105 protein-coding genes and 3 tRNA genes (2 of these 108 running past the window's edge) are annotated in these 115,343 nt (G+C 37.8%); 50 read left to right on the top strand and 58 right to left on the bottom strand.

The genetic code is table 11. The features are described 5' to 3' along the window. The 6 genes from ACST15_RS02620 to ACST15_RS02595 form a co-directional block, all read left to right on the top strand. On the top strand, nt 1-170 hold the 3' end of the coding sequence (locus tag ACST15_RS02620) for a Ppx/GppA phosphatase family protein (protein WP_459453089.1). The gene continues 787 nt to the left of window position 1, outside the view; the window shows 170 of its 957 coding nt (coding positions 788-957); its start codon lies off the left edge, out of view; it ends in the stop codon at nt 168-170. Nucleotides 171-234: 64 nt separating this feature from the next. Further along, complete coding sequence (locus ACST15_RS02615; RefSeq protein ID WP_109323214.1) at nt 235-981, top strand: MotA/TolQ/ExbB proton channel family protein; 747 nt, start codon at nt 235-237, stop codon at nt 979-981. Nucleotides 982-986: 5 nt separating this feature from the next. After that, the gene (locus ACST15_RS02610) at nt 987-1,388 is read left to right on the top strand and encodes an ExbD/TolR family protein (RefSeq protein ID WP_459453088.1); all 402 of its coding nucleotides are present in this window, start codon (nt 987-989) and stop codon (nt 1,386-1,388) included. Nucleotide 1,389: 1 nt separating this feature from the next. Continuing rightward, complete coding sequence (locus ACST15_RS02605; RefSeq protein ID WP_459453087.1) at nt 1,390-1,902, top strand: DUF421 domain-containing protein; 513 nt, start codon at nt 1,390-1,392, stop codon at nt 1,900-1,902. 65 nt (nt 1,903-1,967) lie between these two features. Next, on the top strand, nt 1,968-4,421 hold the full coding sequence (gene thrA, locus ACST15_RS02600; RefSeq protein ID WP_459453086.1) for a bifunctional aspartate kinase/homoserine dehydrogenase I: 2,454 nt from the start codon (nt 1,968-1,970) through the stop codon (nt 4,419-4,421). 9 nt (nt 4,422-4,430) lie between these two features. After that, nucleotides 4,431-5,366, top strand: a complete 936-nt coding sequence (locus ACST15_RS02595; RefSeq protein WP_459453085.1) for a homoserine kinase — start codon at nt 4,431-4,433, stop codon at nt 5,364-5,366. On the opposite strand, the gene ACST15_RS02590 is transcribed toward ACST15_RS02595, so the two are convergent. Beyond that, nucleotides 5,363-6,241, bottom strand: a complete 879-nt coding sequence (locus ACST15_RS02590) for a tyrosine-type recombinase/integrase (protein ID WP_459453084.1) — start codon at nt 6,239-6,241, stop codon at nt 5,363-5,365. The genes ACST15_RS02595 and ACST15_RS02590 overlap by 4 nt on opposite strands. 36 nt (nt 6,242-6,277) lie before the next feature. Continuing rightward, the gene (gene rpsU / locus ACST15_RS02585) at nt 6,278-6,472 is read right to left on the bottom strand and encodes a 30S ribosomal protein S21 (RefSeq protein ID WP_109323208.1); all 195 of its coding nucleotides are present in this window, start codon (nt 6,470-6,472) and stop codon (nt 6,278-6,280) included. Nucleotides 6,473-6,613: 141 nt separating this feature from the next. On the opposite strand from rpsU, the gene metG reads away from it, so the two are divergent. Then, nucleotides 6,614-8,644: a methionine--tRNA ligase gene (gene metG / locus ACST15_RS02580; RefSeq protein ID WP_459453083.1), complete on the top strand. Its 2,031-nt coding sequence runs from the start codon at nt 6,614-6,616 to the stop codon at nt 8,642-8,644. A 238-nt stretch (nt 8,645-8,882) separates the two neighbouring features. On the opposite strand, the gene ACST15_RS02575 is transcribed toward metG, so the two are convergent. Together ACST15_RS02575 and pth are read right to left on the bottom strand one after the other, a co-directional pair. Continuing rightward, nucleotides 8,883-9,359, bottom strand: a complete 477-nt coding sequence (locus ACST15_RS02575) for a hypothetical protein (protein WP_459453082.1) — start codon at nt 9,357-9,359, stop codon at nt 8,883-8,885. Nucleotides 9,360-9,608: 249 nt separating this feature from the next. Next, complete coding sequence (gene pth, locus ACST15_RS02570) at nt 9,609-10,169, bottom strand: aminoacyl-tRNA hydrolase (protein ID WP_459453081.1); 561 nt, start codon at nt 10,167-10,169, stop codon at nt 9,609-9,611. Nucleotides 10,170-10,245: 76 nt separating this feature from the next. Between pth and ACST15_RS02565 the strand changes: the two genes are divergently transcribed. Beyond that, entirely contained in the window at nt 10,246-10,995 is a 750-nt protein-coding gene (locus ACST15_RS02565; RefSeq protein ID WP_459453080.1) for an SDR family NAD(P)-dependent oxidoreductase, read from the top strand. A 1-nt stretch (nt 10,996) separates the two neighbouring features. Here ACST15_RS02565 and rlmB read toward each other — a convergent pair whose 3' ends face one another. From rlmB to ACST15_RS02545, 4 genes are all read right to left on the bottom strand, one after another. Then, complete coding sequence (rlmB, locus tag ACST15_RS02560; protein ID WP_459453079.1) at nt 10,997-11,788, bottom strand: 23S rRNA (guanosine(2251)-2'-O)-methyltransferase RlmB; 792 nt, start codon at nt 11,786-11,788, stop codon at nt 10,997-10,999. A gap of 70 nt (nt 11,789-11,858) precedes the next feature. Then, nucleotides 11,859-12,452, bottom strand: coding sequence for an alpha-ketoglutarate-dependent dioxygenase AlkB family protein (locus tag ACST15_RS02555; protein WP_459453078.1), 594 nt, complete (start codon nt 12,450-12,452; stop codon nt 11,859-11,861). Nucleotides 12,453-12,550: 98 nt separating this feature from the next. Then, the gene (locus tag ACST15_RS02550; RefSeq protein WP_459453077.1) at nt 12,551-12,850 is read right to left on the bottom strand and encodes a winged helix-turn-helix domain-containing protein; all 300 of its coding nucleotides are present in this window, start codon (nt 12,848-12,850) and stop codon (nt 12,551-12,553) included. After that, nucleotides 12,843-13,403, bottom strand: coding sequence for a hypothetical protein (locus tag ACST15_RS02545; RefSeq protein ID WP_459453076.1), 561 nt, complete (start codon nt 13,401-13,403; stop codon nt 12,843-12,845). The genes ACST15_RS02550 and ACST15_RS02545 overlap by 8 nt, the downstream gene beginning before the upstream one ends. A gap of 111 nt (nt 13,404-13,514) precedes the next feature. Between ACST15_RS02545 and ACST15_RS02540 the strand changes: the two genes are divergently transcribed. Continuing rightward, nucleotides 13,515-14,285: a class I SAM-dependent methyltransferase gene (locus ACST15_RS02540; protein ID WP_459453075.1), complete on the top strand. Its 771-nt coding sequence runs from the start codon at nt 13,515-13,517 to the stop codon at nt 14,283-14,285. A 4-nt stretch (nt 14,286-14,289) separates the two neighbouring features. Next, a complete protein-coding gene (locus tag ACST15_RS02535) occupies nt 14,290-14,931 on the top strand; it encodes an O-methyltransferase (RefSeq protein ID WP_459453074.1) in 642 nt (213 codons plus the stop codon). Here the strand turns inward: ACST15_RS02535 and ACST15_RS02530 are convergent. After that, the gene (locus ACST15_RS02530) at nt 14,928-16,505 is read right to left on the bottom strand and encodes a LysM peptidoglycan-binding domain-containing protein (protein WP_459453073.1); all 1,578 of its coding nucleotides are present in this window, start codon (nt 16,503-16,505) and stop codon (nt 14,928-14,930) included. The genes ACST15_RS02535 and ACST15_RS02530 overlap by 4 nt on opposite strands. A 159-nt stretch (nt 16,506-16,664) precedes the next feature. Here ACST15_RS02530 and ACST15_RS02525 point away from each other — a divergent pair, with 159 nt between their 5' ends. Then, nucleotides 16,665-17,237 carry a DUF3109 family protein gene (locus ACST15_RS02525; RefSeq protein WP_459453072.1) on the top strand — a complete coding sequence of 191 codons (573 nt, stop codon included), beginning with the start codon at nt 16,665-16,667 and terminating at the stop codon, nt 17,235-17,237. 60 nt (nt 17,238-17,297) lie between these two features. Then, nucleotides 17,298-17,624: an MGMT family protein gene (locus ACST15_RS02520; RefSeq protein WP_459453071.1), complete on the top strand. Its 327-nt coding sequence runs from the start codon at nt 17,298-17,300 to the stop codon at nt 17,622-17,624. Between the two features lie 21 nt (nt 17,625-17,645). Here the strand turns inward: ACST15_RS02520 and mtgA are convergent, their stop codons facing one another. The 3 genes from mtgA to ACST15_RS02505 are packed head-to-tail and all read right to left on the bottom strand — an operon-like array spanning nt 17,646 to nt 20,860. Continuing rightward, complete coding sequence (gene mtgA / locus ACST15_RS02515; protein ID WP_459453070.1) at nt 17,646-18,440, bottom strand: monofunctional biosynthetic peptidoglycan transglycosylase; 795 nt, start codon at nt 18,438-18,440, stop codon at nt 17,646-17,648. Between the two features lie 57 nt (nt 18,441-18,497). After that, the gene (gene hemW / locus ACST15_RS02510) at nt 18,498-19,622 is read right to left on the bottom strand and encodes a radical SAM family heme chaperone HemW (RefSeq protein ID WP_459453069.1); all 1,125 of its coding nucleotides are present in this window, start codon (nt 19,620-19,622) and stop codon (nt 18,498-18,500) included. Nucleotides 19,623-19,630: 8 nt separating this feature from the next. Next, nucleotides 19,631-20,860 carry a M16 family metallopeptidase gene (locus ACST15_RS02505; RefSeq protein ID WP_459453068.1) on the bottom strand — a complete coding sequence of 410 codons (1,230 nt, stop codon included), beginning with the start codon at nt 20,858-20,860 and terminating at the stop codon, nt 19,631-19,633. A 66-nt stretch (nt 20,861-20,926) separates the two neighbouring features. Here ACST15_RS02505 and ACST15_RS02500 point away from each other — a divergent pair, with 66 nt between their 5' ends. Further along, the gene (locus tag ACST15_RS02500) at nt 20,927-21,949 is read left to right on the top strand and encodes a glycosyltransferase family 9 protein (protein ID WP_459453067.1); all 1,023 of its coding nucleotides are present in this window, start codon (nt 20,927-20,929) and stop codon (nt 21,947-21,949) included. On the opposite strand, the gene ACST15_RS02495 is transcribed toward ACST15_RS02500, so the two are convergent. From ACST15_RS02495 to rfbC, 3 genes are read right to left on the bottom strand one after another with little or no spacing between them, the layout of a single operon-like run. Beyond that, nucleotides 21,929-22,846: an aspartate carbamoyltransferase catalytic subunit gene (locus ACST15_RS02495; RefSeq protein ID WP_459453066.1), complete on the bottom strand. Its 918-nt coding sequence runs from the start codon at nt 22,844-22,846 to the stop codon at nt 21,929-21,931. The genes ACST15_RS02500 and ACST15_RS02495 overlap by 21 nt on opposite strands. Before the next feature lie 10 nt (nt 22,847-22,856). After that, complete coding sequence (pyrR, locus tag ACST15_RS02490; RefSeq protein WP_459453065.1) at nt 22,857-23,396, bottom strand: bifunctional pyr operon transcriptional regulator/uracil phosphoribosyltransferase PyrR; 540 nt, start codon at nt 23,394-23,396, stop codon at nt 22,857-22,859. A gap of 33 nt (nt 23,397-23,429) precedes the next feature. Next, nucleotides 23,430-23,969 (bottom strand): dTDP-4-dehydrorhamnose 3,5-epimerase, encoded by a 540-nt coding sequence (gene rfbC, locus ACST15_RS02485; RefSeq protein ID WP_459453064.1) that lies wholly within the window; start codon nt 23,967-23,969, stop codon nt 23,430-23,432. A gap of 113 nt (nt 23,970-24,082) precedes the next feature. On the opposite strand from rfbC, the gene pyrF reads away from it, so the two are divergent. Then, nucleotides 24,083-24,907, top strand: coding sequence for an orotidine-5'-phosphate decarboxylase (gene pyrF / locus ACST15_RS02480; protein ID WP_459453063.1), 825 nt, complete (start codon nt 24,083-24,085; stop codon nt 24,905-24,907). A 129-nt stretch (nt 24,908-25,036) separates the two neighbouring features. Then, a complete protein-coding gene (locus ACST15_RS02475; protein ID WP_459453062.1) occupies nt 25,037-25,444 on the top strand; it encodes a DUF2721 domain-containing protein in 408 nt (135 codons plus the stop codon). 200 nt (nt 25,445-25,644) lie between these two features. On the opposite strand, the gene glgB is transcribed toward ACST15_RS02475, so the two are convergent. Beyond that, complete coding sequence (glgB, locus tag ACST15_RS02470; RefSeq protein ID WP_459453061.1) at nt 25,645-27,543, bottom strand: 1,4-alpha-glucan branching protein GlgB; 1,899 nt, start codon at nt 27,541-27,543, stop codon at nt 25,645-25,647. A gap of 128 nt (nt 27,544-27,671) precedes the next feature. Here glgB and ACST15_RS02465 point away from each other — a divergent pair. The 4 genes from ACST15_RS02465 (at nt 27,672) to ACST15_RS02450 (ending at nt 31,146) form a co-directional block, all read left to right on the top strand. Then, a tRNA-Glu gene (locus ACST15_RS02465) sits at nt 27,672-27,743 on the top strand. 518 nt (nt 27,744-28,261) lie between these two features. Further along, on the top strand, nt 28,262-29,458 hold the full coding sequence (locus tag ACST15_RS02460) for a helix-turn-helix domain-containing protein (RefSeq protein ID WP_459453060.1): 1,197 nt from the start codon (nt 28,262-28,264) through the stop codon (nt 29,456-29,458). A 57-nt stretch (nt 29,459-29,515) separates the two neighbouring features. Further along, a complete protein-coding gene (locus ACST15_RS02455; protein ID WP_459453059.1) occupies nt 29,516-30,700 on the top strand; it encodes a helix-turn-helix domain-containing protein in 1,185 nt (394 codons plus the stop codon). Nucleotides 30,701-30,765: 65 nt separating this feature from the next. Continuing rightward, nucleotides 30,766-31,146: a PH domain-containing protein gene (locus ACST15_RS02450; RefSeq protein ID WP_459453058.1), complete on the top strand. Its 381-nt coding sequence runs from the start codon at nt 30,766-30,768 to the stop codon at nt 31,144-31,146. A gap of 59 nt (nt 31,147-31,205) precedes the next feature. On the opposite strand, the gene ACST15_RS02445 is transcribed toward ACST15_RS02450, so the two are convergent. Further along, a complete protein-coding gene (locus ACST15_RS02445; RefSeq protein ID WP_459453057.1) occupies nt 31,206-32,639 on the bottom strand; it encodes a Gfo/Idh/MocA family protein in 1,434 nt (477 codons plus the stop codon). 235 nt (nt 32,640-32,874) lie between these two features. Between ACST15_RS02445 and ACST15_RS02440 the strand changes: the two genes are divergently transcribed. The 3 genes from ACST15_RS02440 (at nt 32,875) to ACST15_RS02430 (ending at nt 37,873) form a co-directional block, all read left to right on the top strand. Next, entirely contained in the window at nt 32,875-34,248 is a 1,374-nt protein-coding gene (locus ACST15_RS02440; RefSeq protein WP_459453056.1) for an alginate export family protein, read from the top strand. A gap of 216 nt (nt 34,249-34,464) precedes the next feature. Then, entirely contained in the window at nt 34,465-37,176 is a 2,712-nt protein-coding gene (locus ACST15_RS02435) for a bifunctional YncE family protein/alkaline phosphatase family protein (RefSeq protein ID WP_459453055.1), read from the top strand. 133 nt (nt 37,177-37,309) lie between these two features. Then, on the top strand, nt 37,310-37,873 hold the full coding sequence (locus ACST15_RS02430) for a YceI family protein (RefSeq protein ID WP_459453054.1): 564 nt from the start codon (nt 37,310-37,312) through the stop codon (nt 37,871-37,873). Between the two features lie 56 nt (nt 37,874-37,929). Here the strand turns inward: ACST15_RS02430 and ACST15_RS02425 are convergent, their stop codons facing one another. Next, entirely contained in the window at nt 37,930-39,366 is a 1,437-nt protein-coding gene (locus ACST15_RS02425) for a sodium:solute symporter (RefSeq protein WP_223143753.1), read from the bottom strand. Nucleotides 39,367-39,430: 64 nt separating this feature from the next. Here ACST15_RS02425 and ACST15_RS02420 point away from each other — a divergent pair, with 64 nt between their 5' ends. From ACST15_RS02420 to ACST15_RS02400, 5 genes are read left to right on the top strand one after another with little or no spacing between them, the layout of a single operon-like run. Then, complete coding sequence (locus tag ACST15_RS02420) at nt 39,431-39,763, top strand: ATP-dependent Clp protease adaptor ClpS (protein ID WP_459453053.1); 333 nt, start codon at nt 39,431-39,433, stop codon at nt 39,761-39,763. Between the two features lie 9 nt (nt 39,764-39,772). Then, nucleotides 39,773-40,378, top strand: a complete 606-nt coding sequence (gene recR, locus ACST15_RS02415) for a recombination mediator RecR (RefSeq protein WP_459453052.1) — start codon at nt 39,773-39,775, stop codon at nt 40,376-40,378. 16 nt (nt 40,379-40,394) lie between these two features. Continuing rightward, nucleotides 40,395-41,102, top strand: coding sequence for a superoxide dismutase (locus tag ACST15_RS02410; protein WP_459453051.1), 708 nt, complete (start codon nt 40,395-40,397; stop codon nt 41,100-41,102). A gap of 3 nt (nt 41,103-41,105) precedes the next feature. Next, nucleotides 41,106-42,071, top strand: coding sequence for an isopenicillin N synthase family dioxygenase (locus ACST15_RS02405; RefSeq protein ID WP_459453050.1), 966 nt, complete (start codon nt 41,106-41,108; stop codon nt 42,069-42,071). 4 nt (nt 42,072-42,075) lie between these two features. Then, entirely contained in the window at nt 42,076-43,248 is a 1,173-nt protein-coding gene (locus ACST15_RS02400; protein WP_459453049.1) for a chromate transporter, read from the top strand. On the opposite strand, the gene rfbA is transcribed toward ACST15_RS02400, so the two are convergent. From rfbA to galE, 3 genes are read right to left on the bottom strand one after another with little or no spacing between them, the layout of a single operon-like run. After that, on the bottom strand, nt 43,245-44,105 hold the full coding sequence (gene rfbA, locus ACST15_RS02395; protein ID WP_459453048.1) for a glucose-1-phosphate thymidylyltransferase RfbA: 861 nt from the start codon (nt 44,103-44,105) through the stop codon (nt 43,245-43,247). The genes ACST15_RS02400 and rfbA overlap by 4 nt on opposite strands. A 1-nt stretch (nt 44,106) precedes the next feature. Beyond that, a complete protein-coding gene (rfbB, locus tag ACST15_RS02390; RefSeq protein ID WP_459453047.1) occupies nt 44,107-45,162 on the bottom strand; it encodes a dTDP-glucose 4,6-dehydratase in 1,056 nt (351 codons plus the stop codon). Between the two features lie 4 nt (nt 45,163-45,166). Next, a complete protein-coding gene (gene galE / locus ACST15_RS02385) occupies nt 45,167-46,186 on the bottom strand; it encodes a UDP-glucose 4-epimerase GalE (RefSeq protein ID WP_459453046.1) in 1,020 nt (339 codons plus the stop codon). A 153-nt stretch (nt 46,187-46,339) separates the two neighbouring features. Between galE and ACST15_RS02380 the strand changes: the two genes are divergently transcribed. Continuing rightward, nucleotides 46,340-47,173 carry a transglutaminase-like domain-containing protein gene (locus ACST15_RS02380; RefSeq protein ID WP_459453045.1) on the top strand — a complete coding sequence of 278 codons (834 nt, stop codon included), beginning with the start codon at nt 46,340-46,342 and terminating at the stop codon, nt 47,171-47,173. On the opposite strand, the gene ACST15_RS02375 is transcribed toward ACST15_RS02380, so the two are convergent. Continuing rightward, nucleotides 47,170-47,799: a 4'-phosphopantetheinyl transferase superfamily protein gene (locus ACST15_RS02375; RefSeq protein WP_459453044.1), complete on the bottom strand. Its 630-nt coding sequence runs from the start codon at nt 47,797-47,799 to the stop codon at nt 47,170-47,172. The two genes, ACST15_RS02380 and ACST15_RS02375, sit on opposite strands and share 4 nt — an antisense overlap. Before the next feature lie 54 nt (nt 47,800-47,853). On the opposite strand from ACST15_RS02375, the gene ACST15_RS02370 reads away from it, so the two are divergent. The 4 genes from ACST15_RS02370 to ACST15_RS02355 are packed head-to-tail and all read left to right on the top strand — an operon-like array spanning nt 47,854 to nt 51,123. Beyond that, nucleotides 47,854-48,756, top strand: a complete 903-nt coding sequence (locus ACST15_RS02370; RefSeq protein WP_459453043.1) for a WD40 repeat domain-containing protein — start codon at nt 47,854-47,856, stop codon at nt 48,754-48,756. 24 nt (nt 48,757-48,780) lie between these two features. Further along, entirely contained in the window at nt 48,781-49,695 is a 915-nt protein-coding gene (locus ACST15_RS02365; protein WP_459453042.1) for a DivIVA domain-containing protein, read from the top strand. 1 nt (nt 49,696) lies between these two features. Next, nucleotides 49,697-50,059: a dihydroneopterin aldolase gene (locus ACST15_RS02360; RefSeq protein ID WP_459453041.1), complete on the top strand. Its 363-nt coding sequence runs from the start codon at nt 49,697-49,699 to the stop codon at nt 50,057-50,059. Between the two features lie 41 nt (nt 50,060-50,100). Then, nucleotides 50,101-51,123: a LacI family DNA-binding transcriptional regulator gene (locus ACST15_RS02355; RefSeq protein ID WP_459453040.1), complete on the top strand. Its 1,023-nt coding sequence runs from the start codon at nt 50,101-50,103 to the stop codon at nt 51,121-51,123. Here the strand turns inward: ACST15_RS02355 and ACST15_RS02350 are convergent. Further along, nucleotides 51,120-52,892 carry a metallophosphoesterase gene (locus ACST15_RS02350; RefSeq protein WP_459453039.1) on the bottom strand — a complete coding sequence of 591 codons (1,773 nt, stop codon included), beginning with the start codon at nt 52,890-52,892 and terminating at the stop codon, nt 51,120-51,122. The genes ACST15_RS02355 and ACST15_RS02350 overlap by 4 nt on opposite strands. Nucleotides 52,893-53,440: 548 nt before the next feature. Here ACST15_RS02350 and gyrA point away from each other — a divergent pair. The 3 genes from gyrA to ACST15_RS02335 all read left to right on the top strand — a co-directional run bounded on the left by gyrA (nt 53,441) and on the right by ACST15_RS02335 (nt 57,845). After that, nucleotides 53,441-56,026, top strand: coding sequence for a DNA gyrase subunit A (gene gyrA / locus ACST15_RS02345; RefSeq protein ID WP_459453038.1), 2,586 nt, complete (start codon nt 53,441-53,443; stop codon nt 56,024-56,026). A 54-nt stretch (nt 56,027-56,080) separates the two neighbouring features. Then, nucleotides 56,081-57,520 (top strand): tetratricopeptide repeat protein, encoded by a 1,440-nt coding sequence (locus ACST15_RS02340; RefSeq protein ID WP_459453037.1) that lies wholly within the window; start codon nt 56,081-56,083, stop codon nt 57,518-57,520. A 169-nt stretch (nt 57,521-57,689) separates the two neighbouring features. Then, nucleotides 57,690-57,845 carry a hypothetical protein gene (locus tag ACST15_RS02335; protein ID WP_459453036.1) on the top strand — a complete coding sequence of 52 codons (156 nt, stop codon included), beginning with the start codon at nt 57,690-57,692 and terminating at the stop codon, nt 57,843-57,845. A 462-nt stretch (nt 57,846-58,307) separates the two neighbouring features. Here the strand turns inward: ACST15_RS02335 and ACST15_RS02330 are convergent, their stop codons facing one another. From ACST15_RS02330 to ACST15_RS02305, 6 genes are all read right to left on the bottom strand, one after another. After that, nucleotides 58,308-59,681 carry a HAMP domain-containing sensor histidine kinase gene (locus ACST15_RS02330; RefSeq protein WP_459453035.1) on the bottom strand — a complete coding sequence of 458 codons (1,374 nt, stop codon included), beginning with the start codon at nt 59,679-59,681 and terminating at the stop codon, nt 58,308-58,310. 6 nt (nt 59,682-59,687) lie between these two features. Beyond that, a complete protein-coding gene (locus ACST15_RS02325) occupies nt 59,688-60,365 on the bottom strand; it encodes a response regulator transcription factor (RefSeq protein WP_459453235.1) in 678 nt (225 codons plus the stop codon). Then, nucleotides 60,365-60,832, bottom strand: a complete 468-nt coding sequence (locus tag ACST15_RS02320) for a pyrophosphohydrolase domain-containing protein (protein ID WP_459453034.1) — start codon at nt 60,830-60,832, stop codon at nt 60,365-60,367. Before ACST15_RS02320 ends, ACST15_RS02325 begins: the two co-directional genes overlap by 1 nt. Before the next feature lie 378 nt (nt 60,833-61,210). Beyond that, complete coding sequence (locus ACST15_RS02315; protein ID WP_459453033.1) at nt 61,211-61,723, bottom strand: helix-turn-helix transcriptional regulator; 513 nt, start codon at nt 61,721-61,723, stop codon at nt 61,211-61,213. Between the two features lie 77 nt (nt 61,724-61,800). Then, nucleotides 61,801-62,643 carry a CvfB family protein gene (locus ACST15_RS02310; protein WP_459453032.1) on the bottom strand — a complete coding sequence of 281 codons (843 nt, stop codon included), beginning with the start codon at nt 62,641-62,643 and terminating at the stop codon, nt 61,801-61,803. Nucleotides 62,644-62,691: 48 nt separating this feature from the next. Beyond that, entirely contained in the window at nt 62,692-63,510 is an 819-nt protein-coding gene (locus ACST15_RS02305) for a 2,3,4,5-tetrahydropyridine-2,6-dicarboxylate N-succinyltransferase (RefSeq protein WP_459453031.1), read from the bottom strand. A 500-nt stretch (nt 63,511-64,010) separates the two neighbouring features. Here ACST15_RS02305 and gap point away from each other — a divergent pair, with 500 nt between their 5' ends. Further along, complete coding sequence (gene gap, locus ACST15_RS02300) at nt 64,011-65,003, top strand: type I glyceraldehyde-3-phosphate dehydrogenase (RefSeq protein WP_459453030.1); 993 nt, start codon at nt 64,011-64,013, stop codon at nt 65,001-65,003. 43 nt (nt 65,004-65,046) lie between these two features. Here the strand turns inward: gap and trmB are convergent, their stop codons facing one another. From trmB to ACST15_RS02270, 6 genes are read right to left on the bottom strand one after another with little or no spacing between them, the layout of a single operon-like run. Next, nucleotides 65,047-65,706, bottom strand: coding sequence for a tRNA (guanosine(46)-N7)-methyltransferase TrmB (trmB, locus tag ACST15_RS02295; protein ID WP_459453029.1), 660 nt, complete (start codon nt 65,704-65,706; stop codon nt 65,047-65,049). Between the two features lie 3 nt (nt 65,707-65,709). After that, entirely contained in the window at nt 65,710-66,999 is a 1,290-nt protein-coding gene (locus tag ACST15_RS02290; RefSeq protein WP_459453028.1) for a bifunctional folylpolyglutamate synthase/dihydrofolate synthase, read from the bottom strand. Nucleotides 67,000-67,016: 17 nt separating this feature from the next. Then, nucleotides 67,017-67,910: an energy transducer TonB gene (locus ACST15_RS02285; RefSeq protein ID WP_459453027.1), complete on the bottom strand. Its 894-nt coding sequence runs from the start codon at nt 67,908-67,910 to the stop codon at nt 67,017-67,019. Nucleotides 67,911-67,914: 4 nt separating this feature from the next. Then, nucleotides 67,915-68,958 carry an HU domain-containing protein gene (locus tag ACST15_RS02280; RefSeq protein ID WP_459453026.1) on the bottom strand — a complete coding sequence of 348 codons (1,044 nt, stop codon included), beginning with the start codon at nt 68,956-68,958 and terminating at the stop codon, nt 67,915-67,917. 1 nt (nt 68,959) lies between these two features. Then, nucleotides 68,960-70,657, bottom strand: a complete 1,698-nt coding sequence (locus ACST15_RS02275) for a TonB-dependent receptor (protein ID WP_459453025.1) — start codon at nt 70,655-70,657, stop codon at nt 68,960-68,962. Nucleotides 70,658-70,663: 6 nt separating this feature from the next. After that, on the bottom strand, nt 70,664-73,687 hold the full coding sequence (locus ACST15_RS02270) for a tetratricopeptide repeat protein (protein ID WP_459453024.1): 3,024 nt from the start codon (nt 73,685-73,687) through the stop codon (nt 70,664-70,666). Between the two features lie 182 nt (nt 73,688-73,869). Between ACST15_RS02270 and ACST15_RS02265 the strand changes: the two genes are divergently transcribed. Next, nucleotides 73,870-75,669 carry a M61 family metallopeptidase gene (locus ACST15_RS02265; RefSeq protein ID WP_459453023.1) on the top strand — a complete coding sequence of 600 codons (1,800 nt, stop codon included), beginning with the start codon at nt 73,870-73,872 and terminating at the stop codon, nt 75,667-75,669. A 236-nt stretch (nt 75,670-75,905) separates the two neighbouring features. Here ACST15_RS02265 and ACST15_RS02260 read toward each other — a convergent pair whose 3' ends face one another. Continuing rightward, nucleotides 75,906-76,346 carry a peptidylprolyl isomerase gene (locus ACST15_RS02260; RefSeq protein ID WP_459453022.1) on the bottom strand — a complete coding sequence of 147 codons (441 nt, stop codon included), beginning with the start codon at nt 76,344-76,346 and terminating at the stop codon, nt 75,906-75,908. A 90-nt stretch (nt 76,347-76,436) separates the two neighbouring features. On the opposite strand from ACST15_RS02260, the gene ACST15_RS02255 reads away from it, so the two are divergent. Next, entirely contained in the window at nt 76,437-77,192 is a 756-nt protein-coding gene (locus tag ACST15_RS02255) for a tetratricopeptide repeat protein (protein WP_459453021.1), read from the top strand. Here ACST15_RS02255 and menD read toward each other — a convergent pair. From menD to ACST15_RS02225, 6 genes are all read right to left on the bottom strand, one after another. After that, nucleotides 77,178-78,866, bottom strand: a complete 1,689-nt coding sequence (gene menD, locus ACST15_RS02250; protein WP_459453020.1) for a 2-succinyl-5-enolpyruvyl-6-hydroxy-3-cyclohexene-1-carboxylic-acid synthase — start codon at nt 78,864-78,866, stop codon at nt 77,178-77,180. The genes ACST15_RS02255 and menD overlap by 15 nt on opposite strands. Nucleotides 78,867-78,899: 33 nt before the next feature. Continuing rightward, complete coding sequence (locus ACST15_RS02245; protein ID WP_109323139.1) at nt 78,900-79,763, bottom strand: sigma-70 family RNA polymerase sigma factor; 864 nt, start codon at nt 79,761-79,763, stop codon at nt 78,900-78,902. Between the two features lie 57 nt (nt 79,764-79,820). Next, complete coding sequence (gene pnp, locus ACST15_RS02240; protein WP_459453019.1) at nt 79,821-81,968, bottom strand: polyribonucleotide nucleotidyltransferase; 2,148 nt, start codon at nt 81,966-81,968, stop codon at nt 79,821-79,823. Nucleotides 81,969-82,085: 117 nt separating this feature from the next. Continuing rightward, the gene (gene rpsO / locus ACST15_RS02235; RefSeq protein ID WP_109323137.1) at nt 82,086-82,361 is read right to left on the bottom strand and encodes a 30S ribosomal protein S15; all 276 of its coding nucleotides are present in this window, start codon (nt 82,359-82,361) and stop codon (nt 82,086-82,088) included. A gap of 77 nt (nt 82,362-82,438) precedes the next feature. Further along, nucleotides 82,439-83,899: an LptF/LptG family permease gene (locus ACST15_RS02230; RefSeq protein WP_459453018.1), complete on the bottom strand. Its 1,461-nt coding sequence runs from the start codon at nt 83,897-83,899 to the stop codon at nt 82,439-82,441. 2 nt (nt 83,900-83,901) lie between these two features. Beyond that, nucleotides 83,902-84,294, bottom strand: a complete 393-nt coding sequence (locus ACST15_RS02225; protein ID WP_459453017.1) for an START-like domain-containing protein — start codon at nt 84,292-84,294, stop codon at nt 83,902-83,904. Between the two features lie 162 nt (nt 84,295-84,456). Between ACST15_RS02225 and ACST15_RS02220 the strand changes: the two genes are divergently transcribed. The 3 genes from ACST15_RS02220 (at nt 84,457) to ACST15_RS02210 (ending at nt 85,515) form a co-directional block, all read left to right on the top strand. Continuing rightward, a tRNA-Met gene (locus ACST15_RS02220) sits at nt 84,457-84,530 on the top strand. A 157-nt stretch (nt 84,531-84,687) separates the two neighbouring features. After that, on the top strand, nt 84,688-84,960 hold the full coding sequence (locus ACST15_RS02215) for a hypothetical protein (RefSeq protein ID WP_459453016.1): 273 nt from the start codon (nt 84,688-84,690) through the stop codon (nt 84,958-84,960). Nucleotides 84,961-85,047: 87 nt separating this feature from the next. After that, nucleotides 85,048-85,515, top strand: a complete 468-nt coding sequence (locus ACST15_RS02210; protein ID WP_459453015.1) for a deoxycytidylate deaminase — start codon at nt 85,048-85,050, stop codon at nt 85,513-85,515. A gap of 94 nt (nt 85,516-85,609) precedes the next feature. Here the strand turns inward: ACST15_RS02210 and ACST15_RS02205 are convergent, their stop codons facing one another. Next, nucleotides 85,610-86,125: an FKBP-type peptidyl-prolyl cis-trans isomerase gene (locus tag ACST15_RS02205; RefSeq protein ID WP_459453014.1), complete on the bottom strand. Its 516-nt coding sequence runs from the start codon at nt 86,123-86,125 to the stop codon at nt 85,610-85,612. Between the two features lie 121 nt (nt 86,126-86,246). On the opposite strand from ACST15_RS02205, the gene holA reads away from it, so the two are divergent. Continuing rightward, a complete protein-coding gene (gene holA / locus ACST15_RS02200; RefSeq protein WP_459453013.1) occupies nt 86,247-87,296 on the top strand; it encodes a DNA polymerase III subunit delta in 1,050 nt (349 codons plus the stop codon). Here the strand turns inward: holA and ACST15_RS02195 are convergent. Beyond that, nucleotides 87,293-88,030, bottom strand: a complete 738-nt coding sequence (locus ACST15_RS02195; protein WP_459453012.1) for a hypothetical protein — start codon at nt 88,028-88,030, stop codon at nt 87,293-87,295. The genes holA and ACST15_RS02195 overlap by 4 nt on opposite strands. 134 nt (nt 88,031-88,164) lie before the next feature. Here ACST15_RS02195 and ACST15_RS02190 point away from each other — a divergent pair. Further along, a tRNA-Lys gene (locus tag ACST15_RS02190) sits at nt 88,165-88,237 on the top strand. A 134-nt stretch (nt 88,238-88,371) separates the two neighbouring features. On the opposite strand, the gene ACST15_RS02185 is transcribed toward ACST15_RS02190, so the two are convergent. The 5 genes from ACST15_RS02185 to ACST15_RS02165 all read right to left on the bottom strand — a co-directional run bounded on the left by ACST15_RS02185 (nt 88,372) and on the right by ACST15_RS02165 (nt 93,461). Beyond that, the gene (locus ACST15_RS02185; protein WP_459453011.1) at nt 88,372-89,169 is read right to left on the bottom strand and encodes a hypothetical protein; all 798 of its coding nucleotides are present in this window, start codon (nt 89,167-89,169) and stop codon (nt 88,372-88,374) included. A gap of 19 nt (nt 89,170-89,188) precedes the next feature. After that, nucleotides 89,189-89,932, bottom strand: coding sequence for a hypothetical protein (locus tag ACST15_RS02180; RefSeq protein ID WP_459453010.1), 744 nt, complete (start codon nt 89,930-89,932; stop codon nt 89,189-89,191). Nucleotides 89,933-90,157: 225 nt separating this feature from the next. Next, nucleotides 90,158-91,150 (bottom strand): zinc-dependent alcohol dehydrogenase, encoded by a 993-nt coding sequence (locus tag ACST15_RS02175; RefSeq protein ID WP_459453009.1) that lies wholly within the window; start codon nt 91,148-91,150, stop codon nt 90,158-90,160. Beyond that, nucleotides 91,147-92,352 (bottom strand): MFS transporter, encoded by a 1,206-nt coding sequence (locus ACST15_RS02170; RefSeq protein ID WP_459453008.1) that lies wholly within the window; start codon nt 92,350-92,352, stop codon nt 91,147-91,149. Before ACST15_RS02170 ends, ACST15_RS02175 begins: the two co-directional genes overlap by 4 nt. Continuing rightward, a complete protein-coding gene (locus ACST15_RS02165; RefSeq protein ID WP_459453007.1) occupies nt 92,352-93,461 on the bottom strand; it encodes an alpha/beta hydrolase family protein in 1,110 nt (369 codons plus the stop codon). The genes ACST15_RS02170 and ACST15_RS02165 overlap by 1 nt, the downstream gene beginning before the upstream one ends. 297 nt (nt 93,462-93,758) lie before the next feature. Here ACST15_RS02165 and ACST15_RS02160 point away from each other — a divergent pair, with 297 nt between their 5' ends. The 3 genes from ACST15_RS02160 (at nt 93,759) to ACST15_RS02150 (ending at nt 96,356) form a co-directional block, all read left to right on the top strand. After that, a complete protein-coding gene (locus ACST15_RS02160) occupies nt 93,759-94,604 on the top strand; it encodes a ThuA domain-containing protein (protein WP_459453006.1) in 846 nt (281 codons plus the stop codon). 164 nt (nt 94,605-94,768) lie between these two features. Next, nucleotides 94,769-95,149: an iron chaperone gene (locus ACST15_RS02155; RefSeq protein WP_459453005.1), complete on the top strand. Its 381-nt coding sequence runs from the start codon at nt 94,769-94,771 to the stop codon at nt 95,147-95,149. Nucleotides 95,150-95,171: 22 nt separating this feature from the next. Then, entirely contained in the window at nt 95,172-96,356 is a 1,185-nt protein-coding gene (locus ACST15_RS02150) for an alpha/beta hydrolase family protein (protein WP_459453004.1), read from the top strand. A 468-nt stretch (nt 96,357-96,824) separates the two neighbouring features. Here the strand turns inward: ACST15_RS02150 and ACST15_RS02145 are convergent, their stop codons facing one another. Next, entirely contained in the window at nt 96,825-97,796 is a 972-nt protein-coding gene (locus ACST15_RS02145; RefSeq protein WP_459453003.1) for a zinc-dependent alcohol dehydrogenase family protein, read from the bottom strand. Between the two features lie 111 nt (nt 97,797-97,907). Between ACST15_RS02145 and ACST15_RS02140 the strand changes: the two genes are divergently transcribed. Genes ACST15_RS02140 through ACST15_RS02125 form a run of 4 tightly spaced genes read left to right on the top strand, consistent with a single transcriptional unit; the run spans nt 97,908 to nt 101,764 of the window. Continuing rightward, a complete protein-coding gene (locus tag ACST15_RS02140) occupies nt 97,908-98,675 on the top strand; it encodes a glucose 1-dehydrogenase (protein WP_459453002.1) in 768 nt (255 codons plus the stop codon). Nucleotides 98,676-98,680: 5 nt separating this feature from the next. Next, on the top strand, nt 98,681-99,892 hold the full coding sequence (locus ACST15_RS02135) for an acyl-CoA dehydrogenase family protein (RefSeq protein ID WP_459453001.1): 1,212 nt from the start codon (nt 98,681-98,683) through the stop codon (nt 99,890-99,892). Next, nucleotides 99,889-100,914, top strand: a complete 1,026-nt coding sequence (locus tag ACST15_RS02130; RefSeq protein ID WP_459453000.1) for a phosphotransferase family protein — start codon at nt 99,889-99,891, stop codon at nt 100,912-100,914. The genes ACST15_RS02135 and ACST15_RS02130 overlap by 4 nt, the downstream gene beginning before the upstream one ends. 1 nt (nt 100,915) lies before the next feature. Continuing rightward, entirely contained in the window at nt 100,916-101,764 is an 849-nt protein-coding gene (locus tag ACST15_RS02125; protein ID WP_459452999.1) for a 3-hydroxyacyl-CoA dehydrogenase, read from the top strand. Nucleotides 101,765-101,863: 99 nt separating this feature from the next. Here the strand turns inward: ACST15_RS02125 and ACST15_RS02120 are convergent, their stop codons facing one another. From ACST15_RS02120 to ACST15_RS02085, 8 genes are all read right to left on the bottom strand, one after another. Further along, complete coding sequence (locus ACST15_RS02120) at nt 101,864-103,954, bottom strand: penicillin acylase family protein (RefSeq protein WP_459452998.1); 2,091 nt, start codon at nt 103,952-103,954, stop codon at nt 101,864-101,866. After that, entirely contained in the window at nt 103,951-106,431 is a 2,481-nt protein-coding gene (locus tag ACST15_RS02115; RefSeq protein ID WP_459452997.1) for a PIG-L family deacetylase, read from the bottom strand. Before ACST15_RS02115 ends, ACST15_RS02120 begins: the two co-directional genes overlap by 4 nt. A 29-nt stretch (nt 106,432-106,460) precedes the next feature. Next, entirely contained in the window at nt 106,461-107,855 is a 1,395-nt protein-coding gene (locus tag ACST15_RS02110) for a sialate O-acetylesterase (RefSeq protein ID WP_459452996.1), read from the bottom strand. Nucleotides 107,856-107,866: 11 nt separating this feature from the next. Further along, nucleotides 107,867-109,237: a Gfo/Idh/MocA family protein gene (locus tag ACST15_RS02105; RefSeq protein WP_459452995.1), complete on the bottom strand. Its 1,371-nt coding sequence runs from the start codon at nt 109,235-109,237 to the stop codon at nt 107,867-107,869. A gap of 2 nt (nt 109,238-109,239) precedes the next feature. Continuing rightward, a complete protein-coding gene (locus ACST15_RS02100; RefSeq protein WP_459452994.1) occupies nt 109,240-110,640 on the bottom strand; it encodes a glycoside hydrolase family 30 protein in 1,401 nt (466 codons plus the stop codon). Nucleotides 110,641-110,770: 130 nt separating this feature from the next. Continuing rightward, nucleotides 110,771-112,636, bottom strand: coding sequence for a proton-conducting transporter transmembrane domain-containing protein (locus ACST15_RS02095; protein WP_459452993.1), 1,866 nt, complete (start codon nt 112,634-112,636; stop codon nt 110,771-110,773). A 4-nt stretch (nt 112,637-112,640) separates the two neighbouring features. Beyond that, nucleotides 112,641-115,145 carry a YbcC family protein gene (locus tag ACST15_RS02090; RefSeq protein ID WP_459452992.1) on the bottom strand — a complete coding sequence of 835 codons (2,505 nt, stop codon included), beginning with the start codon at nt 115,143-115,145 and terminating at the stop codon, nt 112,641-112,643. Nucleotides 115,146-115,236: 91 nt separating this feature from the next. Then, nucleotides 115,237-115,343, bottom strand: partial view of a SulP family inorganic anion transporter gene (locus tag ACST15_RS02085; protein WP_459452991.1) — the 3' portion only. The gene runs 1,492 nt beyond the window's last position; 107 of the gene's 1,599 nt are visible here — the last part of the coding sequence; its start codon lies beyond the right edge, outside the window; the stop codon is at nt 115,237-115,239.

Below are 115,343 nucleotides of genomic sequence, written 5' to 3'. Positions count from 1 at the left end.
TAAATTTACCCGGCATGAAAATGTTTCGTGCCAGCATCTTTCCTTATGCCAATGCCTTAATTTATCAAGTTTTACATCGATACCATATACCTGAAATGTGGATTTCGACGTTTAGCCTCAAAGAAGGATATTGGTTTTTTCTGCAATCTCAAGCCGATAAAAAGGAATAGAGATTTTGAAAAAAAAATCGTAAACTTGTAAACAATTGTAAACCTTATTTAAGACTAATCTTTTATGGCTTTATCGCTAGCTTCCATTCTACTTCAAGCAGGTTCGACTCTCGATTCAGTGTCTGCTGCAGTTTCCGATTCCATTGTTAATGCTCAGCCCGTACAACAAGCTACCAAAGTAGTGGAAGAGTTTTCTGTGCTAGATTTATTAGGAAAAGGAGGGTATGTGATGTATCCCATCGGTTTCTTATTTGCTGGAGCAGTATTTTTATTCATTGAGCGCTATTTATACATTCGCAAAACCGCCAAATTGGATGAGAATTTCCTGCATACCATCAATGATATGTTGGTGAATGGTAATGTTCAAGGCGCGATTACCTATTGCAAAACATCGCAATATCCTATCGCTAAATTGTTAGAGAAAGGTTTAAGTCGTTTAGGTTCTCCCATTCGTGATATTGAAACAGCCATTGAAAATAAGGCGAAAGTGGAAATTTACAATATGGAAAAGAATTTAGGTATTTTGAGTGCGATTGCTCGAATTGCCCCCATGTTTGGTTTCTTAGGTACAGTAACGGGTATGATTCGTACCTTTCATAATATCTCCATTTCTAATAAAATTGATATCTCCACCATTGCTGGGGGTATTTATGAAAAAATGGTTACATCGGCCTCTGGTTTGATTGTAGGTATTATTGCCTACGTGTTATACACTTTATTAATGACGATGATTGATCGCACCATTAATAAAATGGAAATTACGGCCATTGATTTCTTGGATATCCTTCATAAGCCAGCTAATAAAGTTTAAGAGGTATGAATTTTAGAAAACGAAATAGGGAAGCCTCGGAAGTAGAAACAGGCGCATTAGCAGATATTCTATTCTTTTTGTTGATGTTCTTTCTAATGATTTCCACCTTAGCCTCTCCAGATGCTATCAAGTTATTGCTGCCAGAAACAGCGAAGCCAGCACCTACACCAGCAAATGAAGTGGTTCGCTTGACTGTGGATGAAAATCGAAATTACTCTATTGATGATAATCCAGTGGATTTTGCCAATTTAGAACTAGCTTTAACCGAAGCAGTATCTGCAAAAAAAGCAGCCACTTTAATCGTACGCATGGACCGCAACCAAACGGTTCAAGAATTAACTAATGTCTATGATTTAGCCGCCAAATTAAACCTATCGATGGTGATGGCAGCAGAAAAGAAAAAATAATATGGAGGGCTATGTACTTATCGCCCTTAAATCAATAGCCGTCTACGTATTCATCGTGGCGGCTATTCGTCTTTTTGGGAAACGTGAATTTGCCCAATTATCTGTCGTAGACGTAGTATTTATTCTCCTTATTTCAAATTCTGTACAAACCGCCATGGTAGGCGAAGACGCTAGTTTGGTGGGCGGTTTAGTTGCCGCTTTGTCACTATTTTTAATGAATTTTTTATTTAAAAAGATAATAACTTCCAATAAATTTTGGTCAAAAGCCATCGATGGAGAACCTATCTTATTAATTTATCAAGGGGTTTTAAAGCCTGCTGGCCTCAGAGAAGCCAGCCTGACCCTAGAAGAATTAGAAGCCGCCATCCGTGAGCATGGTGTTGAAAAATTAGCTGATGTAGATTTAGCCGTTTTTGAAGTAGATGGAAATATTTCAGTTCTTTCTGAAAACTATCGAAAAATATCCAAAAGGAGACGAGGTGGGCACCGGATTATAGGGAATAATACAGCCTAATCTCGTATATTTGTCGAATTCTTGCCTGTTTGTAGAGGTAAGTATCATTTTTCTCTTCATACTTAATGGAAAAAATTTTAAAATTCGGAGGGACAAGTTGTGGGAGCGTAGAGAGTATCCAGTCCGTCTTAACCGTCATTGAATCCAATTGGAAATCATCTAAACAGTTTGCCGTGGTATTTTCCGCAATGAGCGGAGTTACCAACTCGTTGTTGGAGGCAGGTAAATTGGCATCTCAAGGTAAAGAACCTTATTTGCAATTAATTGAAACCATTGAAACTAGGCATTTTGAAGTAATCAAACACTTCATTCCTTTGAAAGGTCAGTCACAAGTGATTGCTCATATTCGAACCTTAGTCAATGAATTAAGGGATGTATTAAAAGGAATAGCCCTTGTAAAAGAAATTTCCCCCAAGACCTCTGATTTGTTAGTTAGTTTTGGAGAGCGACTTTCAACCTCTTTAATCACAGCCATACTAAAAGAAAAAGGCCTTCCTGTACTTTTTGTGGATGCCCGATTGTTCATCAAAACCAATGATAGCTTTGGGAAATCTGAGGTTGATTTTGTTCAAACAAATCAATTAATTCAATCGTATTTTTCACAGCATGCCGAAGAAATCTGTTTAATTACCGGTTTTATTGGCTCAAATTCTCAAGGTGAAACCACTACATTAGGGCGCGGTGGATCTGATTATACGGCTTCCGTGCTCGGTGCAGCCTTGGCTGTTCAAGAAATAGAAATTTGGACCGATGTGGATGGCATGATGACGGCTGATCCAAGAAAAGTAAGTAATGCTTTTACCATTCCTTCCATCAGCTATGCTGAGGCTATGGAGCTGACCCATTTTGGAGCAAAAGTCATTTATCCGCCTTCATTACAGCCTGCATTTGCTAAAAATATACCCATTCGTGTATTAAATACCTTTAATCTTGGTTTCAAAGGTACGGTTGTAAGTAAGGAACAAAAGCCAAATCCATATATCATCACAGGTATTAGCTCCATTGATTCCCTTGCCTTAGTCAACTTACAAGGTTCAGGAATGATAGGGGTAGCAGGGGTATCTGCCAAATTATTTACTGTTTTAGCCAGAGAGAAAATATCGGTTATTTTAATTTCTCAAGCTTCCTCAGAACATTCCATTTGTTTCGCCATTGAGCCTCAAAATGCTGATCGCGTAAGAGAGATTTTGGAGGTAGAGTTTGCCCAAGAAATGGCGATGGGAGATATTGAAGGAATCGATATTCAATCCAATCTTTCTGTCATTGCCGTTGTGGGGGAGGGTATGCGTAAGCATACGGGTGTTAGTGGTAAATTATTTTCCGTTTTAGGAAAAAATGGAATTAATATTGTGGCAACCGCCCAAGGATCATCGGAATTAAATATTTCTGTGGTCATAGAGCAGAAAGATTTATCCAAAGCGCTGAATGTTATTCATGAAACATTCTTCTTCTCCCAATTAAAAACATTGCATTTGTTTTTAGTTGGTACTGGATTAATTGGAAAGACTTTATTGGATCAATTGGCCGGTCAAGAACGTTATTTGGCTAAATACCGCGGACTTAAGGTCAAATTAGTCGGTATTGCTAATTCTAGACAGCAATTGATTCAGGAAAAGGGAATAGACGTTAAAACAGCCTTAGATCATTTAGCTAAAAATGGAAAATCCCAAGATCTAACAAGTTTCATAGATCAAATTAAGAATCTTAATCTTCCCAATTCCATTTTTGCTGATTGTACAGCAGATAAGCAGATTTATACCCATTATTTAGGCTTGTTTAAGTCCAATATTTCGGTAGTTACTCCTAATAAAGTAGCCAATTCTGGACCTTATCCATTATATGCGGAATTACATCAAACAGCCCTTGAGAAAGGTGTAAAATTCTTATACGAGACCAATGTGGGGGCTGGTTTGCCAGTTATTAATACACTTCAGGGTTTAATTGCTTCAGGTGATCGTTTCGAAAAAATAGAGGGAATTTTATCAGGTACCTTATCTTTTATATTCAATCAATTTAAACCTGGACGTTCCTTTGCAGAGGTTTTAAGAGAGGCCAAGGCCAAAGGTTACACAGAACCTGATCCTAGAGAAGATTTGAGTGGGATGGACGTGGCTCGTAAAATTTTGATTTTAAGTCGTGAAATCGGTTTGAAATTAGAATTTTCGGATATCACCATTGATAAAATTATTCCACCGGCTTGCGAACAAGCTGCCACGGTGGATGAGTTCTTTGCAGAACTTGAAAAAGCAAATGATTATTTTGAACAAATGGTAGCTTCGGCCTCGGAAAGAGGTCATGTATTACGCTATATTGCCGCACTTGAAAATCAAAAAATTACCATAGGTTTGCGGGAAATTGATGCTCAGCATCCTTTTTATCAAATGGATGGAGCGGATAATGTGATTGCCTTTACTACTAAGAGGTACCATGACAGACCTTTGGTAATCAAAGGGCCTGGTGCAGGTGCTGAGGTAACTGCCTCAGGTGTATTTGCCGATATCGTTTCAATGGGTAGCTAATCACAAAAGATGGAAAAAATACGTGTATATGCCCCTGCCACTGTTGCCAATGTAGCTTGTGGATTTGATATTTTCGGATTTGCGGTTAATCGTCCAGGTGATGAAATTGTCCTGGAAAAAAGAGCAGAACCTGGGATTAGTATCATTGAAATTACCGGAGATGACGGCCGCTTACCGCTGGACGTTGCTAAAAATACGGCTGGAATAGCCATTCAGAAATATTTGGCTCATATCGGTCGAGAAGACCAAGGGTTTAATTTATCCTTGCACAAAGACATGCCTTTGGGTTCGGGGCTTGGTTCTTCGGCAGCTTCGGCTGTTGCCGGTGTATTTGCAGCTAATGAATTAATGGGTAAACCATTGACTCAGAAAGAATTACTACCTTTTGCTATGGAAGGGGAGCGTGTGGCCTGTGGTTCTGCTCATGCAGATAATGTGGGTCCTAGCTTATTGGGTGGATTTATCATCATTCGAAGTTATGATCCATTGGATATCATCCAGATAGCCACGCCTTCAGAGCTTTATGCCAGTATCGTTCATCCACATATTGAGGTGAATACCAAGGATGCTCGCGGTATTTTAGATAAAGAAATTTCATTAGCTACTACCATTACCCAAATGGGGAATGTGGCAGGTTTGGTAGCAGGATTAATGTTACCCGATTATGCCTTGATTGGTAGATCTTTAGTGGATGTTATCATTGAGCCATCTCGCGCTATTTTAATTCCTCAATTTGCCGAAGTAAAAGCAGCAGCCTTACAATCTGGAGCATTAGGTTGTTCCATTTCCGGTTCTGGTCCCTCATTGTTTGCCTTATCCAGAGGGGAGGAAGTAGCTCAGCAAGTAGCTGAGGCTATGAGAAGGCAGTTTGCAGAAGTGGGAATTGGTTCTGATATTTTTGTTTCACCCATTAATCAACAAGGCCCTATGATATTATCTAATTAGGCTTTGGGGTGAGCTTGAGCGTATATCTCTTTGATTTTTTCCATGGAATTGTGCGTGTACACCTGAGTAGCCGCTAGGTTAGCATGGCCTAACAACTCCTTAATGGCATTTAAATCAGCACCATTGTTCAATAAATGTGTCGCATAGGTATGCCTTAGTACGTGAGGAGATAGCCTCTCTAGGGTACTAATTTCCCCTAATTGCTTTTTAACTAACCTTTGTACAAACATAGGATAAACCTCTTTTCCTTTATTATCGACAATCAAATAAGGACTTTCAAAGGGACAAACTTGTAAGTATTTTTTTATGAGTTGTAATAGGAAGGCTGGTATCGGAATAATTCTTTCTTTATTTCTTTTTCCTAATACGCGTAATGTTGCCTGAAGTAGGTTGATATGACTTTTTTGTAATGAAATGAGTTCAGCTAAGCGCATACCGGTTCCGTATAATAAAAATAGTATCAGCTGGTCTCGGAGTGATTCAAAATTTTGATCTCCTTCATCCACTAGCTTAATCTCAGCCATCTCGCTCTCTCGCAAGAATTGAGGAAGCTTTTTTCTGGTTTTAATGGTTCTAATGGGTAAAAGTGGATTTTCTTGGATTAGTCCTTTTTGTAATAAAAATTTATAAAAGGTTCTCAGGCTGGCTAATTTTCGATTAATACTCCGATTTTCAATGGATTTTTCGGACAATTCAACCAGCCAAAGGCGAATAATTCCAGGATTTACTTGTGTGTAGGAAAGGGAATTAGTTTGTTCCTCAAGAAAGAGGCTAAACTGTTTTAAATCAGTCGAATAGGACTTGATGGTGTGCGCACTGCAGCGTCGCTCCACCGATAAATGTTCCAAAAAAAAATTGACTACGTCCGAATTCATCACTCGAAAGTAGTCAATTATTAGAAATTAGGGGAATTAGTTATTGATATTCCCGTAAGTTTTTTGCTTGTAAGACGCACGAATCAATTCAGTACGGCGAGCGATAGATGGTTTTTCGAAAGCAGATCTTCTACGCAATTCTTTAACTACACCCGTCTTCTCGAATTTCTTTTTGAATCGCTTTAATGCTTTGTCTATTGACTCGTTTTCTTTGATTGAAATTATTAACATGTACGTAATGATTTTTAAAATGTCCGCAAATATAACTCTTTGTTTTTTTACTTGCAAACCTTAGCTCAAGATTTTAACACATTTATTCGGGTTCAAAATGCTGTTTTTTAGCTAAATTTGTATTTCATTTTAATTATAGATATGTCAGAATTTAAACGAACTACAGTCACTGCCGCGTTAATTTATGCCAATGGGCCCATTCATATTGGTCATTTGGCAGGATGTTACTTACCTGCAGATATTTATGTTCGTTTTTTACGACTTCAAAATAAGGATGTCATTTTTGTTTCAGGTACGGATGAACATGGGGTACCAATCACCATCAAGGCTCAGAAAGAAGGAAAAACTCCACAAGAAGTAGTTGATTATTACTACAAAGAAATTAAACAATCATTTGAGGAATTTGGGATTTCTTTTGATATCTACGGAAGAACTTCTGATCCTGTGCACCATAAACTGTCTCAAGAATTCTTTTTGAAATTATACCAAGAGGGTAAATTTATTGAAGAAGTAACAGAGCAATTTTACGATGAAGAAGCGGGTCAGTTTCTTGCTGATCGCTACATCGTAGGGGAGTGCCCTAGCTGTCACCAGCCGGGGGCCTATGGGGATCAATGTGAAAAATGTGGTACCACATTATCTCCCAATGAATTAATCAACCCAAAATCTACCTTAAGTGGTTCTGCTCCTTCTTTACGTCCGACCAAAAACTGGTTTTTGCCTTTAGATCAATGGCAACCTGAATTAGAAAAATATGTGGCTTCGCATCCTGAGTGGAAATCCAATGTATCGGGCCAAGTGAAATCTTGGTTAAATGATGGATTAAAGCCGCGTGCCATGACCCGAGATTTAACTTGGGGGGTACCCGTACCGATTGAGGGCAACGAGGGTAAGGTTTTGTATGTCTGGTTTGACGCTCCGATCGGCTATATTTCCATGACTAGCCAATTAAGGCCAGATTGGGAGAAATATTGGAAGGATAAGGACAGTAGGATTGTTCATTTTATTGGTAAAGATAATATTGTATTTCATTGCTTGATTTTCCCTGCGATGTGCATGGCACATGGAGATTATCAGCTTGCTGATCAAGTTCCTGCCAATGAATTCATGAATTTAGAGGGTGATAAGATTTCGACCTCAAGGAATTGGGCAGTTTGGTTGCATGAGTACTTAAAAGAATTCCCAGGTAAGCAAGATGTTTTGCGTTATGCCTTAACAGCCTCAAGCCCAGAAACTAAAGATGCTGATTTCACTTGGGCTGATTTTCAGACCAAGAATAATTCTGAGTTGGTAGCAATTCTAGGCAATTTTGTCAATCGAGCATTTGTGCTTTTAGATAAAAACTTCGAATCCAAGGTCCCAACTAAATTGGAGGATAGCCCTTTGGAAATTGAACTCAAGAAAGCTTTAAGTGAAATTCCAGATAAATTAGCTGCAGCATTAGAAGGATATAAATTTAGAGATGCTTTGGTATACGCTATGGAAGTTGCCAGGTTAGGTAATAAATACTTAGCTGAGGCTGAACCATGGAAGCTGATGAAAGAAAATCCTGAAAAGGCTGGTCATGTTTTAAACTATGCCATACAGTTAGTCTCTCATGTCAGCATAGCCTTAGAGCCATTTTTACCATTTACAACTCAAAAATTACGCAATGCTTTAGGGATAGCGAAGGCTGATTGGGCACTTTTGGGTGATTTTGAGAGTATTCCGGTAGGTACTAGCTTGAAAAATCCGGGCTTATTGTTCGAAAAATTAGAGGATGATGTCATCCAAAAGCAAGTAGAAAAGTTGCAACAAAGCAAACAGCAGATCTTACTTCAATCAAAACAGCCAAATCCGATTAAGGATACCGTCGATTTTGAGAGTTTTGCCAAAATGGATATTCGAATTGGTCAGGTGATTGCGGCAGAAAAAATGGAGAAAAGTAAGAAGTTGCTCAAATTGACGGTTGATGATGGTTTACGTCAAAGAACTATTTTAAGTGGAATTGCGGAGCATTTTGATGTTGATCAAGTAGTTGGAAGAAAGGTTACCTTCTTGGCCAACTTGGCTCCTCGAAAAATGATGGGCTTGGAAAGTGAGGGGATGATTCTAATGGCAGAGGGGCAGGATGGAAAATTATCATTTATTGAACCGGATTCCAGCATTTGGAATGGTGCTTCAGTGAGTTAAAAATGGCCATTTTGGGCATAAAAATAAGGTCAGAAGATGCTTCTGGCCTTATTTATTTAACCTCTAAACCTATTTAACTATGAAAATTTATACAAATATATAGGATTTCTTAGAATAATATAAGATTAATGCAAAAAAAAATATTGTATCATTTAGATTAAATAAAAAAGGTGTCGTTATGAACAACACCTTTTTTTATTACCTCTAAACCTATTTAACTATGAAAACTACTTACAATCTAATTTTTAAATACAACAATCAACTCTGGGTTTTGTTCGAATTCTAAATCTAATTTAGAATCAATCACAGGTTCTTGGCCTAAAATAGCCCAGATGGTATTGATGGCTTTCGCCGATTTGTTAATCTCTTTCATCCAGTTTAACGATTTTTCATCCGAGAAATTTTGCGCTTGGCGCGAAATCGTTTGAATTGTTTGGTTAAACGTGATTTTATCTTGCTTGCTCGCATTTAAGTATTCTGCCTTACCGCTTTGGTAATCTTCTAATATAGAGATAGTTAAGCTAGCCGCAGATGGCTTAGTTGCGTTGTTATCTTTCTTTATAAAATTCTGAATTACTTCAGATAAAGTTTCTTTTTTGATAGACAAATTACTTGTCGACGTTTCGTTGTTACGATTTGTACCGCTTGCTTTTGTTTCCGCTCCGATTATGCTTAGTCCAACTAAACAGCTAATCACTAATAAATTCTTTTTCATAAGTTTTGTTATATTTATTTCCTAAATCAACAATACAAAATTATTGTATTTTTTCGATATAGCAAAACTTGAATTTAGACAATTTGCATTACAAAAATTCTAAATATTTGTTAAAACGAATCAAAAACAGAATTTATTTGATATTTTTAGATTTAAAACAAAATAATATTTGGTATAACTTATGTATACTTTTTGATAATTCTAATTTAAAAATTTAGGAATAATTCAAAAATTCTTTAAAAAATACAATTACTGATTGTATTTATTCATTGTTTGTTGGATGCCTTCCAGGCAAAATGTTTCGATGAAGGGGATAGACCTCTCAAGGACCTCTGGAATTAGTCCTAATTCTTCTTCGGAAAAGTTACTTAGTACATATTCAGCTTGGCGACCTTTAGGAAAATTGTCGCCAATTCCCATTCTTAATCTGGGGTATTCGCTACTTTGTAGTGTTGCTTCTATACTTTTTAATCCATTATGTCCTCCGCTAGAGCCTTTTGGTTTTAAACGCAGCGTTTCAAAGGGTAATGCCAAGTCATCTACTAGTATAAGGACATTTTCTTTGGGAACTTTCAGATGCTGCATCCAATAGTTTACAGCCTTACCACTCAGATTCATATAAGTCGTTGGCTTAATGAGGTGAATTTGATGCCCCTTAAGTTTATAAGAACATTGGCTGGCGTATCTATCTGGATTAAATTTTAAATCCTTTTGTTTGGCTAAAAAATCCAAAGCCATAAATCCGATATTGTGGCGTGTAAATAAATATTCGGGGCCTATATTGCCTAATCCTACAATTAGATAATTCATACATCAATTTTTGACAAAAGTACATGCAAATTTTTTAGAAGACAGCTTTGGACTTAACTTAGTATAAAAAATTGATATGAATAAAATTGCTTGTATAACAGGAGCCAGCTCAGGAATAGGTTTTGCAACATCAAAAGCATTAGCTGCCTTGGGATTTCATTTAATTCTATGTGGTAGACGTAGAGATCGATTAGAAGAATTACAGGAATTGATACAAGTACCTAGTATTATTTTGACTTTTGATGTACGTCATTGGGAGGAGGTAGAACAAGCCTTTACTCATTTACCTGCAGCATGGAAAAATATCGATGTCTTGATAAATAATGCAGGCAATGCGCATGGTCTTGCTCCTATACAAGATGGGGCTTTAGAGGACTGGGATGCCATGATGCATGGAAATGTTAATGGCTTGCTTTACGTTTCTAAAATGGTTATTCCTGAAATGATTCGAAGGGAACAAGGTCATATCATCAATATCTCCTCCATTGCTGGGAAACAAACCTATGCCAATGGTAATGTTTATTGCGCCTCAAAAGCGGCAGTGGAAGCTTTGTCGCAAGGTATGCGCATTGATTTAAATCCTTTTCGCATTAAAGTGTCTAATATAGCTCCTGGAGCCGTTAATACGGAGTTTTCAGCTGTTCGATTTAAAGGAGATATTCTACGTGCTGATTCAGTTTATCAAGGTTTTACTCCTTTGGTAGCTGAGGATATAGCTGATTTAATTGCTTATATGGTTTCATGCCCAGCTCATGTGAATTTGGCGGACGTCACGATTTTACCTTCAGCACAGGCCTCGGCTACTCAAATTAAGAAGGATTTATAAATTAGTCGAGCCTTTGGCGTAGCGCTTCGTAAATGATAACGCCTGCGGCTACTGATACATTCAGGGAACCAACTTGCCCAGTTTGAGGAATGGCGGCTAATTCATCTGACTTACGTATAATCTCATCCGATATTCCATCTTCTTCTGACCCAAGAACTATGGCAGTGGGTTCTTTGAAGTCTTTGGAATAAACCGAATCTTTGGTTTTCTCAGTACATGCTACCACTTTAAGTCCTGCATTTTGCAAGTATTCGATGGTACTGATAAGGTTTTCTTCCCGACAAACAGGAAGAAAGTTTAATGCGCCGGATGAGGTTTTCATGGCATCTGCATTAATCTGAGCAGCTCCACGAGAAGGAATCACAATGGCATGTACACCTGCACATTCGGCGGTACGTGCAATAGCTCCAAAATTTCTTACGTCAGTAATTCGATCTAAAATTAGAATTAAAGGAGTTTGACCTTTTTCAAAAGTATCTGCAATGATATTATCAATTTTAGCATAATGAATGGCAGAAACGAAAGCAATAGCACCTTGATGGTTCTTGCGCGTAATGCGATTCAATTTTTCAATGGGTACTTTTTGGACCTGTATGCCTCTCTCTTTGGCTAATTCAAGGATTTCGATATTTCCTAATTCCCTTTGAACCAATAAACGATCAATTTCTTTTCCCGCACGCAGGGTCTCTAATACTGATTGTATTCCAAATACAAATTCTTTGTTATCTGTTTTTGGGGTGGTAAAATGCCTAAATGGCTTTTTAAAAGGCTTGGGATCTTGATCGAATGACACGTTGAATAGCTATAATGTTCCTCAAAGGTCGGGATTTTTTTTCATTTTTCTTTAAAATCCTTCTTCAGGCCTAAATCATGCGCCGAAAGGTTAGGTTGATTCTTAGGTCTTTTACTTTTTTTGATTTTGCTAAAGCATGTTTCCAATGCTCTTGAATGACCCCTTGCATATTGATTAATTGGCCATTTTTTAAATCTACACTAATTTTTTCTCCACTTTTCTGATGTTTTAAGTCAAACCGTCTTTGACTTCCTAAACTTAAGGAGGCAATACTAGAATGAGGAACAATGGATTTTTCATTATCAGAATGCCAACCCATGCCTTCATTACCATCATGGTATAAATTTAATAAACAGGCATTGTAGCTTGAAAGGCAAATTGCTTCCACTTGATTCTTAATTTCCGAAAGGAGGGGAGTCCAGGTTTGGGCTTGCTTTTGACTGCCTGAATAAGCATAGGATTTCCCCTCATCTCCATACCAGGCTGCCTTGCGGGAAGTAATGTGAGTTTTTCCAAAAATATGCACTTGATCATGCTCCCAAGCTATAGTATGCAGTAGTTCTTCTAAAATTAAGTTCGCTCGTTCCTCTGGAAAGATGATTCCGTAGGAATAAAGTTCCCCATCATAAGGAAGTAAATTTTGGCTAGTTTTTAATAATGGCATCAAGCAACTAAACTAATAAAAAAATCCTGACTCCCAATAGGGAGCCAGGATTTAAACATTTGCCCGAGAATAGATCAGATGATTGGCATATTGTATGGTTAGGTATTGTTTTCATTTAAATGGAGGTACTTTTTGATGTTTTCAACATAGACCTTAAAAGCATTCGTACCTATTTCTGTTATACTCACAATGGTTAATGGATAGTTATTTTTAAATGTTTTTTCAATTTGAATATATCCTGCTTCATGTAGTTTCTTTAATTGATGACTTAAATTTCCTTGGGTTGTTTTAGTTTCTTTTAATAAATCATTGAAATGAGCATGTTTCACTGTTAGTAATATTGACATCACCGCTAGGCGGACGGGAGAGCTTAATATGGGGTCTAAATCTTTAAACATGAGGAGAAAATAGGTTCGGCACAACATTCCCTATCACCATGCAAGCACCATTTAGAAGTAATTGTTCATGAAAAGGGAGATACAAACAATAAATAGCACCTAGTCCAAAAATTAAACCACAAAAGATGAATAAGCGGTTTTTCATTAAAAACCCAGAAATGCTAGTTCCAATACCCACGCAAACTAGGATATTAGGAAATGGACTTGTTTGATTAAAAAGAGAGATATAAAGGGAAATGCCAATGGCAATGTATAGGGTAAACCACATCGTTAATACAAAATGGTTATAATAGCTTAGGGTATTTTTTTTACCAGCATAGCCCCAAATAACACTTAAAACAAGACCAATGCTCGGAAATAAAACCCATGGGTAATACCATGGAATAGTCAAAATGTCTTGTAAGATGGCGTATTGGGTGAAGCTCGCAACGGCAATCAAGATACCCCAAAGCACATAGAATTTTCGTTGAATGTGGTAATCGTGGCGTGTAGATGATACTACCTTTTGTATAATGGCCAGACTTTCATGGGGGGCTAGTATGTTTTTTGACATGTTTTAGCGGTTTATTGTTTGCAATATTAATGTAGTTTGTAATACAAACCAAATTATTTAGAAAAAAATATTTATTTGAATATTCCTACCTTTGTAATCAAATTCATGATTATGTATAAAACTACTGAAATAGCCTCTTCTGAAATTGCTTCGGATAATCCGATTCACCAACGTCTTTTATTTCCTTATTTGCATGTAAGCCAATTAGTTTCTGGTGATGTTTTAGAAATTGGGTGTGGTACTGGTAGGGGCGTAGGAGTACTTGCTCCACAAGTAAGTAATTATACAGGGGTAGATAAGAATACGGAGTTAATGCAAGAGTTAAGTCAAAAATATCCTTCATTTACGTTTATTGACATGTTTTTGCCCCCATTGAAAGATTTACCTTCAAATCATTATGATTTTGTGGTGACCTTTCAAGTAATTGAGCATATCGAAAATGATGATTTCTTTCTTCAAGAAGCTGCTCGTGTGTTAAAACCAGGAGGGAAATTATATTTAACCACGGTGAATAAGAAATTTTCATTAACCCGTAATCCATGGCATGTGAGGGAATATGATGCTATCGGCCTTCAAAAGTTGATGGAAAAACATTTTTCAACGGTTGTAACAGAAGGTATACACGGAAATTCTAAAGTGATGGATTATTATGAGGAGAATAAGAAATCGGTACAAAAAATTACGCGATTTGATATATTGAACCTTCAATACAAATTACCAAGAACTTGGTTACAAGTTCCATATGATATTGCTAATCGTATGAGTCGTTTGATTGTTTCTAAAGCGAATAATCAATTGGTGGATTCCATTCAGGTCGATGATTATTCCTTAAATCAAACTCCGGATACCTCTTTTGATTTCTTCTACACGGGCATAAAATAATAGCATGGAATTCATTGATCCCGCCATAGATGCCTATTCTAGGTCTTTTACTGAGCCTGAAAGTGATTTATTGAAGCGTTTGGATCGAGAAACCCATGCTCAAGTATTACAGCCTCGCATGTTATCTGGTCATTTGCAAGGTCGTTTTTTGGCGCTCATTTCCTCCTTAATACAACCTAAATTAATACTTGAAATTGGTACTTATACGGGTTATTCAGCACTATGCTTAGCTGAAGGATTGGTGCCATCTGGAAAATTAATAACCTTGGATATCAATGAAGAGCTGGAACGATTTACTCGCTCTTTTTTCGAACAATCACCGCTTGGCTCTCAAATTGATTACCGAATTGTTGATGCTAAAGATGAAATTCCTAGGATAGAGGATGAAATTGATTTAGTGTTTATAGATGCCGACAAGCGAAATTATGCACTTTATTTTGACCTAGTAATAAATAAAGTACGAAAAGGTGGGCTTATTATCGTCGATAATGTGCTTTGGAGTGGAAAAGTAGTGGATGAATCAGCAAAAGATAAATCAACCCAAGCCTTGCGGGATTTTAATCAAAAGTGTTTAGAGGATCCTAGAGTAGAGAATCTACTTTTGCCTTTACGCGATGGATTGTTGATTTTAAAGAAGAAGGACTAAGGCTGGACTTTCAATTTTTGCCCAACTTGAATGTTAGGGTTTTTGCCTAATTTATTCCATTCAATAAGTTTTTGTACACTTATTCCATATTGTGAAGCTATTCTAAACAAGGTTTCTCCTGCCTTCACTTGGTGGATACTTGGGCTTTTAGAAAGTGCTGGGGCTTCAACGGAAGCATTTACCTTCTCAGCTCTTTTTTTAGGTGCTTCTTCTTGCACCTTTATGTCCTCTTTTATTTCTTTATCTGGAGCATCTGAACGTATTGTAATTTCTCTGCTGACAGCTGGGTCTATATAAACTGAATTACTTGTGCTTTTTATATTTACTTTAGGCTCTTCTGCTACGGTCTCTTCTATTTTTTCTTTGACTTCTTTAACCTGAGCCGGCGATTTTTTTGCTTTTTCATCCAATTGCTCGGCAATTAATTCCAGCATGGGTATTTTCCTTAATACTTTGATTTTTTGGCCTAAGCTTATCATTGCGCTCATTTCTAAGCCATTTAGTTTTAATAAGTCAGGCAATTTCATGTCATATTTTCGAGCAATGGAGCTTAAACTTTCCCCTGATTCTACGCTGTGCCATCTCGTTTCTACTTTATCACTCAAAATAGGCTTATGTTTCTTTTTAGGGTACAGTGCCTCTTGAGGCACCTCAGCTTCCACGTAAAGTTTGTTGGTGTCACTGGAAGCGATGAGCGCTGAACTTTGTGCAGCAAGACTAACAATACTCTTTGATTCAAATATGGATACATTGGAGGGGTGATATAAGGTATATTCTTTATCATCTGGAACCCAATCCTTTAATACCCAAGAATTATATTTTTTTAAATCATCATAACTGACTTTCCATTCATCTGATAACTCCATCAGGTTTTTACCTTTTACTTGTTTGTAGGTAACCATGCTGGGAGTAGAGGTGGCTGTGGTGTCTTGTGAGTTTAATTGTAATTCGGTTTCCCAAAAATGTTTGTAGGCTAGAAATCGCAATACATACCAATCTGTACTTGAATCGACTTCAATCAATGATTTTCCTAACCAGTCTGTCGCCAGGGGCATTTTTTTTAAAGTTCCCAAGCCCAAACGATAAGAAAGTAAGGTGCTTAGCCAGTTATCTAAAACGGTATTATTTCTAGTTAAATAATTGACAGCTCCTCTGGTGGCTTCCATGATGTGGCGTCTTTCATCCACTTCTTTATTTACTTTTAAACCTACGTCTTTGGCTGTTTCTAATTTAAATTGCCAATAGCCCACGGCATTGGAGCTTGAAACTGCATTGGGATTCAATGCACTCTCTTGTACACATAAGTATTTAAATTCGTCTGGGATATTACCATCTTTTAAGATAGGTTCAATGATGGGAAAAAATAGCCTCATTTTTTCTTTCATCATACCTACATATTTCTTGTTGGCCCCCAACATAGCCCATTCTTTTTCTAAAATAGGTTTAGCGGAAGGATGAATAGCTACGCGCAAATTACCAAGACTTAAGGTATCTGGACGAAGGCTTGCTTGAAGGGAAAAATTGTAGCTGCTTACAAACAACAAAAAAAGAAATACTAGCTTTTTTTGATTCATAAAAGATATGTTAATAAAGCTATGAAGGCTTTTGAAGTCTATTTTATTGTAAAATTACCAAATATTCTCATTTAACGGTTTTAAAATAGGATTATTGCTAATTGTCCAATTGTTTCAAGAGCTTGGGAATATCTTTACCTTTGTAAAAAATAGGAAATAATGATATTGATTGATGATACTGTAATTAGTGAGGATGTAGCGGATGAGTTTTTTGTATGTGATTTGAGTAAATGTAAAGGGGCTTGTTGTGTTGAAGGAGATTTGGGTGCACCTTTGGAGGAAGAAGAATTGGCCATTATTGAAAATATACAAGAGCAAATTGCTCCTTATTTATCGGAAGAGGGTAAGGCGGTAATTCAACAAGTAGGAACCTGGGTAAAAGATGAGGATGGTGATTTTTCTACTCCGGTAATTGAAGGAAGAGAATGTGTTTATGCCATTTATGATGATAAAAAATACCTAAAGTGTGGTATTGAGCAAGCGTATTTTGACGGCAAAATTGATTTCAGAAAGCCTATTTCTTGTCATTTATACCCGATTCGCATTGCTAAATTAGCGGAATATCAAGCTTTAAATTATGACCGCTGGTCGATTTGTTCCGATGCTTGCTCCCATGGGAAGCAATTAGGAGTACCTATCTATAAATTTCTAAAAGAACCTTTGATTCGGAAGTTTGGCGAGAAATGGTACAATGAGCTAGAAAAAGAAATTGAAGAAAGAAAAGAACTATAAGTAGGTTTTCTATTCGTTGTTTTAGCGCGCTACATGCTAGCGCATCAACCAGTGTTTTCCATGGCTGCCAATCTGAATTCTTTTGAGGCTATTTATCAAGTAGTACAGCTGATACCAAGAGGTAAAGTAACTTCCTATGGAGCTATTGCCGCCTATTTAGGCATGAAAGGGGGAGCACGCATGGTGGGTTGGGCGATGAATGCCTCTCATACATTGGAGGATGTTCCAGCCCATCGAGTGGTGAATCGAAATGGATTGTTGACGGGTAAAAATTTCTTTGGAGGGAATCGAATGAAGGAGCTTCTTGAAGCTGAAGGAATTCAGGTCATTGATGATAAAATAGTTGAATTTCCCCAGCATTTTTGGGATCCAGGGGTCGAATTATAAGGCAAATTTCTAGATTAAAAATTAATCAATTTGACTTAAGAATTTCTTGCCCCCTAACATGCGCATTTGTCGCTGTATTGTGTTGGTCCTTCTTTGTACATAATTGGAAGGATTTTGGATAGAAAAACGGATCGGATTCGGTAATACTGCTGCTATTCTTGCGGCCTCGGCACGACTTACTTCAGAAGAAGAATGTCCGTAATATTTACGGCAAGCAGCTTCTACTCCAAATGTCATTTTTCCCGTTTCTGCCACATTGAGGTACACTTCTAGTATTCTTTTTTTGCCCCAAATTATCTCAATCATAAAGGTAAAATATGCCTCTAGACCTTTTCTGAGGTAACTTCGACCTTGCCATAAAAAAACGTTTTTAGCTACTTGTTGGGAAATTGTACTTGCTCCTTTGATGCGTTTTCCCTTCATATTATGACGCATTGCACCCCACATGGCTTCAAAATCAAATCCTTTATGCTCAGGGAAAAGTTGATCTTCAGAAGCAATAACAGCCAGGGCACAGTTTTTATCAATTTCTGAATATGAAGTCCAATTTGAATATATTTTGCTTGGATTTCCTTCAAAAATGGCGTCTATTTTTCGACTTGCCATGGTAGGCGTGAAGTATATGGGAAGGAATTTCAATAAAATAATCATCACCAAAGAGGCAATCCAGGCATAAAAAACAAACCAGGAGAACTTAATCAAATATTTTTTGAAAATATTGGTCGACGAAGTCTTTGGGCTAGAATTTACTTTTCCGAATTTAGACGATTTGGTAGCTAGGCGCGTTTCTTTCGTAAAGTCAATTCTTTTTGCCATTGAGATGTCTGAAATTATAATAGTTTGCAAAAATACAATCTTAATTGAAAAGCAGGATTAAATTAGAAAAATATCGCTACTCAATTTATCTGCAATTAATTTTCCGGAATCAGTCAGTATTAAAAAACCATTTTCTTCCTGAGCCCAGTTCTTTTCTTTCCATTCATCGATTTCTTTTTGAGGAAAATGTTGATGAAGGTCTTGAAATGCCTTTTTTACATAGTATAAATCGATGCCCCACATGGTTCTTAAGCGGGTCATGATGTATTCGTTTATCTTGTTTTCTGGGCTTAATTGCTCTAATTCAAAGTACTTTTCTCCTTCTTCTATACGGCTGATATAGGTTTTATTATTGGCTACATTCCATTGACGACTATGGCCATTATAGCTATGGGCGGATGGACCTATTCCCAAATATTCCTCCTGATTCCAATAACTTGAATTGTGTTTTGAATAGTGTTTGTTTTTGGCAAAATTAGACACTTCGTATGCTTCATATCCGGCTGACCTCAGCATTTGATGGCTTAATTCAAAATGCGCTGCCATGAGGTTATCGGGAGTTTCCAGTAAAAGACCTTTTTGTTTTTGTTTACCAAAGACGGTTCTAGGCTCTATCGTTAAACTATAAGCGGAAATATGATCAACGCCTAAAGAGATAGCTTGTTGAATATCATGGGCTGTTTCTTGCAGAGTATGGCCGCTAATTCCATAAATAATATCGATACTGATATTATTCAAACCTAAATCTTGGGCTCTTTTAATGGCATTTTTGGAATCTAGGCTGCTATGGTTGCGATGTAAATGGCGTAGACTTTCATCCTTAAATGTTTGTATTCCCACACTCAGTCGATTGATGCCTATTCGTTGAAGCACCTCGATATAATCCTTGCTTAAATCTTCAGGATTGGCTTCTAGTGTTATTTCTGCATGCTTATTGACTTGATAATTTTCATTTATCTTTTCAAAAAGTCGATTCAGTTGATTTTCAGATAGGAGGGAAGGAGTTCCCCCACCTAAATAGATGGTATCAATTTCCCTTTTGCTTAAATACTCTTTTTGCAAATCTATCTCTTGAAGCATTGCCTCCACCATCGAGTCCCTTTGAGATAAGACCGTAGAAAAATGGAAGTCACAATAATGACAAGCTTGTCGACAAAATGGAATATGTAGGTAAAGGTGCAAGCGTTTTCTTAGGGTTCAAAGATTAAATAGCTCAATTGATCTGGTACAAACATTTCTTGGGCTAAAGTTTGAAGTTTATCCGAAGTGATGGCATCAATTTGTAAGAATAATTCATCTAAACTTTCGATTTTTTCACGATCTAACAGGTTTTTTGCCATCATGAGCATGAAGTTTAAATTTCCTTCCTCAGCCATGGCCAATTGTCCTTTAAGCTGCGATTTGATCTTTTGCAAGGCTGGCCCAGATAAAGCTTTTTGTTGCAACTTATCAAACTCCCGCATGATTAGTTTGATGGATTTATTGACTTGGTTGGGTTCCGTTCCAAAATAAATGGCCCAAAAACCAGAATCAATATAGGAGGTAAAGCTAGCCTCAATGGAGTAAACCAATCCATGTCTTTCACGAACTGAAACATTTAACAATGAATTCATTCCTGGCCCACCTAATAAATTGATGAGTGTAAAAAAGGCCATTCGGTTAGGGTTAGCCAAGGCGTAGGATTGTCTTCCTAAAGCCACGTGCGACTGTGTAACGCCGCGTTTGACGACCTTTCTTTCAGGAACCATTAGGCTAGGCTGAATACGTTTTAACTGTTGTTTTTTTGCCTGAATACCTCCCAAGTGTTTTTCAGCCCATTGAAATACTTTTTCATGAGGTAATTTTCCGATGGAAGAGAAAACAATCCGCGAAGTGTCCATATTTCTTTCAATGAACTGAATTAAATCTGCTTGTTGAAATCCTTGGACGGTTTGATTCGTTCCCAAAATATTCATTCCTAGAGAATGATTTGGGAATAATAATTCATCGAAATCGTCTTGAATGGCATCTTCTGGAGAGTCATAATACATGGACATCTCCTCCAAAATCACACTTCTTTCTTTTTCTAACTCCTTTTGAGGGAAGGTAGAATGGAAGGTAATGTCAGCTAATAATTCCAATGCCCTTTCGTAGTATGGGCTTAGCACAGAAGCATGAAAACAAATTTTCTCTTTTGTTGTGTAGGCATTTAATTCACCTCCGATAATCTCCAAACGATTGATAATCTGAATATTATTCTTCTTTTGAGTGCCTTTGAAAGCCATGTGTTCCCAAAAGTGGGCTATACCTTGCTCGGAATCATTTTCATCCCGACTGCCTATGTCCAACATGATGCCTACATGCGAAATTTCTGTATGTACTACTTGTCTATGAACAAGGATAATGCCATTGGAAAGCGTTCGGGTTTGAATCGAATTCATGTAGGTAATTGGATAAAAATGTCCCAAATTTAACTAATTTTATGGCCATTTCATTCATTTTTTTCTATGTTGGAGCATTCCAAAATTCTATTGATTCAAACAGCTTTTTTAGGAGATGCGGTACTAGCGACAGCCTTGTTAGAAAAGATTCGTTTAGAATCACCGGAAACGGAAATTCATTTGCTGGTAAGAAAGGGGAATGAAAGTTTATTCAAAGCCTATCCTTATACCAATCTCAGTCGGGTTTGGACCTATGATAAATCCAAAAAATGGTCCTCTTGGTTGGAGCTAAGGCATGATTTAAAGGCTGAGCATTTTGATGCCGTTTATGTCATTCAGCGATTTTTTGGCATGGGATTACTTAGTCTCAGTATTGGGGCTAAGCGTGTGGTTGGATTTGATAAAAACCCCTTATCCTTTTTATTTACTGAAAAAGTTGTACATGAATGGGGTTCGGGCGTTCATGAAGTGGAAAGAAATACGGCTTTAGTAAAATCTTGGTTAGGAGAAAAGGTGTACAAGCCCTGCTTAAAGGCACCTGGATTTGCTTTAGGTCCCGAATTGAAGGAAAAAGAATATATCTGTATTTCTCCGGGCAGCGTTTGGGAAACGAAACGTTTACCTATTCGCATTTGGATTGAGTTTATTCAGCTTTTGCCTGAAAATCAGGTAGTTGTATTAATGGGTTCTCCCAATGAAATAGACTTGTCCAATCAAATTGCAGAAGCGTTTAAAGCCACGAATCGACTGGTTTTAAATGAAACGGGCCTCCATCCTTTGTTGGCTTCTGCCTATATTTTTCAACAAAGTAAAATGAGCTTTGTGAATGATTCAGGCCCTATGCATATTTGTTCAGCTGAAAATGTACCAACCGTGGCGGTGTATTGTTCTACAATTCCGTCTTTTGGTTTTGGGCCTTTGGCAGACTGGAATCGTATTATTGAAACGCCACAAGTTTTAAATTGCCGTCCATGTGGAGATCATGGTAAAAAGCATTGTCCATTAGGCCATTATGCCTGCGGGGAAAGCATTCAAGCCGAATCCATTTATCAGGCTTATCAGGATTTTTTAAGCGCGGGAAGCAAGTAAGTATAAAACAGCCATCCGTACTGCTACACCGTTTTCTACTTGATCTAATATGATGGAATGAGGAGAATCAGCTGCATCTGAACTTAATTCCACGCCTCGATTGATAGGACCAGGGTGCATCAAGACAATTTCCTTGGGTAGTTCATCCAGCATTTTTCGAGTAATTCCAAAGAATTGGGCGTATTCTCGCAGAGAAGGGAAATATTTGATTTGTTGGCGCTCTAGTTGAATTCTCAAGACATTGGCAGCATCGCACCATTGTAAAGTATCTTTGACATCGTGAGAAACTTCTACACCAAGGCTTTGAATATGCTTAGGAATTAAGGTACTAGGGCCACAAAGTCGGACCTGAGCACCTTGTTTTTTCAAGGCATATATATTGGAAAGCGCAACACGGGAATGTAAAATATCTCCAACGATGGCTATTTTTTTGCCTGCTAAATCACCCAGTTTTTCTCGGAGAGAAAAAGTGTCTAATAAGGCTTGCGTAGGGTGTTCGTGGGTTCCATCCCCTGCATTGATGATATTTGCTTTAATGTGCTTAGATAAATAGTGGGGAGCACCAGGGCTGGCATGGCGCATAACGATCATATCTACCTTCATAGCTAGAATGTTGTTCACTGTATCTAGCAAGGTTTCCCCTTTTTTGACCGAACTTCCTGAGGCAGAAAAGTTAATGGTGTCGGCAGAAAGTCTTTTCTCTGCTAATTCAAAGGATAAACGAGTACGCGTTGAATTCTCGAAAAATACATTGGCAATGGTCACATCACGTAAAGAAGGCACCTTTTTAATAGGTCTGTTGAGAACCTCTTTAAATTCTTTGGCCGTTTTTACTATCAGGTCAATGGATTCAGCATCCAGGTCTTTTATTCCTAATAAATGTGGCGATTTCAACATATTTATTTCATCATGGATGAGTGATTAACCAAATTTTGTCTGCATCATGGCCTTGTTCAGTCCATTCTACGAGTACCTTTTCGGTCGAAAGTGTATTGACACTTTTACCAATATAGTCAGCATTAATAGGGAGATCTCGGTTATAAATCCGATCTATTAATACACATAATTCTACTTTAGCTGGTCTGCCAAATGCTGTCATGGCATCCAAGGCTGCCCGAACCATACGTCCAGTAGCTAGCACGTCATCCACTAAAATAACCCGCTTATTTTCAATGATAAAGGGAATATGGGTGCTATTGGGAGAAACAGGATCTCTTCTTCTAAAGTCATCTCGATAGAAAGTGGCATCCAGCTGACCAATTTGAGGAGCTTCGGCAAGGTGTTTACTTAATTCTTTTGCAATTCTTTCTGCAAAATAAATTCCTCTAGGCTGAAGGCCTAAAATGACGGTTTCTATACCTTCTATTTGATTTTCAATGAGCTCTTGGCATAACCTAGATATGGTTATTTCCAATAAGGGGCTTGATAAAATCAGCTTGTGAGTCATTGGTACAAAGGTAATATTTTTAGCTAATCTATTTTAGAAGATTCGCTCAGCAGCATTAAAATCTGGTAAAATTTGATCTTTATCTGAAACAATGGGTTGATCAACACCCCAGTCAATGCTGAGGGTAGGGTCATTCCAACGTATCCCAGATTCCGCTTCTTTATTCCAAAAATCAGTGCATTTATAAACAAAAATGGTTTCTTCTAGTGCTACAAATCCATGAGCAAACCCAACAGGTACATAAAGCATATTCCCCTTGTCTGCCTCTAAAATAAACTTCTCGTGTTGACCAAAGGTAGGAGAATCATGCCTCAAATCGACAATGACATCCATGACCTTACCGGTCATACAGCGAACCAATTTCCCTTGTCCATGCGGATTCTTTTGAAAATGTAAACCTCTCAGTACTCCCGGAGTAGAAAAGGAGTAATTATCTTGAACGAAATTTTCCGAAATGCCACTGGCAGCAAATAATTTTTGGTTGTAAGACTCGTAAAAGTGGCCTCTAGCATCAAAAAACTTAGTTGGGATACATTCAATTACTCCTAGGAGCTGGTGTTTAATAAATTGCATAAATTCGAGATCGTGATTGCTTTCCTCTTTTTTTGATATTGCTTGGAAAGAACTTAATTTGCGCCAAAATTATTCATATTTCGGCATTTAAACAATGTCCTTTCCCAATCTCTATGAATTCATCTGCATTAGTCAAACAAATAGAACAAAAACGGTCATTTTTATGTGTTGGCTTGGATTCTGACCTTAGTCTGATTCCAAGTAAATTTAGGCAGGAGAAAGATCCGATTTTTGCATTTAATCAAGCCGTCATAGATGCGACGCATGCCTATGCCGTAGCCTATAAGCCCAATATCGCTTTTTATGAGGCTATGGGACCACGAGGTTGGGAGAGTTTGCAAAAAACGATGGAATATATTCCCAAGGATATTTTTACCATAGCGGATGCGAAAAGGGGTGATATTGGAAATACAGCCTTGAAATACGCTCAAACTTTTTTTGATCCGGCAAGCAGTGGTTTGGAATTTGACTCCATCACGGTGGCTCCTTACATGGGTAGAGATTCGGTGGAGCCTTTTTTGACTTACCGAGATAAATGGGTGATTCTTTTGGCGCTAACTTCCAATGTGGGAAGTCATGATTTTCAAATGACTAAATCGGAAGATTATATGCCTTTGTTTGAAAGAGTCATGCGTACCGCCATGACATGGGGTTCCCCAGAGCACTTGATGTTTGTGATTGGTGCTACTCGTTCAGATTTTTTACAAAAGGCCCGCGAAATTGCTCCCGATAATTTCTTTTTGGTACCTGGTGTGGGAGCACAAGGAGGAAGTTTAGAGGATGTGGCAAAGTATGCCATGAATTCTCAAGTGGGCTTATTAGTGAACTCCTCTCGTGGCATTATTTACGCAGGTGAAGATACAGCGGTATCTGCAGCGCGCGAGGCCAAGAAAATTCAAGAAGAAATGGATCGGTATTTGGATGAATATCGGAGGTAAAAAATTAGTGATTAGTGATTAGTTATTAGTGATTAGAGTATAGTGATAAGGTATTTTTATTACTTATAAATTTTGGATTCTTTTTGGATGATAATGCATCATTCAACATTTACATAATCGCATTAAAACATGGAACTAAGTATATCTACTCCCGCCTTATTGTTTTCGACTGTTTCCTTATTGATGATCGCCTTTACGAATCGTTTCATGTCGATGGCTTCTTTGATCCGTGATTTACACGTGAAATTTCAAAAGAATCCGGAAGATGCCATTTTCAAACAAATTGAGAACTTAAGGCTACGCATGAAATTGATTCAATCCATGCAAATCATTGCCATTTTCAGTTTGTTATTAAGCGTCATGTGTATGTTTCTTCTTTTCATGAATGAAGAAATCATCGCTCGGTGGTTTTTCGGGATTGGACTTATTGGAATGAGTTTAGCCTTGAGTTTAAGTGCTTGGGAGATCATTATTTCGACCAAAGCATTGGAAGTGGAATTATCTGATATGGAGGATATCATCGCCAAACGAAAGTAATCCAAGTTTATTTTTATTTTTTATTTGAATAGTTAAAAATATTTTTTGGAGCTATTTTAAGTATTGAATATTAATACTATTTTTGTGTACAATTTCAATGTAAAACAAGATGAAATTGTATTGAAACAGAATCAACTATTAAAAATACTACTTAGGCGGATTGAATAAAGGCTCGGAATTTTTCTGAGTCTTTATTGTTTTTAGGCCTTTAGTATCAATGCAGCCATAGGAGGGAGGTTCAAGGAAATAGAGAATGCCTTTCCTTGCCAATTTATCTCTTCGGTCATCACGGCTCCAGAAATTGGATAATCACTTCCTCCAAATTCTTTTTTGTCGGAATTAAATATGACTTTCCAAATACCAGGTAATGGAACACCAATTCGATAATTTTCTCTAGGAGCTGGGGTTAGATTTAAAATGACAATGACCTGTTGTTTAGCTATTTCGCCTTTACGTAGGTAACTAATGACCGAGTTTCCTTGATCATTGGATTCAATCCATTCAAATCCTTCGTGCGAGAATTGTTTGCTAAATAAAGCAGCTTCTTCTTGGTATAAATGGTTGAGGGCTTTAACGGTCGACTGTATTCCTTTGTGGTAAAAATTATCTAATTCATGCCAATCGAGGGATTGATTGTGATTCCATTCCTCTTTTTGGCCAAATTCTCCGCCCATAAATAATAATTTACTTCCTGGGTGAGTGAATTGCTCACTTAGTAAAACCCTTAGGTTGGCAAATTTTTGCCATTCATCTCCAGGCATTTTATTCAGTAAGGAATTTTTGCCATACACTACCTCATCATGAGATAGGGGTAGGCAAAAGTTCTCGGTGAAGGCATAAATGAGTGAAAATGTTAAATCATTTAAGTGGTATTTACGGTGAATGGGGTCCTTGTGAAAGAAGTTTAAGGTGTCATTCATCCAACCCATCATCCATTTTTGCCCAAAGCCTAAACCACCCTGAAATACGGGTTTAGTTACACCGGGGAAGCTGGTTGACTCTTCTGCAATCATCTGAATATCAGGGAATTCACCATACATGTGAACATTTAGTTCTTGTAGGAATGAAATGGCCTCAAGGTTATGATTTCCTCCATAAATATTAGCTTCCCATTCTCCATCATTTCTGGAATAATCCAAATAGAGCATAGAAGCAACAGCATCTACGCGTAGGCCATCGATGTGATAACGATCAAGCCAAAATGCGGCATTGGACATCAAGAAGCTTCGGACTTCATTTTTGCCGTAATCAAATATATAGGATTGCCAATCAGGGTGGAATCCACGTTTAGGATCAGGATGTTCATAGAGGCAGCCACCATCAAAATTTCGAAGTCCGTGGGCATCTCCAGGGAAATGGGAAGGTACCCAATCTAAGATGACACCAATACCTTCTTGGTGGAACCTTTCTACCAAGGTCATGAAACCTTGAGGATCGCCGAATCGGGAGGAAGGAGCGAAGTAGCCCGTAATCTGATATCCCCAAGACGGGGCATATGGGTGCTCCATTATAGGCATGAACTCTACATGCGTGAAGCCCATGTCTTTGACATATTGGACTAATTTATCACTCAGGTCAGCATAGCTCAAGTAATCATTTTCTAAGGTTTTTTGCCAAGAACCTAGGTGTACCTCGTATATGGACATGGGGGCATTTAAGGAGTTTTTATGACTTCTTTCTTGCATCCAGGTCTGATCTTTCCATTCTTTATAGGTATTCCAAACGATACTGGCTGTTTTGGGAGGAGTTTCGCAGAATAGGCCCATGGGGTCTAATTTTTCTAAAATCTCTCCTGTTTTGCTTTTAATCCAGTATTTATAGGTTTCACCGGTTTTGACATTGGGGATAAATCCTTCCCAGATTCCTGAGGAATCCCAGCGAGGATAGAGCCCGTGGGCGCTAGAATCCCAGAAATTGAAATTACCTACTACGAATACGGATTCGGCATTAGGTGCCCATACGGAAAAATAGGTACCAATTTCACCATCTAGCTCAATTTCAAATGCACCTAATTTCTCATATAAACGGGTGTGTTTCCCATTCAAAAATAGGGCAATATCAAAATCGCTAAAAAAAGAATGTGGTTTAACTATGGCCATAAGAGCGTGTGTTTCAATGTAAAGGCTAAAATAATAAAATTAAATTGATTAAAACTCAGTTTTTTTTTGCGCACAGTATTTGAATTTTTAAAGGAAACTCCTACCTTTGTGCCACCAAAATGACAATTGGTCCGTTCGTCTAGGGGTTAGGACACGTCCCTTTCACGGATGAAACACGGGTTCGATTCCCGTACGGACTACTTCGGTAGACAAATTGACCCTGTGAATGTATAATTTACAGGGTTTTTTGTTTCTAGGCCAAATTCCACCAATTCTTATTTCTTGTTTTCTGATTAGATGATTCAATGCTTTTCGTGCTTTTAATGCTATTGCAATCGGCCTGATTGATTACCTACTGGCCCCTAACTTGGCCCAGAATAATTCGATGATTTTTGTATTTTCCCTTGTTTAGCAGAAAATATTCTAATCTTTCAACCATGTTATGATTGAATTATAAATTTCAATCATTTTAAAGAAAGGTATATAATAGATATCATTCCCTAGTTAAACTTTACTAATTGGGAATTTTTTGTACAAATTCACAATCTAGCTTTTCTTCTATATTTTACTTGAAAGTATATTCAAATTGTCACGTTAAATAAATTTATAAAAAGTCTCTCCAACTTTTCATCAAGTATTTGCGGATAAATTTATATGTTTGTGTATCTCCGTGTCACCCATCATACTATTTATACGATTGTAAATATTATTGGTCAGCATGAATTCTTGGTCACCGGTAGATTATTTGTTTTACCTGAGTTTTGTATTTTTTGCATTTGGTGTATCCCTATTTTTCAAGAAGGGGCTCATTGCCACAAAATTTTTGGGTATTCAATTTCTTGGATTAGCCTATCAGCTTTTTGCGGGATATTTTATTCAACCTAGTCATATATATGACTATCCCCATTTTTTCAGAACAGTTTCTCCATTTTTCTATTTACTAGGCCCATTGGCTTACCTTTTTCAGCATTTTTTGCTATACCCTGAGCGAAAATTTAAGCTTATTTTTCTACTGCATTTTTTGCCCTTTTTTCTTCATATAGTTGAATATATTCCTTTTTATTTACTTCCTGCTGAGGTAAAATTGGAGGAAGTCAATCATGTATTTAGTCAAAATACTTTTTATAATACCGAGTCCCAATACGGCTGGATTTCCATGAGGGACCATTTGTTTATAAAAACCATTTATTATTTGGCTTACATACTATGGACGCTCTATGAATTGTATAAATTTTATAAAACGACATCTAAATCCTTCCTTCGGAAAAATTCATTGATAGTCTACTGGTTAACGGGTGATATGATCATAAAATTTATTGTCATCATTTTGCATTGTTTCAATTTGATTTTTGCCCAGAAAAAGCATTTAGAGCTTACTTGGATGGATTATATTTTCATTTTGGAATATTTCACGATGATGGTCTTTATGTTATTCAATCCAAGGTTATTAAAAGGACCTACGTTGAAAGGATTAGTATTTCAACATTCCGCGGGTTTTAATGGCAAAGAGATCATCGAATTATCCAAGCAAGAAAAGGCTCATCAAAAATCATCTCGGGATAAATCCGTCATGTTTACCTTAAATCGTTATTTTGAAACGGAACAGCTTTTTCTCCGTCCTGATATCACCTTAGCTGAGGTTAGTCGCTCTTTGAAAATTAAGCCTCGTATCATACGCATGGCCCTTCAAATGGAAATGAATTTATCATTTTCAGATTACATCAATACCTGGCGCATTCAGTTTGCTGAGGAGCAGTGTCGGGAAAATCCGAAATGGAAAAATTATAAATTAGAAGTGATAGCCATGGAATCTGGCTTTGGAACCCGTCAAAGCTTTAATTCGGCCGTGAAAAAAATTAAAGGGGTCTCCCCAGGCAAATATTTTGAAAACATCATCCAAGATTCTACTAAATAGGTTCATTATTTTTCCTCTTTCCAATTAATACGTTCTACTTATAAAACCTATACATTCATGGCACCTATAGATTACCTGTTTTATCTGTGCTTTGTTTTTTTTGCCTTTGGAGGCTCTTTTTTCTTTAAAAAAGGCATTGTTGCTACTAAGTTTTTAGGTTTATTGTTTATTGGCCTTGGCTATCAGACCTTTGCGGGATATTATATACGACCAGAATATATATATGAAAATCCCCATTTTTTCAGGACGGTATCACCTTTGATACTCACCATGGGGCCTTTATATTTTTTATTTCAACAATTTTTACTTTATCCAGAGAGAAAAGTTAAGCCCATTCATTTCTTACATTTTTTACCTTTTGCCCTTCATGTCATAGAATATATCCCTTTTTATATTTTGCCGGCAGAACTTAAGATTCTTGAAATAAAGGAAATGATTTCAGAAAATACGTTTTATACTATCCATTCGAAGTATGGCTGGATTACCATGAAAAATCATTTATATGTGCGTTTCTTTTTGTTTATTTTTTACAGCTGTTGGGGCCTTTATGAATTAATAAAATATTATCTATCCGCTTCGAAAACCTTTATTAAAAACAATCTTTTGATTGTCTATTGGTTGTTTTTCAATATGTTTTTAAAATTCGTGGTGGTGGGTTTAATTGTGTATAATTTTATTTATCCTGAAGAGAATAGAATTTATTTACCTTGGAAAGATTTCTTCTACTTAGTGGAATATGTGCTGATGATGCTGTTTATGTTGTTTAATCCTAGGTTGCTACATGGGCCAAGCTTGAGAGGTTTAATTTGGCAACAAGCCAATACTAGGATGGACAGTTCGGAAGTATTTACCCTTCCAAAAGACCATAGCATTAAAATTATTTCTGAAAATGATCGAGAAAAAGCACTTTCAGATAGCTTGAATCGATATTTTGAAACTGAGCGTATTTTTCTAAACCCTAATTTAACTTTGAATGAGGTGGCCAAGAAGTTAAAAGTTAAGCCCCGTATGATTCGTATTGCTTTGCAAACAGTAATGAATTTGTCATTCACTGATTATGTCAACACTTGGCGAATTCAATTTGCTGAAGAACAATGTCGCGAGAATCCTAAATGGAAAAATTATAAGTTAGAAATTGTGGCCTTGGAATCTGGCTTTGGAACCCGACAAAGTTTTAATTCGGCGGTCAAGAAAATTAAAGGGGTATCGCCGGGAAAATATTTTTCTGAATTTTTGTATTAGTTTCATCCTTACTAAGGAGTGTGTTCATACTCCTAGTTTCTACATTTTAACATAAATAAGTCAGTATGGGGTTATTTTCAGCTATTTTGGGTAATGCGGGTACTGTTTCGCAGGATCAATTGCAAAAAGATTTTGCCAAAATTTTAATTGATGGTGAGGTCATTGAAATCGGATTTAAATTATTGCGTGACACCTTTATTTTCACCAATAAACGCTTAATTCTAATTGATAAGCAGGGTTTAACTGGATCAAAAACGGAATATAAATCCATCAATTATAAGTCTATTTCTCGCTTTAGTGTGGAAACGGCTGGGACATTTGAATTAGATGCCGAATTGAAAATTTGGATATCAGGAGAGGCCAACCCAAGTATTATCAAGCAATTCAATAAGTCCGTGGATGTGTATGAGGTTCAAAAAGTTTTGGCATTTCATGTGCTAAAATAAAAACCATATAAAAAAGCATGGCCTTGGGAGCCATGCTTTTCTTGTTGAAAATCTGATGATTATAATTTCCAGCCAGCGCGATATTCGCGTTTTACGAATTGATTAGCATCCTCGAAATTGGTGATTTTCATGTTTTGTCCATCCCAAAGTAGCTTTTTACGGCCTGGATATGTGAATCGATTCGCTTGGCCTTGGATAGGCGTGCGAAGCGTATAACTACGAATGGCTAGGTTACCCATTAATACGGTTTCAGACAAAGGACCTGCATAGTCAAAAGATGAACTCAATTCCTTATGTTCCTTGGAGTTAAAGCCTGCCTTACAAGCTTCCGCCCACATAGCCTGGTGCCCATATTCTTTTAAGTTATTAGGTTCTTGCTTAGGCATCTCAATCTTATCGCCATTATTCAAGTAAATGCGTGGCTCTAAACCATAGGTAGCATGAGTTAATACCCCTTTGCTACCAATCATGATCACCCCATTGCTATTATCAGCTGTACCTATTGGATCATCTGCTGGAATGAGGTCTGGGTGGAATCCACGTAAACCTCCGTCAGTCCAGTTCATGGTTACGGCCGACTTATTCTTTTTCGAAGCAGGGAATTTCAATTGGATGGAAGCTGACGGTGGACAACCCTCAGGGATGTATTCAGGTTGGTTTCCGCTGATAAATACGGAACCGATACTGGCTTCTACCTCGGTAGGGTAACCCAGTCCTAAGGCTCTAAATGGCCCATCAATTAAATGGCATCCCATATCACCCAAGGCACCTGTACCAAAATTCCACCAACCTCTCCATTTAAATGGATGGTAGGCTGGATTATAGTCGATTAATGAAGCAGGCCCTAACCATACATCCCAGTCTATGTCGGCAGGCTTAGCATGCTGACCTGTTGGTACAGGTATTCCTTGAGGCCAAATGGGACGATTCGTCCAGATGTTTACCGTATGAACTTTCCCTATCAATCCTTGATCAATCCATTTGACAATTTGTTGGGTACCTGGGCTTGAGGCACCTTGATTTCCCATTTGCGAAACAACTTGGTATTTTCTGGCCGCTTCCGTCATGGTTCGTGCCTCAAAAATATTGTGTGACATGGGTTTTTGAACGTAAACGTGCTTGCCCAATTGCATGGCAGCCATGGCAATGGCCGCATGGTTATGATCGGGTGTAGAAATGGTTACGGCATCTATGCCTTTTTCTTTTTCTAGCATGACACGCCAATCTTGATATTGCCCCGCTTTGGCATATTTCTCAAATAAAGGCTTGGCTCTGGTCAAGTCAACATCACAAAGTGCTCCAATGTTATTGACACCCTCATTGAAGGCGTTATTGACATCGGAAAGGCCTTTTCCATTGATACCAACGCCTGCAATGTTTAGCTTATCACTCGGTGCTCGATACCCTTTTCCCAACACATGACGTGGAACGATGTAAAAGCTACCAGCTGCCAGTGCGCTTTTACCTAAAAAACTTCTTCTTGAAATGCTCATTGGATATAAATTTTAATGGATGGAGATGAACGGTTAAAATGATTTGTCTTTAAATACATAAGCCAATATAAGTTAAAATAGAATAATTTCTATCTGTTTTTGGATTATTTAGGCAAATTACTCAAGCCTATTATTTCAATTTCAATTACTGCCTTGGGTCAGGATAGTCTCTCGGCTAAAAATCCCTAATTTGGCATTTATTTTATTGTGGTTTATTCCTTTATTTTTCGTTTTTGTGAAAAGAAGTCTTGTTATTTTCCTTTTGTTTCTGGGACTAAATATACCTCAGCTTTTGGCACAAAATATTGCCAGGATGCGCCAGGATGATAACTTTTCCTATTTAAAGTTAGATACTAATCGATTTAAAAGTTGGGATGAATCCTTGAAATATATTCCCTTTATTCTTAAAAGTACGATTAGTTTTGGTGGAGAATGGAGGGAGCAATACCAATCTTACCATCAGGTGAATTTTGGGGATGTACCAGATAATTTTATCACAGAAGATCCGCATCAAATCATGCATCGGGTGTTGCTTCATGCCAATTGGGAAATAAGTCCTCGATTCCGAGTTTTTGCTCAATTGAACAATACCCTACGGTTTTTAAATGAAAATCCAATCACCTCTACATTAGACAAAAATGCCTTATCTCTTCATCAGGCATTTGTGGATTGGAAAATGAGTCCTAAACTTATTTTGCGTTTGGGAAGACAAGAGTATACTTGGGGTTTAGAGCGCTTAATGGCGCTAAAAGAGGGGCCTAATACGCGTCAGCCTTTTTATGGAGCTACGCTCAAGTGGCATCAAGGCAATCAGAAAATTGATGCTTTCATAGCCAATCCAATTAGGCAAAATAAGGGAGTTTTTGATGATGTGCGTTCCACAGAAGTGCTTTCAGGTACTGTTTGGAATCACACATTTTCTTCCAAAACCGATTTTTTTGATGCCTATTATTTCTTTTTGGAAAGCTCTTTGAGAGAATATTACCTAAAGAAAGGATTGGAAGCTAGAAATACCTTGGGGACTCGCTGGTACTGTGAAACGAAGACATTTAATTATGATGTAGAGGTGGCAGGTCAGTGGGGGCATTTTAACGATTTAACGATTCGGGCATTTCTGTTTGTGTATGATTTTAATTATGAGTTGAAACGTCATTTTTTTGTAGGATTTAGTGGAAATTGGGTTCCTGGTGATGTGTCTAATCATGATCAGCAACTCAATACTTTTAATACCTTGTATTCTCGTCCGCCGTTTGGACAAACGGTTTCTTTGAATATTACCAATACGCTTAATCTAAGCCCATATATCCGGTATAGTGATAATCATAAGTGGCTGACAACGCTCAGGGCTTCCTTTGTGCAAAGAGCCAGTTTACGGGATGGTATTTTTACGCCTAATATGTCGGCTTTGTTACCAGTTATGGGTCGTCAACTTGATAGTAATGCCAGTGGAGTTGCAGATATTTTTGCTTTAGAAACCAATTATTTTGCCAATAAACATTTGGCATTTCAATTTGAATTGGGTTATTGTGCAGCAGGTGCTTACTTAAAGGAGAGTGGTCCGGGTAAGGACGTTCAATATTTAGCTGCTCGGGCGGCGTATAAGTTTTAATGCCGTTGGCTTTGAGAAACGCTGTTCGACATGTATAATCGTTGGCTTCGAGAGCCTCAGCCAACAAACGCTGTTCGACATGACCCTTTGGAACATGTCGAACAGCGGAAGAAGTGAACATGTCGAACAGCAGATTAGCCTTTTTCACGATATTTTAATCCCTTCTTAATAAGCCTTTAGCAGAAGAATCTTAACTTCGCTAAATTTTATAAACCTATGAAAACTATTATAACTTCACTGGCACTGGCGGTATGTGCATTTCAATCCACTGCTCAGACGATTTTAGAAGTACCCGGGCGTGATATGACCGCCAAAATTGATGTCAATGGTTTTTCGGTATTACCATCGGGTCGATTTGTTAAACCTGCTGGAAAAACACTTCGGATCAATAGCGATCCTTTTGGAATGGTGATTAGTCCTGATGGAAAATGGGCCGTCACCCTACACAATGGGGCTTTTACCCGCATTGACCTAGAAAAACAAATCAGTAAACGTTTTCCTCCATATGGCACGCCTTCCAAGCTTTCACCCTATGGAAAAAGTACCTATTTGGGTGTTGTCTTTTCTCCCAATAGTGAATTAATCTATTTGAGTGGGGGGGATTCAGGGAATGTGTTGGTAGTGGAATTGTCTTCAGGTAAAGTACTAAAGACCTTTAGTCTCAATGGAATTTTCAAAGGTTATGATTTCGATGATAGCTTTACCTCGGATTTGGTTTTATTGCCAGAAAAAAATGAATTATTAATCCTAGATCGTGCCAATTTCAGAATGGTGCGCATGAAAGCAGATACAGGTGAAATAGTGGGTGTGGTGCCTACTGGTCGACAGCCTTTTGGTATTTCTCTAAGCCCAGATCATCATTATGCCTTTGTGGCCAATGTGGGTATGTATGCTTATCCTCTAGTAGAAGGAACAAATTTGGCGAATTTACAGAAACAATACATCCCATGGCATCCTTATCCCAATGATTCCAAAGAGTCTAGAGAGGGAACGGAAATCATGGGTAAAAAGATTCCTGGGGTAGGAGATCCTCGATCAGACGAAGCCATGAGTATTTTTCAGATTGATTTGTCGACGAATCAAATTACCAAAAAATATAAACCAGGTTTTCAATTGGGTGAAATGGTGGAGGAGATGGAAGTAGTAGGAGGGGCAAGTCCCAATTCCCTTGCCGTTAGCTCAAAATTTGCTTATGTGAGCAATGCCACCAACGATAATATCGCGGTCTTGGATTATGCGACCCGACAAATCAAAGCGCATATTCCCATCAAATTGACTCCAGTTTTAGATAAGAGAAGAGGTTATTTGCCTTTTGGTTTATGCCTGAGTAAAGACGAAAAGACCTTGTATGTTACGCTTTTGGGTTTAAATGCGGTAGCAGTGATTGATGTTCCTAGTCAAAAAACTAAAGGTTTTATCCCTACTGGCTGGGGACCGACCCGTGTTCGATTGTCTACCGATGAGAAAACGCTTTATGTGACGACTTGTCGTGGCTATGGTGCCGGCCCTAATGGTGGAAAAGACTTTAAAGCTCCCGAGCAAGGGTCCTATGTAGGTGATATACAATTAGGTACGTTCCAAACCATCGACATGCCCAATGAGGCACAATTGGCTGTTTATACCCAAGAAGTTAAGAATAATACCTACCAAGAGTTTTCAGCAAAAGGTAGAGGAAATAAAATCCTATCCTTAGATCCCAAGAAACAAGGCAATTCTCCCATTAAGCACATCGTTTACATAACCAAGGAAAACCGTACCTACGATGAGATTTTTGGTCAATTTAAAGGGGCAAATGGCGATTCGACCATTGCAAGATATGGCCTAAACCAGACTGTGGTATTGCCGGATTCTTTTAAAACAACATTTCATAACGTCAATGTGATGCCAAATCACTCGCTTTTGGCCAAGCGATTTGCCATGAGTGATAATTTTTATTGCGACAGTGATGCATCCATTCATGGTCACCACTGGATGGTGGGAGTGATTCCCAATGAATGGGTGGAAGCAAATTCTAGTGTTAGTAAAACGGCTAAAATATTCTCCAAAGCGCCTGGAAGAAGACATCCAGGAACTACAGGAAGCATTGATCCAGAGGATTATGCCGAAGTAGGTGGGCTTTGGGAAGCTTTAGAAAGAAAGAAAATTTCATTTTATAATTTCGGTGAGGCTAATGAAACCGCTCATACTCGAGAAGAATGGTTTGATACCTTAACAGGTGCAGGCCATGTGGTGATGGTACCCATGCAAAAAGCACTTTGGAAAAACACGAGCCATAATTATGCAGGCTTTAATATGGATATTCCAGATATGTTTCGTGCAGAACAATTTGAAACGGAGTTTACCAAGATGTGGTTAAAGGGTAAACAAAAAATGCCTTCGGTCGTAACAATTCAGCTTCCCAATGACCATGGCTCAGACCCAAGGCCTGAAGATGGTTATGTGAGTAATCATTCCTTTATGGCTGATAATGATTTGGCCTTGGCTCGTATGATTAGTTTCTTGTCGACCACGCCTTATTGGAAAAACATGTTGGTGGTGGTAACAGAAGATGACCCACAAGGAGGAGTGGACCACGTAGATGCGCATCGTAGTGTTTTAATGATGGCTGGCCCTTATGTGAAACGAAATTATGTTTCCCATAAACATGCCAATTTTGGTTCATTATTGCGTTTGATTTATACCAATTTTGGGGTACCCAGCGTGAACCATTACGATCAAACTGCTACACTTTTGGATGATTTCTTTACCGATAAACCTGATTTTAGTCCAGTGGGTTTTGTTTTTCCAGACCGTCGAATTTTTCAACCGGAAGTAACGATGAAAAAATACCATAAGGACATTGATTGGAAAAAAATCAAAAAAAGGGTAGAGATGGACAATGTGGAAGAAATGCGTAAAGACCATTACAAAAGCCTAGGAGACAAGTAGACTTTTTCGCAGGATTTTGGATTTTTGTCGCAAATTTTTTGACAAGCTGAACGATTTTTTGATTTCTTAATTGATTTTGTCCTAATAAATGGTAGTTTCGATTTCTATAATTAACCCATTAAAAAATATTATTATGAAAAAATTACTTTTAGCTATTGCTCTTTTGTCATGTGGAGTATCTGCTCAAGCTCAAAAATGGAATGTAGATAAATCCCATTCCAAGTTAGGATTTAGTGTTGTTCACTTATCAATTTCAGATGTTGAGGGAGCATTTAAAATTACTGAAGCGACTATGGTTTCAGCTAAAGATGATTTTACGGATGCTAAATTTACCATTTCGGCTGATGTAAATACTGTTTTCACGGACAATGAGCGTCGTGATACTCACTTAAAAAGTCCGGATTTTTTCGATGCGGTTAAATTCCCAACTTTAACTTTCGCTAGTAAGGCCATCAGCAAGGTAGCTGATCGTAAATATAAATTAACGGGTGATTTAACTATGCACGGAGTTACTAAGCCGGTAACTTTGGATTTAACGTTAAACGGAACTACTACTAACCGTCAAGGTAAAAAAGTAGCTGGATTTAAAGCATCTGGATCCATCAATCGTACAGCATGGGGTGTTGGTACTATGCCAGCAGCTATGGTGGGTGAAGAAATTGAATTACGCGCTAGTGGCGAGTTTATTCAAGAGTAATTATTATTCCTCGTTCTAATAGAAAGGCGACCCTAGGTCGCCTTTTTTATTATCTCTTATTTTTTAATTCGGATGGCCCACAATAAGGCAAAACAGATAGCGCCATTTAATATCAATTTGGCGAATCCAAATCCCCCAAATAAAGCTTGAGATTGCCATTCCAACAAGAAGGTGATGATAGGAGAGGCCACACAAATGATGGGCACCCATTTGTCTTTTACCTGGGTTTTGGTAAATAATCCAAAAGAAAACAGACCTAGTAAGGGGCCGTAGGTGTAACCTGCCAAATTAAATACGGCGGAGATTAATTCTTGGTTATTGAAAATGTGGAATAAGCCAATCACCACAAAGAAGAGAGCTGAAAAACCTAAGTGGACATAATGTTTAATTTTATGTCTTTTTTGCTCTTGAAACTTCTCTATCCGCAAGAAATCAATACAAAAAGAAGTAGTTAAAGCCGTTAATGCTGAATCTGAACTGGCATAGGAGGCGGCAATAATTCCTAATAAAAAAGTAACGGCAGCTAAAGTGCCAAAGTGCCCATTTAAGGCCAGCATAGGATATAAATTATCTGTTTGCGCAGGAATGGCTATGTTTTTGCTTTGGGCATAAATGTATAATAATGCGCCAAGGGAAAGGAATAACAGGTTGATCAAGAGAAGTACCCAGTAAAACCAAAACATGTTTTTTTGAGCTTCACCAATGGATTTACAAGTCAGGTTTTTTTGCATCAAATCTTGGTCTAGACCAGTCATCACGATGGCAATAAAAACACCCGCTAGAAAATCCTTTCCAAAGAAATGGGTGTTCTTCCAATCCCATTCAAACATGTGGGAATACTTACTGTCAGAGATGGTATGAACCATATCCATGAATCCCATGTTCATTTGTTGGCCTACCAAAAAGATGGTAATAAACAAGGCAATAAGTAAAAATAAGGTTTGTAGGGTGTCCGTCCAGATGATGGTTTTCACTCCTCCTCGGTGGGTGTACAACCAAATTAATAGGATAGAAATAAATACCGTTAAGCCAAAAGGCACCCCAATAGGAGCGAAGATGGCAATTTGTAAGACATTGACGGCTAAATATAAACGGGCTGCCGAACCAATGGTTCTAGATAAAAGGAAAAAGGCTGAACCGGTTTTATAGGACCAAAAGCCAAATCGACTTTCTAAATAACCATAAATGGAAATGAGGTTGAGTCGGTAATACAAGGGCATGAGAACCAGGGCTATGGTCAAATAGCCTAAGGAATGCCCTAAGATTAATTGGTAATAGGTAAAAGATGTTTTACCTACTGCTCCTGGTACTGAGATAAAAGTTAATCCCGAAATGGAAGTGCCAATCATTCCAAAGGCGACTAGCCACCAAGGAGATTGCCTATTGGCCGTAAAAAATGCGTGTGTATCTGCACCTTTGGAAGTAATGTAGGATATGATTAAAAGTAGGCCAAAATAGATGGCAAGAATTCCTCCGGCTAAAGTTACAGACATAGGTGTTTCAAAGGATTTTTTTTAAATTTGCTAAGAGGTCGTTTTTTAAAATCGTATCAAAAATATGGAATTCTCGGAAGATAACATTTCTCGTTTTCGTATTTCTTTTCAAAACCAAGAAAAGCATCAAGAAGATGTCGAGGTGGCCTTTGATGAAGAAGTGATAGCTTCGCATCAATTGGTGGTCTATAATGATGAGGTTAATTCCTTTGATTATGTCATCATTACCTTGATGGAAGTATGTGAGCATAGCCCTGAACAAGCTGAACAGTGTACACTACAAATTCATTTTAGAGGTAAATGTGGCGTTAAATCGGGTGGTTTTGATGAATTAGTTAGCATGCGGAATGAAATATGCCGACGAGGTATCTCGGCGGAAATTGAGTCTTATCAATAGCTTATGGCCATGAATAATTACCCTTCTCGGATCATTGAACAAGCGGTAGAAGAAATATCGAAATTGCCGGGTATAGGGAAAAAGTCAGCCTTACGTCTGGCACTGCACTTATTAAAAAGGCCAGAAACGCAATCTTTGCAATTAGCTCATGCTTTAGTTCAATTACGTACCGAAACACAGTTTTGTCCGCAGTGTCACATGATTTCCGATGGGGGATTGTGTGGAATATGCAATAGTCACAAACGTGAGGAGAATTTGATTTGTGTGGTGGAAGATATGCGTGATGTATTGGCAATCGAAAACACAGGGCAATTTGTGGGTCTATATCATGTTTTAGGTGGTATTATTTCTCCTTTAGCTGGTATTTCGCCCAGTGATTTACAAATTGATTCACTCATACAGCGAGTTAGTACGGGGAAGGTAAATGAAGTCATTTTAGGACTTAGTCCTACCATGGAAGGAGATACCACGGCATTTTACCTGACTAAAAAATTAAAGGAATTTCCTATTAAAATATCCACCATTGCCCGCGGTATTCCGATTGGCGGTGATTTGGAATATACCGATGAAATTACCCTTGGGCGAAGTATCGTCGGCCGAGTAGTCTATGAATAAACCATTTTCCACGCTCATGAAAAGATCACAATTTTTGCAGAAAACAGCCGGGCTTTTAGGCGCGAGTATCGTTTTACCTCGTTTTAGCGCTTCGGCAAAAAGCACTATTGAAACAGCCCCATTTAGCTTACCAGCACTCGCTTATTCTTTTGATGCTTTGGAGCCTCATATCGACAAGTTAACCATGGAAATTCACCACGATCGTCATCACAAGGCCTATGTAGATAATTTAAATAAAGCCATTGCAGGAACGGCTGCAGCTTCTTTATCGCTAGAGGCCATGATGGGACAAATGAGTCAATTACCTATTGCCGTGCGTAATAATGGAGGAGGACACTGGAACCATAGTTTTTTCTGGAAATTGATAGGGCCAGCTAATGCATCTAAACAAAGTGCTGATTTATTGGCACAAATTCAAAAAGATTTAGGTGGCTTGGATAATTTTAAGGCTGAATTTGCGAAAGCTGCCACCGGTCGCTTTGGTTCTGGTTGGGCTTGGTTAATCTGGAAAGACGGAAAATTAGTTATCAGTTCTACCCCCAATCAAGATAATCCACTCATGGATGTGGCGGAGGTAAAAGGAACCCCCATATTGGCTTTAGATGTTTGGGAGCACGCTTATTATTTGAAATACCAAAATAAAAGAGCTGATTATATTTCTGCTTTTTGGAATGTAGTCAATTGGGATTTTGTATCTCAACAATTTTCATCCATTAAAAAATAAATCATGTTATTAGAAGAAATACCTTCCTTGGATTTGAATGAATTTAATTCTGGCGATCCTGTTAGAAAAGCCAAATTTGTTCAAGATTTAGGTAATGCCTTTAATACCATTGGCTTTGTCGCGGTGAAAGGGCATGGACTGTCAGATGATTTTACAAAAAAATTGTATCAAGAAGTTGAGCAGTTTTTCCAATCACCTGATTCATTAAAACAGGCCTATGAGGTTCCAGGTATCGCTGGTCAACGTGGTTACGTAGGTAAAGGGAAAGAGACAGCCAAGGGTTTTAAAGTTCCTGATTTGAAGGAATTTTATCATGTTGGTCAAAAGCATCAAGAAGATGGAGATTCAGTTTGGAGTGAATATCCGGCCAATGTGTTTCCAAAGGAATATCCTGATTTTGAAACGTATACTGTTGGTGCCTACCAAACCCTAGAAAATGCTGGAAAATCGCTTTTACGCGCGATTGCCTTATATTTAGAATTGCCAGAGGATTATTTTGAGGACAAGGTGAAAAATGGGAATTCTATTTTACGCGCCATCCATTATTTCCCAATTGCCAATCCAGATGCTTTACCTGAAGGGGCAGTGCGTGCTGCTGCTCATGGAGATATTAACCTGATTACCTTATTAATGGGTGCTTCTGCCGAAGGATTAGAGGTTTTACGCATGGATGGTAAATGGATACCTATCACCGCTTTACCAGATCAAGTCGTGGTAAATGTGGGCGATATGCTTGATCGATTAACCAATCACCATTTAAAATCAACGATTCACCGGGTGGTGAATCCTCCTAGAGAAAAAATGGGGACTTCTCGTTATTCCATTCCATTCTTCATGCATCCTAGGTCCGAAATGGATTTAACCTGCTTGGAATCCTGTGTTTCAGCTGATAATCCCAAAATGTATACCGATATGAGTGCAGGAGAGTTTTTAACCGAGCGCTTGATTGAATTAGGATTGAAAAAATAAGCCCATGTGGAGAAAGCCCAAACATGTCGAATTCCTTTGGGATGTGTTAGTGTTGGCTATGACTTCATTTGGTGGCGTTCAAGTGCATATAGCCCTTTTTCTTAAAAAATTAGTTCAGGAAAAGGGCTATCTAACTGAGGATGAATTGTTTGAAATTCAGGCCTTATGTTCTTTCTTACCAGGCCCAACTTCCACGCAAATGATAACCGCTATCGGGTATAAACGTGGTGGTGCCAATATGGCTTACGCCACTTTAATCGCCTGGATAAGTCCTGCCGTTTTTGTAATGACCTTGGCTGCCTTTGGAATGACTTATCTCAGAAATAGGGATATCATTCAGTTTGTTACTCCGGTGGGTATTGGTTTAATCCTGCAAGCTGGCTGGATTATGGCTAAGAAATTCCTTCGGGCTCCCATGTACATTTTCATATTCTTATTTACTGTGTTGATTGGTTTGTATTTTCAAAGCCCCTTTATATTTCCACTTTTATTGCTGATGGGAGGTTTGATTTCATCCTTAAATTTCAAAGAATTTCCTCGGCAGAATAAGCACAAAATGATTATCCCTTGGGCCAATTTTCATTTATTCTGGGGATTTTTGGTCTTTTTGGCCGTTTTAGGTCATTTTACGGATTATTACCCCATCCGTATTTTTGAGAATTTTTACCGAAATGGTAGTCTAGTATTTGGGGGAGGGCAAGTATTAGTACCTGTTTTATTTACCGAATTTGTGGAATTTAAGCAACTCATTCGGGAAGATGATTTCTTAACAGGAATGACCTTGTCTCAGACTCTTCCTGGTCCTGTATTTGCCCTGACTTCTTATCTGGGTGTATTATTGATGAAAGATTATGGCATTTTGGGAGAACTTGCCGGAAGCGTGATTGGGGCTTTAGGAATATTTTTACCGGGGACCTTCCTTATCTTTTTTGTGTACCGAATTTGGGGACAATTAAAGCAATATCGCTTTATTAGAGCCTCTTTACCAGGAATCCAATCTGTTTCGGTTGGATTAACCATCGTGGCGGTTTATACTTTCATTCACCCGATGGTTGTACAAGCGAACCTGATTGGATTCGGTATTGTGATTGTGACGTTTTTGGTTGCTCAAATGACGAAGCTTCCTCCCATCGCCTTATTTGTGATTGCTTTAGTAGCAGGAATTATCGTTTCCTAACGCAATAAATTCAATAAATACTGGCCATAGCCACTCTTTACCAAAGGTTTAGCAATGGCTTCTAATTGTTTAGCATCAATAAAACCCATGCGGTAAGCTACTTCTTCAATGCATCCGATTTTCATTCCTTGACGCTCTTCGATAACCTGAACAAATTGCCCCGCCTGCATTAAGGAGGCAAAAGTTCCTGTATCTAACCAAGCTGTACCTCGGTTTAAAATGCCTACTTTTAACTTTCCTCGCTTCAAATATTCTTTATTGACATCGGTGATTTCATATTCACCTCTAGGAGATGGAGCTATGTTTTTAGCTATTTCAACTACCTCATTATCATAAAAATATAAACCAGGAACCGCGTAATTTGATTTCGGTTGACTTGGTTTTTCTTCAATAGATAAAACATTATTATCTGCATCGAATTCTACAACACCATAACGTTCTGGATCATTGACAGAATAGGCATAAACCACACCACCATCAGGGTCATTGTTGGCTTGAAGTAGTTTACTCAATCCAGATCCATAAAAAATATTATCTCCAAGAACCAAGGCCACTTTATCTTTTCCAATAAACTTCTCTCCAATGACGAAGGCCTGTGCCAGTCCATTGGGTTCTGGTTGAACAGCATATTCAAAATGACATCCAATTTGTGAACCATCACCCAATAATTTCTCAAAATGAGGTAAATCATGAGGCGTGGAGATAATTAAAATTTCACGTATCCCTGATAACATCAAAATGGATAAAGGATAATAGATCATTGGTTTGTCGTAAACAGGCATTAATTGCTTACTTACTGCTAAAGTCAATGGATGAAGGCGAGTTCCTGAACCGCCTGCTAGAATAATTCCTTTCATTTTATCTTCCTTGATACATGTTTTGATAATATTGCTGGTAGGCTCCAGAAGTTACATCTTTCAGCCATTTCTCATTGTTTAGGTACCAATCTACGGTTTTCTCTAAACCTTCGGCAAATTGCAATGAGGGCTCCCAACCCAGTTCATTCATAATTTTGTGTGCATCTATCGCGTAACGTAAATCATGTCCAGCACGGTCGGTCACATAGGTGATTAGTTGCTTGGATGTTCCTTCTGCTCGTCCAAGTTTACTATCCATAATTTGGCATAATAAATGAACTAAATCAATATTCTTCCATTCATTGAATCCTCCAATATTGTAGGTTTCACCTATTTTACCTTGGTGAAAAACGGTATCAATTGCTCGCGCATGATCTACTACGTAAAGCCAATCCCGCACATTTTCCCCTTTTCCATAAACCGGTAATGGTTTGTTATTGAGGATATTGTGAATCATTAAAGGAATTAGTTTCTCTGGAAAATGATTGGGGCCATAATTGTTGGAACAGTTCGTGATAACTGTTGGCAAGCCATACGTCTCATGAAAGGCCCTTACAAAGTGGTCAGAAGAAGCCTTGGAAGCGGAATAAGGGGAGCGAGGGTCATAGGGAGTAGTTTCTAAGAAGAATTCCTCCGGATTGTGTAATTCACCATAAACCTCATCAGTGGAAATATGGTAAAAACGCTTTCCCTCAAACTGATTGGCCCAATGTTTTTTAGCAGCTTGTAATAAATTCACAGTTCCAATGACATTGGTTTTCACAAAAGCCAAAGGATCTGAAATGGAGCGATCTACATGCGATTCAGCTGCTAAATGTAAAACACCATCAAACTGATGTTCAGCAAATAAAGCATCTATATGGTCGGCATCGGTGATGTCAGCTTTGATGAAATGGTAATTAGGCAAATGAGCGATATCCTCGTTATTGGCTAAATTACCTGCGTATGTTAAGGCATCTAGGTTGTAGATTTGGTAATCTGGGTATTTTTGAACGAACAAACGAACCACATGTGAACCAATGAATCCGGCACCCCCGGTAATGACTATTTTTTTCATAAAATTATGATTTAAGAAGCTGTTCTTGCCATCTCCAAGAATCTAGTAAGGCTTCTTCTAAACTTTTTTTTGTTGACCAATGTAAAATCTCTTTGGATTTATCCGTAGCAGCATAAACGGCCGTAATATCTCCAGAACGACGAGGTTTTATTTCATAAGGCACTTTTCTTCCGGTGGTTTTTTCGAAGGCTTGAATGACATCTAACACAGAGCTGCCTTTGCCAGTACCTATATTAAAAAAGTCATAATATGTGGATTTTGGCTGGTCTAATAAGTAACTCAATGCTTTAACATGGGCTTCAGCCAAATCACAAACATGAATGTAATCCCTAATGGCAGTACCATCAGCTGTTGGATAATCATTTCCAAATACTTGTAATGGACCTCTCAGTCCTGCCACCGACTGCATCAGGAAAGGCACTAAATTGGCTGGTGGTCCCAAGGGTAATTCGCCAATTAAGGCACTTTCATGGGCTCCAATCGGATTGAAATAACGTAAGGATATAGCTTTTAGATGAGCATCTTTGGCTTGAACACTATCTCGAATAATCTCTTCGCAAATCTGCTTGGAATTTCCATAAGGAGATACAGCTGGCTGCACTGGTGCTGACTCGGTTACAGGTAGGCTTTCAGGCTGGCCATAAACCGTACAAGAAGAGGAAAAAACGAGGTTTTTTACCCCGTATTCATTCATTTTTTCTAATAATAGGACTGTAGCAGCCACATTATTTCGATAGTATTTCAATGGGTTTTCTACCGATTCTCCTACGGCTTTTGCTGCTGCAAAATGAATGACGCCATCGATGGAGTATTGTTGGAATAATTGATCGTATACTGCCGCATCATTCACATCGCCTTCTAGATAAATTACCTCATCCTGGGTGATGGTCTTTAATCGATCAATCACATCTACTGAGGAATTGGCAAAATTATCGACAATAATAGGAGTGAAGCCATTTTCTTTTAGGACCACATAGGTATGAGAGCCTATGAAACCTGCTCCTCCAGTTATTAAAATATTCATATATTGAAATGGTGCTTCAATGAGCTAGCAAATTTAGGCTTATATTCTCTTGAAAAAAAATTTATGCAGTCAACATTTATTGTAAGGGCTTACCATGTAAGAGGTTTGTAATTCAACACTTAGTACTTATTTTTGATTTAAATTACAACCCATATGAAGGAACCAGCTATCAAAGCCATGATTCAATTGCTCGACGACAGTGATTCTGAGGTCGTACAATTGGTTGAGCAACAGATTCGAACCTTGGGACCCTCCATCATACCTGTTTTGGAATCTGAGTGGGAGCAATTAAGTTTAAATCCTTTTCTTCAGGAGAAAATTGAGAATCTGATTCATGATTTTCAATTGGAATCCATGCGAAATCGCTTAATGCATTGGAAGGAAGCAGGAGGGATGGACTTAATGGAGGGAATGTGGATTGTAGCTACCTATCGTTTTCCGGATTATTCTTACTCCCAATTGAAAACAGATTTGGACCAACTTTACTATGAAGTTTGGCCTCAAATAAGGGAGAATTTGCATCCTATGGATCAAATCAAAGTTTTAAACGGTGTTATTTTTGATCAATTGAAATTTGGGGCAAATACCAAAAACTTTCATGCCGCCAATAATTCCTATATCAATGTCGTGTTGGAGAGTAGAAAGGGAAACCCTATTAGCCTTTGTGTTATTTACATGTGGATTGCCCAGCGACTAGGATTCCCGGTTTATGGGGTTAATTTGCCTAATTTGTTTGTTTTGACTTACAAACAAAAAGGAGTTCAGTTCTATATCAATGTTTTCAATAAAGGATTAATTTTCAATCGAGTGGATATTGATAATTATTTAGCTCAATTGAATTTAGCTCCGAATGAGATTTACTACAATCCTTGTTCTAATCTAGAAATTATTCGTCGGGTGCTTAGAAACTTAATCATGGCTTATGACAAGGCAGGGGATGAGGAACATAAAAATGAGTTAAACCAAATCATTGAATCCTTGGATTAATGTCGAATGGCTAGGCTGATCCAAAAATCAGGGAATTCTTCTTGCCATAGCTGAAAGTCATAACGCGCTTCCGCTAAGTGGATGTATCCTTTTTGAAGTGGAAATTCTAAATCAAAACTAATTTCTTTTCTGAAATCAAGCCCAGCTTGATGCTGAGCCTTGTACATGGCTTCTTTGACTGTCCATGCCGCCACTTGTTTTGATGCATCATTTTTAGACCAATCCAGTTCTTCCATGGAAAGAAATCTAGGTGCAATTTTTAGTATTTTTCTAGCTTTTTTTTCCAGATCCAGGCCAATGTTTTTTTGGTGACTGATGGCCGCAGCAACATAAGGAAATGAGTGGCTGAGGCTAATTTGCCAATCTGAATGATTTAAATAGGGCCTATTAGTTGTTGATTTGACCAACAAGACATCTTGACCAATTTGTTCTTGCACTAATTGCCACAAGCAATAACGGGCTGCCAATGATTCGATTTTTTTTGTTTCATGGGATTGTTCTGGAGGGAGTGTTGTTTTCCATGAATCAGGTATTTGATCAAAAAAGTTTTCATTCTCCTTAATTTCCCAAATTAACCAAGAAGTTCCTGGTAAGCTTAATTCAAGATTGGGGAAAATTTGAGGCATAGTTGAGCGTATTTGCTGGTAAAATTACCATTTTTGTATTCAAAAGTCGACATCATGCAAATTGAGCGGATAGATACCTTTTCTGGGCATCGAGGACCGATTTATTCTTTAGCTTCTGGGGAACAGGCCCATGAGTTTTATTCAGCAGGTTCTGACGGATGGGTGGTACAATGGAATTTACAGAAACCAGATGTTGGTAAGGTAGTAGCTCAAATCAACGGATCTGTTTATGCCATGAAGCAAGACCAACAAGGGGTTTTATGGGTTGGTCAAAATTTTGAAGGTATTCATGGAATTCAATTATCGAATCAAGATAGAATTTTTTCTATTGCCCTAGGGCCAAATTCCATCTTTGATATCTTGTTTAATCAAAAGCAGGTCTGGGTAGCCCATCAAGATGGTTTGATTACTGTCCTTGATTTTGATTCCAAACAAATCATCAAACACATCAAGGCCAGCGATAAAAGTGTCAGAACCCTACGATTATTGCCAAATGGGCGTATCGCCGCGGCATACAGTGATGGTTTTATCCGAATATTTAATTCCAAATTTGATATGGAATTGGCTTGGAAAGCCCATGAGGGTAGTGTTTTTGGTTTACAATATTGGGAAAATGAAGAGGTTCTATTGTCGGTAGGTAAAGATGCTCGAATTAAAAAATGGAAATTGAAGACTATTGAAACGGCTAATTTTCAAGCAGATAGCGAAGTAATTGCTCACATGTATTCCATCCACGATTTGGTTTTTCATCCACAGCAGCCATTGTTTGCCAGTGCCAGCATGGATAAAACCATTAAGATTTGGGATGCACGTGACTTAACCTTACTGAAAGTGATTGATGCTGCTCGCTACGGAGGGCATAAAAATTCGGTTAATAAATTAATATGGACTCCATTTGAAGATCAGTTGGTCTCTGCTTCAGATGATAAAAATATCTCCGTTTGGAAGATTCATTAATCTTTTTTTCTATTTTAGCAGATTATGGAGCATACATACGAACTACCCGAGGCATCTTTTTCTAAATCCTTTCGTGGATACGATGTTTCTGATGTACATGATTATTTATCGCGCATCGAGGAGTACCACCAGTCTATTCAACAAAGTCGAGATCGTTTAGAGTCTAGAATCGTGGAACTAGAGAAAGAGCTCAATCGTTTGCGAGAAGCTGAATCTTCCATGTTGAAAGCCGTTCAAATGGCTGAGGAAGCTCAATTGAACTGGAAAATCAAGGCGGAGAAAGATGCTGCTCATGCTCATCAACAAGCTCAAAAGGAGTCAAAGCTTCTGATTGAGCAGGCTGAGAAAGAGGCAGCCAAAATCAAATTATTGGCAGAAGGAGAATCGAAGCAGATTTTATTGCAAACCAATCAGACAATTAAAGAACAGGAACGTGTTTTACGAGGTCTTCAAGAGGCTCAGAAAGAAGTAGCTGAGCAGTTGATGGGAATCTCACAAAAGACTTTGCAACAAATAAAGACCTGGTCGGTATCCAACGATGCGCTCGTTCAAACCAATGACCTTACGGAGAAGTTTCAAGAGCGAACAAGTAAACCAAGCCCAGCTAAATCTTCAAGCCCTTCGAAGCTCACCAAAAAGCCTAAAAAAGTAATTCCACAAGCTAAGCCAAAAGCGAAAGTCGGACGGCCCAAATCAAGCCCTTCAGCGACCGTAGATAAAATTCCAGCTAAGCGCGGTAGAAAACCTTTGGCTGACAAGGCCAGTCAGACTGTGCAACCGACTAAGAAAACGACAGTAAAAAAAGCGGCGCTAACTAAGAAAAAAGTAGTAGATCCTTCGAATTTAAGTCCAGATGATAGTTTGCCTACCTTAAATAAGGTGTTAGAGGCTTATGCCAAATCTTCTGGACCACAGGGTAAAATTGGAGAAATTAACTAATATGGATTTTTACCAAGTAGCTTGGCATGGTTTACGTTTTTATGCCTATCATGGCTATTTTCCTGAAGAAAGAATTTTGGGTAATTGGTATGAATTAGATATAACATTGAGCATCCTGGCACAGGATACATTAAAGGATAATTTAAATCTTACGATAGACTACGGTCAGGTTTATCAGATTTGCCAATCTACCATGAAAGAGCCTGTGGATTTATTGGAAACTATTGTAGAAAAACTAGCCAAGGCCTTGGTTCATCGCTGGCCGCACCTAAAAGGGATTGAAATAAGTCTTAAAAAATTGAATCCCCCATTGGGTTTAAGTCAGGGTAATTCAGCTATTCATTGGAATAAAACATTTGAATAGTCACTTGGTTTTAGCACTATAGAAACAAAACGTTAAAAGGAATGGGTCATCAAGTAACGATCAAAGATATTGCCAAGCAGTTGAATGTCTCTGTGGCGACCGTTTCTCGCGCACTTCGTGATTTACCTGACATTCATCCTGATACCAAGAAATTAGTCTTGGATTTAGCAAAAGAATGGGACTATCAGCCAAATCTATTGGCTACAAGTTTAGTTAAAAGTAAAACAAAGACCTTGGGTATTATTGTGCCTGATTTGGGCTATTACTTCTTTTCAACAGTGATTAAGCACATTGAGGAAGCGGCCATTAAAGCGGGCTACAGTTTGTTGATTACCCAAACTCAGGAGTCTTATGAACGGGAATTAACCAATATCCAAAACTTATCGAGAGGTCAAGTGGATGGTATCATCATATCACTTTCTCGGGAGACGAGTAACTTTGAACATCTAACGCGCTTACAAAGACGCGGAATACCATTGGTGTTTTTTGACCGTAATTGTGAAGATATTCAAGCTTCCAAGGTGATGGTAGATAATGAGCAATCTGCCTATGAAGCTGTCAAACATTTGATTGAAAATGGCTGTAAACGGATTGCTTTTTTAGCGGGCCCAAAGAATGTATCAGTTAGTAATCAACGTCGATTAGGATATATACATGCCTTGGAAGAGGCAGGATTATCGGTTGACCCAAGCTTAATTCTTCATTCAGATTATTACCAAGATACGGCAAGGTCCCAAACCCATTTATTGATGCAGTCCGACAACCGTCCTGATGGTATTTTGGTCGTTTCCGACCGTTTGGCTATCGGTGTTTTGACCGCATTGAAAGAACTTAAAATTCGAGTGCCTGAGGATGTTAAAATGGTAAGTTTTAATAACGAACCTATATGTCAGGTGATTTCTCCAACTATTACCTCGGTTTCTCAACCCTTGGATGAAATTGGTAGAATTTCAGTGGAATTACTTTTGGCGCAAATTGAACAAAAAACAGGAGAATCTATTCCTAAAGTAGAAGTTTTGAAGACGAATTTGGTTGTCAGAGAGTCTTCAACAAAACGGAACTAATGATTTAGTTTCAGGGTAAATCTTTTTCCTTGGTATTGATACTCCAAAATATACTGTCCATTGGGTATACCATCCAGGATATGCTCATCTACTAGGCCTGCTTTTTGAATGGATTTCCAAGGTCTGCCAAGCAGGTCGTAAATTTCTAATGAATCAAAAGGTTGTGCAATTAATTCTTCCCATTTCGTGGTTCCTAGGGGAGGGTTTACCGTAATATCAAATTGATCTTGCAAACACTTTTGAGTATCAGTTACAGTGTATGTTACTGATTTTAAAGGCCTTAGGTTGATTTTTTGTGATTTATCTCCGGTAGACCAATTGTAGGAATTAGTAGGAGCAGGCCAGGAAGCTTTCAGTTCAATGGCATCATAAGCATTTATGGTTTGCTTGGTGACTTTATTCACTTCCTTGAAAAGGGTAAACTGATCTAAAATAGCACCATCTTCATCAATGAATTTGGCATCTAAGCGATTGTTTTCGATGTCAATGGCCATGGATCCTCCTCGTTTATCTAATGAATACTCCATAACGGGATGGGGCCAGTTGAAGCGATGTGCAGCAGTTTGCCCACCACAGCCATTGACAACATAGGTAGTCCCTTTTTTATTTGGGTCGGAGTGATTGATGACATAAGCACAGGATTTGTCAGAACCATCATATCTCCCTGAGGAATTAAATGACCAATTCTTTTCAGGCGAAAACTCGCTAGATAGGCCATATTGACCTTTCAGGGGCCTTGATCTTTCGTATACATGGCTATGGCCTGACATGACTAAATCTACCCCGTATTCGTCAAATACCCGAGTTAAATAATCCCGTAACTTGATGATTTCACCGCTGACATCAGAGTCATAGGTACCTTTGGTGTATAAGGGAAAATGAAAATAAACTACTTTCCAGTCTTGTTTTGTGGCTTTTAGGTCTTCTTTTAGCCAATTAAGTTGAATGTTATTCACTTGATCGAAAATGCGAAAATTATCTTTGCCCCAGGCATAAGAATCTAAGCATACAAAATGGACATTGCCAAAGTCATAAGAATAATAAGCCTCTGATGAAGAGGGTATACCCCCAAGTTCTCCTTTACTTGGTAAAGTGAAATTTTGATAATATGCCATTTTAGGCTCATCTTGTTGATATGGGAATGCTTGGTTGTCGTAGTCATGATTCCCCACGGAAGGGAATAGGGCACTTTGTCTTAACAATCGACCTGCGTGGTAGGGGGTGAAAAACTCATCTTGCCAACAAGCGTCACTTCCTCCGCAATAAACATTATCGCCTAAACTTAGAAAAATATGGGTATAGTTGTTCTTTTGGTAGTTCAAATAAGCATTATATACCTTCTTTTGAGTTTCTCCTGCGGCCATATCGCCCACTGAAAAAATGGAAATCTTTTCTTTGGAGCCAACAGTAGGAGCGGTTTTGAAAAAGTACGTGGAATCCCCCAAGATTTCTTTCTCTCCTAAATGAACTCGGTAAAAATATTTCGTGCTTGGCTGCAGGGAGTTTAGAGATAGACTATGTTCGGTTTGTGCCGAACTACTTTTTACACTAGGATTAAACGTTTTTCCGTCTGTACTTAAACTGATCTCAGAGATAATTGCCTGATCGGTTCGATAACGAATTAACACCCCATTGGACTGGACCATTTGAATGTAGGGAAATCGGGTGATTTTTTGAGCCTTTGCCCCAGGTGAATGACTAAGAATCAATAAACAGGCGATGAGTCCTATGAAGGAAAAAGCTGAGGTGATTGATTTTCTTAGGTCCATATTTTTTGAAATCGAGTAAAGATAAACAAAAGCCTAAATTTTTTATTTCACAATGGCTCAATTACTCATGAAAATTTAAAGAGCTTAGGATAGTTGATCCGATAGGTAATGACATTCCAATGTATTTTTTATATTTTATGTTAATATAGAATTCAAAAAAATATACTAAAAGGATAAAATTGGTTGATTGAAATTTTGATTTTCAACAGCTTGTACATTTACTTCAAAAGGGTAGGGGATAAATAATGGAAATGCCATGCTCATTTTCAGGGGTTTAGCTTATTTTGGCAGGTCTAGAAATTAAGTTAATAAAGGTCACATACGATTTACAAGTATAACATTTGAGCCATATTGTGTGTGAAAAAGAGGGCCTATTTTTTAGTCTTGAAATGCAATTATTTAATGCTTGAAAAATTGTCAATTTATTGTGATTTATCTTGGAAAAATTGGCATAATTAATGATATTTGTAGCTATTGGAAATCTCTGTAAATCAAACATTTTTTTGTGTTGAAAACGGAAGGTAGTTCAACGCATCAAACCATAATTTATGTCAGTATCAACAAATATTATCCCAATCAACATCGAAGATGAAATGAGAGGGGCGTACATTGATTATTCAATGTCAGTAATTGTGTCTAGAGCATTACCCGATGTTCGAGATGGATTGAAACCGGTTCATCGGAGGGTATTGTTTGGAATGGAGGAGTTGGGTGTTAGTTATAATAAATCATATAAGAAATCAGCGCGTATTGTCGGGGAGGTTTTAGGAAAGTATCACCCGCATGGTGATTCATCCGTGTATGATACGATGGTACGTATGGCTCAGGATTGGTCTTTGCGTTATCCATTAGTAGATGGCCAAGGTAACTTTGGTTCGGTGGATGGAGATTCACCCGCTGCTATGCGTTATACTGAGGCGAGATTGAAGCGTATTGCCGATGAGATGTTGTCGGATTTAAACAAAGAAACCGTTGATTTTCAGCCAAATTTTGACGATTCATTGGAAGAGCCAACGGTTTTACCGGCTAAGATTCCTAATTTATTGTTAAATGGTACTTCGGGTATTGCGGTGGGTATGGCTACCAACATGGCGCCTCATAATTTATCTGAGGTTGTGGATGGAATTTCGGCCTACATTGATAACCGAGATATTACCATCATGGAGTTGATGCAGTATATAAAAGCACCAGATTTCCCTACAGGCGGTACTATTTATGGCGTTCAAGGTATTAAAAATGCTTTTGAAACGGGCCGTGGACGTATTGTTGTGCGAGGAAATGCCACATTTGATACCTCCAAAACGGGTAAGGAGCAAATCATTGTTTCGGAGATTCCTTACATGGTGAATAAGGCTTCATTAATTAAGCAATGTGCTGACTTAGTGAATGATAAAAAGATTGAGGGTATTTCAGAGATTCGTGATGAATCTGACCGTCAAGGAATGCGTATAGTATTTGATTTAAAGCGTGATGCCGTAGCTAACGTTGTTTTAAATAATCTATACAAGCACACCGCTCTTCAATCATCGTTCAGTGTGAACAATGTTGCTTTGGTGAAAGGTCGCCCGATGATGCTTAACTTGAAGGATTTAATACATCATTTTGTTGAGCACAGAAACGAAATCATTGTTCGTCGTACGAAATACGATTTACGTGAAGCACGTAAAAGAGCCCATATTTTAGAAGGATTTATTATTGCTCTGGATAATCTTGATGCGGTAATTAAATTAATTCGTGAGTCAAAAGATCCCAATTCAGCTCAAGAGGGCTTAATGGCGACTTTTAACTTATCTGAACTGCAGTCGAAAGCCATTTTGGAGATGCGTTTACAGCGTCTTACAGGTATGGAGCGTGAGAAAATCATGAACGAATATGCAGAAATCATGAAGTTAATTGAGGATTTGGAAGACATTTTGGCAAGACCTGAACGTCAATTACAAATTATCAAGGATGAATTAACCGAAATGAAAACCCGTTATGGTGATGAGCGTAGAACGCAAATCAACATGACCGATGATGAATTCTCGGTAGAAGATATGATTGCAGATGAGGAAATGTTAATTACCGTTTCTGCACAAGGTTATATTAAGCGTACACCAATCACGGAATATCGTGCACAGACCAGAGGGGGAGTAGGTTCCCGTGCGGTAGCTACAAAAGACGACGATTATACTGAGCATTTATTTACCGCAACCATGCACAATTGGTTGTTATTCTTTACGGAAAGAGGTAAATGCTTCTGGTTAAGGGTTTATGCTGTTCCTGAGGGTTCAAAAGTATCCAAAGGTAGACCAATTCAAAACTTGATGAATATTGAGAACGGTGATAGTATTCGTGCCGTGATTAATGTGAAATCGATTACTGATCCGGATTACATCGACAATAACTTCATTGTGATGTGTACGGAAGATGGTACGATTAAGAAAACAAGTTTGGAAGCCTATTCTCGTCCACGTCAAAATGGTATTATTGCCATAACGATTCGTGAAGGGGATAGATTATTGGATGTAGCTTTAACCAATGGTAATAATCAGATTGTGATTGCAACCAATACAGGTCGTTCTGTTCGTTTTGAAGAGACGCGTGTTCGTCCTATGGGTCGTTCAGCCGCTGGAGTTAAAGGTATTTGGATAGACGAAGATATTCCTACAGAAAAAGTGGTTGGAATGGTTTGTGTTTCTGATCCTGAGGTCCAACAATTGTTAGTTGTTTCTGAAAAAGGATTTGGTAAGCGTTCAGAGGTAGAAGATTACCGATTGACTAATCGTGGAGGAAAAGGCGTTAAGGCATTGAATATCACGGAAAAGACAGGTAATTTAGTTGCGATCAAAGAAGTTAATGACAATAATGATTTGATGATCATTACCAAAGCGGGTATTCTAATTCGTACAAGTGTAGCTGAGTTACGAGTAATGGGCAGAAATACCCAGGGAGTTAAATTGATTCGTTTAAAGAATGAGTCAGATGAGATTTCGTCTGTAACTAAAATCGACAAAGAGCCGGAAATTGAAGAGGCGGAAGTGGTAGAAGGAGTGGCTACGGTTGTGGAAGATACTATCATCACGGATTCTCCTGAAAGCGGAAATGAAGCTGAAGGTTTAGGAGCAGAAGATGAAACTTTAACTGAAGAATAATAATTTTATCGGCCCGAGGTGAAAATCGGGCTTTTTTTTAATTTAATCAATCACATGAAAAAACTAGTTTTAACCCTGTTTACTGTGGCTATGGCCATGGGCTCGACCTTCGCTCAAGCGGATAAGGCTTTGGTAGAGGCTCAGAAAAAATCAATCTTAGAATCTGTAAAGAAATCAGATGAAGAGGTAAAAAAAGCGCCTACGAAGGCCAAATCATGGTTAAATAGAGCTTTAGCTTATGTTGACTTAGCCTCTTTTCCTGATTCGACATTTGCATTAACGGATGCTGATGCTGCATTTAAGGCCATTGAGTACATCAATGAAGCGGTAAAATTGGATACCAAAGAAGGTAAAAAAGGCTCTGTGGCAAAAGATGCAGAGAAATTGTTTGAAGAAAAGAAGATTTACAGTGCTTTGATGAACATGGGCGTTATCAAGTATCAAGGAAAAGATTATAAAAGTTCTTTGAAATACATGTCCAAAGCTTCTGAATTGACTCCAAAGGATACAACTTCAGCGATGTACACAGGTGTGGTAGCTCAATTGTCTCAGAATGATGATGTTGCTCAAACAGCTTATGAGCGTTACATGTCAATAGGAGGGAAGGACGTAGCCATCATTTATGGTTTATCTCAAATTTATAAAACGAAGAAGCAGGAAGATAAGGCATTGGCTTTGTTAGATCAAGGTATTGCCCTATATCCAGCTAGCAAGGATTTAAAAAATGAGAAATTCAATATGTTGATTTCTTTCAATCGCATTGATCAGGCTATCGATCAATTGAAGAAGACTATTGCAGCTGATCCTAAAGATGCTATGTCTTTATTGAACATTGGTTTATTGTATGAGAACAAAATCAATGGTTTGAGTGATGATGCTCGTAAAATTTCTGAAAAGGCTGTTAAAGTTGACGAAGCTAAGCGTAAAATTGCTGCTCAAAAAGAGCAAGTAGCAGCCTTCACGGAGGAGATTACGCGTAATAAAGCTAAATTAAAAACAGCACAGCCAAAGCAAAAAGCAGCTATTACGGCTCAAATAAACCAATTAGACGGAACCGTTAAAGAGCAAAATGGTAAATTAGAGGAATTGAAAGGGGAGTTGGCAAAGGCAGAAGCAGAAGTAGGGGATGCCGCTCAAAACACGGCTAAATTGGCAGATTTAAATTCTAAAATAGATGCATTAAAATCTGAAGTTCCAGGTTTCTACACCAAAGCTTTGGCTATTGATGCAAATTACTATGATGCCTTGTATCAAATGGGAGCTTTCCGTTACAATGAGGCTGCTGAAATCAAGAAGAAAGTAAATGCGATGGATATGGAAACATATAAGAAAGAAGGTAAAAATGTAGAAGCTCAAATTTCAGCTAAATACAATGAAGCATTACCATTCTTTGAAAAAGCATATGCTACTAAAAAAGATGAGGATTTAAAGGAAATCTTAAAGCAAGTTTACCGCGAACTTAAGTTGGAAAGTAAATTGGCTGAGTTGAAATAGTCTATTACCACCAGCCTGGATTTAAATCCAGGCTGGTGTACAAATAATGTTCAAAATTACCAATAAAAAGGCCTAATCGTTAGATTGGGCCTTTTTTATTAGGCTTCAGTTAAGGATTTATGCCCTGGATATCAGCCCTGGATTTAAATCCAGGGCTGATAATGAAATTATGATGAAAAACGCCTCTGATCCATTGATTTACGCCATGGATTTACGCCCTGGATTTAAATCCAGGGCTGGGAATGAAATTATGGTGAAAACGCCTGATCCATTGATTTATGTCATGGATTTACGCCCTGGACTTAAATCCAGGGCTGGGAAATGAAATTATGGTGAAAAACGCGTGATCCATGGATTAAAATCTAGGGCTGGGAATGGAATTATGCTGACAACGCCTCATCGATGGATTAAAATCCAATTCCGGTATACAAATTGTGGTGAAAAATACTTGAGCCATGGATACCAGCCCTGGATTTAAATCCAGGGCTGGTAATGAAATTATGGTGAAAAACGCCTGATCCATTGATTTATACCATGGGATTTACGCCCTGGATTTAAATCCAGGGCTGGTAATGAAATTATGGTGACAACGCGTGATCCATGGATTAAAATCCAATTCCGGTATACAAATTGTGGTGAAAAATGCTTGAGCCATGGATACGAGCCCTGGATTTTAATCCAGGGCTGTTAAAATAATATATATTCAATAATGGAACATCTATTTAACATAATATAAATTATATAACAAATTGATTTGGTTATTTATATCTGTATTTCATCCTGATAATTATGGTTTCGTCTGTGGCAAAGACATCGTAAATTCAGTCCATTCATTGGGATTAGATTGAACTTGAATAGTTCCATTGTGTAAATGAATGATGCGTTCTACCAAAGATAGCCCAATTCCATATCCTTTAGATGAGGCTGTATTTTCGCCTCTGAAAAATGGTTGGAAAATAAATGGTAAATCAGATTTAGGAATTCCTTTTCCTTCGTTTTTAACGCGGATATTGATGGTATGATGGTAAACTCTTAATCCCACAAAAGCACAGTGCTTAGGACTAAATTTACAGGCATTTTCCATTAAATTTTTAATGGCTGTTAATATCAGCTTTTCATCACCACGTATCATAAGTTCTTCCTCATCATCTGGCATGAATGATGTATCAATACTTACTTTATAGTGACTATTTAGCTTTTGTGTTAAGCTTCTAGCTTCCCAAATTATTTCATCAATTCGAATTAATTGGAAACCTGCTTGGTAATCAGAAACACTAATTTTGTTTAATTCTAATAAAGATTCTGTAATGGCGGCTAACTCCTGGGAATCCTCTAAAACAGATGCTATGGTTTCTTTATAATCTTCCGCGGCTCTTTCTTTCAACAAACTCACTTCCAATTGAGAAGAAATCTTCGTTAATGGATTTTTAAGTTCATGGGAAACATTGGCTATAAAGGTTTTTTGCAATTTAAAGGCATTCTCAATGCGTTCTAATAAGCGATTGATCGTTGATACCATCTTCCCTATTTCATCCTCAGAATCAGAGGATTCCAGCCTTTCTTCAAGGCGTTTGGGTGAAAGGTGATCAACTTGTTTGATGACCTCTGAAATGGGATTTACTGCTCTGCCAGCAAAAAACCAACCAGATATCACGACAATAAATACAAATAGCAAAAATAGAGCTATTAGGATGTTTTTTAAGTCTTTGGCATTTTCCGCCGAATATTGATCTACAGCACCTGCAAAAACAACAATCCTTCCCTCAGGCGTAGCAAAAACCGTTCCCAAAATCTCAATATCCTCATGTGCAAATCGGACTTCCTTTTTGAGGCGAACTTCTTTAACTCGATTGACATCGATATGGAAAGAAATAGTGTCATTAGATCGATAAATGCGCTCATTGCAAGTATCATAGGCCATGATATTTTCCCTAAAAAGGATATCACGATTGGCTCGGTCAATGATACGCAATAGCTTGGAATCTACTTGATTTACATTGACCAATAATTCGGCAGCCGTATTGGCCTTTTGACGAAGTCGACTGTAAAAATTTTCTTTATAGTTCTGTTGGGAGAAAATATAGATAATCAGATAGGATACGAATAAAATCGCCGACACCAAATAGGTAAACTGATATGTCAACCGGGAACGTATCTGCATATTTTTTTATTCTTGTCGGAGGATATACCCCATTCCAAATTGCGTGTGAATCAATTTACTTGGAAAATTTTTATCCACTTTTTTACGTAGGTAATTCACATATACCTCAATCAGGTTGGATGAATTTTCATCCTCCACCTCCCAAATATTTTCTGCTATTTCTGCCTTTGAAATCACCTTTTCCTGGTTCTTGAGGAAGTACTCCAATAATTGAAATTCCTTGGCAGTTAGGTTAATCTTTTGACCTGAACGGGTGACTAATTTACTAGTAAGATCAAGCTCTAAATCAGCAAATTTTAGCACTTGAGAGTCTACCAGAGTTTGATTGGAACGCTTAATCAAGGCTTTAACCCGAGCCATAAACTCCTTAAAATCAAAAGGTTTGGCTAAATAATCATCTGCACCAGCTTCAAACCCAATCAATTTGTCATCCGTGGTACTTAGGGCAGTTAACATCAAAATTGGAGTTTGAATTCCAAAGCTTCGTAATTCTTTACATAATTCAATTCCATTCATTCCTGGAATGATAATGTCCGATACAATCAGCTGGTAGGTATTTCTAGTAGCTAATTGTTTCCCCATGAGGCCATCGTAGGCCACTTCTACTTCATAGTTATTTTCCTCCAATCCTCTTTTTAAGGATTGAACAGTTTTGGGTTCATCTTCTATGAGTAAGATTCGTATCATCCAATGATGTCTTTTAAATTCGCCGGTGAATATGCTATTGATTTTAATACTTTATTATCAGATTTACGGTACACTTTCCACAACCCATGTTCTTCCTTGATTTCGGCTTCTGTTCCATCCTTCAAGAAGTAATATTCAACCGTTTTTTCAGCTTCTTCCAGGCTTTTACATGCTTTGGACATGTTTGATCGTTGGACTTCATTGAATAAATCAACAAATTTTTCACCCAAGCCAAATTCTAAAACAGCTCCTGAAAGTACATATTGAAGGTCACACAAAGCATCGGCTATTTCCACTAAATCACGGTCTTGGATAGCTTGTTGTAACTCTTCCAATTCCTCTGCCAATAAGCTCACTCGTAATTTGCAGCGTTCTTCTGAAGGAATGCATGGTTGAGCCAATATAGGTGCTCCAAAAGTTTCATGAAATAAGGCAACTTGATTTAAGGAATCGATTTTTTTCATATGGTATATCTAATAGAATAAAATTAGTCAATTAATTGATTAAAGTAAATCCTTAAAATCGAAGCTTTATCCACATCTTCAGCAGATCTCTCCCGATACAAATGTTGGATTTAAGGGAAAATAGTACAATTCAGTTTCCTTTTGTACACATTTCCACGACTTATCCACAGAAACATGTGGATAAGTATAAGCCAAAACCTTAGTTTATATTAAATTTTAAGAATTATTATATCAAAATGTTGAAATATTGGTGAACCAAAATACAATTGTGCACGAATGTGGATAAGTCGTGGATAAGTTAATAGCCAGGTTAATAAATGTTAATTAATAGAACAACAGGAATGTTAGAACAGCAGGAATTAATTAGTTAAGTTTTAATCATTCGCTTGGCTTGCTTTCTGAAAAGGATCCGTCCGAATAAAATAGTATAATGCGTTCAATTTTTTTAGTCAAGTGATTGCTTGGAACAAAGGAAGCGGCTGTATGGCTAACATTCATCTCCATTGAAGTATTTCCCGTGTTATTTTTAGTGCTTTCTCTGTTCCGCCTGAGATTTGATTGTACGATGGTAGGTTCAGCCAAAGAATTTTTATTCGATTCTGAAGGGCTTGCTTGCGGAGCGTCAAAAAGAGATGGACTACTCTGAGTCAGATCTAATTTAGGAGCAGCTGACGAATTTAAGGAGAGTAGTCGATCGTCAAATAATAATTCCTCTGCCGTAAGCTCAGGAAATGCTTTTAGTATTTTCTGAACAACATCTAAGCTAGGTTTATTTCTACCAGACAAGATATGGGATACACTACTTCGTGGTATACCAATCTTGTCAGCAAACTGAGAAGAACTAATCTGTTTTCTCTGAATTAACAATTCTATCTTTTGACTTAAATTCATCTTTGTAAAAATTCAAACGGGATTACAAAGTTAAATTTATAAAATAGAAATGCAAATTCTAATTGCGTTACAAATGTTTATAGTTTAATTATACAATTGTTACCAAGTGAAATGAGTTTACTTTTGTACAAACCTCCAATAGCCTTTTTGAAATCCTTTTTTGACATCCCTAATTGTTCATATATTTCTTCAGCAGGGCTTTTGTCATGAAGGTTTAATACACCACCATGTAAATTTATGGCTTCCATAATCTTTTCCCTTTGTGAATCCATACGCTGAATACCAATAGGCTCAATACGTAAGTCTAATTTACCATCTTCACGGATGTTATCAATGTAAACATCAATTAAATTGCCAAGTTTAACATTTGTAAATATTTCATTTTTGAATAATTGGCCCAGTTTACAATTGTTTACCAAGCATTTAATTCCCAAGTTGGTATATTCAAATGGTAATGCTTGTACTTTTTGACCTATGGTGAATTCTTCAACATCATCCAGCAAGGATAAAAACTTATCTATGCGGGCAGATGCTACAATTCGATCGGTTTGTGGGTCTAGGTAAACGTATACTAGGTAAGATTTGCCTACAGACATCTTTTCCCATTGTTGACCAAATGGAACTAATAGGTCCTTCATGAGGCCCCATTCTAGGAATACACCTATGGGGGTTACCTGCTTAACTTCCAAAAACGCAAATTGATTAATCGTCGCTAGAGGTTTTAGCGTAGTAGCAATAATCCGATCTTCAGAATCTCGGTAGATGAATACATCGATAAAGCCATCTATTTCATAGCTTTCTGGTACATACTGTAATGGTAGAAGTATTTCATCCTCATAACCATCTAAATATAATCCGAAGGAGACTTCTTTTACGATTCTTAGTCGATTGTATTCCCCAATTTTTAATTCATTTTCCATAAAAAAACCCGGTGATTAGCCGGGTGTAAAGGTATTCAATTTCTGACGTTAAACGACTACATTGTTTTCACGTAAGGCCTGATTTAAGGATGTCTTTAAATCTGTACTTTCTTTTCTTTTACCAATGATTAAAGCGCATGGTACTCCATAAGTTCCTGCAGCAAAGGTTTTTTGAATACTTCCAGGTATAACCACGGAATTTTCAGGGACAAAACCAATGTATTCTACGGGTTCTGGACCACTTACATCAATGATTTTAGAGCTACCTGTGATGGTTACACCTGCCCCTAAAACGGCTTTTTTACCGATATGGGCACCTTCCACTACAATGCAACGAGAACCAATAAAGGCTCCATCTTCAATGATTACTGGGGCAGCTTGAGGTGGTTCTAATACGCCACCAATGCCCACACCACCACTTAAATGGACGTGTTTACCAATTTGAGCACAACTTCCAACTGTTGCCCAGGTATCAACCATCGTTCCCTCATCTACATAGGCACCAATATTGACATAAGATGGCATTAAAATAGTTCCTTTAGCTAAGTAGGCGCCATAACGGGCAACCGCCGGAGGAACCACACGTACACCCAATTCTTTGTAATTAGATTTTAAACGCATTTTGTCGTGGTATTCAAAGATACCTACCTCACTTACTGACATCTGACGAATAGGGAAATACATTACAATAGCTTTCTTAACCCATTCGTTTACTTGCCAGCTTCCATCAGCTAATGGCTCTGCTGTACGAAAGATTCCTTTATCGACCTTTTCAACCACTTCTTCTATGGCTTGAATAACTTCCGGGTTTTGACGCAAGGAAGTGTCTTCCCAAGCTGATTGAATGATATTTTCTAATGAATTCATATAATATGTATGCAAAATTTGATAATACAAAGAACGTAGAAAATGCCTGCATAATCAATATGGCCATGGAATTATCTACTGGAAAAATGTGTTTAATGTATAAAACCGCCAAAAAACTTACTAAAATTTAACTTCAACTTTAATAAGTTAATTGATTGATTATCAGATAGTTGATAAATTGTTCAAAATAAAATTTGGTGAAAAACGAGCTAGAAATTAGCTAAAAAGACAAGTGACATTCTGTCACGCCCCTACCCTGCTGATTTTGCCGAGTCATTGGTATATGTAAATATGCAAAAAAAGCTTGAATAAAAAACGTATCCAATGAAATTTTTACAAAAATCTATTTAATTAGCCAAATGGGTAAATATTTATCGAGGTGTTTACTTTTGTATAAAGTGCCTTCTTTGCGATTAAACATATATTTATCGTCCAATTTTTGAGAATTGGGGAAAAATGGCTATTTTTGATTTTAATCTGAAATCAAATTATTTGTATCAATGAAAAAAATTAAAGTAGCTATTAATGGATTTGGTCGTATTGGTCGACTTACTTTTCGTAGATTATTAGAAAAGGAAAATGTCGAGGTTGTTGCGATCAATGATTTAACAGACAACGCCACGCTGGCCCATTTGTTGAAGTATGATTCTGTTCACGGTCGTTTCAATGGAACTGTGACTTCTGATGCTGATTCTATTACTGTCAATGGAAAGTCAATCAAGGCATTAGCTGAGCGTGATCCGAAATTATTGCCATGGGGTGCTTTAGGAATAGACGTGGTGTTAGAATCTACAGGTCGTTTCGTTGATGAAGCTGGCGCAGGCCAACACTTAACCGCTGGTGCTCGTAAAGTTATTATCTCAGCTCCTGCTAAAGGAAATGTTCCTACAGTAGTATTGGGTGTAAACGAAGATACATTAACGGATGATATGACAATTATTTCCAATGCTTCTTGTACTACTAACTGCTTAGCTCCTATGGCTAAAGTTTTAGATGATGCATTTGGTTTGGAAAAAGGATATATGTCGACTATCCACGCATATACTGCTGATCAAAACTTACAAGACGCTCCACATGCTGACTTACGTCGTGCGCGTGCAGCTGCTTATTCTATTATTCCTACTTCTACAGGTGCTGCTAAAGCGGTTGGTTTAGTACTTCCTCACTTGAAAGGTTTATTAGATGGCTCATCCATGCGTGTTCCTACTCCAGATGGTTCTGTTACCGAGTTTACTGCTATCTTGAAAAAAGAAGTAAGCGCAGATGAGATTAACGCAGCTGTTAAAAAAGCAGCAGAAGGTCCAATGAAAGGTATCTTAGAATATAATACAGATGAAATCGTATCTATCGATATCATCGGTAATTCTCACTCATGTATTTTTGATTCAAAATTAACTTCTACTATGGGAACTTTAGTGAAAGTAGTAGGTTGGTATGATAATGAATACGGTTATTCATCTCGTGCAGCAGATTTAATTGCTCGCGTAGGATAATCATTAAAACATACAACAAAAAAGGGAGGCTTGCCTCCCTTTTTTATTTATTATTGATAGCCCGTAAATACTTGATTGAAAATCCTTTTCGATAAAAGATATCTTCAAATCGGGTTTTAATTCCAAAATGATCTTGATTCCATTCCGATTGATATAAATCCCAAGTCTGGATGAGTAATTGCCAAGGAGCTTTGACTAATTGTTCAAGTGAATAATCAAAAAAGGAATCTGAATCAGTTTTCAGGTGAACGATACCTTGACTTTTCAAAACTGTTTGATATTTATCTAAAAAAAATGGGAAAGTTAACCGCTTTTTTTCATCACGGTCTTTGGGCCGAGGATCAGGAAATGTAATCCAAATTTCATCAACTTCATTTTCGTCAAAGAATTCAGGTAAATGTTGGATGTGAATTCTCAGAAATACCACATTTTTTAGTCCTTCTGCTTCAGCTTGCCTAGCACCTGCTGCCAAGCGATCCCCTTTGATATCGATACCTATAAAATTTTTATTTGGGAATAATTTGGCCAAACCCAAACTATATTCTCCTCTTCCGCAGCCTAATTCCAACACGATGGGATTCGCATTTTGAAAATAACTTGATCTCCATTTTCCTCGGCAAGCATCAAAAAAATCTTTTCCAGATTGAATAACCCAGGGAGATTTGATGGCTAAATCATATTTAAATTCTTTTCTTCTACTCAAAACCTACGCATTTATTTCAGCCACCAAATAGGTACTGCCAGTAATTAATATAAAATCATTTTTCTGTGTCGAATTTTTGGCCAAATCTATGGCCTTATTGACATCCTTCTCACATATACCCACTAATCCGTGCTCTAGTGCCATTTCTTGTAAATTTTCAGCTGAAAGGGCTCTTGGATTTTGTGCTTGGGAGAAAATATAATGAGCTTTCTTTGGGAATAATTTCAAAACTTTGTGAATATCTTTGTCCGCCACCATTCCTAAGATTATCCATAAATCACCCTGATTGAGACGCTCAACTTGACTTAATAATTGGCTTATTCCACTTTCATTATGTCCTGTGTCGGCCACTATCCATGGATTTTTCTGAATTTGCTCCCATCGACCGTGTAATTGGGTATTGATTTTTGATTTTTCAATACCTTGAATAATTTTTGTCCATTCCATTGGAATGATATGTTGTGATTGAATTTGCTCACACCAGGCCAATACACCAGCAATGTTTTTTACTTGATATTCTCCTGCATAAGGTGATAAAATTTCGAATTTCTCCTGCTGCTTAGATTTTCCAATTAGCCGTAGTTTATCTTGCTCATGAGTAATGCCAGTCCATTGAATTTGGTCTTCAGCAAAAACTATTGAGGAATTCATTTCCTTAGCCTTCTCTAAAAATACATTTTCTGAAAAGGATTGTCTTTCTGAAATACAAATGGGAACGCCTTGTTTAATGATCCCTGCTTTTTCTGCTGCAATTAATTCAAGCCGGTCTCCCAAAATATCTTGGTGATCCCAGCTTATATTGGTGATAAAACAAGCTTTAGGCTGTATGATGTTGGTTGAATCCAATCGTCCACCAAGACCAGTTTCAATAATAGCCCAATCAACCTGTTGTTCTTTAAAATAAGAAAAGGCCATCAAGACCGTCCATTCAAAAAATGAGGGTTTGATATCTTGAATGAGCTGAATGTTTTTTTCTACAAAATCAACCACCCAATCTTCCGCGACATTTTGTCCATTTATTTTAATCCTTTCCGTAAATGATTTGAGGTGAGGTGAAGTATAAAGACCTACTCGATAGCCATGCTCCTGTAAAATGGAAGCCATAAAATGAGAAGAGCTCCCTTTTCCATTGGTTCCAGCAATATGCAAGGATGGGAATGAATCTTGTGGATTTCCTAGACGGGCACAAAGCTGCTGTATATTCCCTAGTCCAGGTTTAAAAGCTTTTTTCCCTTCCCGATGAAATACGGGTAATTGGCTGTATAAAAAAGCTATGACTTCTTTATAATCCATTCGATGATGAAAAAGAATTATTTCGAATTGATTTTAAATACAATGGTTCCTGTAGAAACCTCAGGACGCTCCCCAGCTGAGGTTGGTTTAAAGCTTAATTTTTCTACGGCTCTTTTGTATTTCTGAGCCACCGAGGCCGATAAGGTATTTTCAATGATTCTAAGGGAAATAATGTTGCCACTCTCATCAATTTTTAAAGAAAAACGAATGATGCCAGATTCATCCGAATCGTCATTGACTTGTGGTCTAGAGGCTAATGCCCAGCCTGTCATATTTAAGGCTACTCCATTTCCACCTCCAATTCCTCCACCACTGCCCCCACCTTTTCCTTTTTGTCCGGAATAAATGGCTGAATTATTAATATCTCCGTCTAATTGACCTTTGTCACCAATTTTACCCTTATCATTTCCATTGGAATTCCCACCAGCAGCATCACTGGTACCTCGAGTACCATTACTGCTTGATTTCTTTTTGAATAATGCGGATTCATCTATTTTAGGTTGCTCCTCAACAACCGGCTTAGGAGGTTGAACGGCCGTTTTTTCAGCTGGTTTATCAGCTATTTTTACGGTACTTTTTACTGTTGAACTCAATAAGGGGGTCTCCTTGGTAGGCGTAGTCTTAACAATTTCCTTCTTAGGCTCTACTTTTTTATCAGCAGGTTTTGATTCAACTTCATTGAGTAAATCATTGGCTTGATTATGAGTTTGAATATCCCCACCCCCTTCATTCGTATTACCATAATTCACTTCAAAACCACCAGCTGGTATTTCCATTTTTACCTCATCGCCTGACCAAATATTTAAAGTCCAGAAAAGTAACAATAGCCCTCCATTGATTAAAATGGTGAGTACTAATGCTTTTAACTGATTTTTTTTATCAAGTTCTTTCTGTGCGAGAACGCTATTCATATTCTTATGGTTTAAACACCCAAATGTCTAATTTCTTTTGGCTTTTTAATTCAGCTGCCTTTTTATATCCAGCTTCCATACTGGCTTCTGTACCAATACTGACACGAAAATGGATGGCGTCTTCGTCTTTAGGTAATATTACAGCTTGATCAAAACCTTTCAACTTTAATTCTTGAATGGCCATTTCGGCTTTGGCTTGAGTTAAAAAACTCGCGGCCACTAAATAAACTTTCTCAGTTGCATCTTTCGTAGGGCCTTCTGATAATGCTTTTTTAGGTTCTTCCAATGGCGCATCTACAAGCGAATCAACAGGAATCTCTTTTTCTGTTGGAACAAAGGCTTTTGTTGCTATAGGAACCGGAGCAGATTTTTCTTTTTTAATTTTAATAGTAAAGGGGCTTAAAGAGCTATTTACATAACGAGAATTGGGTTCTGTTAAAAAATAGGCACTAAGACCGCCCAATATAAAGGCTAGTAATGCATATACGTAGACTTTGGTGCTTATTCTTTTAGGTGCTAATTCCTCTTGAATCTCCTCCAATTCCACTTCGCTTATCTCTTCATGCAAAGACATGGATTTTTCTATTGGGTTTTCAATCAAAACCGGCTTGGAAATACTAGGCGAATTTGGTAAAGCTACAGGCATTAGTCCAAACTGACTTAAATCGAAATTTTGATCAGGATTTGGTGTAAACGCGATTTTAGATTCTGCTGTTAGGCTGAATGTCCCTAACTTGTTTAAAACCATGTGTTGCTCTGACATGAGCAAATCTTTCAATGATTTACTGAATTGATTGATTTGGTCAAAAGCAATTTTATGACTGATTCCCTCCTTTTTTGCCCAAGCGGTAGCCAAAATACCATCATCTGAACGAAGTCGCTCATTAAAGGCAATCCATCTTTTTCTAGGGTAAATGATTTCCTCCTTGGCATTGAATTCAAAATCTTTAACATTGACCACAAAACCCCCAAAATTGGGAATAATGATGCAGTCATGCTCATAGAGTAAGGTTTCAATTAAGTTGACAATGGAGTTATTAAGGGTCATATTAGAATGAATAAGCTACGCTTACGGTATAGTTTAATCCTTGTGAAGGGTAAAATAAATACCTTTCATAATTTTTTCCAAGTAAATTATTAGCACTCACTGCTGCATTGAACTTTTTAGTGATTAAATAATTCACTTTTAAATTCAAATCAATGATGTCTTTCATGGCAACTGCAGTATTGGTTCTAGGATTCAAACCATAAAGTCCGTTCATATAAAATACATCGGGTGAAATGATGATTTTATCTTTAAACGTAATGGAATTGGTGAAAGAGATATTCATCGCTGGTCGGTGATAGGCTTTTTCTAAAGTACCTAAATTTTCATACTGATTGATATCGTATTTCAATACCGATAGAAACCGCTCATTCAATTGGTAATTAAATTGACCGGAGAAGTTCATCACTTGTGCCTTTTTCAAATCACCAGCATAAACAATAGCATATTTTGAACTATCAGCTGAACTAGGGACAAAAAAGGACAAATTACTGAACTCAGAATACATGAATTTAAATTCAAAATCAAAACTACGTTCATTGGATCCTTTAAATCCACCAAAAACATTAGCCGTTTGAGCGGTGTTTCTTAAATCAATTCGATTTCTCAACCAAGGATTTTGTGCCACCATTTGACTTAGGGTATTGAAATAAGTATCTCCTCCTAAACCTGCGAAAAAGTGGATAAAATTGGCAGCTTTATAATCCAATTTAACTACTGGGAATAAACTGGTGGTGTTTAGGCTTCGCAATTTATCTTTCTCATTAACTACATTGATACCTGCGTGTATGGACACCCGGTCATTCTTGTAGAAAAAGCTTGGCTTTACACGATATAATTCTCTTCGGTTATTTTCCAAACTTGCATATTCGCTCATGGTCATATCCCCAGAGAAATGTGCCGACAAGTTATCATTGATCGTTAATACGGTTTGAATTTTACTATCCCAGATCCATTCTCTTTCATTTTGTGAAGTAGACATCATGGTTAAACCTGACGTGGCGATATAGTCAAATTTTGCATCTTTTTTGGCACTTGAAATGCTTCCTACATAATTAAATCGGTCATAATATACCCCAAATGTCCCATTGGCCATGTTGTTGAATTGTTCTTCAGGTCTTCCATACCAATTTGCTTCTACCCTTTTATAGCCTATTGATCCATTTAATAAATAAGAAGGTGTAAAAGTTTTACTATATACCTTAATCTCATTTTCGTTTCTACCAGAAAAACTCGTTGCAACGGGTCCTCTACGATTGGCGTCGTGGTTTACATATAATCCATGGAAAGAATTTTCATTTGGAGTAAATCCGAAATGGGCATTCATTAAGGTATGTCCGTAATTTCCGGCACCTACCTTAAATACATTTTTGAATTTTGGCCCATAGGAAGAGGTTAACTCATCTCCTTCTCTGGGATCCACTACGGAGGTGCTGATTTTGGGTAATTGAGTACCCTCCCATTTCCTGTCCACTAAATCGTATTTCATTTTACGGTCCTTGCGCAAATCTTGAGCTTCTTCCAATGGGTCAAAGCCGCGAGATACTTGAGGCTGTAATTCTATTTTTCGAGTCTTTTCTACTTCGATGGCTTCATCCTGGATAGAGCCTTCTCTTTTTTGGGCAAAACCCTCAAATGTGCCTAAGCAGAGTCCGAATGTAGCAGTGAATAGTACTTGTTTAGCTGTTCGATTGAATCTCATCTTATTTTATTTTAAGGGTAAGCTTTCTAATTTAGTTTTCGCAGTTTGTATTACTTCGGCATCGCTGGAGTTATCTACGATGGATTTTAAAGTGGCTCTCGCTTGTGGTATATTTTTCAATGCTATGAAATTATCTGCCAATAAAATATAAGCTTTACCCAAAATAGCGTCAGAAGCTTCGGAATAAGTATTTCTGAATTTATCTAAAATCATTTCACTGGATTCTTTAAATTTAGATTCCTTGAATAACAACGAAGCTAGTTTCAATTGGGCCGCAGCTCCTATGTCATTTTTATCCAAATTGGTGGTTATGCCTAACCAATTCCTTTGATTTACTACATCACCCCCTGCCTCAAAAGTATTTGCCATTTTTTCTGCCAATTTGGCTTTATCCTCCTCGAGGATATCTTTTGACTGAATTAATTCATCGGTTATATAAGCAGCAGAATCTAGCATATTGGCCGCTAGGAATGTTGTCAATAGGCCATTATTTGCTAAAATCTGGTCTTTAGGTCCTGTGTATTTTGTCTTAAACACATGATACCAATTGGCTGATGCAGAATAGTTCTTATTTTCCAATTCCATTTCAGCGCTACGTTGAATGGCTTTATTAATTTGAGGATGAACATTTTGTTCAATCATCTTTTTGTAGAAAATCAAAGCTTCTGGTTTGTTATTGGTACGATAAGCTGCATCGGCAATTAAAAAAGTAGCTTCCACTAAATTCTCATTATTGGGATACTTCTCAATAAAGGCTTTCAATGGGGCAATGGCTTTATCGTATTTTTCACCTAAATATATCCCTTTGGCAGCGCGATATTCTAAATCCACGTTTTCAGCTTCATCCGGACTGTTTTTCTGAAAGTTTCCTAATAATTGACCGAAGTCCTCAGGCCTACCTACTTCATTTAATTCCTCTTGAAGACCCACCAAGGCATCTTTAGCCGTTTTATCTGTTGGGAACTCCTGGATGATTCGCTTGTAATCAACGATGGACAATTCATGCTGGTTGGTATTGGCATAAGATTGTGCACGTTTAAGTAAGGCTTGGGTAAAATATGGACTTTTCGGATTGTTCTCAATCAAATCGCTAAAACCAACAATGGCCTCTTTGTATTTATTGGTATTAAAAGAAATGACATTTTCTTGGAACGCAGCATCATCCACATATTTTGAATTAGGGAATGAAGTTCTTAGTTGTTTGAAACTAGCTTTTGCTTCATTGTCGCGGTTCAAATAGGTCAAGGTTACTCCTTTTTGATACAAGGCATAATCCTTTTCTGTTTTGGCCAAATCTATGGCTTGGTTGTAATAGGTTAAGGCTTCATCATATTTTTTAGACACTAAATATGTATCAGCCAATCGTATTAAGATGGTTGGATTATTTTTAGCATCCGGACTTAACTTCAAGCGATCAACATAGGCCTTAAATAAAACATTGGCTTTATTGAAATCTTTGGTGTTGAAATAGGCATAGGCCAATCCCATACGTACCTTTTGTAAAAAGTCATTGGGCTTAGCAACTGGTGGAGTACCTATCAATAAGGGAGAATAAACCTGAATGGCTTGTTCATATTTCTTTTGTTGAGACAAAGCCTCTCCTTTCCCAAATAAGGCCTGAAATTTCAAGTCAGCACTTTCTGGATTTTCTGAGGAGGTTTGAAACAATTCCAATGCCTGATCAAATTTGTTTTCATTGTATGCCTTTACACCTAAATTATAAGTCAAGGTTTGATATGCGGCATTTAATTTTGAATTGCGATTGGCCAAACCTTTTAAATAATCCAAAGCAGCCTGAATGTTGTTGGAATGGATAAAGGCATCAGCTACCAATTCAGTGGATTCCTCTAAAAACTTACTCTTAGGGTATTTTTTATTGAATTCTTGAATCGCATAAATAGTTTCACTTGCCTTACCTAAGTCTAATAATACTTTGGCATGATTAAAATAGGCTTCTTCTTGTATTTGTGCATTGAATGCCAAGGCTTTAGCTTGTCCAAAAGCCTGCAAAGTAGCTTCTAGATTTCCAGCCTTCAATTGGGATAATCCTAAAGTGAAAGCTGCATATTGAGCCAAGGTATCTTTTTTGCCTGCCAAGGCTTTCAACTCGTCTGAGGCTTCGTTGAATTTATTGGTTTTGTACAAAGAGTATCCAAAGCGGTATTGAATCTCTGGAGTAATTTTAGTGGGATTAAGTTTCTTGTATAGGCTGTAGCTGATAGCTGCTTTTTCAAAATATGCGAGCTTAAACTGAACCTCAGCCACTAAAAGAGAAAGTTCATCTAGATTATACCCAGGCTTTTTCTGTTTTAAAATTGGTTCAGCATAATTCAATAATTCATTAAATTTCCCTTCATGGAAGTAGCACATGGCTATCCAATTGGGGATATCTTTTCTAAAACGGCTCGAACCTTTGGCTTTTTTAAAGTCTGTATTGGCCTCACCGTATCGCTTTTCTCCAAAATTAATGACCCCAGCATAATAGGCTGCAGCAAAAGCAAATTCTTCCTCCGGTTCAGCTTTAATTTCATTGAATAGCGGCAATGCTTCTCTAAGCTCCTTTAATTGATAATAAGAAACGGCCAGTTTGAACTTAGCTTCTAGATTAGTCTCAGAGGACTTACTTAAATATTTGATGGCTTTTTTATAATCACCGTTGTCGTAAAAGAAACTACCAATACCTCGCATTAATTTAACAGCTTGAGGATGCTCTGGATAATTGGCTACAAAACGATCGGCTACAATTTCTGCTTCAGGCTGACTCATGTACAAGGTACACATGGTCATATAATACTCAGCTAAGACTTTTTGACCCGCTTGCTCATTATTAAGTGGCTCCAAACTTGCTAGATAGGCTGAAAATTCTTCTTTGGCCGCAACATAGTTTTTTGAATCAAAATATTCTTTGGCCTGTCGGAAGTGTAGTGTCTGATCCCCAAAACTTAAGGTTTGTTGTGCCACTGCCGACCAAGAAAGCAAGAAAAATAAAATAGCTGGAATCCAGCAAAGTGTACGGTTTTGTTTTCTCATTTGTAGAAGATTACAGCATTCTCAATTACTACAATAATACGATTTTTCTTCCAAATAATTGTAGCGAACTCCCAATTTATTTAGGCTAATTTGGGGATACAATGTCCAATTTTAGTTTGATTAAGGCGATTTTCTTATCTTTATGCCCTACACCTGATCAACGTTTAATTTTTAAAAAATTCATGACAAAATTTACTAGAAATTCCTGGCTATTAGTCACACTTTTATTGGGAATCAACCTATTAGGCTTTGGTGCCTCCCCTGCTATACGACATGAAATCAGTATGGCATCCCCGCATACGCATTACTTTCAAGTTAAAACGACTGTCGATCTAAGCCAAGCCCACTGGAACAAATCTTATATTGATTTTAAGATGGCAGCATGGACTCCTGGTTCTTATTTGATTCGGGAATTTGCTCGCAACGTGGAATCTTTGACTACCCTTAAAAATGGACAATTGATTCCTGTTGATAAAATCAATAAAAATACTTGGCGTGTACCCATCAGTAAGGGTCAAAAGCAAGTGAGTATCAGTTATGACGTATACGCATTTGAGTTATCTGTACGTACTTCTTTCCTAGATGATACGCATGGCTATATCAATCCTGCTTCTGTTCTACTTTATGTGAATGAGTTAGCTCAACAAGCTCAGGGGCTTCAAATTAACCCGCATAAATCCTTTCATCGAATTTCTACTGCCATGAAGCAGACAGCTCCGAATACTTTTGAAGCTAAGAATTTAGATGAATTGATTGATTCCCCGATCGAAATTGGTAATCATCAAGTATTCCAATTTAAGGTGGGGAATATTCCTCATCAGATTGCATTTTATGGTCAAGCCAAAGTAGACACGACTAAATTTATTGCCGATGTAAAGAAAATGTGTGAAGAAGCGGCACGCGTTATAGGTGTACATCCATGTGATCATTATTTATTCATCATACACAATTTACAAAGAGGCACGGGTGGTTTGGAGCATTTATACTCTACCACATGTCAAGTTTCAAGAACTGCCTACGAAACGGAAAATGGATATCACGGAATTCTTGGCTTATTATCACATGAATATTTTCATTTATGGAATGTGAAACGCATTCGTCCTAAAGCCCTAGGGCCTTTTGATTATGAAAATGAGAATTATACCCATAATTTATGGTTATCTGAGGGAATGACTTCCTATTATGGAGCATTAATTTTACAACGTTCAGGGCAATCGACTACGGATGCTTATTTGAAATCGGTGGCTGATGAGATTTCTTCGGTTGAAAATACACCAGGAAACAAAGTGGAATCTGCAGCCTCTGCTTCTTGGGATGCTTGGATTAAGTATTACCGTCCTAATGAAAATAGCCGTAATTCCACTGTTTCATATTATTCTAAAGGATCAGTTTTGGGAACAGTCTTGAACCTTTGGGTGATTAAGCAGAGTCAAGGAAAGGCCAATTTAGATGATGTGTTTCGTTATTTATACCAAAATTATTATGTCAAATTACAGCGAGGATTTACGGATGCTGAATTAGAAAATGCTTTTTCAAAAGTGGCTGGAACTTCAGCAAAAACGATTTTTGAACAATGGGTATACGGAACAAAAACTCCTGAGTATGCCCAATTATTTAAGGAAGTTGGATACGATTGGGCTGACTCCAATGTGGGAAAAGCCATTCCTTTTTTAGGTTTTAGCGTAACCGCAGGTAAAATCACAAGTGTTTTAAAAGGAAGTACAGCTTATGATTATGGTTTAAATGTGGGCGATGAAGTTTTAAAAGTCAATACAGAAACCTTTGAAAGCATTGAAAAATCTTTGAAAGACAAAAAAATAGGTGATACCTTATTATTTACGGTTCGTCGAGATGGATTAGAAAGAACCTTTGCTGTTCCAGTTGGACAATCAAGCATGGCTGCTTTTAAACTGACTACGATGAATCAATTGACCGAGGGTCAAAAGTCTTTACGTGCTAAATGGTTGGGTAAAATGAACTAAAGCGTATGTTTGCCCATTTCGGCATACATGGAATGGAAATTATTTAAGACGAAATTTTGAAAGGAGGAGCTGGATGCCAGCTCCTCTATTTCTTTTTGAGAGGAAAAGTCCAAGACTGAAAATTTGTAGCTTTGTTCCAAATTAGGGGCTTCAAATTTCAAAATGTATTTGGAGTTCCATTCAAACAAGGAAATTCGCATGGATTCGTGGGGAATTTCTTTGATGAAATGCATATACTAAGCCTCTTCTACGATTTTAATACTTTGTATTTTATCTCCTTCACGGATTAAATCAATCACTTCTAAACCTTCTACCACCTTACCAAAACATGTGTGTTTGCGGTCTAAATGTGCTGTATTGTTTCTAGAATGACAGATAAAGAATTGGGAACCACCTGTATTTGGTCCACGGTGTGCCATCGACAAAACTCCACGATCATGAAATTGATTGTTACCCGTTAATTCACAGGGAATAGTATATCCTGGGCCACCAGCACCAGTACCTGTTGGATCTCCTCCTTGAATCACAAAATCAGCAATTACTCGGTGAAATGTTACTCCATCATAAAATCCTTTATTGGATAAATCAATGAAGTTTTTCACGTGGATGGGAGCATCTTCCTCATAAAATTTAATTTTCATCAACCCTTTATCGGTCAACATTTCTGCGTATGCCATAATTTCATTTAATTTTGAGGCACAAAGATGCGAATGAAAATTGAATTATTTAAATTGAATTCTTTTTATTGCCTAAACTAAAAACATCACATGTCTTCTATCAAACGACTTAGTCCCATTTTTTGCATGCTCTTCTTTGTGGGGCTATTAGCTTGTGATTCTGAAAAGGAAAAAAAAGAAGCTACTCAATTCTTTTTACGAGGAAATCAAAAATTTAAAGAAAAGGAATATTTTGAGGCGATTAAATGGTATAGCGAAGCGATTTTGAAGAAAAATGACTTTTCGGATGCGTATTATAATCGAGGTTTGATTTATGAGCAATTGGAAAAAAATGAGGAAGCTTTAACCGACTTCTCCGAGGCTGTTGAATTAGATGCGAAATTTGGTCCGGCATTATTTAAAAAGGTTGAAATGCTTCAAAATATGAAGCGATTGGATGAAGCCGAGCTTGAGGTACAAAAATTAGTTAAGTTGTTTCCTGATTCCTCAGCCTGCCACCGTTTGCAGGGAGATATTTTCTTTGAAAAGGAATCAAATAACCAAGCCTTAGCTTCGTATGAAAAAGCGATTCAGTTAGATAGCAATTTGGTGGAAGCATTGATCAATAAAGGAGTGGTATTACAAACCATGGGTGAATTGGATTTAGCTGAAAAAGCATTTCAACATGCCTTGCTTAAAGGAAAGTATAAGCATTTGATTTACAATAATTTAGGGTACTTGGAGATAGAAAGAAGGCAATGGAAATTAGCTGAAAAATGGGTGCGTAAAGCTCTAGAGATAGAACCTAACAATGAACTATTTTTGAAAAACTTAGCTAAAATTAATAAGGAATTAGCCCTTAAATAAGGCCATGTATTGTGCCAAAGCAGCGGCATTGATGCTTGAATTAGTTTCGATTTCCATTAATTGTGCGCGGTCGGACTCTTGAAAAAAGTTTTTTAGAGCGTGAACTAATTCATTTTCATTTTTAACGCTGATATAATTTATTCCAGCATCCTTTGCTACGTTTTCTGCATGAAAAACTTGTTGAGTTTCCATGAATTCTTCCAATTCAGGTAAATCTTTAGCTCCATCTAAATTTCTAAAAATACCTCCCCCACGGTTATTCATTAGTATAATTCTCCAATTATTGGGTAAATAGGAATTCCAGAATGCATTTTTATCGTAATGAAATGCCACATCACCAATAATGGAAATCACTAGATTGGAATTACTTTGTGCAGCACCCAAGGCTGTACTCAAACAACCATCAATTCCAGATGTTCCCCGATTAGCAAAAACCTCAATGCCTTTTGGCACGAATTTAATCCAATTTAAATATCTGACAGATAGCGAATTAGCTACATGAATTTCAGCCTTACTTTTTGGAAGAAATGGAGCTATTTGCTGAAATATATGTAATTCATTCCATCCAGAAGTAGATTGTACTTGCTGGGTTGAAACCATTTCATCGGCATTTTTCCAAGCTTGAAAATATGATTGCTGTTGATTTGGGATGTTCAGTTGGACTAATTCCTTTAAAAAATCAATTTCATCCACTTCTATCAGATGTTGTAAACCTTTGAATGGATCAGCTACAAGAGCCTGAGCATGAGGATTTATTTGCCATTCCTGCTTTTCAGAATTGGCTCTTAAAAATTGCTTGATTCTTTTGGTAACAAAACTTTTACCTAAGTGAATATGAAGATCGGGCTGTAGGATTTCCCAGTTTTGCGAATTTGCTAGAATCAAATCATGGCTATCCAGGGCAACTTCTGATAAATTGGCAATTGAATCAGCCAAAACAGGTATTCCTTTTTTCATCAATTCATCCATGAGGTCTTGAATTTGTTTGTTCAAGGCCATTTGTCCTACCGTGATTAGGATCTTATTGGAAGCACTGACATTCCTTTGAATAAATGTTTTGATGTTGATATCCAAGGATTTTTTAGCAGACCATCTTTGGATTTTTCTGATTGGTTTTACTTGAGCTAGGGCTGCTCCTTTTTCCGGATAAAAGGGCTCTTGGATAGGAATATTGATCTGTACTGGCCCCTGTGGTGCAGAAAAGGCTGACCAAAATGCGTCATTGGCTATTCTATTTCTATGCCAAAGTTCATCTGAAGATTCATGTGAACGGGTTGAATAGGAAAAATATTGTTTGGCATGAGCTCCAAATATTCGTTCCTGATATATGGTCTGCCCATCCCACTGTCCAATCCACTCTTGCGGTCGGTCTGCCGTTAGAATTATCAATGGTACTTCCTGAAAATAAGCTTCTGCGATGGCGGGAGCCATATTTAATGCAGCGGAACCAGAGGTACAACAAAGAATTACTGGCTTATGAGATTTAAGTGCTAAACCGAGAGCAAAAAATCCAGCCGAGCGTTCATCACTGATGGAAAAGGATTGAATAGCTGCATGTCGACTTATCGCCAGCATGATGGGTGCATTCCTAGATCCAGGACAAATAACAGCCTGATTTACACCATGCTGGTTAAAGGTTTCGATTAGTTCTACAAGTCCAGAGGGGAAGGCCATAGGTAAAAAAAGCCTCGTGAGAGGCTTTTTAAATTATCCAAGATATGTTTTCAGTGCTTTACTTCTCGAAGTGTGACGTAAACGACGAATCGCTTTTTCTTTGATTTGTCTTACTCGTTCACGAGTCAAATTGAATTTTTCTCCAATTTCTTCTAAGGTCATAGCATGCTCTCCATTCAAACCAAAATACAAAGTTACCACATCGGCTTCACGCTGTGTTAAAGTTGAAAGAGCACGTTGAACTTCTCTACGTAGTGAATCATTGATCAAACCCGAATCAGGTTTGTCTTCTGAGTCATTTTCTAATACATCTAATAAGGAATTTTCTTCTCCTTGCACGAAAGGTGCATCCATGGATACGTGACGTCCAGAGATCTTTAATGTATCTACTACCTCACCGGTTGAGATTTCCAAAACTTCGGCTAATTCTTCCGGAGAAGGTTCACGTTCGAATTTTTGTTCTAACTCAGAAAAGGTTTTTGAAATTTTATTCAAAGAACCTACACGGTTCAAGGGTAAACGAACAATTCTAGACTGTTCTGCTAAAGCTTGTAAGATGGATTGACGAATCCACCATACGGCATAGGAAATAAATTTAAAACCACGAGTTTCATCAAAACGTTGCGCTGCTTTAATCAAACCTAGATTACCTTCGTTGATTAAATCACCTAAGCTAAGTCCTTGGTTTTGATATTGTTTTGCTACGGATACGACGAAACGTAAATTGGCTTTCGTGAGACGTTCTAAGGATAATTGGTCCCCATCTCTAATTTTTTGAGCGAGAATTACTTCCTCGTCTGGGGTCAACAAATCCACCTTGCCAATTTCTTGAAGGTATTTGTCGAGTGATTGACTCTCCCTGTTGGTAATCTGTTTGCTAATTTTTAGCTGTCTCATAGGGGCTTACAAAAGAATGAATGGGTTATAAAAACATATAACCCATGAAATAACATATTAGTTGTCAGAATTTTCTGAGCTACGTTCTGGTTTTGGTAATAACACTTTAGCAGATAAACGGAATTTTCCTGTTTTCTTGTCTACTTCTACCAATTTTACTTTCACTTTGTCTCCTTCTTTGAAAACGCCATCCATGGTTTCGATGCGATCCCATGATATTTCAGAGATATGAAGTAAACCATCTTTTCCTGGTAAAAATTCCACAAAAGCACCAAATGCTTGAATGTTTTTTACTTTACCATCATAAACCTCTCCCACTTCTGGAATAGTTACTATACCCTTGATCATTCTAACCGCGTGATCCATGGCTGCACCATTCGCTGAGAATACACTTACATAACCACCATCTTCTTTTTCTTCGATGGTTACAGTAGCTCCTGATTGCTTTTGGATATCTTGAACCACTTTACCGCCTGGTCCGATTACCGCACCAATTTGGTCTTTCATGATTTTGATAACAGTAGCACGAGGAGTTTGAGGCTTGAAATCTTCTCTTACCTGTGGAATCGCTTTTTTCATCTCATTCAAGATGTGTAAACGACCTTCTTTAGCTTGAGATAAAGCTTCCACTAAAACTTCGTAGGAAAGTCCTTGAACTTTGATGTCCATTTGACAAGCCGTGATACCGTTTTCTGTACCAGTTACTTTAAAGTCCATATCACCTAAGTGATCTTCATCACCTAAAATATCAGAAAGAACGGCATATTTACCTGTTTTAGGGTCGGAGATTAAACCCATGGCAATTCCAGAAACCGGTGCTTTGATTTTTACACCTGCATCCATCAAAGCTAAGGTACCTGCGCAAACAGTGGCCATAGAAGAAGAACCGTTAGATTCTAAGATATCCGATACAATGCGCAAGGTATAAGGGAAATCTTCCATTTTAGGAAGAACTTTCTTGATGGCACGCATGGCTAAGTTACCATGACCAACTTCACGACGACCTACGCCACGATTCGGTTTTACCTCCCCTGTTGAGAAACCTGGAAAGTTATAATGCAGCATAAACTTATTATAACCTTGTGTCATAGGTTGATCGATGATTTGCTCATCCATCTTAGTTCCTAATGTCACGGTAGTTAATGACTGAGTTTCTCCACGAGTAAACACGGATGAACCATGAGGAGTAGGTAAATAATCTACTTCGCAAGTAATTTGACGAATTTCGTTCAATTTACGTCCATCCAAACGGTAGCGCTCTTGCAATACTAATTGACGAGCAGCTTCTTTTTCTATATCGTGGAAATAATGTTTGGCCAATGAAAGGTTCACGGTATGATCTTCCGGTAAAGAAGCAACATATTCGTCAACGATGGCTTTGAAAGCGGCTTTACGCTCATCCTTTTTAGGATTAGCTTGCTTAGCTACTGCCAAATATTTATCGTAATAGTTTTTCCACAATTCAGCACGTAGTTCTTCGTCGTGTGTTTCATGTGAATAAGCACGCTTTTCAGTCTTACCTGTCGCAACAGTTAATTCTTTTAAAGCAGCACATTGTAATTTTATAGCTTCGTGAGCGATTTTCAAAGCTTCTAACATTTCTATTTCAGAAACTTCGTCACCTTCACCTTCCACCATTAAAATATCATTTTCGTTGGCAGCCACGATTAATTCTAGGCTGGCACCAGCTAATTCACTTACGGTAGGATTTACTTTATATTCCCCATTGATTTTAGCAATGCGAACTTCGGATATTGGTCCATTGAAAGGGATATCGGATACCGCCAATGCCGCCGCTGCAGCTAAACCTACAAAAGCATCAGGTAAAACTTCTGAGTCAGCTGAAATTAAATTAATTAAAACTTGCACGTCAGCATGATAGTCATCTGGGAATGTGGGACGCAAAGCGCGGTCCACCAAACGTGAGATTAGAATTTCATAATCAGAAAGGCGAGCTTCTCTTTTAAGGAAAGATCCAGGGATACGTCCGTTCGACGCAAATTTTTCTTGATAATCGACAGATAATGGAAGGAAATCCACTCCTTCTTTGGCCTCTTTGTTGGCTACTACTGTAGCTAACAACATCATATTTCCTGATTTGACAACAACGGCTCCATCGGCTTGCTTGGCTAATTTGCCAGTTTCGATTTGGATTTCCTTGCCGTCAGGCATTGAAATATGTTTTGTAATAATGTTGAATGACATACGTTTTTGAATAAATTGCTACGCCCTATGCGTAGAATAAAGATGTTTGTTTGATGATTCAAACTGTACCGCAATGAATAAAGCAGGGCTTCATGAAATGAAACCCTGCCATTAATCTTATTTACGAATACCTAATTCAGCGATGATTGCACGATAACGTGTAATATCCGTACGAGTTAAGTAATCAAGTAAACGACGACGCTTACCAACTAATTTCAAAAGACCTAAGCGAGTGCTATGATCTTTTTTGTTTTTCTTTAGGTGCTCCGTCAAATGATTGATTCTGAATGTAAATAACGCAATTTGCGATTCAGCAGAACCAGTATCGATTTTTGACTTTGCTTTCCCTTTAGATTCAAAAATTTCTTGTTTTTTCTCGGGTGACAAATACATCTTTTACCAGTTTTTAAATTGTGAAAAATTAATTTGCAAAAGTAGGAATTTTAATGAGAAATTCCAAATATACCTGCTTATGCTTGGGTGGAAACTTTGTTCTTACGATTGTTCCAATAGGTTTTTATTCGATCCCAAAGAATTTTATAAAAGTCGGATTCAAATAGTCGGGAGTCTTTCAGTGCAATTTGTAAGAAATAAGCTCCAATTAGGGCTAAAATACCGTTAGAGATCCATGCACCAATTTCGACTAGCACCTTCCCTTCTTTCGCCATTTTGTCGCCTTGTTGGGTTAAAATATACATTAGAATAAAGAATGAAACGGCCACTACCACCGGAATACCGAAACCACCTTTTTTAATAATCGCACCCAAAGGAGCTCCAATTAAAAACATGACCAAAACAGCGAGTGAATTTGTGAACTTGTGGTGCCATTCTAAATCTGTCTTTTTCAGTTCGGTTACTCGTTCATTTAAATTGACTTCATTTGTTTGTCCAAAGGCAATTAAATTCTGAACTTCTTGTCTGGCCATTTCCTCCATAGGCCGATAGTCCTTATTAATTTTAATTTTTTCGGCTATTTTGGGACCTATCCATTTCGTGTTGAAATTCATGCTTCTTAAAGAGGCACCTACGGGTTTTCTGAAATAAACATAATAAACGCTGGAAGCCAAGGTGAATCCTTTTCTCATATTGCGAATGTTTTTTGACAAAGAGTCGGCATCATCGGCTAACTGGTTGTTATTTCGCATGATTTGGTGGTGTGCAAACTGATTTTCTTCAGTTTTTTGTAAATCAAATCCGGCCAGGGACATGACTATTTTACTACGTTTGAAGCTATGGATGGCTAATTCGGAAAGGTCATTTCCTGGGCCTCTGTCGGCATCTTCTATGTAATCTTTGCCATTGAATAGTTCGAAAATCAAATATTTCCGGTCTAATATGGTATACATTTGGGCAGAATCCGCTACGGTAACATGTCTGTTTCCATCATTACCTGTATGGTCATAAATGATGAGTGACTTTAAGGTTTTATTATCCGGAAATTTTTTTGCCACTTTGATGGAATATCCGGGAAGGTCATTGTAGAAAATCCCTTCTTTTATGTTGAGGGTTGTCTTGGTGGTTTTAATGTCATACAACAAGCTCCACCCTTTTAAGTTGGCCCAGGGTAATGCCACATTGACAAACCAAAACATGAAAACGCAGATAACAAGGGTAGTGACAAAAATGGGCCTAAAAATACGAAATATGGAAATACCGGCACTTTTTAGGGCAGTCAATTCGAAATTCTCTCCTAATTTTCCAAATGTCATCAGTGACGATAATAAAATGGATAAGGGCATGGCAAGCGGTACGGTAATGAGTGAGAAATAAAAGAATAATTCGACGTAAACGGTGGCCCCTAGGTCTTTTCCAAACAGGTCGGCAAAGTAAAAGAGGACCAATCGTAAGAGGAAAATAAAAATGACAATAAGGAAAGTAAGAACAAATGGTCCCCAAAAGGCATTGAGGACTAGTTTATCTATTTTACGCATAATTAGCTTCCTACGATTTCTTTTAATTTATCGCAAAGATAATCCCAAAGTTCGGCAGCATCATCGTCCGACTTGAAAGTTGATGCACTATCACTTACTTTTAAATAGGTCGTATTGGAAAGTTCGCTTACATCTAATTTCAGTTCAATAAATCCTTTGGATGAATCATCTTTGGTATTGAAAAACTCGAATCGTACGAATTTATTCAATTTACTCTGAACTAAAGTTGCAGGATGATTTTCGTCATCCCAATAAAAATGAAAGGTACTGGCATTAGGTACGGTAACCTTGTCGGCAAACCATTGTTGTAGTCCTGAAGCGGTACTTAAATATGGATAAAGTACTTTTGGAGAGGCTTTTACCTCGTATTCAAACTCAAAATTGTTTGCTGGCATATTATGTAATTATTAATGGATTAGGCTTTACTGACAAAATTCTAGCCCTCTTTAGCAAAGGTATTATTTCTAAGCTAAATCCCAAATCTGCCACAAAATTAATCAATATTAAGAATTTATTTGTGACTGTAATCGCTTTCTGCTACCTTTGCAACGCAATTTGGCGGGGTAGCTCAGATGGTTAGAGCGTTGGATTCATAACCCAAAGGTCGGCAGTTCGATTCTGCTCCCCGCTACTTTTCATGTAAATTAGAAGACAAACTTAAGGGTTTGTCTTTTTTTTTGTGCTGGTTTTTGGTCGAGGTGGCGCTGTCGAGAGCCTCAGGCGCCTGTTTAACCTTAACTTTTACGCTCAGAAAGATTTTTGTGGTATGGAATGCTCTAAAACAAAAGATGGCTGAGGTTATCGAAGCCACCTTTTATGAATTTGATTCTTCGGCGCCTTCGAGAGCCTCAGGCGCCTTTTTAACCTTAACTTTTACGCTCAGAAAGATTTTTGTGGTATGGAATGCTCTAAAACAAAAGATGGCTGAGGTTCTCGAAGCCACCTTTTATGAATTTGTTTTTTCGGCGCCTTCGAGAGCCTCAGGCGCCTGTTTAACCTTAACTTTACACCTTCAGAAAGATTTTTGTGGTGTAGAATGCATTAAAACATTAGGTGGCTGAGGTTCTCGAAGCCACCTGCATTACCTCATTTGAAAAATAAATCGGATATTTGTTCCCTGATTTTATCTCAATGTTTCTTTAACCTGTATGAATAAACCTCCATTCGATGCGATTTTCATGGAATTAGCTCAAAATTTAGCTTTGAGATCACATTGCACGCGTGCTCAAGTAGGTTGCGTGCTGACCAAAGAAACTCGTATTATTTCCATTGGATACAATGGTCCTCCAGCTGGAACACATAATTGCGATGATGAATTTGGAGAAGAAGGATGTCCCAGAGATTCTAAAGGATCTTGCTCCTTGGCTTTGCATGCAGAACAAAATGCCATTTTATATGCCTCTAAAAATGGGGCAGATGTAGAGGGTTCGACCATTTATGTGACCCTCTCCCCTTGTATATCATGTGCAAGGATTATTTACAGCATGAAAATTAAACGCGTAATTTACCTAAATTCCTATGCAGCCTATAAAGGGCTTCCATCTGATGAGGGAGTGGATTTCTTACGCAAATTTGGCGTGGAAGTTGAGGCTTACGCTGAAATGGACCTAAAATAGGGTGAAATATTTGGAAAGTAGTATGTAGAATGAAGAATGTAGAATGAATTTTGGATACTATTGCAATTCTACATTCTACATTCTTCATTTATAATTAATGATGATGCACCCCACCCTCACCATGAACGTGGCCATGAGCAATTTCTTCAGCTGTTGCTTCGCGAACCTTGATTACCTTTCCATTGAACATTAAATCTTTTTCTGCCAAAGGATGGTTGAAATCCATAGTTACAGTTTCTGGACCTACTTGTACTACCATACCCTGCATTCGGTTTCCTTGGTCGTCGGTCATTGGAATGAAATTTCCAACCTTTAACATATCGCTGGTATCCTGTCCTTCAATTTGAAAGATCGATTTTGGTAAATCAATAATGGCGTTCGGGTCCACCACACCATAGGCGTCCTCTGCTTGAATGGTGAAATCAAAGGTATCATTGGCGGACAAGCCATTTAAATTTGCTTCAAAAGCTTCTGGTAAGCCACTCAATCCATGAATAAATACCATAGGTTCATTTTCATCGACAATCTCTACCACTTCTGGTTGGCCTTCTTCATTTGGGAAGGATAATTGATATGAAATGAATACTACGGAGTTCGGTTTAATCTGCATATTGTTCTATTTTGCAGCAAACCTACGGGATTAATTTGTAAAGCTTGTTGCACTTTGATTATTATTTTTGGAACAGAAGCTTTTGATTAGCTTTGTATTTCGTTATAAATTCTATTTTTCCATGCAAAAAAGTGCTCAAGACGTATTAAAAGACATCAAACAACAAAAATTGGCACCGATTTATTTGATTCACGGGGATGAGCCATTTTTCATAGACCAGGTAGTTGATGCTTTTGAAAATAAGGTGTTGAGTCCAGATCAACAAAGCTTTAATCAATTTGTGATGTATGGAAAGGATCAAAGCTTGGGTGAAGTAATATCCTATGCTCGTAGATTTCCCATGATGTCTGACAAACAAGTCATCATTGTTAAGGAAGCGGTATTTTTAGAAGCCATGGTAAAAGGGAAAACAGATGCCAAGGAAAAAGGGAATTCGGATTGGAAAGCATGGGTAGATTATTGCGAAAGACCTACGGAGTCTACTATCCTTGTTTTTACTCTTAAAACTTTACTGACGGATAAATCAAAAATTTTGTCGCCCTTGGATAAAAAGGGAGTTGTAGTGGCTTCCAAAAAGATCAGTGAAGACCGATTGGGAATTTGGTTAAAGGATTATTTAGGATCACATTCCTTACATATTCAGGCCAATGCACAGGACTTAATGGTTTCTTTTGTTGGAACTGATTTAAAACGAATGGCCCATGAGGCGGATAAACTAATCGTCAATGTACCACAGGGCAAAGAAATTGGTTTAGACGAAGTTGAAAAGTTTATTGGGATTAGTCGAGAGTATAACTATTTCGAATATCAAAAAGCCATCGTTCAGCGAAATGCCGAAAAGGGACAGAAAATAGCTTTTTATTTTGCTGAGAATACCAAGCAAAATCCGGCTGCACCTATGCTAATCATGTTATTTAATTTTTTCTCCAAGGTTCTGCAAGTTCATGATTTAGGATCAATTTCTGACGGAGAAATGGCTAGCGCCATAGGTGTCAATCCTTATTTTGTAAAGGATTATATTATGGCAAAACGCAATTACCCACTTGGCAAGGTCGTTCGCATCATAGAAGCTATTAAAGATGCTGATTTACGCGTGAAAGGAGTTATTGGCAACAGTGATAAGGAAAGAGAAATAATTTTGGACCTTAGTTTTGAGATATTTAACCTTTAATTGATAGGTAAATAATCATCCGCTTTAACAAAGCCTAGCTGTCCCTCGAAATAGCAGTTTACCCAGATGTCCTTTTTTTGCCAATGGACGATTCTATTTCCTTTTTTTAGCATTTGTTTGACCGGTGCTGCTGAGGAGGCAAAATCTCTCAAATATGCCTTTTCCTTGGTGATTATCCCATATTTAAGTAAAGATGGAAAATTAGCAAACCATACCAAAAACAATAAATAAAAACCTAGGTAATACAAGCTATAGGCTTTGATTTTCATTTTTTTGACTTTTTTAAAGCTGAGAATTCCAACCACATAAAAAGCCAAGGCAAATAAAAATCCCATTAGGTAAGGAAAATAGGTAAAGTAAATCCACAGAAATTGATCCATGAGATTGATTTGAAAACCAGATAGCGACTGCCTATCCCCTATTTCTTGGAGCCTTTTAGCGATAGCAGGTCTATCCTGTTCTGCTTGCAGGCTGGATAAATAATATAATTCTTGTAGCCAATCGTTTTTGGCTTTAGCGATATAAGCTAATTTTAGGCGGATACTTTCATTTTCACTTCGCTGAGCATCAGCGAATGGTAAATAAATTTTTTCCGCCTCCAATAATCGATTGGATTTAAATAGAGAATCTGCTAAGGCTAATTGATTTCTATCTATTTGGCTATAAGCAGGTTGCCAAATGCCAAAAGAAAAAAGTACAAAAAATATAATTTTATTTAGATGGTACACTTGCATAATTCGAAAAACCGTACTAGTTTTGCACCGCAATAAGGGGAAAATGTTCTGCTTTTGCAAACTGAAGTTGGCCAGTGGCTAAACTTCCTTTCGACTCCAGAGTGGGTCAATTGATATACAAGCGTAAGCTTGATGATTCCGTAGCTCAGTTGGTAGAGCAATACACTTTTAATGTATGGGTCCTGGGTTCGAATCCCAGCGGGATCACTTCTAGTAAAATTAAAAGCCTCTAAATCAATCGTTTAGAGGCTTTTTTCATTTCAGGATATTCGTGACAATGATCTGAAAAAAATGAAAGCCCTTTCGGGCTCTCATTAAATAATCTAATCAAACTAAAAAACTTAATTCCAGGTACCAACGGCATATTGAAAAAGGACCATTTGATTTATGTGCCTCAACTGATCTATCTTTTTTAAGAGTTGATCTGAATTTAATTGCAATCGCTTTTGAGCAGATTGAATAAAATTATTTCCACCGGCATCCAAATGAGCTAGATCCTTGTAATACGTGAAGGCATAAAATTGACCACGTGAATCATCCGCTATGGGTACTATGGTTTGCCAAAAGCTCCATTCTTGTATCTCCCCTGCCTTGATTCGATCTTGGTGAACGCTTTTCATTTGCTTTTCGAAATTGACATAATTAAAGTAGTTTGAAACTGTAGTTTTCATCGTTTCTAACATGATAATGGAGTTCAAATCATTCGAACTTCCAGTACCCTCCAATAATTTGATTAGCATATTATTGGATACCGATTGTACCTTCTCTGTTTCAGCTAAAATGTTCGCAAAGCTGGGATCTTTTTTAACTAATTCCTGGTACTTATCCATAGGATACTGAGTGATTTTATTCAAATCAGAGCTAACATTGACAGAAATATAGTCATAATCGACACTGGCTGTCTTATAACCGTTTACTATAGGAAATGCAGCCCATTCATCAATAAAGCCCATTTCTTTTCTAATAAGATGAATGGTTTTCCACCTTTTTTCCAAGTTCATGGCTTCTTCTAAGCTATGTCCAGGTTTTAATTTGTGAAATGCGATGTTGGCATAAACGGTTTTTCCTTGCGCTTGTAGTTGAGTACTCACACTGATCATCACCAAAATGGAGAAGCTTAGAAAAAATATTTTTTTCATAGTTAAATAGATATGTTTTTTAATTGTTGGGAATGCGGGTTAAATAATCAATACGAATGGGATTTCTGAACTTAGCAGCTTTTTGATTTAATTCTGTCATCTTTTGATTTCCCTTTCTCGTTTCATTTCTAGAAGTTTGATGGGTATAATAATCCAATCTAGAACGATCAGGAAGCAATAACATAAAGGTATTGTTGGAATATCCCTCAATAGCTTGATAAGTGATGTAGTTATAATTAAATCCAGCTGCTTTTTCTTCCTTTAGGACCTCCTCTATGGTAGATTTAAATTCAGTTATTTTAGCCGATGGTACGGTAAAGAGTAATACCTTTCTAAAGTCATAATTTTCAATCTTGAAATCTGGAACAAGCATGGTATTGTTCTTAACTTGAACCCAAGTGGATCTACTAACAGGCTCTGCTTCATTTTCTCTCAATGATTTAGTAGCCTCAGGAAGCTCATCTATTACTTTTTTGGAAAGACTAATCCGCTGACTGGCATAGTCACCCAGATTTTTTTCTCCCGAAATAAAAATTAAACTGTAAATTTTACCCATTTCTGAAGAATGAGAAGCACGATTACTGACCAATTGCCCAGTGGTTTTTAACCACCAATTTCTAAGTATCGGATAGTTCTTTTTATACACATTTAAATCCGTCACCTTATTTTCATTTAAAATTAAATAGGTGTTTGGGGCTTCTTGTGCCAACATGAAACTGCTTGCCCATGTAATGCCCATTAATAAAAGAATGATTTTTTTCATAGTAGTATATTTATTGAAACTTGTGTTCACAATATTAGTATGCTACCTGCTCCCAATGGGACAGAATTAGGCTTTCATTTGTCCAAAAAATGATACAATTTGTCCGTATTTCGATCAAATACGGGTTCATGATGGGTCATTCACCCATTTTATTCCAAACCTTGGCTAATAAAATAGTAGATCCCTTTTTAATCAAAAATTAAAATATGATGGATTGAATTGAACTTAGTACATATCTACCACTACTTTGGTGGCTCTACCACTCACCGCCATTTCCATTGCCTTACCAATTTTGTTTAAAGGAAAGCGACCAGAAATAATTTTTCCTGGATGAATTTCACCTCGAGCAATCAAGTCGATGGTTTCCGCAAAGTCACTAGGATGGTCATAAATGATAGAAGGTAATATGGAAATACCCTCCCGGGCAATTTTTAATGGTACAAATTGTGCCAATTCATTAGCTAATCCTACTAAAATAATTTCGGAGCCTCTTGGAGCTGTTTCTAAGATTAAATTAGTGGCTTTGGCTACACCAACACAATCAAAAATGGCGACTACTTCCTGATCATATAAAAATGATGCTAATGATTCTTCTGGTAAAGATTTGGCTCCCATGGCGATGGCCATGGCTTTTTTTTCCTCGTTTAAATCTTTTACATATACCTGAAATCCTTTGCTTAAGGCCAATTGACATAATAAAAGTCCGATGGCCCCTAATCCAAAAATGGCTATTTTTTCAGTTGATTTGGCGGAACAACAATGTAATGCATGTACTGCCACGGCAAGAGGTTCAATGCAAACCGCATCTTGATCGGAAATGCCATCAGGTATTTTCCAACAAAATTTAGCATCAATACAGATATACTCCGCAAAACATCCAGGTGAATTAACGCCCAAAACTTGCTTGTTTGGACAAATATTGCCTTTTCCCTGTAGGCAAAATCGACAAGCTCCGCAGGGAATATTGGGCTCAATGACTACTCGTTCACCCATAGAAAAACCATGTGCTTCAGTTCCCAATTCTTCGATATGCCCCAATCCTTCATGGCCTAAAACGGTAGGTACAGCTAAGCTTCGATCACCCAAAAATAAATGTACATCTGAGCCACAAATGCCAGTTGATTTTAAACGGATTAAAACCTCATTCGACTTGGGAATTGGCTTGTCGAATTCTTTAAGGCTTAATTGATGGGGTTTTTCTAAAACGGCAGCATTCATAGTTTTTCAGATGGTAAGGTTCGAATAATCAACCCCATCACCAATAGTGGTAAAGAAAATAAGACAAATAATATTGTGTTTCCAACTTGGCTATCTGATAAGATTCCGAATATGGCTGGACCTAAAATGGCACCTAGTCGACCAATACCCACCGTATATCCCACTCCTGTAGCTCGAATGGAGGTCGGATAAATACGTGAAAGTATGGGCCAAATTCCATTGAAACCTCCTTGGGCAAAAACACCGATGAACATCACCAAAATAAATATGAGTAGGGTATTTAATGTCAAAAAGGCATACAATTGCATGACGGTAAAGGCTGCCAACATATAAATGAAATGAGTCTTTTTTAATCCAAATTTTGAACCCAAAGCACCAATAGAGGATGAACCAATTGCTGCTCCAATATTGAGTGAAATACCCACATAGGTGGCTAATTCGAAGGGCATACCTGCGTCTTTTGCAATGGTGGGTACCCAGCTCATAACAGTATATAAAGTCATAAAACCAAAAAATGCAGCCAACCAAAGTCGCCAAGTATTGGGTTTAAATTCTTCTGTCAACAAAACTTTAACCCCTTGTTCTTCCGTCTTTTTACTCCTAAATTCTTCCGAATCTTTCATCACAAAAAAGACCAAAGCTGTCATGAAGGCTGAAAAACAACCCGCCAGAAAAAACGCATAGTGCCAACCTTTCATAGGAATAATTTCAGCAGCAATTAATCCTGTAAGAATAGCACCAATGGGCCATCCAGCTTGAATTAAGCCAACATTGAAATCTCGGTATTTGTCGTTAGAATACTCGGCAGCCGTGGTTGCAATGGTGGGTAAAATACCTCCAATTCCCAAACCTGTTAGAAATCGCCAAGCGAGAATCGGTACATAAGCATCTGCAAATGCTACCCCAAACATCCCCACACTAATCATAAACAATGAAATAATAAATATTCTTCTTCTGCCGTATTGATCTGCTAAGGGAGCTAAAGAAAAGCAACCTAGGGTCATTCCTGCTAAACCAGCACTAAAAATATAACCCATTTCAGCTTTTGATAAACCAAATTCACGAATGATTTCGGAACTAGAGAATGAAACAATAAGTACATCTATTCCATCATTGAAATTCATTAAAAAACACAAAGCCACCATTAATACCTGAAATGCAGACATGGGGGTATCACTGCTACTTATTTTTTGTTCTTTCATTATTCTAAAAATCCTCCTTGCGGTTTAATTCCTTTTTTTACCCAATTCCTTAATGTGTCAAATGATGTTGCCATTTGTTGGGCTGTAAAGGCACAATGAGCTTGCCCATTGGTGTATTTCACAGTAAAATACTGATCTTTTTGCAGCTGGTGCACCATGTTTTCGTAATTCACCACTGCGTAAGTCGGTGGAATCAATTGATCATAAATCGTATGCACTAATAATACAGGCTTATTGATATTGCCAGTACGATCATATCTGGAAAATAATGGGTTGGGATTTTTAGTTGCCACTAATCTTTCTGCTAGCCGGTTCGTTAATAAATCATCCGGAAAACCTGAATAGACCGTTTGGAGGTTATCAAATGGATTTCCTCCGAATCGGATGGCTAAATCCCGGAGTACATTTTGATTAAAAAATAAGGAACCTCCAAGATCCTTTAATTTTAAGTCAAATCGCTTGGCGAATGCTTTTGCCAATACAGAATCCTTCTCCATGATAGCTTTAATGATTTGACCAATTTTAGGTCCAGCTTGGGCTAAATTGACATATCCCACAGATGAGTTTACATCAAAAATTTCTTTTAAACTGGGTATAATTCTAGGAAATAGCCCATTGAAGGTAGCGTACATATCAAATTCTTTTCTACACTGTAAATATGGCCTAGAAGATAATGGACATAATGGAAGAGCACCATGGTAATTTTCTCCATAATTTTCCATGATTCCTAAAGTAATTCCTCCTCCCATGGAATGTCCCATCATGAAGGTTGAATCAGGTTTAGCTACCTTTTTGACAAAGGCCTGTCGTAGTTCTTCTGTAGCATCTATACCTTCTGATAATACAAAACCAACATCAGGGTAATCAGAGGCTGCTATGGCAAAACCCCGATCTAAAATGACTTGTAAGCGTTTATCTAATCCGAGGTTGGCATCTTGGGGCTTTTGACCTTGAAACTGGTAGCCATGGGCATACATGACTAATTTTTTATTCCAATTGGTAGGAATTAATATTTGGTATGTCCCTCCTTTTAGGACCCCAACATCTTTTTTTTCAATTTGGCCAAAGAGAGAAAAGCTGACTAATAAGGTTAATAAGATTACCTTCATGGTTAATTTTGGATTAGGTATTTGATGGTATTATTCGGTTTCAAACTTTTAAATTACCAAATTTTCTCCCATTTTTTCTAATTCTAATTCCTGAAAATAAATGAATACAGTCCAAATACATGGCCAAAATTACCGAGCATTTTTTGGATGGGAATTGATAGCTCAGTTTATTTCAGCTTATTTTTTAGCTTTTAATATTTAGCTTAACTTTCCTTATCTGAAATTTGAGTAAGAAATTACTCAAATTGGGTTTTAAGGATTATACATCTATCACATTTTATTTGATTGGGATTATTTATGAAAAAATCAGTCTTTTTAGGTCTTTTTTTGCTTGTTTTCTTTTCGATTTCTATATGGACACCCCTTCGGGCTCAAAAGAATTCATTAAAGAACAGTCGGGTTTTGGTCTATACCAAAAATGGAGTGGGCTATGTCCATGATAATATTCCTTCGGCTGTAGCTTGCATACAAGATCTAGGACTAGCCAATAAGTTTTTAGTGGATGTTTCCGACGACCCTACTGTTTTTGCAGAAGCAAATTTGAAAAAATACACCTTGATTATTTTTACAAGTACCAACAATGACGTGTTTGCCACTGATGAGCAGCGCCTGGCATTTAGAAGGTATATTGAAGCTGGAGGAGGTTTTGTCGGGGTTCATTCCGTTACCGGTACCGAAAGAAAATGGTCATGGTTTAAATCAATGGTAGGTGAAACATTTACTTGGCATGCCAATTTCCAGTCCTTTTCTTTAATCAATATCAATCCTAAACATCCATCTATGGAAGGTATACCCGCTGTTTGGACAAAAGAAGATGAATGTTATTTTGGTAGAGAAATGTACCCGGGCATTCAAGTTTTGATGATGCATGATGTGCGTAGCTTGGATAAAAAGCAATCGGATTTAATTCAAAAGCATGTAGGTACATTTGGTGATTATTTCCCAGCGGTTTGGTTTCAACACTTTCAAGGGGGGAATATTTGGGTGACTACCTTGGGGCATTCTAAAACGGATTATCAAAATCCATCCTACCGAAATCACCTTTTGCAAGGGATTAAATATGTGGCAAGTCAATTCAAAGGAATTGATTTCAATAAGGCTTTTTCCACTGGCAAAGATGATCAATTAAGATTTGACAAATAGTACGGAAAATTTCTAATATTTGACAAAATATTAAGATTTGAGCGATCATTCTTTTTAATGAATCTTTTTTTATTTCTTTTCTATTTTAAAGGTTTAGGTGATTATTTCCAGGTATAAGGATATTAATTGTCAAATATTTTTCTACTTTTTGGAAAAATTTAATCATGGATAAAACTACTTATCTATCAGTAGACCATTATATTGAGTGTCATGATTCGGATAAACAAGTGCGACTACAAGCTATTCGTAAAATAGTGAAGCAATTGCTCCCAGACGCCTTGGAAGTAATTTCATATTATATGCCGGCTTTCAAGTGGAAAGGGAAGATTTTACTCTACTTTGGAGCTTTTAAAGAACATATTAGTTTGTTTCCTCATGCAAGTTGTATTGAAGCATTTCAGGATAAATCAACAGATTATGTCATGTCTAAGGGTACCATTCAATTCCCAATGAATAAAGATTTACCTATTCAATTAATCCAGGAAATGGTGCAATACCGAATTCTGGAAATGGAACTCAAGTTTCAAAAGAATAAATTAACCTAGCATTTTAAACCTATTTTATCATATGATCAATCGTAGACATTTTTTACAATCAAGCAGCCTAGCTTTAGGTGCCTTAAGTTTCTCTCCTTCAAGTTGGACCTGGGCAGGTGATGAACCAGAACTTTGCCGTGGAGGCTATTTTACAGAGGCCGAAGGAAAGGCGTTTTTGGAACAGCATAAACCCCAGAATCTTAAAGCTTGGAATAAACGCTCCGATCAAATACGAAAGCAAATCAAAGCAGGCATGGAATTGAATAAAATGCCTATAGCGCCTAAATCTACGCCTATTATTCATAGTAAAAAGGAATATAATGGCTATACCATTGAAAATGTAGCCTTTGAAAGTATTCCAGGATTTTATGTGACAGGAAACCTGTATCGCCCAGCTGAATTAGTTGCTGGAAAATCGTATCCAGGAATATTATGTACCCATGGGCATGATGGAGCAGCAGAAGGTAGGTTTAGAGAACAAACACAGCGCCGCTGTGCTACGCTTGCCCGAATGGGTGCTATTGTTTTTACCTATGATATGTTAGGGTATGGAGATGCACAGCAATGCTCACACAACATCAAAAAGTCTTTAAAATTACAGACTATTAATGGCACACGCGCATTGGATTTTCTTCTGAGTCTTCCACAAGTAGATCCTGAACGAATTGCTATGACGGGTGAATCGGGTGGTGGTACACAAACCTTTTTATTGGCAGCGATCGACAGTCGGATTAAAGTAGCCGTTCCCTGTGTCATGGTTTCGGCTCATTTCTTTGGAGGGTGCAATTGTGAAAGCGGCATGCCTATTCATAAGAAAGGTGATTATCAAACGAATAACGTAGAAATAGCTGCTTTAACAGCTCCAAGGCCTATGTTATTGATTTCCGATGGAGCCGACTGGACCAAGAATACCCCTCAAGTTGAATTTCCATTTATACAACATATTTATTCCTTATACCAGAAAGATACTTTAGTTGAAAATGTTCATTTAGCCAAAGATGTTCATGATTATGGTATAAACAAGCGATTAGCCCTATACCCATTCTTAGCCAAGCACTTGAACCTGGATATGAGTCTGATTTTGAATAAAAAAGGAGAAGTAGATGAAAATAAATCAGTCATATTGACCAATCAAGAACTTCGTGTTTTCAATGCTCAACATCCTCTGCCATCCAATGCCCTACAAGGTGACGATGCGGTGATGGCGGTTTTGTAAGTGAATAGGGATTAGGGTTTAGTGATTAGGGATTAGTTGTTAGGGTTTAGTGTTTAGAATATAGTTATTAGGGTTTATTGAATAGAATATAGTTATGAGGGTTTAGTGATTAGAGTATAGTGATGAGGGTTTAGTGTTTAGAGTATAGTTATGAGGGTTTATGGTTTAGGGATTAGTTGTTAGGGTTTAGTGATTAGAGTATAGTTATGAGGGGAATATAGTTATGAGGGTTTAGTGATTAGTTATTATTGTTTAATGTGTGCTTGAAACGATGGTAATGCTTTCATATAAATTGACTTTTTTGATCAATATATTTCAAGACTACCCCCTAACTCCTAACCCCTAAACCCTAACCCCTAAACCCTAACCCCTAAACCCTAACCCCTAACCCCTAACCCCTAACCCCTAACCCCTAAACCCTAACAACTAATCCCTAATCACTAAACCCTAATCCCTAACAACTAACCCCTAATCACTAACAATCAACACCTTCCCATTCCTCCCTGGAGTTTGATAAGCCTCAATGGCTTCTTGAAAATTCTCTAATGGATAGGTAGTAGGCACATCCATTTGAATACTTTCTTTAGCTAAGTGTTCAAATACCGATTTAATGGCCGAAAACCGCTTTTCAGAACTAAGACTTTCCATCCAACTAGTTAACCAAAAGCCCTTTACGCTTAAATTTTTAAAGATTAGTAAACCCGAATTTAATGGAATGTTTTCTAAGCTTAATAAACCGAATACATGCATGGTCCCTCCTATTTCAAGGCAATTTAAAATTTGAGCGGCAAGTTGTCCACCCACAGCATCAAAAATGGCTTGAACCCCTTGAGGAGCTTTTTCTTTGATGATCTTGCTTACTTTTTCATTTTCTGTATCAACTACTAAATCTGCCCCTAAATCATAAAGATGTCTTTTTTGAGCAGCTTGGCGAACCGTAGCTGCCACCCAAATACCTTTTTGCTTGGCCATCTGTATCACCAATTTCCCCCATGCCGAGGCTCCGGCAGTTATCAATAATTTATCTCCCTCTTTCAATCCACTGGCTTCCAACATGGCATAAGCCGTTAAGGGATTAATGAAAGCCTGACAAGCCATTTCATTGCTCATATTAGTAGGCACCGGAATAACCGAATTGACAGGAATACATACATATTCTTTCCAAGTTCCTATAGCCGTAAATATAACGCGAGTACCTATGGGATATGATTGATTACTATCTGTTGTTTCAATAAGTCCAACGGCTTCAAAGCCAGCACTACAAGGTAATTTAGGCTGAATACCATATAATCCTTGAATAAACATGATATCAGATGGATTGATATTCCTAGCTACAACCTTTATTCTAAGCTCATGAGGTTGCGGTTCAGGCATAGGGGATTCAACTAGCTTAAGGACATCTTTGGGTAATCCAGTTTGTTCAAAAATAACTTGTTTCATGCGGTTGGATTTTAAAAGCGGAAATAAAAAAGGAATATAAAAAAAAACTTGGAGAGCCCACCTAAATTTAGCTTAGAATGCTTAAATTGTTTCTTAACAAAACAATATTTTATGTATCCATTTACATTGTTTTCCCTAGAAGGGAAAGTGGCATTAATTACTGGTGCGAGCAAGGGAATTGGTTTAAGTATAGCAGAGGCATTTGCCCAGGCTGGCGCTAAAGTGGTTATAAGTAGTAGAAAACAAGAGTCTTTGGATGAAATGGCACTGGAGCTTCGCGAAAAAGGTTTATCGGTAGAAGCGGTAGCTTGTCACGTAGGTCATATGGATGAATTACAAGCTTTGGTGGATCAAACCATTGATTTATACGGACAATTAGACATTGTTGTGAATAATGCCGCCACTAATCCGGTTTTTGGTCCAGTGGAAGATACCAGCTTGGAAGCTTTTGATAAAATCATAGAGGTTAATTTAAAGGCTCCATTTCAATTGATGAAAATTTGTTTTCCCTATCTTAAAAAATCAGATGCTGCTTCCGTCATTAATATTTCATCCATTGGTGGATTATCGCCAGAGGCTGGTTTAGGAATATATAGTGTCAGTAAAGCGGCATTAATTTCCATGACTGAAGTATTTGCCAAAGAATGGGGCGAGCATGGTATCCGAGTAAATGCTATTTGTCCGGGATTAATCAAGACAAAGTTTTCGGAAGCCTTATGGGATAATGAACATATCTTAAAACACATGATGAAAAGCTTACCGATCAAACGGGTAGGAAAACCTGAGGAAATAGCTGCTGCGGCCCTTTATTTAGCTTCTGAGGCATCTTCTTATACAACAGGTACCGTTTTAACTGCCGATGGCGGATTTACCATTTAAACATTATGGAAGCTCTACCTCATTTATTTATTTCTGATCGGGTTGCTACTTTATTGCCTCAATATAGGCAATTTGTTGAGCAGCATATTTTTCCCTTGGAGCAAGGTGCTATTTATGGATCTTTTAAAGCTCATTTACCTGCTTTACATGATCTAAGGCGAAAAGCTAAATCTGCAGGTTTGTTTGCTCCCCATTTATCTTTACAGGATGGTGGTCTAGGTCTTAGCCTTTTGGAGTTTGCTTCTATTTCTGAGGTGCTGGGTCTAAGTCCTTTGGGCCATTTTGTATTTAATTGCCAGGCTCCCGATATCGGAAATATGGAATTGATGCACCGATTTGCTTCCGAAGAACTAAAAGCCAAGTACTTGCATGCTTTGCAACAAGGTGAAATACGTTCTTGTTTTGCCATGACAGAACCAGAACATGCGGGGAGTAATCCCATTCACTTGTCTACCAGAGCTGTGTTGGATGGAGATGAATATGTTATCAATGGACATAAATGGTTTACCTCCTCCGCTGATGGAGCACATTTTACGATTGTTATGGCGGTAACAGATCCTGAAAATACCAATCCCTACCAAAGGGCTAGTATGATTTTAGTTCCATTGGATAATCCAGGGTATCGACTTATCCGAAATATTCCCATCATGGGTGATGTTGGGGAAGATTATTTATCCCATGCTGAAATTGAATTTAAAGATTGCCGCGTACCCAAATCGAATTTAATTGGAGAAGCTGGAGCAGGTTTTGCATTAGCTCAAGAGCGTTTAGGGCCTGGAAGAATACATCATTGCATGCGTTGGATTGGAATCTGTGAGCGAGTAATGGAATTAACATGCAAAAGAGCCCTTTCAAGGGAATTAAATCCACATCATGTATTGGCTGAACAGCAAAGCATTCAACATGGAATAGCTGAAAGCGCGGCTGAAATTAAGGCTTCCCGTTTGATGGTCTTACAAACAGCTTATCTCATAGAGAAATATGGTTCCAAAGCTGCCAAAGAAGATATTTCAACGATCAAGTTTTATGTTTCTAATGTATTGATGCGTGTGATAGATAAGGCCATTCAAGTACATGGCGCCTTAGGAATCACCGATGACACCTTATTATCTTTTTGGTATCGTCATGAAAGAGGGGCTAAAATCTATGATGGTCCTGACGAGGTTCATAAGACAGTGTTAGCCAAAAGAATTATTCAATCCTATGCCAATCGATGATTGATTTACAGCGTGCATCCTTATTAGCCTATTTATCGGAACATTTACATGTTCCTGCATCTGATTTTCAAATAAAACCATTTAAAGGTGGGTTTTCCAATTTGACCTTTGGAATCGAAGCTCAAGGTAAAAAATGGGTTCTGAGGAGGCCACCATTAGGAAAGAAAATTTCCAAGGCACATGATATGGTGCGTGAATTTAGGATTTTGGAAGGATTGCAAAGGGCGGGTTATCAGAAAATCCCTAGACCCATTTTATGTTGTGAAGATGAAGGAATTTGGGATGCTCCATTTTTTATTATGGAACATGTCGAAGGGCCCATTTTAAGAAATAAAATGCCTGAGGGTTTAGATTTGGCTCCCTCTTTTTTTCAAAAACTATCGGCTCATTCTTTAGATGTTTTAATTGAATTACACCAGTTGGAACTAGAAAAGTCAGGTTTAGGACTTTTGGGTAAACCTGAGGGATTTGTTTCAAGGCAGGTTCATGGATGGGCAGAGCGTTATGAAAAGGCAATGACGGAGGAGATTTTAGATATGAATCATCTTGCTGATTGGTTGAAACAACATTTGCCCAAGGAAGAACAGGTAGGATTTATCCACAATGATTTTAAATACGATAATTTGGTCCTAAGCAGTTTTGAAAATCCAGAAATCAAAGCAGTACTTGATTGGGAAATGGCTACCGTGGGTGATCCCTTAATGGATTTAGGAACAGTTTTAGCCTATTGGGCGGAGGCTCAGGATCCCGAAATTTTAAAAATGTTTAATTTGTCCTATACAGAGGGAAATTTTACTCGGCAACAAGTCATTGATTATTATGCTCAGCATAGTTCCTTGAAGGTAGATAATATCCATTTTTACTATGCTTTTGGTTTATTTAAGGTAGGTGTGATAGCCCAACAAATCTACCAAAGACATGTGCAAGGTTTTGCACCAGATCCACGATTTGCTGCCTTAATCCATGTGGTTAAAGCATGTGGGAAATTAGCTGTTCAAAGTATCTTAACTCATCGAATTTAATATGGAAATCCAACAAGTATGTATTTTAGGTGCTGGAACCTTGGGTAGCCGCATTGGCTTTCAAGCAGCTTTATCAGGCTTTGAGGTTAAAATCTATGATGTCCATGAGGCTTCATTTCAATTGTCCAAGAAGATGATAGACAAGATTGCCGAAGGTTTGGTGTCCAGTAAAATTTATTCAACCGAAGCTATTCAGTTGGCTCTTGCTCGATTAAGCTACACATTGGATGATGAGGAGGCTGTAGCTTCTGCTGATATTATTTCTGAATCAGTAACAGAGGATTTATCTATCAAGCAAAAAGTTTGGGAAAGAATGGGCCAAATAGCCCCCGAAAAAACCATCTTTACTACCAATACGTCTTATCTCCTTCCCTCCTCTTTGGCCTCTTTTACGGGCCGACCTGCCCGCTTTTGTGCTTTTCATTTTCATGATGTTTTTTATTCAAGAATTGTGGACATCATGCCTCATCCTGGCACAGATACAGCGTTAATCTCCGTCTTAGAGGAATTTGGGCGGAGGCTTAATCAAGTTCCTGTGTTAGTCAAAAAAGAAAACCACGGCTATATTTTTAATGTCATGCTGCTGTCTTTTTTGGGTGCCGCAGGAAAATTATTAGTTAATGAGGTGGCTTCGATAGAAGATATTGATAAATCTTGGATGGTTAATTTTCATGTACCCATGGGACCTTTTGCCATCTTAGACTCGATTGGACTAGATACAGCTTGGCACGTAACGCATCAATTACCCGATGCTAATTCTAAGGCATTTGCGGCACTATTAAAGACTTATATTGATGCTGGTAAACTAGGCCAAAAATCGGGAGAAGGGTTTTATACTTACAAACCTTAATCAATGTAGAATGTAGAATGAAGAATGTACAATTAGTTGGTAGTAAAACTTTCCCATTCTTCATTACCCATTCTAAATTCTTCATTCTCCATTCTTCATTTACTCCGGATGATACACCCTCTTCGCTTGTTCCAAAACTTCTTTCTTGTCTAGGCTCATGCGTTTTACTTTCTGTGCTTGATATAGCGGTCTTTGGTCTGCAAAATGCGGACTATCTGCGTTTGAACTGGCTCCAAAGGTATTGACTGATTCGATGAAAGGTAATCCTCCATCTTTCGGGAATTTGACAAATTGTATATAGGCATCTCCACTATTCATTCGTCTTTTTCCACCCTCCATTTCCACGGACATTACAGCTGCTAAAACATCTGGCATTCCACCCTGTGGCCAATTTTCCTTTCCTCTAACCAGTCGTTGTACATCCCCTAAGTTTACATCAGTACGTTTAAAATGTTGAATTAGTGTCTTTTGAATATACTCAAAAACTTGCACTGCTTCCTTGGAAGTCAATTTTTGATCTTGTCGACCGGCCATAATTTTAGGAACATGGTAATATGCCATCAAATAAATCAAAGCTCCTTGGCTTTCTGGTGCGGCCACATGATCCCAAGCTTGTAATTTTTCTACCAAAGGTTTGATATGAGGGTATTTTGAAGCATCTAATAAAAACAAAGAATCAGCTGCATAACCATAAGGAAATAAAATTTTCTTAGGTAATTGGCGGTCAAATTTGATACGTTTTAATTCTTCATAACTGATTTTTTCTTCTCCTTCCAATAATTCCTTAGCTCGGGCGCTTCGGTTATTATGATAAAGTTCATATCCGTCATTTGAATCAAAATCTTTGGGATTCAAGTTTTCCTGTTCCGCCGTGGCTAAAAATGGGGAGTGGTTGGTATTAAACAAATAGCCACTTTTGGGATTATGGTATTGTGGTAATGCTGAAAAGGGTTTAAAAGAGGTCCATAAACTAGCTCGGGTATTTCCTGGAATGGTGGATGACCAATTGTATTGTTTATCTGGATTTCGGAAAGGTATTTTACCATTGGAAACATAGAATATATGGCTGTCTTTATCTGCATATAATATGTTAAACATGGCCAAATGATTCTCTTCCAAAGCATTCTTGAATTCAGTAAAATTGTTAGCCCGATTCATGTGATACCATTGTTCTAATGCTTTGGCATCCATCAATGAAGGCAAACGCATAGAAAAATAAGCTCCTTGGGGACTTTTAACCGTTGGGCCATAAATAGAGCGATAGGCCATTTTTGAAATACTTATGGGCAATCCTTTAATTTTTAATTTGATTTTTCTTTTTTCTAAAGGCAACCATTCTCCATCCACTTGATACATGTTGGGATGCTTGGCATCTGTCTTCAATTGATAGACATCAATCTTATCTTGGAAATTAACCGTGTGGGCCCAGGCTAAATTAGGGCTGGTTCCGTGAAAAATCAAAGGAGCTCCGGGAAATAAGCCTCCAAGCATATTCCAACCTTCCTCACTTTGAAGATGAGCTTCATAGAAGGCTGTGGCACCTTCTATCGGTTGATGCGCATTGATCACCAACATATTTTCTCCACTTTCTGATTTGGAGGAATGAATGGCAAAAGAATTACTTCCTTCACCCGTAAATCCGGGTAAGTTGGCAATGCTGCCATTCAATAGTTTAGGTAAGGTTCTTTCTACACCACAAAACACGGCTACTGAAAATACCGTGGTTGATAAATATTCTTCTACATTTATTGGAAAAACATGTTTATTTAAAATTTCTTTGGGATGAGCATCGGCATATGCTTGTAAACCCAGCAGGTATCCTTTGATCAATAAAATGAATCGGGGATCCATGGAGCTAATTTGTTCTTCTACCAATTTCTTTGTTTGAAGTAGTCCGAATACATAATCCACGGGCGCTCCTTTTTTTCCAAGGTAGGTCCCTAATTTACCTTTTCCCGTTAAAATTAAAGTTTGTATGGTTTTGAAATCATCTTCTGCATGTGCCCAGGCCAGCCCATAAGCCACCTCGGCATCAGTGGGTGCAAAAATATGAGGGACTCCATAGGAATCCCTCGCTATTTGAATTTTTTCCGTTCTTATGATGGGGAAAGAATAAGTTTGCGCACTTACATTTTCCTGAACAATCCATACATATATAAAACAAACTAAACCTAGAATACGTAATTTCATTTACTATTGGGGTTACTGATTAAGTTGGCAAATAAGCGATAAGCTCCAGGTACACCTGCGGGTAATTCTCGGAAAAATACTAAGCCAGTATAAATGAATCGGCCTTTGCCATAAGGAGCAACAGCAATATTTCCCTTTTCCATTTTTTCACCAGGATCCATGAAACCCAATGGGAACTCAACATGTGGATCCGATGATTCACCAAGGTATATGCTGCGTTCTTGTACCCAATCTTGAAAATCATCTACCGTAATTTTATTGGGTTGATTGAAAACGGAATGACTGGCTATTAAAAATTCAGGTTGAGCATTTTCTCTTGTAATTCTACTACGTCCAACTTGAAATGGATATGGTGCCATTTGAGATTTCATGGGACCTAAAAAACTAGCAGTATTGTATTGAACCACATAATTTCCTCCATTATCGACATACTTCATTAATTCTGGATGAGCATTTCCTAAATAATCCTCTGTATTATACGCTCTAATTCCCGTTACAATGGCATCATATTTCTTTAACAATTCAAATTTCAAATCACTCTCTTTCAGGAAGTCGACCTGGTAACCCATCTGATTTAAAGCCTCTGGAACTTTATCTCCAGCTCCTTTTATATAAGCCACTCGTTTACCTTTGGCCACGATGGGACTGTGAATGATATCCAAACCTACCCCAGTGAAGTATCGCTGGGTAGGAATATGGGGGTATTCAATGGTATGTAGCTCCAATGAATCTATCCAATTCCCTTTTTCAGTGGTATAAGCCAAGGACAATTGATGGTGAATTTTGCCCATCTTTTTTAAGTCACTTTCTTGAAAAGTTATACCAAAAGATCTTTTTTCTCCTTTTTTTAGCCCTTTTTCTAAGGAAATTTGAGCCAGGGTTTCACCTAATTCATTTTTAATTTGAACGCTACCCGGACTAATAGCCGACATGGCAGTAATATTTACCAAAGTACTTTTACTTGTCTTAGATCCACTTGGTAATAACAGTACTTGAGAACTTAAAGAAAACACCGATTTAGGTGTAATGGCAATGGGCTGATAAATTTCTCCTTTCACAGGATCTACAAACATTTGTTGAACCGCTTTTTCAATTTGAAATCTTTCTCCCTCTAACTGAAAACTTACTTGAACACTCACAGCTGGGTCCACATCGGCTTGTCCAATTTTAAGCGCATCTTCCACAACAAAATTCCCTAAATTTCGTGCTTTTTGTAACCAATAAGGTTGGGTATATGCTTGATTTACAGGAATTTTAGAATTCCAGGTGAGCTTTCTCGAAGTATTAATTTTACCAGTAAAAGTGGTATCTTTTTGAAGTATTTTTACCTGTACATTTTCCAAGTTCAAAGGGCTTCTTAAAATGATTTCTGTTTTAAAATTTAACGTATCTCCGGTAGCAATGGTGCTTTGCTGGGTTGTTCCAGAAACATATAGAGCAGCAGCCTTTAAAATCCAATCATTGACTTGTACCCATTTTTTTTGTTGATAGCTGGATTTGGGTAATGCCTCAATGGATTTTTTTAAGGCAATCATCGCCTTGACGCTAGCATAAGGCTTTTCCCATTGGTAATTTTGAATGATTTCTTTTAATTGAGCTTCCACAGATTCGGAACCTGGTATTCTGGACCAAGAAGTGGAAATACCATCCCATAAATATTGCTTAGGGGCCTCTCCTGCTAATGTTTCAAAATACTCCGTGCTTAAACCTCGATCAGCTGCAAATCCAAATCCTTGGCATTTGTGCTGACTTCTGCTTAAGGCCGCCAACTCACCTGTACTTACTCCCAGAGCTGGAAGGTAATTACCAATTTGAATTTTAAATTGATTTTCGTTGATGGTATTATTTGCCGATCCTGGAAAACGAAAAGTATTCCAAAGTAAACGTTTCGCTTGCCAAGTTTGTACTCCTCGACTTAATTGTTCGGGAAAGCGTTTAGGGTCTGCAGCTGCTGCATAGGCCTCTATGGCTAAGGCCGCAGAAGCTGAATGATGGCCATGGCCAGCTCGTGAATCTGGAGGAAACCTAGTGAAAATGATATCGGGTTGTAATTTTCGAATAACCCAGACTAGATTGGATAATATTAAATCATGATTCCAGGTACTAAGTGCTTCATCAGTGGATTTAGAAAATCCAAAATCTAAGGCCTGTGAGAAATATTGATGTGCTCCATCAATTCTACGAGCTGCGAGCAATTCTTGGGTTCTTAATAAACCTAAGGGTACACCTTGTTCATCACCAATCAAATTTTGACCTCCATCACCTCTTGTACAAGAGAAATAATTAGCTTCCCAATGTTGCTCTTGAGCAAACCATGTCAGCATATGGGTACTCTCATCATCCGGGTGTGCGGCTACGTGTAATACGGTTCCTAACACTTGGATAGATTGTAAATCTTCATATAATTGAGCATTGCTACGTTGAGCAAAACTGGGAAAACTACTTATGGCTAATAGGCAAAGAATTAGTTTTTTCATGGAATGATGGTAGGCTATGTATGTTTGGATTAATTATCCCAATTATCGGTACGGAAAAGATTGACTGGTAATCCTTCTCTGCTGAATAAATTAGGGATGGCGTCGTTGCTAAAAGAATAGCGTACAGCAACTGGATTGGGAACTTCTGGAGCAGAAACCAAAAGTGTATTTCCATCGATTTTCCCTTGAGCTGGATAAAATTTCTGGTCCTCTCCTGCAATCATTAAATGGGATGGATCACCATCCTTAGCTACTAATTTGCCATTTAATTCTCTAAAATAGATGCGGATTTTGCCTTTCTCTACCCGATGTCTGTCATATTTAGGATAAAAGATTGGACCGGCCTCTTGACCATAATTTTTCACCAAGGCCAAACTAGCAAAACGATGTGCGACTTCTACCTTTTTAGTTGGATGGATGTTACTTACATCCGGAACTAAATCACTCAGCACCACCATGGCCGTTTTTTCAATGGCCAAATTTTTAGTTTGCGCTTCTCTCAATTTGGCACCAAAGTTATTCTCACCGTACTTGGAGTAAGGGGCAATTTGTGCAAAATAAAAAGGAAAATTATTCTTGAAAGCAGCTCTCCAAGAGCCAATCATGGTTTCCATTAATTCAGCATAGGTTTTGTATTGACCCACATTACTTTCGCCTTGATACCACAATGCACCTGCTATGGTGTATTGGGTGATGGGCGCTATCATGGCATTATAATTTAAGCCAGGATATACAGACCAAAATGCATTGGGCCTCAATTGCTTAGCTGCTTCCCATAAATTACTTTTTTTAGCTAGTACATCCTCCGGTGTCCATACTTCAGCAGGTGTTCCTCCCCAATTGGAATTTATAAGTCCCATGGGTACTCCTAACTTTTGATTTAATTCCTTACCAAAAAAATAGCCTATGGCAGAGAATGATTTCATGGCTTCGGGATTACAAACCACCCAGTGTGCTCTTATATCTTCTTGGGGATAAGATGAGGTCGCCTTAGGAATGTAGAAAAAGCGAATGTCCTTATTGACTGCATTGGGCATTTCATCCAAGGTTTCTTGGAGGTTTTGATCGCCACTCCATTCCATATTACTTTGGCCGGAAAATACCCAAACTTCACCAAATACCACATCTGAAATTTTGATGGTGTTTTTGCTTCCTTGAAACTCTATTTGATGGTTTCCTCCCGCTGCTGGTGTAGGGATTTGAATGCTCCACTTCCCTAAAACGGCTTTGGTTTTAAAGTGGGTGGTATCCCAATCTACATTTATTTTAACGGTCTCTGTAGGACTAGTAGTCCATCCCCAAAGAGTCACTTTACTTTTTTGTTGTAAGACCATGTGGTCTCCAATGATTGCAGGTAATTGAACATCCGCTCGACTGACAAAACTGGCTAGCAATAAAACAGCGGAATATAAAATCTTTTTCATGTAAGATAAATTTATGATTTCAACATATTTCTATTCCATGGCCCACGGTAAGGTCTTGCCAATAATGCAGTGGCTTGTGGATCATTGACAATAATTTTGGCACTTGGGTCATAAATAACTGGTCTGCCACCTAATTCCATAGAAACATTGGCTAATAAACAACTAGCTGTTGAAATATGGCCTTCCCCTATATCCGCTATCGGTTTAGATTTTTTATCAATAGCAGCTATAAAATCCAGCATATGTAAACGAGTGGCTGGGGCAGCATTGAGCTCAATACGTTCTTCAGTTAGATCCTCTGGATATTTTTCTTTTTCATAGACCACATCCATGTGTAAGCTTTTTTGCTTAGAATCTGTTGGAGTAAAGTCATATTTCATGGTGCTAGCTCGCAGAGTTCCTTTTTCGCCATAAATGGTTAATCCCCATGGATATTCTGGATCGTTTGGCGTACCCCAAGTACGGTGCTGCCATACACAGTTTAAACCATCATATTCAAATACCGCCGATTGGGTATCAGATATATTCGATTTGCCCTCTTTTTGAACATAGATACCTCCTTGGGAACTAATCCGTTTTGGCCAGCCTAAATCCAGCATCCAGCGAGCAGTATCAAACATGTGGATACACATATCACCCATGATGCCATTGCCATATTCTTTGAAAGTTCTCCACCAACGGATGTGTGGGCTTCCGTCATATGGTCTCATAGGAGCAGGTCCTGTCCACATATCATAGTCAAAATAATCTGGAACAGCCTGAACTGGGGGATTCCCATTATTTCTCATGTGGTAATAGCAATACATTTCCACATGAGCTACCTTACCTAAAAGGCCTTTATCAATGATTTCTTTTTTGGCGTGGATTAAATGGGGAGTGCTTTTTCTTTGAGTTCCCACCTGAACCACTTTACCATATTTGCGGGCTGCAGCAACCATCGCCTCTCCTTCTAATACATCCACAGATATTGGTTTCTGCACATATACGTGTGCTCCTGCCTTAACAGCGTCAATCATTTGTAAGGGATGCCAATGGTCAGGACTACCGACCAAAACAATATCCAATTCGTTTTCACTTAACAGCTTTCTATAATCACCATATAGACGGGGAACTTTACCTGATTTTTGTCTTTCACTGACTAATTTACCGGCTTGGTTTAATTGATTTTTGTCGACATCGCATAGTGCCACTACTTCTACCGGAACTACTTGAATGAGTCTGAATAAATCACTTTTCCCGTACCAACCTGTGCCAATTAAGGCAACCCTTAATGGTTTGTCTGGATGAATTAAATCAAGGCCATAAGCACCGAATTGAGACAAGGCTAAACTGGCAGTGGCACCTTTTAAAAAATGTCTTCGATTAATGTTAAATGTTTTCATAGCTAGAATAAAAAAGTTGATACCGATGATCCTGGAATTGAAAGATCAATGGTTTTATGTTGATATTGAATAGGTAATCGTTGATTTTCTTTCATCTCATTTTGGACCAATATACAGATTTTTTTATCCGGTCTAAGAAATGCTACCATGGATAATTTAGACGGGGAATTTAAACGGATTCGTTTAGAACCTGCTGGTAAAAACTGTGATGCTTGAGCTAAAATATAATAAGCCACATTTCGCTGAACGCCTTGGTATATGGTTAAAGCTCCCAAACACTCGGTACATCCTCCTGGACTATGGGGTCCTATGTTTTGGTCATTGGCTAAATTCCATTCTAAAGCTGTTTTAGAACCTTGGTTCAGTGATCCAATAACTACGTTTTTCATATGCCACATAAAATCTCCATAAAATTCACCTTTCACTCCGGTCCATTGTTCAGTGAAATAGAGATTTTTATCTGAATGCTTTGTCCTTACCTGTGCTAATGCACTAATATCTCCATTGTATAAATGAAAGGCAGAACCGTCTACGTATTTACGAGCTTGAGGATCATTTAATATATGAATGGGGTATTCTGGTTTATCGCAATTATGATCATAGCAAATGATTTTAGTAGCTAGGCCATTTTTTTGAAATTGTGGACCTAAATAATCTCGGATAAACACTAATTGTTCTTCTGCGCTCATGGATAAGCTAGGATTATTTCCGGGATGCAAAGGCTCATTTTGGGGGCTAATTGCGTAAATAGAAATGCCTAATTTCTTCATTTCCTGGATGTATTTGACGAAATAACGGGCATAAACATCATAGTAGGTTACTAATAATTTACCCCCTTTTGAGTCCTTATTATCTTTCATCCAGGTTGGTGGGCTCCAGGGTGTGGCGAATAGCTTGATCTTGGGATTTATTTGTAAGATTTCTTTTAAAAGTGGTATGAGAGCTTTTTGATCTTCTTGCAGACTAAAATGCTTAAGGGAAATATCTTCTTTTTCATGGCTTAAATCATCGTATGAAAATACTTTTTCATCCATATCAGAGGCGCCGATACTTATCCTTATAACCGACAAATTCAATTGTTGAGGCTTATTTCCAAATAATTCTCGTAAAAGATTTTTTTTGGTTTGGGCATCAAGCGCTTGTATTAAATGTGCACTTCCGCCTGTTAATGTATATCCAAATCCATCTAAAGTTTGATCAAGAGATTGTGGATCTATTACCACAGATTCATTCTGTTTTGAACTACTTGCTGATTTCCATGCTAGCTTAGGCATTTTTTGAAACATCTGTTTATTTCCAGGAAAGGAAATCCAGGATTCAATGGATTGCCCTTGGCATAAAATAGGATGTAACAAAACAAAAAGCATCCAAATGACCTTTGGATTTGCTTTAATGACCTTCATAAACGATGTATTAGAATGTAAACTTAAAGATATTCATATTTTGAAATTGTTCAATTCTATCTTACTATTTTTCAATAAAAAAAGCGAACCCGGAGGGTTCGCTCTGTGACACGGAATACTTGGATTTGGATTAAAAATAGCGGTTAGAAAATTCAGTATGTGTTTTGGAATTAGGCCCCATAAATATCCTTGCATAGATACGCATGATAGAAAGGCCATCTAAAATAAAACTTAAGGAAATTACCCCTGCCAGAGCAAATTGATCTTCGTGGATGTGGGAAAATATAACATCCTCTCCGATAAAGTTAGGTGTAATAGGAAAACCCGTTAATCCAAGGCAAGCCAATAAAAAGACCAAGGCAATTTTTGGATGTTCCTCAGATAATCCATGAAAACGGTTTAAAAGTATTTTCCCCTCCAAACGGAATAGTCGCATGATGCATGCATAACCAATTAATCCAGCTAGTAAAATACCACTTAAATAAATCCATGTTTCTTTACTATCATAACTTTCATTAAACGAAATAGCTAAAGCAATGGTGATGTGGTTGATAATGACCAAAATCCAACTTAAGCGTAGGCTTCTTCTTTGCGTGAATGACTTAAAAACAAAGATTAATCCTAAGCTTCCGAGAATTAGGGGCATATAACGCGTCCAATCTTGGTTAAAATAATTCCCTTGCTTGATGATAAAGATGACCAGTAAAATAGGAACAAAAATACCGATCAATCTTTTCACCGTAAGGAAATTAAGTTTGTTTCCTGCCCATTTCATGGGATTCCATAAGTATTGGTACATCATGGAATCCAAATTCCATTCCTTTAGACAAAGCAGGTATAAGGTATTTTGGATTTTCTCTGGAAAGGAATTTTCCACCGTTTTATCCTTGGGTTCAAAATGGTAGAATTGTTCCCGAATCAAGTAACTAACCACAGAAGGAGAAACCAATAACTGGTAGGTTCTCAAAAATGCATTCCCTGCAAAATGAAATAAGGCTAATTTTTCAAATCCAAGGGAAATTTCAATGAAAATAAGACCAATTTGGGCAATGGATGAGTAGGCAATCTGACTCTTAACGGAAGATTGTACTCGGGCAATGCCCGTGGTTATCACCGCGGTAGTTAATCCCATGCAGGCAATAAGGATGCGAATGGAAATTTGATGTTCCCAAAATGGAAAAGTTCTTAACATTAAAAAGACACCAATGTGTACCGATAAAGACCCATAAAATATGGCACTAGAGGGAGTAGGCCCCTCCATAGCTCTAGGTAACCAAGATGAAAAAGGAAGTTGAGCTGATTTGGCACTTGCAGATACTAAAATCATCAAAGAGATAAAAACTCCGATAAAGCTATGCGTTTGCAAATGTTCATGGACCAATTCCGCATTGTTTAGTTGCGAAAATGTAATGTTTTGATGCCAAAGATGATGGCTCGCCCACATAGCTAATATGATTCCTACATCACCAATGCGGTAAATGGAAAATACCTTGACAGCATTTTTAACGGGTAAATACCGCTCTCGGTAAAAGGAAATTAGGAGAAAAGAAGATATTCCTAGCATTTCCCAACCAATAAACAGGGTTTCCATATTGCCTGCTAAAATGGTGATGCTGTATCCCAAATAAAAGAATAAGGTGGTATTAAAAAAACGTTTATAACCAGGCTCACGATGTAAGTAATAGCGTGAATATAATGTCACCAAAAAGGTAAGTATAGCTCCTACTACTAGATAGACACTCGTGATGTAATCAAATAAAAAATCAAGCTGGAATACATAGTCACTGTTTTTAAACAGTATCCAACTGTTCATTTGCCATTCGGGAGCTCCTGAGAATAACCAATTGACAACGAATAAAATGGCAGCAGCCAATTGTACTCCTAGAGTTCCAAAGGCCGTAAAGGAAATTTTCCTCTCTTCGTTTTTGGCTAAGACTAAGCTTATCAAAAAACCTGCCAGAGGAATCAAAATAAATATGGGAAGGTAATTTTGCATGATATTAGTCTTGTTGGATTAAATACACAGGAAAATTCTCTTGATTACTTTCCAATAAACCTTCTAATTCACGAATGTGATCTAGTTTTTTAGTTATCGGTAGATACGGATAGAATTGCCCTTTTTCAAATACTTGAATTTCCTTTGTTTCCGGATTAACCGAAGCCAAGATCACCCAATCGTTAATAAACCATTCATAGGTTTCTGCCGATTTTTGAATGGTTTGTAATACCACCTCAGGAAAATGCTCAACGATGAGCAATAATCGTATCGGATCATGGACCTCTGTCATTTGAGAAGGTAAACCAGGTCTCAAATCGCCATCGATACCATTGGCGACCCCAAACAATCCCATGACATTATGAGGTAATTTGGTTCCTGCACCCAATTTTTCACTATCCACCCTTGAAAAATAGTATTCTAAATTTATACCGCCACAAACAGGAGCAGCCGCTTTTAAAATATTTAATAAATAGTTCCCTTCTGGGTCAACTTGATAATCGAATGAGTTGAGAAAGGATCTTCGATCTAGAAAAAGACCCTTGGAAAGTTCCCTTCTCCCTACCAAACATAATGCATTGGTGGCATGATTTAATTCGGGGCGTGGCTCAAATAACGAAACTGAGCGTAAGCGAATTTTTTCATGAATCTCCTTGGGACTAAGCTCTGTATTGATGGACTCAAAGCGTCTAGATCGTTCTTTGGCATTTAAATCTAAGGCATTTTCAAATACCTTCACATGAGTGGCATGTAACGATAAGTAGTATTCATCTTTGATTTCATCATCATAAAAGACAATCTCATCTCGAGTGGTGTCGTGTAATGCGCCTACAAAAATGGTATTATCAGGAATTTCAATACCCCTTTCTTTTAAAATAGCACGTACCTCGGGCTTATTGGCCATTTTGCTGACTACACGAGCATTCACAGACCCGGCTCTTCCTGAACAAGCTCCACAGTCATAGGCTGCATAATGAGGATTATTAACCGAACTAGCTCCATGCCCAACAGCATAAACGATGGGTGCAAAATTTTTGACAAGCCCAATACTTTTAAGCATACCCTCTACCCGATTGGCCATTTCCTCAACTTTAAAGCCAATTTGTAAGCCATTTTCTTGCTCAAACAAGGCATCATAATCCACTTGTAATTGGGAAAATTTATCCATGTGCCGCAGCGATGAGGCTGTTGCCGGGCTCATACTAGGTTTGAAAATATTAGCAAATAATTTCAGGGCTGACCAAAATCCTAAGGTTTGAGAAATAATCCAGCCCGTATAAAAATTATGGCTATGCTTGGAAAAATGCAGGTCTTTTTCCCGTTTCTTTTCATCGCCAATCTCTTTAATCAGGTATTTCGGAGTAACGGGCGCTGGGCATAATTTGGAATAAAATTTACCTCCAATGGGTTGGTAAAAGAATTCCACACTAAAGAATCCTGGCGTTCCATAGGTTTCACATTGGGGATCTATGCCTTCCAAATACCTTCGGAATGAACACTCTCGGTCATCGATACAAAATAATCCTTGAAAACTTTTTTCATGGATACTTTTCGATTGGCTTCCCCCCTGTTGAATTCCTGCTAATACCTGATCATAATAGGTCCATTCAAATGCTTCTTGGAAAATGGAGAGAATTTCCATGACCTCCGAATATTCAATTGGGTCTAATAAGGAAGGAAGTGGATGCTCCAAGGTATTACCCAAGCCTATCCATCCTTTGTTTAACAGATGATCAATGGTATCAATTTCCAACAAACACTCGAGCATGATTAAATCGTGTAGACTAATTTGCCTTCGATCTAATAAGGATTGTGGTAAATCTTCCACGGTAGATACCATTCCTGACCAACCCTGGTGGGCAAACTGCTGGTCAAAAAGGTATTGTTCATACAAATGTGGATGAGAACCTACTAAAATACTCAATAAGTCCTCTAAGGTTGTATGCTCATCTAGGAGCATATTTTTAGCTCTTTGACCTTTAAAAAGACTGACCCAGCTCTTTTTTTCTAATTCCTTGATGGCCTCTAAAAAACTTTTGTTTTGAATAGGGAAATGCCAAATAGAAATCCCTTGATCCAAATAACTGGAAATCAAACGAAATAAATTTGGATGAACCATGGAATCCAAATCAATATTATACACGTTCTTCCATTGACCTCTCAATGCACCAATTCTAGGACGGGGTAAACTGTCTAATTCTTGATGCAATAATTTATACTTCCATTGACTCGTCTTTTTGGCGCCTTTTTTATTTTCAATGACACGATTCAATATATCATCATGAATACGTTTTTCATGATACAGTTTTCGAAATTCATCAATGCTAAGATAAACCTGATAGCCGAGTGTAGTTTGAGCCTTTCTCAGCGCCTCATGAAAAGGTAAATGTTGAAAGGCATGTAAAGTATTATGATGCACAAAATCCATCAAAGGAGCCTGTGCAGGTAAAAAATGTTTCAATTCATGAAGAACATGCTCTACATGAAATCCCTTATGTGTTGTAGTCATCTTCCTTAATTTATAAAAGCGATGTGCTTAATAGTCTCATCGGCTTATTTGAAAAATGTTGGCTGATTGAGCGATAAAGCTCAAAATGAAATTATGAAACGATTGGTTTCTTTTTTCTAGCAGCCAATTTGTGTTCAGAAAGTAGCGTATGTTCATCCAAACCAATAATGGTAAATGTCCCTCCCGATGCTTGATATT

Source organism: Aquirufa sp. Wall-65K1 (genome assembly GCF_054558475.1).
The sequence above is the reverse complement of the archived record's forward strand: the minus strand, read 5'-3'. Positions and strand labels throughout refer to the sequence as shown.

Coding starts and splice junctions, on each gene's coding strand:
- ACST15_RS02495 (WP_459453066.1), bottom strand. CDS start 22,846: ATGTTGAAATCGCCACATTTATTAGGAATAAAAGACCTGGATGCTGAA.
- thrA (WP_459453086.1), top strand. CDS start 1,968: ATGGAAAAAATTTTAAAATTCGGAGGGACAAGTTGTGGGAGCGTAGAG.
- ACST15_RS02260 (WP_459453022.1), bottom strand. CDS start 76,346: ATGGCATACGCAGAAATGTTGACCGATAAAGGGTTGATGAAAATTAAA.
- holA (WP_459453013.1), top strand. CDS start 86,247: ATGCAAAAAAGTGCTCAAGACGTATTAAAAGACATCAAACAACAAAAA.
- ACST15_RS02505 (WP_459453068.1), bottom strand. CDS start 20,860: ATGAATTCGATTCAAACCCGAACGCTTTCCAATGGCATTATCCTTGTT.
- ACST15_RS02380 (WP_459453045.1), top strand. CDS start 46,340: ATGAAGGAACCAGCTATCAAAGCCATGATTCAATTGCTCGACGACAGT.
- rpsU (WP_109323208.1), bottom strand. CDS start 6,472: ATGTTAATAATTTCAATCAAAGAAAACGAGTCAATAGACAAAGCATTA.
- recR (WP_459453052.1), top strand. CDS start 39,773: ATGAATAATTACCCTTCTCGGATCATTGAACAAGCGGTAGAAGAAATA.
- ACST15_RS02090 (WP_459452992.1), bottom strand. CDS start 115,145: ATGACTACAACACATAAGGGATTTCATGTAGAGCATGTTCTTCATGAA.
- ACST15_RS02475 (WP_459453062.1), top strand. CDS start 25,037: ATGGAACTAAGTATATCTACTCCCGCCTTATTGTTTTCGACTGTTTCC.
- ACST15_RS02335 (WP_459453036.1), top strand. CDS start 57,690: ATGATGAAAAACGCCTCTGATCCATTGATTTACGCCATGGATTTACGC.
- ACST15_RS02160 (WP_459453006.1), top strand. CDS start 93,759: ATGAAAAAATCAGTCTTTTTAGGTCTTTTTTTGCTTGTTTTCTTTTCG.
- ACST15_RS02530 (WP_459453073.1), bottom strand. CDS start 16,505: ATGAATCAAAAAAAGCTAGTATTTCTTTTTTTGTTGTTTGTAAGCAGC.
- ACST15_RS02605 (WP_459453087.1), top strand. CDS start 1,390: ATGGAGGGCTATGTACTTATCGCCCTTAAATCAATAGCCGTCTACGTA.
- rpsO (WP_109323137.1), bottom strand. CDS start 82,361: ATGTATTTGTCACCCGAGAAAAAACAAGAAATTTTTGAATCTAAAGGG.
- pyrF (WP_459453063.1), top strand. CDS start 24,083: ATGAATTCATCTGCATTAGTCAAACAAATAGAACAAAAACGGTCATTT.
- ACST15_RS02210 (WP_459453015.1), top strand. CDS start 85,048: ATGAATAAACCTCCATTCGATGCGATTTTCATGGAATTAGCTCAAAAT.
- ACST15_RS02205 (WP_459453014.1), bottom strand. CDS start 86,125: ATGCAGATTAAACCGAACTCCGTAGTATTCATTTCATATCAATTATCC.
- ACST15_RS02140 (WP_459453002.1), top strand. CDS start 97,908: ATGTATCCATTTACATTGTTTTCCCTAGAAGGGAAAGTGGCATTAATT.
- pyrR (WP_459453065.1), bottom strand. CDS start 23,396: ATGACTCACAAGCTGATTTTATCAAGCCCCTTATTGGAAATAACCATA.
- galE (WP_459453046.1), bottom strand. CDS start 46,186: ATGAATATTTTAATAACTGGAGGAGCAGGTTTCATAGGCTCTCATACC.
- pth (WP_459453081.1), bottom strand. CDS start 10,169: ATGAATTATCTAATTGTAGGATTAGGCAATATAGGCCCCGAATATTTA.
- ACST15_RS02340 (WP_459453037.1), top strand. CDS start 56,081: ATGAAAAAACTAGTTTTAACCCTGTTTACTGTGGCTATGGCCATGGGC.
- ACST15_RS02165 (WP_459453007.1), bottom strand. CDS start 93,461: ATGAAGGTAATCTTATTAACCTTATTAGTCAGCTTTTCTCTCTTTGGC.
- ACST15_RS02195 (WP_459453012.1), bottom strand. CDS start 88,030: ATGCAAGTGTACCATCTAAATAAAATTATATTTTTTGTACTTTTTTCT.
- ACST15_RS02615 (WP_109323214.1), top strand. CDS start 235: ATGGCTTTATCGCTAGCTTCCATTCTACTTCAAGCAGGTTCGACTCTC.
- pnp (WP_459453019.1), bottom strand. CDS start 81,968: ATGTCATTCAACATTATTACAAAACATATTTCAATGCCTGACGGCAAG.
- ACST15_RS02185 (WP_459453011.1), bottom strand. CDS start 89,169: ATGAAAAAAATATTTTTTCTAAGCTTCTCCATTTTGGTGATGATCAGT.
- ACST15_RS02245 (WP_109323139.1), bottom strand. CDS start 79,763: ATGAGACAGCTAAAAATTAGCAAACAGATTACCAACAGGGAGAGTCAA.
- ACST15_RS02125 (WP_459452999.1), top strand. CDS start 100,916: ATGGAAATCCAACAAGTATGTATTTTAGGTGCTGGAACCTTGGGTAGC.
- ACST15_RS02430 (WP_459453054.1), top strand. CDS start 37,310: ATGAAAAAATTACTTTTAGCTATTGCTCTTTTGTCATGTGGAGTATCT.
- ACST15_RS02370 (WP_459453043.1), top strand. CDS start 47,854: ATGCAAATTGAGCGGATAGATACCTTTTCTGGGCATCGAGGACCGATT.
- ACST15_RS02100 (WP_459452994.1), bottom strand. CDS start 110,640: ATGAAGGTCATTAAAGCAAATCCAAAGGTCATTTGGATGCTTTTTGTT.
- ACST15_RS02405 (WP_459453050.1), top strand. CDS start 41,106: ATGTTATTAGAAGAAATACCTTCCTTGGATTTGAATGAATTTAATTCT.
- ACST15_RS02360 (WP_459453041.1), top strand. CDS start 49,697: ATGGATTTTTACCAAGTAGCTTGGCATGGTTTACGTTTTTATGCCTAT.
- ACST15_RS02175 (WP_459453009.1), bottom strand. CDS start 91,150: ATGAATGCTGCCGTTTTAGAAAAACCCCATCAATTAAGCCTTAAAGAA.
- ACST15_RS02575 (WP_459453082.1), bottom strand. CDS start 9,359: ATGAAAAAGAATTTATTAGTGATTAGCTGTTTAGTTGGACTAAGCATA.
- metG (WP_459453083.1), top strand. CDS start 6,614: ATGTCAGAATTTAAACGAACTACAGTCACTGCCGCGTTAATTTATGCC.
- ACST15_RS02425 (WP_223143753.1), bottom strand. CDS start 39,366: ATGTCTGTAACTTTAGCCGGAGGAATTCTTGCCATCTATTTTGGCCTA.
- ACST15_RS02375 (WP_459453044.1), bottom strand. CDS start 47,799: ATGCCTCAAATTTTCCCCAATCTTGAATTAAGCTTACCAGGAACTTCT.
- ACST15_RS02455 (WP_459453059.1), top strand. CDS start 29,516: ATGGCACCTATAGATTACCTGTTTTATCTGTGCTTTGTTTTTTTTGCC.
- ACST15_RS02350 (WP_459453039.1), bottom strand. CDS start 52,892: ATGGACCTAAGAAAATCAATCACCTCAGCTTTTTCCTTCATAGGACTC.
- ACST15_RS02400 (WP_459453049.1), top strand. CDS start 42,076: ATGTGGAGAAAGCCCAAACATGTCGAATTCCTTTGGGATGTGTTAGTG.
- ACST15_RS02215 (WP_459453016.1), top strand. CDS start 84,688: ATGGCTGAGGTTATCGAAGCCACCTTTTATGAATTTGATTCTTCGGCG.
- mtgA (WP_459453070.1), bottom strand. CDS start 18,440: ATGGCAAAAAGAATTGACTTTACGAAAGAAACGCGCCTAGCTACCAAA.
- ACST15_RS02315 (WP_459453033.1), bottom strand. CDS start 61,723: ATGAATTTAAGTCAAAAGATAGAATTGTTAATTCAGAGAAAACAGATT.
- ACST15_RS02150 (WP_459453004.1), top strand. CDS start 95,172: ATGATCAATCGTAGACATTTTTTACAATCAAGCAGCCTAGCTTTAGGT.
- ACST15_RS02310 (WP_459453032.1), bottom strand. CDS start 62,643: ATGGAAAATGAATTAAAAATTGGGGAATACAATCGACTAAGAATCGTA.
- ACST15_RS02255 (WP_459453021.1), top strand. CDS start 76,437: ATGTCTTCTATCAAACGACTTAGTCCCATTTTTTGCATGCTCTTCTTT.
- ACST15_RS02545 (WP_459453076.1), bottom strand. CDS start 13,403: ATGTCAAAAAACATACTAGCCCCCCATGAAAGTCTGGCCATTATACAA.
- ACST15_RS02120 (WP_459452998.1), bottom strand. CDS start 103,954: ATGAAATTACGTATTCTAGGTTTAGTTTGTTTTATATATGTATGGATT.
- rfbC (WP_459453064.1), bottom strand. CDS start 23,969: ATGCAATTTATTAAACACCAGCTCCTAGGAGTAATTGAATGTATCCCA.
- ACST15_RS02460 (WP_459453060.1), top strand. CDS start 28,262: ATGAATTCTTGGTCACCGGTAGATTATTTGTTTTACCTGAGTTTTGTA.
- ACST15_RS02145 (WP_459453003.1), bottom strand. CDS start 97,796: ATGAAACAAGTTATTTTTGAACAAACTGGATTACCCAAAGATGTCCTT.
- ACST15_RS02595 (WP_459453085.1), top strand. CDS start 4,431: ATGGAAAAAATACGTGTATATGCCCCTGCCACTGTTGCCAATGTAGCT.
- ACST15_RS02265 (WP_459453023.1), top strand. CDS start 73,870: ATGACAAAATTTACTAGAAATTCCTGGCTATTAGTCACACTTTTATTG.
- ACST15_RS02155 (WP_459453005.1), top strand. CDS start 94,769: ATGGATAAAACTACTTATCTATCAGTAGACCATTATATTGAGTGTCAT.
- rfbA (WP_459453048.1), bottom strand. CDS start 44,105: ATGAAAGGAATTATTCTAGCAGGCGGTTCAGGAACTCGCCTTCATCCA.
- ACST15_RS02275 (WP_459453025.1), bottom strand. CDS start 70,657: ATGAGATTCAATCGAACAGCTAAACAAGTACTATTCACTGCTACATTC.
- ACST15_RS02115 (WP_459452997.1), bottom strand. CDS start 106,431: ATGAAAAAACTAATTCTTTGCCTATTAGCCATAAGTAGTTTTCCCAGT.
- ACST15_RS02225 (WP_459453017.1), bottom strand. CDS start 84,294: ATGCCAGCAAACAATTTTGAGTTTGAATACGAGGTAAAAGCCTCTCCA.
- ACST15_RS02110 (WP_459452996.1), bottom strand. CDS start 107,855: ATGAAAAAGATTTTATATTCCGCTGTTTTATTGCTAGCCAGTTTTGTC.
- ACST15_RS02420 (WP_459453053.1), top strand. CDS start 39,431: ATGGAATTCTCGGAAGATAACATTTCTCGTTTTCGTATTTCTTTTCAA.
- ACST15_RS02230 (WP_459453018.1), bottom strand. CDS start 83,899: ATGCGTAAAATAGATAAACTAGTCCTCAATGCCTTTTGGGGACCATTT.
- ACST15_RS02435 (WP_459453055.1), top strand. CDS start 34,465: ATGAAAACTATTATAACTTCACTGGCACTGGCGGTATGTGCATTTCAA.
- ACST15_RS02105 (WP_459452995.1), bottom strand. CDS start 109,237: ATGAAAACATTTAACATTAATCGAAGACATTTTTTAAAAGGTGCCACT.
- ACST15_RS02590 (WP_459453084.1), bottom strand. CDS start 6,241: ATGAATTCGGACGTAGTCAATTTTTTTTTGGAACATTTATCGGTGGAG.
- ACST15_RS02330 (WP_459453035.1), bottom strand. CDS start 59,681: ATGCAGATACGTTCCCGGTTGACATATCAGTTTACCTATTTGGTGTCG.
- ACST15_RS02535 (WP_459453074.1), top strand. CDS start 14,290: ATGGAATTCATTGATCCCGCCATAGATGCCTATTCTAGGTCTTTTACT.
- gyrA (WP_459453038.1), top strand. CDS start 53,441: ATGTCAGTATCAACAAATATTATCCCAATCAACATCGAAGATGAAATG.
- ACST15_RS02555 (WP_459453078.1), bottom strand. CDS start 12,452: ATGCCATTATTAAAAACTAGCCAAAATTTACTTCCTTATGATGGGGAA.
- ACST15_RS02290 (WP_459453028.1), bottom strand. CDS start 66,999: ATGGATTATAAAGAAGTCATAGCTTTTTTATACAGCCAATTACCCGTA.
- ACST15_RS02565 (WP_459453080.1), top strand. CDS start 10,246: ATGAATAAAATTGCTTGTATAACAGGAGCCAGCTCAGGAATAGGTTTT.
- ACST15_RS02180 (WP_459453010.1), bottom strand. CDS start 89,932: ATGAAAAAAATCATTCTTTTATTAATGGGCATTACATGGGCAAGCAGT.
- ACST15_RS02540 (WP_459453075.1), top strand. CDS start 13,515: ATGTATAAAACTACTGAAATAGCCTCTTCTGAAATTGCTTCGGATAAT.
- ACST15_RS02410 (WP_459453051.1), top strand. CDS start 40,395: ATGAAAAGATCACAATTTTTGCAGAAAACAGCCGGGCTTTTAGGCGCG.
- ACST15_RS02520 (WP_459453071.1), top strand. CDS start 17,298: ATGGCTGCCAATCTGAATTCTTTTGAGGCTATTTATCAAGTAGTACAG.
- ACST15_RS02355 (WP_459453040.1), top strand. CDS start 50,101: ATGGGTCATCAAGTAACGATCAAAGATATTGCCAAGCAGTTGAATGTC.
- ACST15_RS02095 (WP_459452993.1), bottom strand. CDS start 112,636: ATGCAAAATTACCTTCCCATATTTATTTTGATTCCTCTGGCAGGTTTT.
- ACST15_RS02285 (WP_459453027.1), bottom strand. CDS start 67,910: ATGAATAGCGTTCTCGCACAGAAAGAACTTGATAAAAAAAATCAGTTA.
- ACST15_RS02445 (WP_459453057.1), bottom strand. CDS start 32,639: ATGAGCATTTCAAGAAGAAGTTTTTTAGGTAAAAGCGCACTGGCAGCT.
- ACST15_RS02365 (WP_459453042.1), top strand. CDS start 48,781: ATGGAGCATACATACGAACTACCCGAGGCATCTTTTTCTAAATCCTTT.
- ACST15_RS02450 (WP_459453058.1), top strand. CDS start 30,766: ATGGGGTTATTTTCAGCTATTTTGGGTAATGCGGGTACTGTTTCGCAG.
- ACST15_RS02130 (WP_459453000.1), top strand. CDS start 99,889: ATGATTGATTTACAGCGTGCATCCTTATTAGCCTATTTATCGGAACAT.
- ACST15_RS02280 (WP_459453026.1), bottom strand. CDS start 68,958: ATGACCCTTAATAACTCCATTGTCAACTTAATTGAAACCTTACTCTAT.
- ACST15_RS02525 (WP_459453072.1), top strand. CDS start 16,665: ATGATATTGATTGATGATACTGTAATTAGTGAGGATGTAGCGGATGAG.
- ACST15_RS02135 (WP_459453001.1), top strand. CDS start 98,681: ATGGAAGCTCTACCTCATTTATTTATTTCTGATCGGGTTGCTACTTTA.
- ACST15_RS02305 (WP_459453031.1), bottom strand. CDS start 63,510: ATGAATTCATTAGAAAATATCATTCAATCAGCTTGGGAAGACACTTCC.
- ACST15_RS02170 (WP_459453008.1), bottom strand. CDS start 92,352: ATGAAAGAACAAAAAATAAGTAGCAGTGATACCCCCATGTCTGCATTT.
- ACST15_RS02270 (WP_459453024.1), bottom strand. CDS start 73,687: ATGAGAAAACAAAACCGTACACTTTGCTGGATTCCAGCTATTTTATTT.
- ACST15_RS02500 (WP_459453067.1), top strand. CDS start 20,927: ATGTTGGAGCATTCCAAAATTCTATTGATTCAAACAGCTTTTTTAGGA.
- gap (WP_459453030.1), top strand. CDS start 64,011: ATGAAAAAAATTAAAGTAGCTATTAATGGATTTGGTCGTATTGGTCGA.
- rfbB (WP_459453047.1), bottom strand. CDS start 45,162: ATGAAAAAAATAGTCATTACCGGGGGTGCCGGATTCATTGGTTCACAT.
- menD (WP_459453020.1), bottom strand. CDS start 78,866: ATGGCCTTCCCCTCTGGACTTGTAGAACTAATCGAAACCTTTAACCAG.
- ACST15_RS02320 (WP_459453034.1), bottom strand. CDS start 60,832: ATGAAAAAAATCGATTCCTTAAATCAAGTTGCCTTATTTCATGAAACT.
- ACST15_RS02610 (WP_459453088.1), top strand. CDS start 987: ATGAATTTTAGAAAACGAAATAGGGAAGCCTCGGAAGTAGAAACAGGC.
- glgB (WP_459453061.1), bottom strand. CDS start 27,543: ATGGCCATAGTTAAACCACATTCTTTTTTTAGCGATTTTGATATTGCC.
- ACST15_RS02550 (WP_459453077.1), bottom strand. CDS start 12,850: ATGTTTAAAGATTTAGACCCCATATTAAGCTCTCCCGTCCGCCTAGCG.